The sequence below is a fragment of the Ruegeria sp. ANG10 genome, from assembly GCF_040705255.1.
In the GTDB taxonomy this organism is placed as follows: Bacteria; Pseudomonadota; Alphaproteobacteria; order Rhodobacterales; family Rhodobacteraceae; genus Ruegeria.
This window is the reverse complement of the sequence record NZ_JBFCVU010000005.1, coordinates 166815-279875: the sequence shown is the minus strand read 5'-3', so window position 1 is coordinate 279875 and position 113061 is coordinate 166815. Positions and strand designations below refer to the sequence as shown.

Here is a 113061-nt window from a genome sequence, read left to right as displayed (position 1 = left end):
TCAACGGCGCCCGTCAGGTGATCCCTTCTGATCCGCTGGATGCCGAAGACGATTCAGTCCGCACCCTTCTGAACCAGAACCTTATGCCCGCCCTGCGGTTAAGCCAGCTGGTGGCCAAACGCATGATCAAACAAGCCGGAGATGACGAGGAAAACATTGCAGGCTCGATCATCAACCTGTCTTCGATTGCAGCGCGGCGAACCCACCCTGACTTGATGGCCTATTCCGTCTCGACCGCCGCGCTGGATCAGATGACCCGATCCTTGGCTGTCGCGCTGGCCCCCAACCGTATTCGGGTAAATTCCATCGCATTGGGATCCGTGATGAGCGCCTCGTTGCGCTCCACCCTGAAAGAGAACCGCGACTTTCGGGACGATATCGAAAAACACACTCCGCTTGCCCGCATTGCTGCGCCGACCGAACTGACCGAAACAGCACAGTTTCTGGCCTCAGACGCCGCAGGTTTCATCACCGGACAGATTCTAACCATTGACGGCGGCCGCACCCTGCTGGACCCCGTTGCAGCCCCGGCGCATTGACACATATGTTCGACACCGAAAAATCTACCGCTTCTGCCTGGTTCCGCCAATTGCGCGACCAGATCGTCACCGCCTTTGAAGCACTTGAAGACAGCCACGACACCGGGCCGTTTTCAGATGCAAAACCGGGACGGTTCGAGGTCAACGAAACCACGCGCCAGTCCGAGGATGGATCGGACGCAGGCGGCGGATTGATGTCGGTGATGCGCGGTGGCCGCGTATTTGAAAAGGTCGGCGTCAATATCTCGACCGTCTACGGGACGCTGGGTGCGCGGGCGCAGCAGGCGATGGCGGCACGTAAGGGCATTCCGGGCATGACCGAAGACCCACGCTTTTGGGCCTCGGGCATTTCGCTGGTCGCGCATATGCAAAATCCGCACGTTCCGGCCGTGCATATGAACACCCGCATGTTCTGGACCCCACATGCATGGTGGTTTGGCGGTGGTTCTGACCTGAACCCCTGCATCGAATATGACGAGGACACGGCCCATTTCCACGCCACGCAAAAGGCGCATCTAGACCCGCACGGGCCAGGTCATTACCCACGCCTGAAAGAATGGGCCGACGAGTATTTCTATATCCCGCATCGCAAACGCGCCCGCGGGGTTGGCGGTATCTTCATGGATGATTACTGCACCGGCGATTGGGCTGCGGATTTCGCGCTGACACAGGATATCGGCCGCGCCTTTCTTCCAGCCTTTTTACCACTGGTCGAACAGCGCCGGGTGCAAGGATTCAACGATGCTGACAAGAATACCCAGCTTGTGCATCGGGGCCTCTATGCCGAATACAACCTGGTTTACGACCGGGGCACCAAGTTCGGGCTGGAAACCGGCCACGATCCGGATGCTGTGCTGATGAGCCTGCCGCCGATGGCCAAATGGGTTTGATCTGCCCTCAGAAGTCGAAATCCATAAAGTTGTCGTAGCAACGGCTTTGCGCCCCGGATGCCGACATACTTTCGCCCACGCGGCTGACGGTGATCGAATAACTCTTTTTGGTGCTGCCACCTTCAGGCTCAGTAAACGAAAACTGCACCGTCCGTGTCTGCTTTTCATAAGGTCTCGAGACATAAATCTGCTGCGTTGTCGGCAGGCCAAGGGTGCGGATGGCGAAATCACCGATACCGCACCAATAGGCAATTGCCTTTGACGTGCCATGCGTGGCCACTTGATAGTTGCCATTGTCCAATGGCGTCACTGTCGTGCGAAAGCCGGGATTGAAGCCATACCTAAACCCAAACCCGGTGGCTTGCGCCAGTGCTGGTACCAACACCAGAACACCTATGCTGAACATTTTGAATAATTGCATAGTAAATCTCCTCTAACCAAAATTCGGCTTTGGTTGAAATGATAGGGATTAGGCCCGTTGAGTAAAGTTTGCGATAGGCGGCGCAATGCCCAGCTTTCCGCGACGGAAACAAGCCCCCGTAATCGAAACGGTATCATTTCAGGGCGTTAGAGGGTAAACTCAGATCGTCGGTCATTTGCACGAGGCACGGGTTGAGCAAGGCATTCCCAAAGGACTGGTTCGACATTCCGCCCGAAAAATATGCGGATTTCGGCGCGCTGTTCTATCTGGCGTCGCTGACAACACCGCATAGGGATCGCAGTCTGGCGCAGGTGCTTTATGCCTTTGAAACACCATTCCGGTTGGGCCAGTATCACATCTTTCGGCAAAATGATTTTCCGCGCGGATTTGTGACTTTCGCTGGCCTCAGCCCCGAGGCCGAACACCGATACGCCATTCAGGAAACCCCGTTGACCGAGGCCGATTTCACCAGCGGGTCTTCATTCTGGATCGTCGATCTTGTCGCCCCGTTCGGGCAGACCAATCAGATTGTAGAGATGCTGAAAAAGAGCATCCCCCACCCTCGGGTTCGCACGAACCGGATGGACAGCGATATGTCCCGAAACCGGATCGTGGAATGGACGCGCGACGACACTGGCGCGGTACATATGCAGCTGTATCGCAAGCAGGAATTCGCACGGGTTCTGGCGGCAGAGGGCACGTGACATGGTTTCGATAACTGTTACTGGTGAAATTACCGGCGATGTGACCGGCAACCCTCCGAACCAGGCTATGGGCGATCTGGATTTGGACAGCAACGTCCCCATTTTGTCGGAAACATGGGTCATCTCTTCACCTCCGGCTTTTGGAACAGCCAGCGTCGACCCGAATACTGGGGAATGGACTTATACAGTTGATCCGGCGTTTTTTGACAGTCTGGACGACAACCAAATCGTCACCGACACCTTTACCATTCAAGTTACCGGTGAGTTCGGCACTTTTCTTGGGCCTTTCCCTTTCGACCTGCAGCAAGAGATCACGATCACCATCGAAGGGGTGTGTTTTACGGCTGGCACGCTGATCGAAACCCCGGGTGGTGCGCAACTAATCGAGGCCTTATCAGTTGGCGATAAGGTGCTGACCGCAGATCACGGCCCGCAACCGATCCGATGGATCGAAAGCAGCGTACTGCCACCCGAGCGATTACAGGAAAATCCCGCCATGCGGCCTGTCAGGATCAGCGCGGGCAGCCTTGGCCCAAATACGCCCAGCCGGGATTTGCTGGTGTCGCAGCAGCACCGTGTTCTGATCCGCGGCCCCAAGGTCGATTTGCTGTTCGGCACGCCCGAGGCGCTGGTCGCGGCCAAACATCTGTGTTCCTGGCCAGGGATCGATATTGAAACCTCTGACGTGGCCGTCGAGTATTTCCACATTCTGCTGGATGAACATGAAATCCTGACCGCCGAAGGCGCACCGGCTGAAAGCCTGTTTTTGGGTGAGGAATCCTTGTACACGCTGTCATCCGAGGCATTGCAGGAATTGGCGGCAATTTTCCCCGATACCGCCACACCTGATGGGGATGGCTTCGGCCGTGCCGCCCGTTTGGTTCTGCGTGAATTCGAAGCGCAGGCGCTTGTTTAAGACGGGGTCAGCCTGCCGCCCACATCCTGCGGCGCCAGGGCAACAGTCTTGATCACCGCATAACAGCGCTTACCCGGTTCCAACCCCAAAGCCGCGACCGAACGGCGGGTCACGCGCGCCAAGATCGGCCCTGCGGACGTTTGCAATGAGACGATGGCGCCTGGCCCACCACCCGCGCGGATGGTGTCAACCGTCCCTTCCAACATGTTCAACGCCGACAATCCATCAGGCCGCTTGCTGGACAGGATCACCTCTTGCGCGGGAATACGGATGCGTAGGTCTTCCCCCACCTGATGCGGGATACGCGGCAGGAACAGGCGCGCGCCGCCCGCCTCCAGCTCGGTCAACCCATCCGCATGATGTTCTTGAACACGCACTTTCAGCACCGCGCCCACAGCGCGCACACCAGCCGGGGCCACGGACGGGTCAGCCATAACTTCTGAGGCCGGGCCATGCCGCACCACCTTGCCATCCTGCAAGGCCACGACAGAGGTGGCCAGCCGTGCGACTTCGGCCGCGGAATGGGTGACGTACAGAATGGGCACTGAAACCTCATCCCGCAGCCGTTCGAAATAGGGCAGGATCTCAGCCTTGCGCGCATCGTCCAACGCGGCCAGTGGCTCGTCGGCAAGGATCAGACGCGGGCTGGCCAATAGCGCACGCCCAATGGCGACTCGCTGCTTTTCTCCGCCCGAAAGCCCTGCCGGGCGACGATCCAGCAGATGTCCTATGCCCAGCATTTCGATCACCTTGTCCGGGTTCTCGCGGCGCGCGCGCTTTGGTGCGAACCAGCGACCATAAGACAGATTTTGCCGCACGGTCAGATGCGGGAACAGACGACCTTCCTGAAAGATATAACCCAATCGCCGGCGATGCGGCGGCAGCCAGAGGTTCTGCTCGGTATCGAACAATTCCCACCCGTCGACGGCAACGCGACCGGCATTGGGTCGCAAAAGCCCCGCCACCGCATTGACCACGGTGGTCTTGCCCGACCCCGACCGCCCAAACAGAACCGTCACCCCCAAGGGCGCATCAAAGCTGAGGTCCAGTTTGATATCGGGCAGATCATGCTGCAGGCGGACAGACAGGCTCATGATCCCGACACCCGTGCAGCGGCACGGCGGCCGACATATTCCGACAACAGCAGCGCGCCCATGGCAATGATGATTGAGATCACCACCAGCCGGGTCGCCGCCCCCTCGCCCCCTGGCACCTGCAGGAAGGCATAGACCGCTGAAGGCAGGGTCTGGGTCTGGCCAGGAATGTTCGAGACAAAGGTGATCGTGGCCCCAAATTCGCCCATCGCCTTGGCGAAAGCGAGGATACTGCCCGCGATCACCCCGGGCAGGATCATCGGCAGGGTCACGGTCGCAAACACAAAGGGCCGCGACGCGCCCAAGGTCGCCCCGGCCTGTTCCAGCTTGGGATCTACCGCCTCGATCGACAGTCGAATGGCGCGCACCATCAGTGGAAAGGCCATGATCCCTGCTGCCAGCGCCGCCCCGGTCCAGCGGAAGGCGACCACGATGCCGAACTCCCCCAGTAGCCTGCCCATCGGCCCTTGAATCCCAAAGGTCAGTAGCAGCAGATACCCGGTTACAACCGGCGGCAGGATCAGCGGCAGATGCACTAACCCGTTCAGCAACTGACGACCGGGAAACCGCCAACGCGCCAGCGCGTAAGCCACGAAGATGCCAAAGGGCAATGTCACCAGCGTCGCCCAAAAGGAAACGCGCAGCGACAATCTCAGCGCTTCAATCTCTGCAGGTCCCAACCATCCCATGCGTCAGCTGCCCGGCAGGGCAAAGCCCTGTTCTGTAAAGATGGTTTGGGCCGTGTCCGATTGCAGGTGGTCTAGAAACAAACGTGCCTCAGGCGGTGCTAATGTAGTTTCAGCAGCGGGGTAAATGATCGGAGGGTGAAGCTCTGACGGGAATGAGGCCACGACCTGCACGCGATCTTCAACCTGTGCATCGGATCGGTAAACGATCCCTAGTGGCGCCGCCCCCGCCGCGACCAGCGCAAGCGCCGCGCGTACGTTGTCAGTCTGGGCGATCCGAGGCTGCACGCCCTCCCACAGCCCCAGGTTTTGCAGGGCCGCCTTGCCGTAGATACCCGCAGGCACCGCATCGACCAGCGCCATGGCCAGATGCCCGCTGCCCAGCTTTGCAATCAAATCGGTGTCCGCCTGAATATGCCCGATCTGCACCTGATCCGACCCACCGATCAAAACCAGCCCATTACCCAGCAGATCCACGCGCGAGGCCGTATCGATCAATCCCTGATCCTGCAGAACATCCATCCAATCCACATTGGCGGAAATGAACACATCCGCGGGCGCGCCCAACTGAATCTGTCGCGCCAACACTGACGAGGCCGCATAGGACACCGTCACCTGGTGCCCTGTTTGCTGTTCGAAAATCGGTGCGATCTCATCCAACGCGGTTTTCAGACTGGCAGCTGCAAACACCAAAACCTCTGCTGCGCTGACCCGGAGTGGTGCCAGCGTTACAGTGCCAAGCACCAGGGCCGCGATTGCGCATCGGCGGGCAAGGAACAGGATCATATGCTCTCGCGTCAGGAAGATTGCGTCCCTTCGGAGATATCTGAGGCAACCGGGGGCACGCAAGCGTCTTTCCCTTACGGTCAGGGTCAGCCTGCGGAAAATGAACAAGATTACCGGGGCCTGCAATCCACTTGGACGGATTATCAGGCATTGAGGCAAAGAAATTGTACGAGACCCTCTTGCACCCGCGCGCAGGCTTGGCTACATGCAGCGTCACGGGTGATTAGCTCAGTTGGTAGAGCGCTTCGTTTACACCGAAGATGTCGGGAGTTCGAGTCTCTCATCACCCACCATTCTCTCCCCACAATGTGTCAAGGTATTACGCGACCAGCACCTTTAGCCGTTCTGCGCGTGAATCTGTGTCCGCTGCACTTAAACGGAAAAGATGTCTCCAACACAGGAGATTTGGGACACAGCAACAAGCAAAACGGCCTAGCGGGAAGCGGTCACTTCCGGTGCCAAATTTTAAAGACCGCTCTGCGGACAAAGCTTCAGTAGGCTCACTGGCTCCTGATGACCAGCCTCAGCCAAAGGCAGACTTTCGTTTCGCTGCTCCGAGGTTCTGCGAATTAGTTTGCTCTGCGTTGTTCTGACTGATTAGGCCTCGACCCTCCCGTTTTTAACGTCATAGCCTTCGCATAGTCGCGTTTTGCTTGCGCAGGGTCCTCGAAGCGAGCATGCACGACGCAATAGAACAGGGTGCTGTCATCTAGACCGTTGCGAGGTTTGAACCAATCAAATGGGTCGGTCGGCTCGACCGCAGCGAACTGACTAGTAGGTGTCGTGACAGGTGCGACACTGGCTTCACTATTTGTAATGTCATCCAGCAGTGACGGACGGGCCGTGCCGGTATCCGGTGTGAGAATACCCATGATCTGTTCGCGACCAGCCGGAACGAAACGCCCGCTCTCCTCGACTGGAAACCGGATCGACTGTCCGGCATAAACATCTCGTTGCACTTCACTGTTCTTAACAACAAGTGTTCCGTTAACGAGCACGTACGGAATGCCTTCTGACGGAAGACCTTGCTGACCAAGAGTATAGTTCGCCTTTTCGGTCACAGTCTCCGGATCAAAAATCGTGATGTCCGCGACCATGCCTTCTTGCATACGCCCACGCACCTGCATTGCACGCAGGCCCGTGTCACCTAAACGCTTAGCATGGATGTAGCTTAGCTGGGTGAGTGTGAGCATAAGAGGTACATTCGCTTCGCGAGCCAGTCTCAAGACAAGCGCGTGGCTGCCTGCTGACCGAGGATGCCCTGCATAGTCTTCGTAGGGGGCATCCCAACTCATCAAATTGCCCTCGATGTCTAGCCCGGCCATACCGTCGCCCGAGATGCCATAGCCTGCGATGGTGATCCAATCAGTCAGCCATTGCTCCCTTGGCGGGCTAAAAACAATGGCTGTCCTTCCCGGCTCATTCTCAGCGAAACTCAAGAATTCGTCTTTTGTCAGGAAGCGGTCAAGTTGAGGGTCAAAAATGGTGTCTTCGTATTTGTACCCCATCGAGCCTTCCCAATTTTCAGGGGCGATGATCGAGGCTCCGTAGTTTCCCGATCCGGCGGTCCAAGGATAGTAACTGGACCAGACATTGTAGCCTTGATCGCGGGCCATTTGGAGTTTTTCCTGATTTTCCCACCAGCCATAATCATTGTCATGGTGTATGTGGAGCGGTGCGCCAAGCACCATCGCGTTGACCAAGATTTCATTTACACCCGTCTGTGTTTCTGTCGGCGTCGAAGCACTGGGATGAAATCGGTGGTGGACGGAGGTCAATCTACCGTAACGCGCTGCAGCCCGCTGTGCTTCGAACATCTCATAGGTTGTAATGCCTTCGCGGGCGTAGCCGATGGTCGATCCCACGCCGAGTGCTCCAAGACGTAGTCCCTCATCCAGCTGGGCAGTGATTTTGTTCATCTGCTCACGGTTGCTTGGTACAGAAGACCACCCCTCGACACCGTCTTCCACCGATTGTGCCCTCAGTGCGAAGAAGTTCCGGAAGTCTATATCCCCACCTTCGAGCACGAGGCCGTCGTGAACCCGCATCCGAGCGAACTCTTGTCCAACGACCGTGCCATAGTTTGCCTGCGTCACGCCTTCGCGAGCACCATACCATTCTTCGATGTTCGCTGCCCCAACCTCAAAGTCCATTTGGGTCGTAACGCCATCACGAAGATTTACCTTGATACCCCAAGGGTCCAGCCCATGCTGCTCGAGATCGATAAACCCGGGAGCTACAACGTGCCCTGTCGCGTCGATGGACTCGCCACCGCTAATTTCTTCGTCGGTAATCGCAGTGATCCAGCCGTTGCTTATCCCCACGTTAGCAATCTGATCGAACCCGGTTTCCGGGTCCATTACCCGACCTTTGAGAATGACGACGTCGTAAGTTTGCGCGAAACACAAAGTCGAACAAACAGACAACGTGCCTGCCAGAAACAAGGTACGCATGGATAGATCCTCCCTTTGATCGACAAAACTGAATGTTTCTTTATTTTCGGCGTCTGCTTTCGACCCACATTAGAAAACGATCCGGGTTCTTAGGCCGAACAGCGTAATGCTATCCTGAGTGGGGTTAAGCAGCGGGTCAGAAATGAACTGCAGTGACGGCGTGATCTGCAGTCCGGGCGAGATTGAAAAACGGTAGAATGCTTCGAGCGTGAACTGGTCACCGTCTATGCCTCTTGCCTCGGCCCAATTCAGGCCCAGACCGGCCAAATCTGTATTGCGACCATAGTAACCCAGACCGGCAGAAACCGACCGGTCATAAAGCGCTGCGGTCCCCTTTGAGGCCCCTGCGCGGAAGAATGGCATCCACTTATTGTCAACAAACCATGCGGCGGAAAACGCTGCGCCGTAGTCTTCCGCTCGGCTGCCATTGTCGGCTGCGTCCGCATGCCAGAGGGTCAGATGGATATTGTCGAAGTAAATGCGATCAAAGCCGGAGGTGTAACCAAGTTCGAGTGACTTGAAGAGATTGCCATCGCTAAACACATCAAAGTTTGGATCAGACGGGTCGGCGTTTGCGTCTGAGACGCTCGCAACAGCGTAGAAGTTTTCGCTCAGCTTTACCCCACCGGCAATGCCAAGGCCTTGATTGGGTGTGTTAATAGTCGGATTGGTATTGAAAGACAGGTTTTGGAAACCACTGTATGGGCTGACCAACCCATAAATGTCCACAAAGTCCGTTACATCAATCTGTCCGACTTGCAGCGTCCAAGCGCCGTTCTCGGCCCTTTGCGTCCAGAACAAATTGGTCAGCAGCAAACCATTATCGTTGAAGGCCGTTCCAGTGATCGAAAGTGCTCCGCCATCCAGCCCAAGAAACTGTGGGGCAACATCAGTGTAACTGTGCCGGTCTTCGATTTTGAATGTCACAGAGCCCCGTTCAGTCGCCTGCCAATTCCCGTAGAAACGCGCAATTCCGCTTGCCGCTTCGCCGGTTCCCAGATCAGCATTCGTGGATTGGCCCAATGCCAAGTAGTCAATATTGAAGCGAAAACCTTCCTCAGCCAGCCGGTCTTTCCACTGAAACCAACCCGGTGCGATGTTGCGTGGAAAATCGGAACGATACTGTGGGTCGGTTAGCCCATCGCCGGGCTCTAGATCAGCTTCAACCGAAGATGGCCCGGATAGTCCCTGAGCCGACGCTGCGCCAGCAAAGGCAATACTCGATGCTACAACCAGAAGTCTTATCATTCAGACGCCTTTGCCCCGCCGGTCTTGCGATCTCCCGCCGCCCGGATCCGATCAGCGGCCCGCTGCTTCCATTCCAACCTGTCTGCCTCGGTTTCCAGAGTTTCGACACGTTCCGTCTCCAACTGGAATGTCGCATTCATAGGCATGAGGCCGTCCACAACCATCATATTCTGAACAGAAGGGTCAATAGTCAGCGTGCCCGTCAGCCGAACGGGTTCGTGGAAATAGCTGGGCGTCCAGTCGCCATTCAGCCGTACACGGATCATTTGGTTGGGCGGAGGTGGAGGCATGTGACTGCACATCCCTCTTTCTGGCACCAAATACGCCACAGGCCGTCCATCCGGATCACTCGGAGCAGGAATGGCAAAGCCCGCGAGTGTGATTGTTTGACCATCGAATTGCAGATTTCCGTTTGTTCCAGCCTTTCTTCGCCGTTCCGTCACGACCTCTCGCTGATCGAGTAGCCAGTCGACATCAATCCCATCAGCCGCCAAGGCATCCTCAGTCTCGGTCAGAAGCTCCTGCCATTTTTGTCTATCTTCTTCGCTGCCACTATCCTGCTGTAGCCTGCCGCGCAGCCGTACGACGTAAAGGACATCGTCGAATTGTTCGGCGCTAAGTTCGCGATAGGGGTCTTCAAAGACCTGCGCAGACGGGTCAGGCAGGTCTGACCAGTCCAACGCGGTTCCTGGCGTTGCCATGACAGGATGAGCACACCAAACCATCCCTGCGAATACTAAGGAGCGTAAGCAATGTCGCATAAATATTCTCCGGCTGTTTAGACAGGTCAATCCAGTGTGTTTTTGTAGATGACGCCGTCCTTCATGATCAGGCGGATCGTATCTGGGCTTTCAGGCCTCGGGTCGGCACCGAACCACTGATCACCTGTGCCAACAACCGAGAAGTCTTCAAGTGGGTTTCCATCGATCAGCAGGATATCCGCATAGGCTCCTTCCTCGATGACGCCCAGTTTTCCGGCGGTATACGGGTTCATGAAGTCACCTGACAGAGCGACTACCTCGCCACCTGTCGATGTCAGCGTGACCATCGACGTGTAGGGGCCGAAAAATTCATTGTTCAAGTGCTTCTCGTAAGCAATCTGGATATTGCAGGCCTCGACCGAACCAACACAGTCGGTCTGGAACCCTCGCTTCACCGGGCATTCCTTCATATTGTCGATGTAGCCCGCAAATGTGGCCGAGGCGGACTTTGCTTTGGCAAGGCTCGACGGGACATTTGCCACTGCCGGAATATCAAGCAATCCGGGATCGAAGGCCGTCAGGTTGGTGGTAATGTATGCCCCTTTTTCGTTCATGACTTGGGCAATTTCACAATCAAACGAGAAGCCGTGTTCGATCGACATCACACCCGCATCTAGCGCGCTCAGGATTGCTTCCTTCCGATAGGAATGCGCCATGACATAGCTGCCATACTCATTTGCCACCTGTACCGCTGCTTTGATTTCCTCAGGCGATCCAGCCAGCAACTGCCACGGATCGAAGGCCGAAACGACGCCACCAGATTGCATGAACTTCAACTGCGTCGCGCCCATGCGGAAATTGTTGCGTGCGAACTTGTAAACGTCATCAACACCGCTAATTTCCTGCGCCAAGTTCAGCCTGCTCATGTTTGTTTCAGACCCAGGCGGTGCGGTGAAATTCGCGAAGTCAGCGTGACCACCTCGCGTTCCGATAAATGCACCAGATGGAAAGTAACGCGGGCCGTCAATTTGCCCTGAGTCAATTGCGCGGCGTAACCCGCCATTGGCCCCACCCGCATCCCTGACTGTCGTGAAGCCCTGCATCAAATACATCTCGGCCATCCGCGCACCGTGTATGGCAAAGTCCTCCCAAGTTGTGTTTGCCTCCATCGCGGGCAACGTCGGCCCCATCAGCATGAGATGCGCATGCAGTTCAATAAACCCGGGGGTCAGAGTCCGCCCCTCTCCGTCAATGACCGTCGCGTTGGGGGCATCGATCGCATCGGTTGATACGGCCTTAATCAGATTGCCCTCAACCAAGACGCTGGCATTCTCGATACGTTGTTCATTCACGCCATCGAAGACATGCACATTGGTAAACAGGGTTTGGGGTTCTTCTTCATTCTGAGCCTGCGCGGACGTCGACAAGGAAATAATTGCAGCGACAATTACCGTCGAGCAAAGGGACAATCGTAGACCGGACATAAGTACTCCCTTCATATTCGTGTTTTGCAAACTGTAACCCGGAATTCTTTGCCTCGGTTGCCACTTTTGAATTAGGATGTTCGAATATGATTGTAAAAATGGCCACTGAACAAAACACCTAATCCTCACAAGGGTGACGAGCTTGCCTTTCAACTCCACCTCCCGAGAGCATAGCGAGGGCTTTATTCGCCTCTCCTTAGCTGCTCCGTTTCTGCAATACCTCACCGAACGTAAGATCAATCCGCAACCAGCATTGGATCAGGTCGGCTTGAAAGCCGAACTGTTGACCAACCCATCCGTGTTCGTTCACTCAGAGTTGGTCTACGGCTTGGTAAATGCCTTCTCAGAAGTGTCAGGGGATCGATACCTTGGACTGAATGTAGGGGAGACGTTTGACCTGCAAGAGTGGCCTCCGTTCGCTCAAGCCCTGCGAACCACAAAGACGCTGTTCGAGTTTTTTACCCGCTTTGTTGGGCTCGTACCTCAGGAGTCCAATTCTGTGCGGCACAGTCTTATCATTGAAGCGGACAAAGCGACTTACCGTATCGAGAGGCAACAGGAACCAACTGTTCCGCCCATTCAGGTGACAGGTTTTGGGGCCGCAATCTATGTACGCCTATTGCAGACCGTCGTCGGAGACTCCTGGGACTCTTCGCGTGTGCAGTGGAAAAGTAGATACATCATTGGTTTGCCTGTAGACTACAAAGGGATCGAGGTTGGCCTTGGGGCTGATCCAGGAATGCAAATTAGTTTTCCTGTGGAATGGTTGTTCTTGCGCCATGTCTCTGAGGTCTCTGCCAACCCCACAGCCTCGCCTCGACAAGATGAAGAAGTAACTGTGGTGGCTGCTTTGCGATCTGTCTTGCGCGACAAATTGGATGAAACCGATCTAAGGCCAGAGGTGGTGGCTGGATTGCTGGGAATACAGCAGGAGAGGTTTCTGAAAGCTCTTCAGCAACAAGGCACAACGCTACCCCGCGAGATTAAACGGCTGCGTGTCGATGTCGCCAAGGAGCATCTCAGAGATGATAAGATGACAATTGCGGAGATCGGTCTGATGCTTGGCTATTCTGACAAGTCCCATTTCACTCGCTTTTTCCGAGGTCAAACCGGAATGACACCGACCAAGTTCCGCCTTGGTGCGTAATTAAATTGCAAATACTTAGACTGGTTATCCACTACTTAACAAGTGCGGGCCGACAAGAATTTGCAACACATTTTTTGGCGCCCCTATCTAAGGATCGCAGTGGGACAATTGCCCCCCTAGCCCCTGCGGCAGTGCATGCAGCGCTGCGCCTCCGCTGCAGCAATTCTCTGTTTTAGTTTGATCAGCAATAAACCCGATTAAAGAAAGCTGTCATGTGCTATTGAACCACCGGGAAGATTGCGCAACCTTCAAGCCATTGACAACACTAAACATCTTTCCAAGATAGTGCTGGTTGCGGCAGTGGAAAACAGCACCTTGTTGCACGGACGGATTAGGATAGAGCGCTTCGTTTACACCGAAGATGTCGGGAGTTCGAGTCTCTCATCACCCACCATTCTCCCTTTGCACCCACAAATACCACGGACCCGGTGTTATTGACACTCGGCCTTGCAACCGATTGCAAAATATAGCCGTTGGCGCATACTATCTGTTTCATGATATCGCAGATCAGCTTTTCCCCGAACGGTGGGTGCCAGTCATGAGTGTCACCCTGAAAGACGTCGCGGCCCTGGCGGGTGTGTCACGCTCGGCCGTGTCGCGGACCTTTACCGAAGGCGCCTCGGTTTCCGCAAAGACCCGCAGCAAGGTTGAAAAAGCCGCCAAAGAGTTGGGCTACAGCCCCAATGCGCTGGCGTCGTCGCTGACAACTGGACGGACCAAGCTGATCGGGTTGATTTCCAACAACTTTCACAACCCGATCTTCCTTGAGGTTTTCGACCAGTTCACCCGCGCCCTGCAGGAGCGCGGGCTGCGACCCCTGATCGTCAACCTGACGGACGAGACTGAACCAGCCAATTCGGTGCGGATGCTGCGGCAGTATTCCGTAGACGCCGCCATCGTCGCCTCATCGACCCTGCCGCCCAGTTTTGCCAAGGCGTTCCATGATGCAGGCGTGCCGGTAGTGCATACATTCGGTCGGTCTGCCACTTCGCCCGAAGTGCATGTCGTGGGCATCGACAACGTCGAATGCGGGCGCATGGCGGCGCGGGAATTGCTGGCGCGCGGGTATCGACGCGTGGGGTATCTGGGGGGGCCAAAAGATGCGACCTCGGCCATGGACCGATATCGCGGCTTTATGGAAGAGGTCGAAAAGCATCCCGAGCTTGATGTGTCCTACTCATTCGCAGGGGCCTATTCGTTCGAGGCCGGACGTACCGAGATGTTGCGACTGCTGGCGGGTGCCCCGGCCGATGGGTATTTTTGCGGTGACGACATTCTGTCGGTTGGGGCGCTGTCCGCCCTGCGCGACCACGGGCTGAAACCCGGCAAGGATATCGGCATCATTGGCCTGAATGACATGGAAATGTCGCGTTGGGAGAACATTGACCTGACCACCATTCACCAACCGATCAAGCAGATCATAACCTCGTCCGTCGATCTGGTTGAAGAGATGCTGAAAGACCCCAAACGCTATCCCGAAGCGCGGATTTTCCCCTGCCGGGTGATCGAGCGGGGCACGCTGCGGCCCCGCCCCTGATCAACGGAACATCGGCGGGCGTGCATCTTTCCACGCGCCGTCTTCTTTACCTGATGCGACTGCCGCGTGGACGGCAGCGATCGAGCGGACCCCGTCTGAAGCGCCGGGCAGGCCGTCACGGGTTTCTCCGCGGATGGCATCGGCCAGATCGCAATAGATATTGGCAACGGCCAAGGGGAATCCTTCGGGATGCGCTATCGCCACGCGGGACAGGCGCTGCACTTCATCATGCAATCCACCCTCACCCTTTTCGATGATCTGAGTACGCCCGCCAATGGGTGTATAAATCAGCTGGTTGGGCTGTTCCGAGTGCCATCGCACCCCCCCGGTTTCGCCAAACACTTGAATGTCGAACCCGTGCTGCCGCCCGATCGCTACGGATGAGGTCCAAAGGCGGCCGACCGTGCCACCTTCCATCCGGAAGTTGACCATGGCATCGTCCTCCAGTTCGCGGCTTGGGATGGTCGAGGCCATGTCGGCAGACAGCGTTTTGACCTCATCATCACAGATGAAACTGGCCATATGCAGCGCGTGAATACCGCAATCGGCGAATTGGCCGGACACACCCGCCATGGCCGGATCATACCGCCAACGGACGCGCGGATTGTCGGCGTCGGTAGCATCTCCATGATGGCCATGGCTAAAATTGGTCACTACCAAGCGCACTTTGCCAATGTCGCCAGCCCGCACCATCGCGCGGGCCTGCCGCACCATTGGATAGGCGGAATAACAATAATTCACCGCGCAGATTTTTCCCGAAGCTTCGGCCACGCGGACAATCTCTTCGCCCTCTTCCACGGTCATGGTCATCGGCTTTTCGCACAGCACATTGAATCCGGCTTCAAGAAACGCCTTGGCAATCTCGAAATGGGTCGAGTTCGGGGTGGCAATCGTCACCAGATCAATCCGGTCCTCGCGCCCTTGTTCACTCGCCAGCATTTCCTGCCAATCGCTATAGGCGCGGTCGGCGGAAACACCCAGACGTTGCGCATAACCCCGCCCCACTTCGGGGCGGTGATCCAGCGCGCCTGCGGCGAATTCGAACATCCCGTCCGCCAACGCCCCCAGACGGTGCGCGGGCCCGATTTGGCTGCCTTCGCCACCACCGATCATGCCCCATCTCAGCTTAGCCATGGTTCTTATCTCTCTTCAGGTTATATGCTTGCGCGATCAGAAATCGCTTATGTCTTGCCACTTCCGCCGCTCGGACGAGGCCAGCGCTGCGGCCAGCACACGGTTGACCTCATGCCCGTCACGGAAAGTGGGCCAGATCGGTTGGCCGGTATGGATGGCCTCAAGGAAATCTTTGGCCTCGATGATAATCTGATCCTGATAGCCGGTGCCATGGCCCGGGCCCTGACAGAAGGGTTCGTAATCCGGATGTGCCGGGCCGGTCAGGATCTTGGTAAATCCGCGATGCGCCTCGGGACCTTCGCGACGATAGAACCACAGGGCGTTCTGGTCTTCCTGATCGAACCGCAACGCGCCTTTGGTGCCTGAAATCTCATAGGCATAGCCCATCTTGCGCCCGGTCGAGATGCGGCTGACATAGATATTGCCCATCGCGCCATTCTCAAAGCGACACATGATCTGGGCATGGTCGTCATTTGTGACTGTGCCACCGGGGCGGGTTTCGTGGACGGTTTCCACCTCGGCCATCACCTCGGCGATTGGCCCCATTAAAGCCAGCGCCCCGTTGACCATATGCGGTGCAAGATCGCCAATGGTGCCGTTGGCCATACCCGTTGTGCGCCACGAGGCCGGAGCATTAGGGTCGGCATAGAAATCCTCGGTATGCTCACCCCGAAACCAGGTGACATCACCCAATTCGCCGTCGGCAATCAGTTTTCGCGCGAATTGAGTGGCGGGCGTGCGGACATAGTTAAATCCGACCATGTTTGTGACACCGGATGCCTCAGCTGCGGCAACCATGGCCTCGCCATCAGCCATCGACGCGCCCAGCGGTTTTTCGCACAATACCGGCTTGCCTAGGGCAAAGGCCGCCTCGGCAATCTGACGATGGGTTTCCTGTGGCGAGGCGATGACCACGGCCTCGACCGCCGGGTCATTGACCAACGCCTGCCAATCCCCGGTCGCGCGCCGAAACCCATAGGCCGCCCGATAGCGTTCAGCGCTTTCAGGGCTTGAGGCACAGATCATCTCCAGCCGGGGACGCAGCTCGGTGTTGAACACCGCACCCACAGCCGACATCGCGACGGAATGAGCCTTGCCCATATAGCCGCCACCCACAATTCCAATTCCGATTTCAGGCATCTGTCACGGCTCCGAACATACTATTTGCAACCGGTTGCAAAATGAGTATCGTGTGAATCGATTCAACGCAAGGTCCAAACTTTGCCGACCCTACTTTGCCGGAGGACATGACGTGAGCGCTTTGATAGACGGTATCAAAGGAAACCGCTTTGCCGTGCTAGGGCGTGCCGGCATGGACCTTTATGCCGATCCTATAGGTGTCAAAAGCGAGGATGCCGACACGTTCCACGCCGATCTGGGCGGGTCATCCGCAAATATTTGTGCTGGCCTGGTCAAACTGGGCAGTCAGGCGTCGCTGATCACCTCGGTCTCGGATGATGCGGTGGGGCGATTCTGCCTGAACAAGCTGCGCGATTACGGCGTGGATACATCCTATATCCGCGTTCTGGGCGGTGAATACCGCATGTCGCTGGCCGTCTACGAAAGCCGGATCGAGAATTTCCAGAACGTCATCTATCGCAATGGCGCAGTCGATTTTCAGGTCACCGAAGAAGATATGGACAGGGTCGAGTACAGCGCTTTTTCTGCACTGATCTCCGCCGGCACCGTGTTCGCCGCCGAACCCTCGCGCAGCGCCACGTTCCGCGCCTTTGAAAATGCCCGCGCGGCTGGCCTGCCAATCATCTTCGACATCGACTATCGCCCCTACAGCTGGCCCTCGCCCGAGGTTGCCGCCGATGTGCTGTCGCGCGCAGGTGACGCCAGCGACCTGATCGTCGGCAATGATGAGGAATTCGGGTTCATGGCTGGCGGCATCGAAAAAGGGTTCGCCAAAGCCAAGGAACTGGCCGAAAAACCCGGCCGGATCGTTATCTACAAGATGGGCGAAAAGGGTGCCGTCACGCTGGTGGATGGGCAAGAGATAGCCACAGGCATCTACCCCGTCACCGCCGTTAAACCCAACGGCGCGGGCGACAGTTTCATGGCTGGCCTGCTGGCCTCGATCGCGGTGGGGCATTCACTGAAAGATGCCGTGATGCGCGGCTCGGCTTGCGCATCCATCGTGGTATCGCACCCCGGTTGCGCCCCCGCCATGCCCACAACACCCGAGCTGGACGCATTCCTTGCCGCCCACCATGGCTCGACCACATAGGAGACACCCATGCATATCGCGCCCTATGACAATCAGAACAAACCCATCGTCGATGCCGACGACCCGACGGTACCGCTGAACTATTTCAACATCGTCAAACTGAAAAAGGATGAGGCGTTTGAATATCAGGTGCCGGGATATGAAACCTGCATCGCCCCCGCCACCGGCAGTGTCGACGTCTACGTTGAGGGTGTGCAGTTCCCCAAGCTTGGTAACCGAGGCGAAGACGTCTGGGATGGCGAGCCCGAGGGCGTCTATGTCCCCGTCGGCGCCAAGGCCCAGATGGTCTGCGTCTCGGACGAGGCCGAAGTGTTCATTGCCGGGGCCAAATACGACAAGGTGCTCGACCCGTTCGATGTGCGCGAACATGATCTTGTGCAATATGGCAGCGACGACACCAAAACCCACCGCAAGATCAAACACATCCTTGGACAGAAACAGCATGACAAAGTAGGCCGCCTGCTGGTTAGTGAGTTGTTCACGGTGGGACAAGGCGGCTGGTCTGGCTTCCCCAGCCACAAGCATGACACCAACCGCCTGCCGGACGAGTCGCGCCATGACGAGACCTATAACTTCCGCTTCAAACCCAACTGGGGCTCGGGCCTGCAGATGTTGCAGCGCGAGGATAACGAACCCGGCGACGCCTATCACATCGTCGACGGGTCCACGATCTGTATCGACAAGGGCTATCACCCCTGCTGCGTGCTGCCGGGGTATGAGATGTACTATTTTACCATTCTGGGCGGTCTCAGCCAGCGGTCGTTGGTGCAGTATTTCCAACCAACCCATGCCTACCAGATCGAGACGATCCCAGGCATCAAAGACATGATTGCAAAGTTCAAATGACTCTTGTCACGCTGAAAGACGTCCTAAGCCCTGCTTATGAACAAGGCTATGCTGTGGGTGGTTTGGTCACGCTGGGTTGGGAAGACATGCGCGCCTATGTGGCCGCGGCCGAGGCTGAAAACGCCCCGGTGATCCTGCAAGCGGGACCCAGCTGTCGTGAGCACACGCCGCTGCCTATCCTCGGCAAGATGTTCCGTCATCTCGCCGAGAATGCCTCGGTCCCCGTCGTCGCCCATCTGGACCACGGTTACACGTTTGAGGACTGCAAGATCGCGCTGGAAAGTGGGTTTACATCGCTGATGTTCGACGGGTCGCGCAAACCGTTGCAGCAGAATATTGACGAGACTGCCGCGATTGCCGAAATGGCCCACGCGGCGGGGATTTCATGCGAAGGCGAGATCGGGTTTGTCGGTTATTCCGGCGGTGAAGGGTCAAATGGTACCGACCCGGCCGAGGCCGCGCAGTTCGCACGTGAAAGCGGTGTGGATGCGATGGCGATTTCTGTCGGTAACGTCCATCTGCAGCAGAACAAGGAAGGCGGCCTAGACGAAGACCGCATCCACCAGATCGACGCCGTGACCGACGTGCCCTTGGTCATTCATGGTGGTTCCGGTGTGCCGGTAGAACAGCGCACCCGCCTGGCCCGCGAGACCTCAATCTGCAAATTCAATATCGGGACCGAGCTGCGCATGGCCTTTGGCGCAGCCCTGCGCGAAGCCGTGAACAGCGATCCCGAAAGGTTCGACCGGGTTACCATCCTGAAAGAAACTCACGACCCCGTAGAGGCTGCCGCCCGCGCGGTTATCCGGGCTTTTGGCGCACCGCCGCAAAGATAGGGAGTCTACGTCTAATACGTTGCAAAAAATGGGGATTTCATACTTTTGGCACATTCACGGAATAGCCGGAGGATATGGGAACAAGCGCCGCACGCGAGACTAACAGGCTATTGCGTGGAGTTTCGACCGGCCATGTCGAAACCGTCAGGGACGCATGGCGAGCGCTTTTAGCGGATAAGGGCGCGTCCATTCCCGAGGTGCAGAGCAAACTCTCGTCCTCGGCCTGGCTGGACAATCCTCCCGGCCCGTTGCCAAAGTACTTTGGTATTCTGCTCGCGCTTATGAGTGAAATGGATCAAGACGCGTTTCGGCAGGAAATCACTCGGCTGGGAAACGACAAACTGCATCCGGTGCATCGCAGAACGCTCGACCTGATGGCAAAACGGCTGGAAGACGCGCCATCCACCTATTTGGCCAACAACATCCCGGTATTCATTGCCGATGACGTCGCCGACCCACCGCGCGTCATTCGGAACCTGCAGCGATGGAGCAGCACCAAGGACCTGACACTGGACAACGTGACCCGTGTTGACGTGATCGCCGAGCGTCGCGAACTTGACTATCTGGGACAGTACAACCTGTTTTTCTCGGGAATCATCCTGACTTGGCCGACGACCCAACCCAAAGGTTTCGAACTGTGGTTAACGAACGCGGAACGCGAGTTTACATTCTATCACGAAGTCGGGCACCACGTGCACAAACACATCGAAGGTGGGCAGGTGGCCGAACAGGAAAAAGAAGCCGATGACTACGCGCGTTCGATGTTTCGCAATTCGAGACCTTTTCTAACAGGGATCGGTCGAGTGGTTTTATGGCCGTTCAAACCGTTGCTCAGAAACTTGTTGCGGCATCTGAATCATCGAATGGCCCGGGCTACAAATCTTTGAGCCTTGAGCGAATTAACCTCATGTTCTGTTTCATCCATCCCGCTCCATGATCCACTCAACCTCTGGGGCCGCAACAAAGCGCCACTTCCGCAACGGTCCTGCCATGACGTTCAGATAGTACATCTCAAACCCATAGGGTGCGCCGCACGGGTGATGGCCGCGCGGGACGGTCACAACATCGCCATCGGACACGGCCATCGTCTCATCCAATTGGCCATCATCGGTATAGACGCGCTGAATGCCAAATCCGTTGGCCGGGTTCAGCCGGTGGTAATAAGTCTCTTCAAGATAGGTGATCCGCGGGTAATCATCTTCGTCATGCCGGTGGCTGGGATAGGATGACCAGTGCCCATTCGGCGTGAACACCTCTGTCACCAGCAGACTGTCAGCATAATCCTCGGCTTCCATCGCGATGTTGTTGATATAGCGCGTATTCACCCCCTTGCCGCGTTCGGTCAGGGTGATGCCATCAGGACCAATCCGCCGCGCCGCGTGCCCACCTTTTCCCGGAGCGGTGCAGACGGCGACGACGCAATCGGTTTCGGCGATGGCCTCCCACTCGGTCCCGTTGGGCAGATACAGGCAGTGCGGCGGGGTCTTCTCAAAGACGTTCATCCGGTCGCCCAGAACGCCCCAATCCTGGCCGGCGCCAGTGATCTGCGCCTTGCCCTCGACCATGACCAAAATGACCTCGCGCTCACCAGTGGCCTCAGCCGCCCTATCCCCTGCGCGCAGATGATAAAGGCTAAACCCAACATAGCGCCAACCCGCACTGGCCGTGGTAATGTCGTGAACCTTACCGTGGGTCCCGACGGGTTTCTTAAGCAGGTCTGCCATTTTAGCCTCCTTGATGTTCTTGCTTCAGGCAGCTTGCCTTGTGTGCAGGGCGGATAGCGCCTCGGCCAGATTGGTTTCGGTCCAGCCCTCGGCCACGGCCCTTCGCAGGATATCGGCCTGACTTTCCGGCGCGTTGCCTCCGATCGGAGGGTCCGTGTCCAGATTTGTCGGAAACGGATAGCCTTCCGCGGTGGCGGCGATGGCGGCGTCCAGTTCTGCCCCAGTCAGCACGCCGCGCTGTTTCAGGGCGACGAGAGACGGAAAGACCGTCGTCGCCATGGTGCGGCGATCCACCGCCTCCATCGCACGCCCGAAAACCGATGAGATTTGCAGCAGGTTGGCCATTCTGTGAATGTCCGAACTGCTGTTCTCACCCGCCGCGTGAAACAGCGCCGGGTTGAAGAACATCGCATCACCTTTTGCCAGTGGCAGTTGAACGTAGTGATCCTCGAAATGATCCTGATGGGCGGTATCGTGAAACGCCAGATAGCCTGATGGGTAAAGCTGTGAGAACGGCAACAGCTTTGTCGGCCCACTTTCCACTGGCATATCACAATGGGCAATCGCCCCCTGTAACGTCAATGACGCGGTCACAAGATGCGCATGGGCCGGATACTGGGCGGCACTGTCCGCGCTTTGAAAGCCAAGGTGGTAGTCCCGATGCGCCTGCTGCGCCTTACCGCCGGGCCGTACCTGGTTGACCTGAGCGGTGACCTGATAATTCGGACCCAGCCAAGCCTCGCACGCCGCTGCAATCGCGGTATTGCCGAAATACAGCGCAAAGCCTTCGGGGTCGCGCAGGCATTGCTTTTGCAACGCGTTCCAGATCCGGTCATTGGCACCCGAGGCTGCAAAGTGATCGCCCTCGCCCGACCCGCTTTGGCGTTCTTCCTTAATGATCTGAAGGAAGATTTCGGTCGCACGGTCGATGGCCGAAGTATCCGCGTACGCCCCCTTGAGGGCGATCACGCCCGCGGACTTGTCCAGCACCCAAGCCCATTCCGCCAGCACTGCCCGACGTGTATCGGGCTGTTCCAATGCCGGGCGCAGCGCCTGCATGTCATAGATCGGAATATTCTTTTCAACCGACGCGGCATGGGGCACCGCATCGGCCAAAAGGCTTCGTGAGATCAATACCTTAAACTCATCCAGATCACAGGATTCCCGGTCAAAATAGCCGACATATCCGAGGTCTCGATTTACCATGAATTTCTCCTTTCTCATGGCTTTAGGTGTTGCCTCTTAGGGCAGTGTATTACGCGGTGATCTCCAATCCTGCCTGTCCGCACACATCGACAATGTGGTCGTAGCCCTTCTTGGAATACTCATAGGGTGGCGCTTTGGCTGGGTCCTGTTCAGCCTCGACCACAATCCAACCGTCGTAGTCCATCGCTTTAAGCGCATTTGCGACCGACTGGAAATCAATGCAGCCATCACTGGGTACGGTGAAAGCCCCGGCAATGACAGCGTCCAGAAAACTGCGATTGTATTCACGTGTGTCCTGCACCATCGCGGGGCGGATATCCTTAAAATGCACATGATGCACCCGGTCGCCCCAGCGGTTCAGGGTCGCCATCACATCGCCGCCGCCAAACAGCAGGTGGCCGGTGTCAAAGCACAGCTTAACCTCGGGGCCCGAACCCTCCATCAGCCAGTTCACCTCATCCTCGGTTTCGATGATCGTGCCCATGTGATGGTGATAGGCCATCGTCATGCCCTGATCGCCCATCCACTTTGCCAGCTCGGTGATCTTGGCCGCGTATGCCTTCACCTCATCTTTCAACAGTCTCGGGCGGGCGTTGACCGGCGTCCCAATCTGGCCCTGCACGGTGTTCGAGCATTCGGCGTAAACGATACAGGGGCTGTTCAGTGCTACAAACTGTTCGACCTGCTCACGCACGGCTTCGCGTTCGGTTGCGAAGTCATTGACCAGCGACGCGCCCGAGCACCAGCCACCGCACAGCACGATGTCATTGCCGTCGAGATAGGCGCGCAAACCTTCGGTATCGCTGGGCATTCGCTGGCCCCGTTCGACGCCTGTATAGCCGATCTCGCGCGCCTCTTTCAGCGCCTGCTCCATGGTGAAAGCCGCCGTTATGTCCGGCAGGTCATCATTTTGCCAGGCGATCGGAGAGATTCCGATTTTCACGCTCATTTCGTGTTTCTTTCCTTGATTGCAACCTCGTAAGCCGCGCGTTTTTCATTCACTTCAGGGCGGATGCTGACCTCGGGAACGGCCACCTCCCACCACGTGCCGCCATATTCGGTCGACGGATAGGGATCGGTGTCGATGACCACCACATATGGTCCCTTGATCTCACCGCGTTTGGCCAGCGCCTCCTCAAGCTCGGCAATCGAGCTGACTTTGACTGAGGTAGCGCCCATAGCCGCCGCGTGGGCGGCAAAGTCGATGGCCGACGGCGTTTCATGCACCGCATGATCCAGCAGGTTGTTAAACTCGGCCCCACCAGTGCCCATCTGCAGCCGGTTGATACAGCCAAACCCGCGATTGTCGGTGATGACGACGGTGAACGAGACACCCATCATCGCCGCAGTGGCCATTTCCGAATTCGCCATCATATAGGTGCCGTCACCGGTAAAGCAGATAACGTCGCGATCCGGCTGGGCCATCTTGATCCCCATGGCCCCGGCGATTTCATAGCCCATACAACTGAACCCGTATTCCATGTGATAAGAACCCGGGCGCGGCGCTTTCCACAGCTTGTGCAACTCACCCGGCATGGTGCCCGCCGCACACATCACAACGGTGTCGTTGTGCGAGGCGCGCTGAACCGCACCCACAACTTGCATATCGGTCGGCAGCGCGTTGCCGTCACCTGGCGCATCGGTCAGCTTGTCGACCTTGCCAAACCATTCAGCCTTCAGCGTGTCGGCCACCGGATCGGCGCGGTATCCTTGCAAGGCCGTGCCCAGCTCTTGCAGCCCGACTTGCGCGTCGGATTGCAGTGGCATGGCGCCGTGTTTCTCGGCGTCATAGGCTGCGGTGTTCAGGCAGATCATCTCGCGTTCGGGGTTCGAGAACAGGCCCCATGAACCTGTGGTGAAATCCTGCAACCGCGTGCCGACCGCCAGCACCAGATCGGCGGCGGCACAAACATCATTGGCGGGCTCGCCGCCAGTGACGCCAACCGGCCCCAGGTTCAGCGGATGATCCCAGGCCAGGGCCGATTTACCAGCCTGCGTCTCGGCAACTGGAACGTTGTGCGTCTCAGCAAAGCTTTGCAGTGCATCGGTCGCGCCCGAGTAATGCACCCCACCCCCGGCAACGATAACCGGACGCTTCGCCGCCTTGATCGCCGCGACGGCACGGGCCAGTTCGCCTTCATCCGGGCGGATACGGCGCTGATACCAGACCCGCGGCTCAAAAAAGCTTTCTGGATAGTCATAAGCTTCGGCCTGCACGTCCTGACAAAAGGCCAATGTCGCCGGTCCGCAATCGGCCGGGTCCGTCATGGTACGGAAGGCGCGCGGCAATGCGGTCAGCAGATGCTCGGGACGCGAGATACGGTCATAATAGCGGCTGACCGGGCGGAAGCAGTCATTGGCGCTGACGGTGCCGTCGCCAAAGCTTTCGATCTGCTGCAACACCGGATCGGGCCCACGCGTGGCGAATACATCGCCGGGGACAATCAGTACCGGCAGGCGGTTTACATGCGCCAGCGCGGCAGCTGTCACCATATTGGTCGCGCCCGGCCCGATCGACGAGGTCACCGCCATCGCCCGCGTGCGCCGCATCTGCTTGGCATAAGCAATCGCGCAATGCGCCATGGTCTGCTCGTTATGACCGCGATAGGTGGGAAGGGTGTCTTTGACAGCGTGCAGCGCTTCCCCCAGACCTGCCACGTTACCATGGCCGAAAATGGCCCAGACACCAGCGATGAACGGCTCTCCGGCCTCGTTCATCTGCGCACTCAGATAGCGCACCAAAGCTTGCGCTGCGGTCAGTCGGACTGTTTTGCCCATTGTGATCCCTTTCAACACAAGGCCATTTTGGCCAAGCCTGCAATTTTTGTTTGATGTCGGGCCGTGGGCCCAAATTGGGGGAACGGGGTTAAACCGTTCCGCCCAGAGATCCTTCGAGTTGGGCCAGTTCCTGACCGCCAGCCATCAGGTCCTGCAACTCTTCTGGCGTGATTTCCCCGCGCCGCGCGGTGCCCAAGGTCTTACCCCGGTTCAACACGGTAAAGCGATCGCCCACAGCCAGCGCGTGGCGCACGTTATGGCTGATGAAAACAACGCCCACACCCTGACTGCGCACCTTATCGATGGTCGCCAAAACGTTCGAAGTCTGCCGCACACCAAGGGCCGAGGTCGGTTCGTCCAGGATCAGAATCTTGGCGCCGAAATGAACTGCGCGGGCGATGGCCACTGTCTGACGTTCACCACCCGACAAGGTGCCCACAGCCTGATCGGGGCCACGCAGGTTGATGCCCATTTTGCGCATCTCTTCCATAGTGATTTCATCTGCCAGTTTCTTGTCGAAGAAACTGATCCCCCCGACCTTGCGGGTCGGTTCATTCCCCATGAAGAAGTTCCGGCTGACGCTCATCAGTGGGATCATCGCCAGATGCTGGTGCACGGTCGCGATCCCAGCTGAAATCGCATCGCGCGGGTCTTCGAAATGCATCGGCCTGTCTTCAAAGAATATCTCGCCGGCGGTGGGCTTGTGTACGCCCGACATGGTCTTGATGAAGGTCGACTTTCCCGCACCATTGTCGCCCAGCAGACAGTGGCATTCGCCGGAACACAGATCAAAGCTGACACCGGCCAGCGCAATCACCGAGCCGAAATGCTTTTGAATGTCGACCATACGAATAATCGGTTTCTTGGCCTTCGCGTCGCCGTGGTGGAACTTGGTGTCTTCGGTCATCTCAGCGTTCTCCTGTGATGATGCGACGGATGTAAGTGTTCAGGATCACAGCACCCAGAAGGATGACACCCAAGAACACCCGGAAAAGCGAGCTTTCGACACCCGCAAAGAACAGGCCTTGCTGCACGACGCCAAAGATCAACGCTCCCAAGGCTGCGCCAAGGACCGATCCATAGCCGCCAGTCAGCAGCGCGCCGCCAATGACCACCGCAATGATCGCCTCGAACTCTTTCAGCAACCCGCGATCCGCCCCGGCCGAGCCGAACTCCATCACCTGACAGGTGGCGAAAACCGTGGCGCAAAAGGCTGTGAACATGAACATCAGCACCTTGACCCGGTTCACCGGCACGCCTGAGTTCCGGGCCGCTTCGGCGTCACCACCGGCGGCAAAAATCCAGTTCCCGAATTTGGTTTTGGTCAAAAGAACATGGCCAAAGATGATCAGCCCGATAGCCCAGATCAGCAGCATGGGAATCCCATCGACAACGGGCTGCCCTTCACGTGTGCCACGTGAGAAAGTTTCGATCAGACCATTGTCGCCCAGCCAGGCAAAGAAGCCTTGAAACACCTTGCCGCCAAACACCCACGCCAACCAGTCACCCTCGGCCACGTCCTTGATACCGCCGATGATGGTTTTGCGTTCGATGGTCTGCGGCAGGTAGATCGTGAAACCGCGCAAGATGAACAGAAATGCCAGCGTGACGATAAAACTGGGTAGACCCGTGCGCACTACGATGTACCCATTCAGCGCGCCGATAGTGACACATAGGGCAAATGTCACCAGGATCGCCATCCAGACAGGCCAGCTAAGCGTGACCGAAAAGATTGCGATCATCATTCCTGCAAAGCCAATCATCGAACCGACGGACAGGTCAAATTCACCCGCGATCATCAGCAGGCAGGCCCCTACTGCGATGATCATGAATTGCGCCGAGACAATGGACCAGTTCATTATGCCCTGAGAGTTGAACATGCCGCTATCAAAGGCAAAAAGCAGGAAAAAGGTGAAAACGGCAACTGTCCCGACCATGCCGCCCAATTCGGGGCGGATCAGGGCGCGACGCAGTGGCGAGATCTCTTTGATCCGTTCGTCACCGCCTGCCGTGGATTGAACTGTCTCAGACATTGTGGTCCTCCCTCGCGCGGGCTTTCCAAGTATAGGAAGTGGCGACGGGCGCACTCCTCTTGCGCCCGTCGCATTGCGTAAATCAGCGGTATTCGCCCGCGAATTCTTCGATTTTTGTCAGCCCGTCCGCCGTAACGAAGCCCGGACCAGAGTTGATGTTGTTACCCGGCAGGACGCCATAGCGGTGGTAATTGGCCAGAACCACAACCGGCAGATAGGCCTGCAGGAAGGGCTGCTGGTCGATACCCCACTGGATGGTGCCGTCCTTGATGCCTTTGACGATTTCACCGCCCAGATCGAACGTGCCGAAATAGATGTCGCCTGCCATGCCGTTTTCCTGCAGCGCCAGAATGGTCGGGTCTGCCGATGTCGGACCAAGCGTCAGAACAGCGTCGGTTTCAGGATTGGCCGACAGGTAAGCCAGAACCCGGTTCTTGATTTCAGCGGGGTCCTGACCGGCGTCGATCATCTGCTCGCCCAGTTCAACACCCAGACCGTCTGCAAAACCCTGACACCGCTCTTGGCTTGAGGGTTGAACGATATAGTGGTTCACACACAGGAAGGACCCGATCCCGTCCGCCTTGGCCCGCTGACCGGCAGCCAGACCCGCATCATATTCAGGCTGGCCCACATACATCAGGGCACCAATCTCGCGCGCTTTTTCGGGCGTTCCAGTGTTCATGATGATCACGTCGATGCCGGAATCCACGGCTGCCTTGATCGGGCCTTCCAGGATATCCGGGTCGGCCAGCGTGGTAATGATGCCATTGGGACCTGATGCTGCCGCCTGATCGATGATCCGTGCCATGTCAGCCAGGTCACCCGTGGGCGGGTTGCGGTATTCAACCTCGACACCCATCTGTTCGCCCGCCAAGGCGATGCCATTTTTGATTGTGTTCCACCAGCTGTCGCTGTCAGGGGCGTGGCTGACCAGAATGTATTTCTCACCCTCTGCCGCGACGCCGGTTGCGGTGACCATCGCCAGCGCGCTGGCAGCCAGTGCGCTTTTTACGAACTTATTCATTTGGTTTCCTCCCATAAAAACAGTTTGTCTTTATTGCCGGGGCAGCAGCCCCAGTCATTCGGACCGGCCGAATCTCCTCCGCTCCGGGAATCTGGCGGAGCTTTCCCCAGTTTCCGGATATCCGCTCATTTTGCAACCGGTTTCAAAACATCGGCCATTGCAACAGACTGCCCTGACTGGGCCGAACGGGTCGCAGCTTCAGCCATGGCCAGGGCAACAACCCCGTCTTCCAGCGTCACTGGCATTGACGAACCGGACTGCACCGCCTTCACAAACGCGTCCCATTCTGCCCGGTAGGCAGGCATATAGCGCTCCAGGAAAAAGTAAGTCGGCTTCGCCCCAGTGATACCGTCGGCTGTTGACTTGACCACCGCGTTTTCCAGAATGTTATGAGCCTGCAACAGCCCGCCCGACCCCAGCATTTCGATCCGCTGGTCATAGCCGTAGACAGCGCGCCGCGAATTCTTGATCACCGCAATCTGACCGCTTGCATAAGTCATTGTTACAACGGCGGTATCCACATCGCCAGCTCGTCCGATCTCGGGGTCGACAATCGAGGTGCCGACCGCCAAAATCTGCACCGGTAGCTGCCCCATCAGATAGTTCGCCATGTCAAAATCGTGGATCATCATATCCCGGAACAGACCACCCGAGACCTTGATGTAGCTGACGGGCGGAGGGGCCGGATCGAAAGACGTAATCGACAACAACTCGGGCGCGCCAATTTCACCCTGATCGGCTGCGGATTTCAGAGCTGAAAAGCTGGGGTCGAACCGGCGGTTGAACCCAACCATCACTGGTTGGCCAGTTTCCGCCGCAACGGCCTGGCAGGCAAGTGCCCGTTCAAGGCTGAGATCGACGGGTTTTTCACACAGAACCGCCTTGCCCGCCCGTGTAGCGGCCTCAATCAAGTCAGAATGGGTGTCGGTCGGCGTCGCGATCAGGATCGCATCAATCGACGGGTCCGCGATGATCTCCATCGAGTCGCGCGCGGTCGCCCCCTGTTCAGCAGCAAGGCTTTCAGCCGCATCGGAAATCGCGTCAGAGACAGCGCATAGCTGGCTTTGCGAATGCGCAGCGATGGCCTGTGCATGTACGCGACCAATGCGTCCGGCACCAAGCAATCCGATTCTGAGCATGCAGGCCTCCCGATTCTTTATTTCGAGGATACCATGATTTTCTTTGCAACCGGTTGCAAGATATTTTTCAACTTACTTGATACGATGAGGCTCAAAGGATCGTGCCCACCGTGCGGGCGCGCCCAAAAAACCACAGGAGGTATCAAGTTGTGCAGATTCTTCCCCTAGCCACCCTCTTGCGCGGCCACGAGGGCCAGCCCCTCGGCGACAGCGGTGAAGACAGAGGCAAAGGAATGCTCGGCCGAAGGAAAAACGCCACGCATCGTTTCGGGCACGATACCCATCAGGCTAGAGCCGCCGACATATACAACGCGGTCGATCTGCTGTGGGGTCAAGTTAGCCTGGCGCAGTACTTCGCGCGCGCCCGTGTCCAACTGCGCGGCATGCGCGGCAAGGCTTTCTGCCACCAACACATCACTGAGCTGCGCCGTCAGTCCCGTCTCGAGCATGTTCAGCGCGATGGCCGGATCATTTGCCCCTGAATTCACGGCTATTTTCCCGCGCTCCACCGCAAAGGCCAGTTCGTGACCCAATTCGTGTTCAAGAACCGTGGCAAGCCGCGCCAACCGCTCGGGGGATTGGGCCAGTTTCAGCATATCGCCCACTATGCGGCGGTTCTGGGCCGAGTACAGAAAGGGGATCATTTCCCAAGTTGCAAGGTCATTGAAGATCGCGTTGGGCGTCTGCGACACGCCTTTGCCAAAAACATTTCGGACCATCGACCCTTTGCCCAACAGGGGCATGACCTGATCGATGCTTATTGTACGATCAAAATCCGTACCGCCAATTCGCACCCCGTGATTGGCCAGAATCTTGACCTCTGCGGACCTAATGCGAAAGATCGAAAAATCTGACGTTCCGCCACCGATATCCACAACCAAGCCAACCGTATCCTCTGGCCCGGCCGCACCGTTCGCAATAGCAGCCGCGGCGGGCTCGGGACAGAACCGGATGTCGGTAAATCCGGCGGCCTCGTAACACGCGCGCAAATCAGCTTCGGCCTGTGCCTCGCGCGGATCATCCAACCCATGAAACACCACGGGCCGCCCCGAGATCACACGGGTGCAAGGCACGCCACGCTCGGCCTCGGCCCGCTCCCGAAGCCTGCGCAGGAACGATCCGATAATCTCGACGAATGTCACCCTCTGGTTCAGGATCTGGCGCTTTTCATGCATCAACGTGGTGCCCAGCACGCGTTTGAGCGCGCGCATAAAGCGCCCCTCCAACCCATCAAGCAACGCCTGATTAGCAGGTTCACCGATCAGGGTTTCGCGCGTTTCGAAATCAAAGAAAAAGGTGGTGGGAAGGGTCGTGGCTGCGGCGTCGAACCGCACCAAACGGGGTGCATCCGCGTCCACATAGGCCACCGCCGAGTTCGACGTGCCAAAATCAATGCCAATCCACGGGCTGCTGGGGGCCATGGCGCATGTCTCCGAGATGTCTGAGCAAAGACTGCGGGCCTAGAGCGTACGCAGCCCAGGGTCAAGGGACAAACTTGGCCGGCTGGTTCTGCTGAAACTGGCGGATATTATTCGCGCTTTTCCGACCATCCTCGTCGGAAGGACGTTGGCGCTTCGCCATAACGCTTCTTGAAACGTACCGTAAGCTGGGTCGCACTGCCAAACCCCGTCGCCGCAGCGATTTCGGTAACGGGCAATTCGGTTTCGCTGAGCAGTGCATAAGCGCGCGCAACGCGCAATTCGATGTAAAACTGTACTGGTGAAACTTCGACATATTTCTGGAACAGGCGCTCCAACTGGCGGCGTGATATTTGAACAGCCGCGGCTATTTCCGAGATATCCAACGGATCTTCCAGGTTTTCATGCATGATCTGCATGGCGTTGATCAGGTACTGATTGCGACTGCCTAAAGCCACAGAAAAGGCGGATTTCTGAAGGGTTTTTCGGTTGTTGGACCGAAAGTGTATGCACATGTCGGAAACGATTACGGCCAGATCTTTTCCGAAATCAGACTCGATCATATCCAGCATCATGTCAGTCGCCGCATTGCCGCCGCCGCATGTCATAAGCTCATTATCGATTTCATACAGGTTTACAGAAGGTTCCAGCCCTTCAAAATGCTCGATAAAGGCGGGGTGGTTTTCCCAGTGTAATGTGAACCGCTTTCCGGTCAGCGCTCCGGCTTTGGCAAGTGCAAATGCGCCGGTACAAATACCACCAAGCTTGCAGCCGAAGGCCTTCTGGCGACTGATCCACGACAGGACCTTGGGATTGGTGCTTTCTGCCGGTTCTATGCCAGAGCAGACGAACATCCTCGATAGGCGCGGCAGGTTTTGCAGGGCCGTGTCCGGGGTGATTTCAATTCCGTTTGAGCATTGAACGGGGTTTCCATCTTCGGTGATCAGATACCATTTGTAGAGCTCTCTGTTCGTGACCTGATTGGCGATCCTCAGCGGCTCGACAGCTGCGCTAAAGGCCAACATAGTTAGTTTAGGCAAAAGCAGGAAATAGATCTCTTTGGCCGGCCCGTCGTGGTCTATGCGAAAACTGGCCGCCCCTTTTGGGATGAAGTTTTTAGGGTTCACTATGTTTCCTCCCAATACCGACCAGGACGGATGAAATGCACCAACACGCAACGGTGTTGGTGCAGGTTGGTCAGGCGTGCCATTCAGCAACAGGTTCACCGCTTGCTTCCCAAGCGTGGATTTCCTCTTCACTGGCTTTGGGCGAGAAAAGCCCGGTCATGGCGTAGAAGATACCGATGACCGGTGACAGCCAGCAAGCGAACGCAAGGGGAATATATAGCAGGTTTTCAAAATTCCCGTCGGCGATCCCAAGACCAAGGGCTGTGATCACAAAGGCACCTCCGGCGTTCCAGGGGATCAGGGGCGAGACCAAGGTGCCGCCCTCTTCGACGGCGCGTGACAGGTTCAACGGTGAATATCCCATGGCCCGATAGACTGGCGCGTACATGCGGCCCGGCAGAGCGATGGAAAGATACGGGTCGCCCGCAACGGTGTTTGTCGCCACCGAAGTCAGAATGGCCGAGGTCTGAATACCGGCAAACGTCTTCACCTTCGAAATGACCACGTTGATGATCGCTTGAAGGCAGCCCACACGTTCAAGCGCTCCGCCGAAACCCAACGCCAGCAGCACCAGCGAGATTGTCCACATCATCGACTGAATACCCCCACGGTTCAGCAGCGGATCGATTTCGGGAACACCGGTATCGATGGAATATCCGCTGTTTGCGAATGTGAACGTCTCATGGAGACCCGCGCCTTGGCAAAAGATGGCCATGATGCCGCCCGCGACGGCCCCTGCAAACAGTGACGGGATCGGGGGCTGTTTCATGACCGCCAGCACGATGACCAGAACAGCCGGGAACAACATGATCGGGGAAATCCAGAATGCCTCATCCAGTGCGCTTGTGATGGCATGGATGCGGTCAAACGAAACTTGCGACGTGTCGATCAATGTGAAACCGACAACGAAATAGATCACCAGCGCAATCAACATGGACGGAACCGTGGTGGGTAACATGTTCCGAATATGGTCAAACAGATTGGTGCCTGTCACGGCGGGTGCCAGGTTCGTCGTGTCCGACAAAGGTGAGATCTTGTCGCCGAAGAAGGCGCCTGAGACGACCGCACCAGCCGTCCAATACATGGGAATGCCAAACCCGGCACCAATGCCCATTAAGGCCAGCCCGACAGTGCCCGTCGTCCCCCAGGAGGTGCCCAGCGAGACAGAGACGATGGAACACAACACCATTCCAGCGGCCAGAAACAGCTCGGGCGACAGTATCTTGAGGCCATAATAGATCAGTGTCGGAACCGTGCCGCTTGCGATCCACACACCAATGATCATGCCAACCGTGATCAGAATCGAAACAGACGGCAGCGAAATATTGATGACGTGGAAAACGCCTTCTTCGATGCTGGGCCATTTGTGGCCAAGCATAAGGCCAACGACCCCGGTGATCGCGATCCCGAACGCCAGCGGTATATGCGGGGTAAAGTCGCCAAAATAGAAAAGCTGCAGGCCAAGTACGAACAGGGTCAGCACAATTGGCACAAGCGCCAACCCCAGACTTGGCTGTCTTATCTTGTCTTCATTCGCAGACATAAAGGTCTCCTCCGTTGGAATGATCCAGAACCGTGATGATCCGCGGAAGAAACCAAGTTTTATGGGACCGCACCGTCGGTCAAAGCGCACATCCTATAGAAATTTGCGACACGGTTGCGTCGATTTTTGGCCCACGCCCGACGCGGCGATGCAAATGCAAGCACGCATAGTGCAATCAAACATATCCACGGCCGCAAGGTTTGGGCCCTTTCGATTCAAGGAGATATGGCTGGATATCGGCGGACCTTTTGGTAACGTGCAGACACATTGATTTGCATCTGCAATAGTTTTTGCGGGACAGATACCGGAGCGTACTTTTGATAATTCCGTTTCACGTTCGTGAGATGCTTCATCGCATCAAGGCCCGATTTGATGCCGATCAGATACCGCAGCAGATGGCGTCAAACGACGCCGAGTTTGCGACCTTGCGACCATCGCGCAAGACAACTCCCGAGATGGTTGTGCGGTTTTGGGAAAAGTTGAAACCAACCGCAGGTGAAGAAGATCAGGCGCAGATTGCGGACCCTGCAACGCTCGACGCTGCAGAAATTTACGGTGCCAATATCGAAAATTTCATCGGGACCGTTAAGCTTCCTGTTGGGATTATTGGTCCGTTGCGTTTGAACGGAATGAACGCAAACGGGGATTTCCACGTTCCCCTCGCCACAACCGAGGCGGCGCTGGTCGCCTCATATGCCCGGGGTGCCTATGCCGCCACCCGGTCTGGCGGTATCAGCACAGCCGTTTTGTACGAAGGTGTGCTGCGCACTCCGGCTTTTGTGTTTGAAAGCCTGCTAAGGGCCGGGCAATTCGTGGATTGGGTGGTTTCAAATGTCGAAATGCTCAAATCCGCGGCCGAAGCAACCACCGGCCACGGCAAGCTAGTTTCGCTGGAGCCGTTCATAGACACCAACGTCGTGTTCCTGATCTGCCGATACACCACCGGCGATGCGGCCGGTCAGAATATGGTGACCATTGCCACCGACGCGATGTGTCACGAAATTGCAGATAACTGTCCGGTCGAGATCGAGAATTGGTATATCGAAGGGAACTTCTCGGGCGATAAGAAAGCTTCGGCGCTTGGGCTGGTGACAGGGCGCGGACGAAAGGTTAGCGCCTCGGTCACACTCCCTGCTGAAATTGTCGAAAAGACGCTGGGCACAACGGTCGAGGCGATGTTGGCCTATGGGCGTGTCGCCAATCTGGGTGCGCATCTGTCGGGTCAGTTTGGCGCGCAGGCGCATTATGCCAACGGGCTGGCCGCGTTTTACATTGCAACCGGCCAGGACGCGGCTTGCGTGGCCGAAAGTGCGATGGGCGTCACAAGAATGGAGCCAAGGGGCGATGATCTGTTTTGCTCGGTGACGTTGCCAAACATTTTGGTTGGATCAGTCGGGGGCGGCACTGGGTTGCCAAGCCAGACTGCGGCCCTGAATATACTCGGCCTCAAGGGCAACGGGTGTGGCACAGCGTTGGCTGAGGTGGCCGCGGCCACCTGCCTGTGTGGGGAAATATCGATCGTCGCGGCGATCGCGGCAGGGCATTTTACCCGCGCTCATGAAAGTCTGGCCCGCCAAAGATGAGTTTTCAAAATCGTTTCTGGATTTATCAGACTGAGCGATTTCCGCTGAAAAAAACCGTGCCACTGCTGCTTGTGTTTTCTGCGGCCAGTATATGTGTATCCGCCCGTTTGGCGGATCGCCCCCTGCCGGAATGGCCTGCATTTGCCGCCGGTTTTGTCCTTGCCATGGCGCTGTTTTTCCAGATGCGGGTCTGTGACGAATTCAAGGACGCCGAGGATGACCGACGTTACCGGCCCGACAGGCCAATTCCGCGCGGTCTGGTATCTAAGCTCGAAGTATTGGGCTGGGGCGTGATGACGGTTCCTTTGGCCATTGCCGCCGCCTGGCTGTGGTACCCGCCGGTCTTGTGGCTATTGGGGATAGTCTGGATCTGGCTTGGGGCAATGACCGTCGAATTTGGCGCGCCCGCATGGCTGAAGGCGCGACCAGTCCTGTACCTGCTGAGCCATATGGCAATCATGCCTCTGATCGATTTGCTGCTGACCGGTATCGAATGGTTGCCTGCGGGTCGGGCAGCGCCGTTCCTTTGGCTGTTTCTCGCACTGTCCTTTGTAAACGGGTGTGTGCTTGAGATTGGCCGCAAATTGTGGGCACCCGAAAACGAGATTACCGGCGTCGACACCTATTCCGGGCTATGGGGCCCGCGTCAGGCAGGGCGTATCTGGGTGGGCTGCGTTCTGATATCCTATGCGCTGCTTGTGGGCACCGGTGCCGCCACCGGCGTTGGTTGGTTAAGCGCCCTGATCGGCGGGTTGGCCCTGATCCCCAGTTTTCTGGCCGCAAAACGCTATGTTCATGCGCCGACAGTGAAAGCCCAAGACCGGATGGACACAATCGCCGGCCTATGGGTGTTTTTCTGCTACGCTACAGCTGGTTTCCTTCCGTATCTGATCGGAGCCCTTACATGACCTTCATCGTCGCCCAAACGGATGCAAACGATGTTTCCGCTGTTGGGGGCAAGGCAGCAGCCTTATCGCATCTTACGCAGCATGGTTTTGCTCCGCCCGCATTTTTTGTCATCACAAGCGATGCTTTCCGTATGGGGAAATCCGGTCCCATTGCTCAAAACGGTCTGCAATCGGCTTTGACCACCGCGTTAGAGGCTCTCGGACCAGGGCCTTACGCGGTTCGTAGCTCTGGTAAGGCCGAAGATGGTGTGGAACACAGCCATGCGGGACAATATGAAACGGTTCTGAACGTTTCGGGCGGCTCTGTGTTGAAAGCTGCCAAAAAGGTCTGGCAATCCGGTTTCTCTGAGACGGTAGAGACATACCGCGCGGTCAAATCCGGGGGCGAGGCCGAAGGACCCGCGATCATCGTACAGCGCATGATTAATCCAAAATCTGCAGGTGTCGCATTTTCCGCCGATCCGGTCAGCGGTCGGCGCGGCGTGGTCGTAATCTCGGCAATTGACGGCCTGGCCGAGCGTCTGGTTTCAGGCGAGGCAGATGGGGAAGACTGGATCATAGGTACGGATGGCGCACCTGAAAGCGCGCCGGATACACCTGAGTATTTGACGGTAAGTGACGCGCAAATCATTGCCACCCTCGCGTGCAAAGCCGAAGAGCTTTTCGGATCGCCCCAGGATATTGAATGGGCCATTGATGCACAGGGGCTTCATATTCTGCAGGCCCGACCAATCACAACGCCATTGCGCCCCGCGGCTTTGGCCGACACAACGCTGACGATTTTCGACAACTCGAACATTGTCGAAAGCTATCCCGGTATCGTGAGCCCGCTGACCTATTCCTTTGCTCTGCACGTGTATGCTCAGGTCTACCGTGCGTTTGTCAGGCTGTTGGGCGTTTCCGAACATACAGTGGCCCAGAACCCAACGGTGTTCGACAATTTGCTCGGGCGCGTGGACGGGCGTGTCTATTACAACCTGATCAACTGGTATCGGGCCTTGGCCCTGTTGCCGGGGTTTTCGCTGAACCGCGACTATATGGAAACGATGATGGGCGTGTCGGAACCCATGCCGCGCGAGGTCACGGATGCCCTTGCCCCGCCCCCCTCGGTTGGTTGGCGCAGGATCGTGGAATACGCAAAGCTGGGCAAGGTCGCGGCCGGGCTGATCTGGCAGGCCATCTGCCTGCCACGGACGCGGCGAAACTTTTACGAAAGGCTGAACGGGGTACTGCAGGCGGGGCTGGATGTTGATGCTTCTAATGCGACCGAGCTTGCAGCCGAATACCGCCGCATCGAAAGCACCTTGCTGGATCGGTGGAATGCCCCGCTGATCAATGACTTTCTATGCATGATCGCATTTGGCGGGTCGCGCAACCTGCTGCAAAAGTGGCTCGGTGAAGACGGCCTGACGCTGCACAATGACCTGATGATCGGCCAGGGTGACATCGTGTCAGCTGAACCTGCACAACGCATTGCCCGGATCGGCCATCTGGTGCGCACCGCCGGTATCACGGAGCAGTTGAAAGCCGACGCGCGGCTGTCCGTTTTGTCCACGCACCCACAGATCGAGGCTGAAGTTGAATCCTATCTTGAGAAATTCGGAGACCGATGCACCGAAGAGCTAAAGCTGGAAAGCATCCCTCTGCAAGACGACCCAACAAGCCTGTTGCTGGCGATTGCCGCCAGCGCCGAACACCCCCCCAGCGGGCGTCAGGAAGGCACTGAACCGGATTGGAACGCACTGTTCCCAGCGAACCCGATCAAGCGACATGTTGCGAAATGGATTTTGGGTTGGACCAAGGCGCGCGTGCGCGACCGCGAAAACCTGCGCTTTGAACGCACCCGCATCTTTGGCTATGCGCGCCGTGTGTTTTTGGGGATCGGTCGGGAATTTGCCGCGCGCGATTTGCTTGAAACACCCAGAGATGTGTTCTTTTTGACAACGCATGAAGTCCTTGGCGCGGTCGAAGGGTTCAGCCTGTCGCTTGACCTGAAAGGCATCGTTGCACAACGCAAGGCCGAAGATGCGGCCTCATCCCAACGCCCCGATCCGCCCGAAAGGATTGAAATCCAAGGCCCTGCCATCGCGCCTGTTTGGTCTGATCCGATTGAGGCCGAAGCAGATAACACACGGACAAAGCACGGGACGGGCTGTTCCGCGGGTCAGGTCAAAGCACGTGCGCGGGTGATCCGCGATCCTCGGACCGAGGCGCTGAACCCCGACGAAATACTGGTCGCCCACCACACCGATCCGGGCTGGATCGCCGTTTTCTCGAATGCCTCTGCCATCGTTGTCGAACGTGGTTCTTTGCTATCCCACTCGGCCATTGTCGCGCGCGAATTGGGTATTCCCTGCGTTGTTGGCCTAAAAGGGGCCACACAATGGATCAAAGACGGAGAGCTACTGTCTGTCGACGGGGCAAGCGGCGCGGTGGAGCGGTGCGATGCGTAGCAGTGAAATCGAAGAAAAGGCGGATTTCGACCATATCCGGTACGCCCAACTGTGGGAGGATGCGGACGTCCTGACCGCCGCATTGGGCGATTGCACGGGGCGGACACTGGTGTCGATATGCTCGGCCGGGGACAATGCGCTGGCCATGCTGACACTCGATCCCGCGCGTGTTGTGGTGCTGGATCTGTCGGCGGCTCAGATCGCCTGCCTCAAGTTCAGGATCGCGGCGTTTAAGGTGCTGGCGCATTCAGAGTTCATTGAGTTGACGGGCTCGCGCCCAAGCAAGCGGCGGCTTGCTTTGCTGAACCGGGTGTTGGAAGAAACCGATGCGGAAACACACGCCTTCTGGCAGACCCTTGCGTCCGAAGTAGACAGACACGGCATCGGGGGCGTCGGCAAGTTCGAGCGGTATTTTCGCATCTTTCGAACCTGGTTGTTACCGTTGGTCCATTCGCGCCGCACCATCGACGACGTGTTCACGCCGCGGCCCCCCGACGCACGCGAGGTTTTTTTCGACACGCGGTTCAATACATTCCGATGGCGGTTGTTGCTGAAAACTTTCTTCTCGCGCTTTGTGATGGGGCGGATGGGGCGGGACAGTGCGTTTTTCGACCACGTGGATGGAAGCCCGGCCCAACATGTTGCCCGCCGACTACGCCATGCCGGGGTCGCGACTAATCCATCGCAAAACCCCTATCTGCACTGGATTCTAAAAGGCACCCATGGCGACGCATTGCCGATGGCATGGCGTCCGGAACATTATGAAACGATTCGGTCCCGATTGGATCGCCTGGATATCCGCGTTGGCTCGCTCGAGGCCTTCATCTCGACGGGCGAAAAAGCCAGCGGGTTCAACCTGTCCGACATTTTCGAATACATGTCCCCTGATACATTCAAGCAGGTCTATGGGGCGATCCTGAGTGCGGCGGAGCCAAATGCGCGACTGGTGTATTGGAACATGATGGCGCCGCGCCGTGTACCAGAGGATTACCGGGACAGGGTTGAAACCCTGACCGAAATCGAAACACAGCAAAAGGCTCGCGATCTGGCATTCTTCTATTCGGATTTCGTGGTTGAAGAGGTCCGGCCTTGACCGTTTTCGTGCAGATATTGCTGGCGGCAGGGTCGGTGTTGGCATTGCTTGGCGTGATGATGGTCATCCGCCATCTGGCCAAAGCTGTAGGGCTGAACGCCGAAGTGCAACGGAAACTGATGCATGTAAGCACGGGGCTCTTCGCGTTGCTGCTGCCCTGGATCTTTCCAGACCGGTGGCCGGTTTACATGCTGATCGCCGCCACAATGCTTGTGATGCTCGTCTTGCGCCTTCCTCGGTTTTCGAATGGTCTCGGCGCGACCCTGCATGGGGTGGAGCGGACATCCTATGGTGACTTCCTGCTCGCGTTGTCGGTGGGGCTATGCTTCCTGCTGGCCGGGGACAACCTGTTGTTTTACATCCTACCGATTGCGGTTTTGACCTTGGCAGACGCCGCCGCTGCGTTGGCCGGAACCGCGTATGGAACGCGGCGATTCATTGTCGAGGATGGCGAGAAAAGCGTCGAAGGTTCGGTCGTGTTTTTCGTGGTAACGATGCTGATCGCGATCGTCTGTTTTCTGTTTATGGCCGCGTTACCACCGGCCAACGCCCTTATGCTCTGCGTTATGGTTGCCGCTTTCGGAACACTGGTCGAGGCCCAAAGCTGGCGGGGTTTTGACAACCTGTTCCTGCCGCTCGGCCTGCTGATTTTTCTGAGCGTACACTTCGACAGTTCCTTGATTGAGCTGGCGACCATAGCCCTTGTTTTTCTGGCCTCACTCGGCAGTTTCAGCATTCTGGGTGCAAGACTGGGTCTTACCAAACATGCCACGCGGGTTTACGTCATCACCGTTTTTCTCTTGCTTGCGGTCACCGCACTGCAAAATGCGATCCTGCCTATTTTGATACTGGCCACGCATCTTTGGGCACGGGTCACGGCCCCCTGTGACAGCAAATACCCAGATCTGGATGTCGTGGCGTCTTTGGGGTTATTCAGTTTCGGATGGTTGGCGCTTGGCAATGCGACCGGGTGGAATGCCGTATCGTTTTATGGCCTCAGCGCGATGGGACTGGCCATGGGGTTCAGCGTTTTGGCGCTGCGGGGCAAAACCTTTGCGATCCTTTTGGTAGCTACGGCCTTATTCCTAGTCAGACACTTTACCGTCGCGCTGAACCCGGAACCGGCGCGCTGGGCTGAACCGCTGACAATTCTGGCCCTGCTTTCCTTGATCTGCATGACGGCCGTACCGTGGATCAAGCCGCAGTGGTTTGAAAAAGATCGGGTGCTGAGACTTACAGTGTTGGCCCTTGCCCCTCCGTTGATCTATTTCGCGTATTCCGTTGCGGGATCGATCGGCGCAGGTTTTTTTGCCGGAGTCGCGTCATGACCAAAGAGACAATCAAAACCGCCGATGCGAAACTAACCGTTTACCTGAACGGCCCCAATTGGGAGGGCGTACAGGCGGCAACATTCGGCGACTTTTCATGCAAGTCACCCGAAGCCGGTGCCCAAGTTGTGGATGCGGGTATAGAACTGGTCAGAAACGCAGGCATCGACAGGGTCATTGGGCCGATGTCGGGGGACACTTGGCACAATTATCGGTTTGTCTCCTACAGCGACGGGTCAACTCCGTTCCTGATGGAACCGACCAACAAAACGCATGAACCTGAGGTATTCTGGTCCGCGGGCTTTTCCGAAATCAGCCGGTATTTCTCGGCCCGTGTAGAGTTGGAGGATACCGACAAAGTGGCTCCACCTGAAAGCGATGGTTTTGAGGTGGAAGCGTGGGATGGAAATGATCCGGAAGGCTTGTTTCGCCAGGTGTTCGCGCTGTCTGCCCAGGCGTTTTCGAAAAACGCGTTTTACAAACCGATTTCCGAGTCCGAATTCCTAGCCATGTACCTGCCTGTCGTGCCGATGATGAAGCGTGAACTGATCCTATTTGCGCGTCGCCACGATGGCAATTTGGCGGGTTTTCTGTTCGGCATTCCCAACTATGCCGAAGGACCCACCCCCAGTTCCGCGATCCTCAAAACCTATGCAAGCCTGGAACCGGGCGCGGGGCGGCATTTGGCCCACAAGTTTCACAAAGCGGCTGCAGAGATGGGGTGCAAAACCGCCATCCATGCCCTGATCCACGACGACAATAAATCCGCTGATCGCAGTGCGGCAGAAGGGGCAACTATATTCCGGCGATACTCTCTGCTTGGGCGTAAGCTGAATGGCTGATTTGATTGCACATTTTGCTACTGCGGTTGAACGGTTTCCGGACAGAACCGCCATAGTGGACGGCAATGGTCGCCAGATCAGTTTTCAGCAACTGCACTCTCGCATGCAGAAACTGGCAGGCCGATGGCACGCAAAAGGTATCAGGCCAGGCGACCGCGTATTGCTGGCAATGCCCGTCGACGCGGGCCTCTATGCAAGCCTGGCAGCCTTGTGGTCGTTGGGCGCAACCGTTGTGCTGCCGGAACCGGCAATGGGACTGGCCGGTTTGCGCCACGCCGCGCGGTCCACCTCGCCCAAGGCGTTCTGCGCGGCGGGCGTGTATTCTTTGCTCAAGTTTCTAATTCCGAAGCTTTGGAGGCTGAAACTTCTAACGCCCAAAGAAGGCCCTGGCTCGCCGCCCAATCATCAGATTCAGGCGGAAGACACAGCCTTGATCTCATTCACCTCCGGAACGACGGGCAACCCCAAGGCCATCCCGCGCTCGCATGCGTTTTTGATGGCGCAGCACGACGCCATTGCGCCCCTTCTAGAAAGCGACAAGGCTGAAAGGGATCTGGTGGCCTTTCCGGTGTTCACCCTGATCAACCTGGCCGCAGGGCGCACCACCGTTCTTCCAAACTGGCGGCTGAGCAAGCTTGAGCGCCTTTCACCCACCCACTTGGCGGGCTGGATTCAAAAGCAGCAGGTCACCCGCGCCCTCATTCCACCCTCAATTTGCGAAAAACTGACCCAAACCCAAAATACCGGACAGTTGAACACGGTCTTCACGGGTGGCGGTCCGGTTTTTCCGGACCTTGTCGACACGCTGCAAACCAGAAACGAGCTTTCAGTGGTTTGTGTCTATGGATCGACCGAGGCTGAGCCGATTGCCCACCTTGATGCCACAGATATCTCGGAACACGATCACCGACAGATGGCCGAAGGGAAAGGGCTTCTTGTGGGATATCCGGTTCCCGAAATCACACTCCGCATCTGCGACAGCGAGATACAGGTCGCTGGGGCGCACGTGAATGACGGCTATCTTAATCCAACTCATTCGGACGAAAACAAAATCAAAGAAGGTCCCGTCACGTGGCATCGAACCGGAGACGTCGGCACGTTGGATGACGACGGGCGTTTGTGGTTGTGGGGTCGGGTGGGGTCTGAAATAGAAGTAAAATCGGGCCTGCTCTTTCCCTTTGCGATCGAAATCGCAGCAAGACAATGGCCGGGTGTTGCGCGCTGTGCGTTGATCAACACAGGAACCGGACCGACGCTTTGTGTCGAAGGGCCGCGTGATCACCTTCAGGATTGGCGTAAATTTGCGTTGGATTTTGGTGTGGCTAATGTGATTTCAGTTCCCAAAATCCCCATGGACAAACGGCACGCATCTAAAGTTGATCGCTCGGAGCTGGAACGTATCGTTGCCCGCTAGTGCGTCACGGGTCGAAATCATGGCAAAGCACCTTCCCACTGAAAACCAATTAATCCCCAACAATTGCGACCGACCTTGGTACAGCGACAATGGACGTGTTCGAGATTTCTTTCTTTGGTATTTCGATAATTTGGTGAAATGGCGATCCCTGAAGGACTCGAACCCTCAACCTGCTGATTAGAAGTCAGAAGGGGTGTAAAGCTGAGTACTTATCTGCAATTGTCCACGAACGTCCGCACCAATCCGAAATACGTGAAAACTCCCTATATTTACTGCACAATCCTCATTGTCCCCCAATCATAAAGCGTGTACAGTCATCCACAGACGTCCGTAAGCATCCAGTTATTTTTGTCCCCAAAGAGTCCCCCAAGGATCGAAAGCGTGAAAAAAGAACTTTCTAACGGGTTTCTGTCTAAACTGGTGCCGCCGGAAAGTGGGCGCATTGAGATATCCGACACTAAGCGTGCAGGGCTGCGGTTGAGGGTGTATCCCACTCGAGCGGCTTGGATGTATGAAAAGCGCGTCAAAGGCGGGGTAAAGCGCAAGCACACTTTGGGCACATACTGCACTTGGTCACAGCCAGGAAAGCGCGAAGAAGGCACGGTAGGACTCTCAGAAGCGCGCGCCATTGCCTTGGAGATTGAGGCCGAGGCGGCACGAGGTTTTGACCGGGTGCTGGAGGCCCAAGAACAACGATTGATAAAAGAGCGCGCCGCAGCGCGCACCCAGACGGTTCAGGAAGTCATCAATCTGTATTCTGACTTGAAGCTCAACAACCTGAAAACAGGCGGTGAGCGAAAGCGACAATTGGAACTGGCGCTTGATGCGCATCTGTCCGAACCCTTCCCAAGCCTGACACGAACCATCTTGCAGAAGGCCATTGATGACAAAGCTAAAGAGGGACGCCTGATAATGGCTAACCGCATTCGCGCGGCACTCAAGGCAATGACGCGCTGGGCGTGGCGCAGGGAATACATAGACCAAGACCCAGGCAGCAGATTGGAGCGGGCGACAAAGGAAAGAATCCGCGACCGGGTGTTATCACTGGATGAGGTGCGGGAAATCTGGGCCAAATCGTTTGATACGGGAGACCTGTGGGGGCCGGTAATCCGGTTGCTGATACTAACTGTTCAGCGTCGGGGATCTATAGGTGGGCTTGAGCTGGCAGAATTGGATCTTGAAAACAGCCGCTTCAAGAAGTCCGTTTCTCAAGAAAAGAATGACCGAGGGCATACCACCCACCTTTCACCGCCTGCGCTTGCGGAAGTAAAGGCGGCGATTGAGCGGCTTGAACGGAGACGGGCCGAGAATGGAGAGGTTCAGAAAAAGCGGAAACGCGGCAGGCCCCCTGCTACATCTGCTACAATTGCTACACCGGGGTATCTGTTCACAACCACAGGTCGAACCCCCGTTTCAGGGTGGAGCGACATGAAAGAAAGCCTTGATGAATTGCTTGGCGATGACTTCGAGCCGTGGCGGCTACACGATTTCAGGACAGCGTTTGCAACGCATATGGCTGAACGTGGAATTTCTGAATCTGTCGTGGATCGCGTCTTGAACCACGCCGCTACAGCTTCAAAAGCAAGCGCCGTTTCCCGCGTCTACAACCAGGCCGAACTACTGGCTGAGCGCGCAGTCGCGCTGGACAAGTGGGCAGAGTTGGTAACGCAGGAAAGTGCGGACGTGATTGCGATAGGGGGTAACTCAAATGCTTAGTCCTGATGGCTTTGAAAGCATGTCTGGGCTTGCCCGCAAGGCGGTAGAGTTCGGTCTAGAACCGGATCAGTTTGTGCAGTGGGTTGTAGGATTGACCGACTTTCATTTGGCCGACCCCAGCAACATCAACTTGCCGCCGGTTAAATGTGATCCCGTCGCTATCCAGTTTATTGATAACGTGCCGGTGTTCTTTGATGTTAACTCATGGGTGCTTTCTCTTGAAAAGCTGAGAGCCGCCGCTGCGGCAATTGATGAGCGTCAGGTTGAAGACTATCGCACCGGCCAATTCCTTTTGATCCCTGAAGGCAATGACAAATTTCACCATTTGTCGGACGGCGAATTGCAATTCCTGGCTCAACTTGAAGGGCGAATATTGGTTGTGGGTCAGGTAGCTGCTGATACGCTCAACACCTTTGCTAATGCGTCGAAACGAAAGCGTTTCACCGACACAGCAAAGCGCAACGCGGCATATAACGCTTGGCTTGATACGTTCCCCGGCAGAAGTCCGACTATTGTCGACCGCGAGAATTGGCGCAACGCGCACGGTATCACGCGGGACAAAGAGCGTTACGAATTGTGGGAGAAGTACAAGCCCGCCGATGGTTCTAAGCCAGGTGTGAAGCCCAAAACCGGCTAATTCGCGCGAAAATCTGTCCATAATCCTAAACGGCGCGAATGGCGCGAATTCGGCGGAATTTTCGGCGCGAATAACGCCTGACACCCTGTGTGTATCGAAGCAACACAGAGGTGAGCAAAATGGATAACACTACTCAAGTTCCCGTTAGGCCACGCGCCACAGATATCACCGGCGCAGTGAATTATGTCGGCATGTCTCGTGCGACTTTGTATGCGGAGATGAAAGCTGGCCGCCTGAACCACGTTAAAATCGGTGGGGCAACTCGTTTTGAATATGACGAGCTGGACCGCTGGTTCAACGAGGTCGCACAGCCTGCCGCCTAAAGAAAACCCCCACCCAAGGCACGGGCGGAGGCAAATTCTTTTAGGTGACGCTGACAGAATAGCCGAAAACCCGATGTCTTTCAAGAAATGAAAGGCAATACATGACAATTTTCCAGCAAAACAAAACAATCGACGCGGAACTTCCCCCAACCAACGCACTTCGCGTCTATCGTTGGGCGGACCTTCCCAACCTCACAACCCCTGCCCTCTACCGGGTCACCGATCCGGGCCAGGAACCTCGCGAAATCTACGCGTCCAAACACAAGCGCCAAGTCTTGGAAGGGTTGATGCGGTCTCCCCTCTACGCAGCCAGCTACTGCCGTCTGTCAGACAAAGTGCTGCCCCTGCGTCGCGATGACGGCGTGAACATTGAGTGCAAACTTTATCGCAACGACCCAGAGACCGGGCGCGAACGGTTTGGGATATACTCGCTGATTTCCAAGGTTGAACTGATCGAAGAACGCGGGGTGGCAGCATGAGAACCCGCCACCTCCAAATCCACGCCCTTCGTCGCAAGCACGGTCTCAGTGAAGCCGCAGCTCGCATCGTCGCAACGCTGTATTATGGGGAGGGCCGCTAATGGCCCTCATTACCCAGATCCCCAAGAACAGCCGCGAGGAATACCGTGTTGGCCGGGATGACTTCCGTGGGCACGACCTCATCAACATCCGCGTTTATTTCGTCTCAGAAGACGGTGAGATGCGCCCTGGCAAACAGGGCGTGTCAATCCGGACGGAACTGCTGCCTGACGTCGTTGACGCTCTCAGCAAGGCGGAGGCTGCCTAGATGGGACGCGATAGAAAGAACGAGCAACGCGGCGAACACTGGACCAAACTCGTCCGAAACATGATGGAGGAGCCCGCTTGGCGGGCCCTCTCATCAACAGCGCAAGCTTTGTACCCTTGGCTGCGACTGGAATGGCATGGCGCAAACAACAATAACAACGGCAAGATTTGTCTGAGCGTCAGGCAGGCTGCTGAACGGTTGGGGGTTTCATACAACACAGCCGCCAAGGGGTTCCGTGAACTTCAAGCCAAGGGCTTCATCGCAGTAACACGTCCACCAAAGCTTGGTGTCAGTGGAGTAGCATCTTCTCCATTGTTTGAACTGACCGAGATTTCATTGCCGACTGCCCACGGGGATGGTGGCCGCAGGCTCTACAAGCAATGGTCTGAAGGTTCAGATTTCCCGGTTGTTAAGGCCCCTATTCACAACCCGACAGGCAAAGGCGGAAAAACAAAAACCTGCCTCAAAAACTGCGACGAGACCGTCGTAGAATTTGCGACGAGAAAAACGGAGGCGTCGTAAATATTGCGACGGGCCGTATCAATATTTGCGACGAAAACCCCCGATTTCAGCAGGGCCGCCGTCGCAATATATAAGACATCCTTATCCTACCAGGGGGTCTGGGGGGAACCGACACCTTTCAAACAAACAATCCGACAAGCGAGGCATGAGCGATGACGGACGACACAGGCCGCAAAAGCGAAACGAATTTTGAGGAAGAAAACCCTGAGGGACAACTAACCAAAGCGGGAAGCAAGGAAGTGAAGGTTAAAGACCTGCCGAAAGTTGGCGTAGCGTTTGGAGGGTCCCAGAGCGAGGGTCAAGTTGTCTCTCACAGCGAGAGAGCATTGAACGAGATATTCGGCACGGATGACGACAACCTAGCCGCTGCACTTACACAACAAAGCTTGAAGGTACTAAACAAATGGGAAGCAGGTGACGGGATGCAAGGCAATGACGAACGCGACTTCATGATGTCGATTGTCGCCGACCTCGGTCCCCAAGATGCAATTGAACGTATGCTGGCGGTTCAACTGGCGGCAACGCATGTCGCGACTATCCGCCAGGCCGGTTGGCTAGCAAAGTCTGAAAACCAAGCGCAACTCGATGGTCGCGGCAACGGTTACAATAAGCTAGCACGTACTTTCGCAGCGCAGGTTGAAGCACTTCGCAAACATCGCAATGGTGGCAAACAGACTGTGACTGTCCAACACGTGAATGTTGAGGGCGGCGGTCAGGCCATAGTCGGCAACGTGCAGGCCGGGGGGAGCAAGAAATGAAAAAGGTCTCCAACCCCATGGAAAGGGCACACGCTGCACCCAGATGCACGGCGACGTCAAAACGCAGCGGCCTTCCCTGCAAAAATCCTGCAGTAAAAGGCTGGTCCGTATGCCGGATGCATGGCGCACGTGGCGGTCACAGTTCTGGTAAGGCGAACCCGGCCTATAAGCACGGCATGCGGACCCGTGAGACCCAGCAAATGAGGAAAGCCATCAATGAACATATTCGCTTGGCCCGAGCGTTGGAGAAGCTGATTACCGAGTAAGACAGTTTTTCCCTAGTGGCTCCCCTCACGCTCTGCTACGCCAAAGCACGAAAGACTTGTCGGAACCGATATCAACGGAATTTTTATGCTGAGACTCTTCTTCATTGTTGCTGCATTCACAATGGTCGCCGAACAAGGCGTGGCAAATCCAAAGAAGGTAGCAAGTGCAGGTGACTGGAGTATTTATTGCGACCCATCCGCTTCAGTTTGTGCGGCACGTCAGAATGTGGCTTATCGAGGCAAAAACATCGCAAGTGTATTTAGCCATCCCATAGACGGCAGAGAAGCTGTAGCAGCGGTAGTCTTGCGACTGCCAACTACCGTAAATTTGAAAAAGGGCGTGGATATACGAATTGATGGTAAGTCGGGGCTACACTACGAATTCCACTTCTGCGCACCAGAATTTTGCCAAGTCAGTATTGGATTGACGCAAAAGACACTGAATTCTTACAAAAAAGGTACAACTGGCGAAGTCATATATTTTTTTGCCGGTTCGCCAACGGTGCAGCGCAGCTTTGAGTTTTCGCTTTACGGATTTTCTGCCGCATTCGAAGAAGTCAGAAAGCGTGGATATCCTAAACTGTAGACTCCCACGAGGCACGACGCGCCGAACTCATACCCCCTCGTCGAAATCGTTAACCCCCTCAAGACGCGCCGCACCTTATTGCTACACGCCTGCCCTGTTTGAATTGTGTCTGAAAGATTAATTCGACCAGCTACGGGGAACCCCCAATATCGAGGCCATAGCTGTTTCGATAGGTTTGAGTTAACGGAGATACCACACACACAACTCCGAGACCCCGAGATTGAGGGGCTGGCTTTACCCCCTCGTCCAGCCCCTCGCTCCACCCATCACCTCAATGTTGAAATGACGGGCAGATCCGGCTTTCGGTGGCAGAGTGGTTCAAGTGCAGCCTACTAACCAACTTGGGTACACTCGCTATTTCTAGGGAAGTTAGCAGCACACTGGGTCAAATACCCTAAGCGATATTCGATACCGCTTAGGGATGAATTTGATTAGATGAACGAGAACTGATCTTCGGTCAGCGATGCGAGAGTGATGCCTTCGAGCTCAACCGAGCCATTGTTCCACTCGACTCTTGTACCAGACCCGGTGTCGACGAATATCAGGTCAGCATAAGTGGTTCCTGCAAGTTCAAGCGTGTCGGTACCCAGCTCGAAGTCGTTGATGGAGTCAGCGCCTTCGGAAGCCAACGTATTGAAAACAAAAACGTCAGTTCCAGCACCTCCAGTCAGAATGTCATCTCCAGCGCCGCCATCAATTACGTCGTCTGATGAAAAGCCAATGATAGTATCGTCACCCGAGCCACCCAACAGAGATTTGTCGCGGATTTCCTGCAGGCCAAGTGTCGTCCCGTCCGCAAACTCGATCAATTCCAAGTCGTGGTTCGGGTTCAGAAAGTGATCAGCTACCGTGATTGTTTCACCGTTACTCAAAGCAATCACCAAGTCCTGACCGGCGTTTTGCGAGAATGTCACGTCGTCAGCATTTACGTCGGTGAACGTTAGTTTGTCCTTCACGAAACTGGCACCTGTTCCATCCGAAATCGTATAGGAACCATCGCCTAGAGTATGGACGTAGTTGTCAACCTTGGATGATCCTACGACAAAGCCACTGGCCTTCATATCTGAAACAGTTTTGTCTCGGATCGCCTGCGCATTAAGCTCCGTTCCGTCCGCAAACTGGATCAATTCCATATCGTAGTTGGAACTCAGAAAGTGGTCGGCAATCGTGACTGTTTCGCCATTGTTCAGAGAAATCGCCAAATCCTGACCCGCATTCTGCGAGAACGTTACGTCGTCAGCATTCACGTCGGTGAACGTTAGTTTGTCGTTGACAAAGCTCGCGCCAGTGCCGTCTGAAATCGTGTATGACCCATCTCCCAGAGTATGGACGTAATTGTCTGCAAGTGAGGTACCTGTAACAAATCCGCCGGCCTTCATGTCTGAGAGTATTTTATCTCGGAGTTCCTGCGGATCAAACGAAGTCCCATCTGCGAACTCAATCAATTCCATATCGTAGTTAGAGCCCCGGAAGTAGTCGGAAATAGTCACCGTCTCTCCGTTGCTTAGGGTGAACACCAAATCGTCGCCGGGCGCTATAGTAAGGGTTACGTCCGCTACGTTCACGTCGGCAAAGACCAGCTTGTCTATGACGTTGGAAAAACCGCTCACATCCGAAATTGTGTAAGACCCATCCCCTAAGTTGTGGACAAAAGTTTCGGCAAGAGTGGAACCCTTAACGAAGCCACTAGCCTTGGCATCCGAAACCGTTTTGTCTCGAATCTCCTGCAAATCCAAAACGGTCCCATCTGCAAACTCGATTTGCTCTATGTGGAACCGAGTACCGGAAAAATGATCCGTTACTGTGATCGTTTCACCATCGCTGAGGGTGATCACGAGGTCCCCGCCTGAGTTGTGCGAGAACGTCACATCATCAACGTTGACGTCTGTGAACTTCAGCAGATCAATCGCGCTGGCAAATCCGCTGTCATCCAAAATGACATCCGAACCATCACCAGACGAGTAATAATACGTATCACCCTCTTGCCCGCCGGTGATAGTATCGTCCCCTTTGCCCCCTACGATAGAATTTCCATCGGAGCTTGCAGTAATCACGTCATCCCCCAAGCCGCCGATGATGTAGCTCGCTTCGGTTGCGGTGAGTGTGTCATTACCTGCGGTACCTTCTACGATTTGCAGATCACCTGCAAAAATCAAGGCAAGCGCGAAATCCGAAGTTTGGTCAATGCCCGCGTCGGAAATGGCAGACTGAACCAACTGCCCGAACTCCTCATCACTGGAGCTCAGATCACCTTTCAAGAGAAATACCGCAGCCGCTGCGTTTCCGGAGGTCAAGGTGCCGTTGTCGATTTTTTCCTGAAACCCTGAAAATACTTCCGTCATATCACCGTAAAGATAAGGTACATCAGTGCTATAGTTCAGAGCTAACGGTGTTAAAGAAGCAAGTGGATGAGCTTCAAAGTTCTCGGTCAGTTCGCTGAGATTGGACGAGGAAATAATTGCTGAGGAAGCGGCAGATTGCGCAGCAAATCTACCAGCCAGTTTGGTGACTAAGGCATCATAGAAATCTCCCAACTCTTCACCGGCAGCTAGCCCTGGGTCGGTAGACAGTGTCGCTCCGACAAACCCTGTGCCATATACTTTTTCGAGAAAAACCAAATGACGCGCATCTATATGATCACCGCGACTGGTTGGATCAACGTCAGAAACCCCCGCCCAATCCAGCAAAAACGTTTCAAACGCCTCTTTGAAAAGCCCGACTTCCCCATTCGCAAGATGTTCTAGCAAATCGGTCGCCTGTGAGAGCAGATTTTCGTCTAGCGAAAAGGAAATCCACGTCGATGAAATCTGCCCGTACCCAAAGAGTAGCGGCATAACCAAAGCGTCATCAGAATACTCAAAGCCGTCCGGCCACAAGGTGACCGAAATGCTCGGATCATTCTGAAAATGTATATCCTCTATTATTCCACTGGTGCCGTCAGAAAACTCAACGGTGCTTCGGTCTGACACCAGATGATCTTGGTTAGTTTCGTTTACCTCTTCGGAGTTCAAATCAATTGAGACAATTCCGGTCTCAGCAAGGCTTTGCAGTTCACCGTCGTCTGATACCCCATCCTGATCCAAGTCTCGCCAAACATTCAACTCAGAGAATTGATCGTCATTTGCATCAATGACGCCGTCACCGTTTGAATCCAGCTCGGCGAGTTGCAGAAAGCCGTTGTCAAAACCCGTGGCGTTTCCGAACAATTCGGAATTGTCATCAATCGCGCCATTTCCATTGACATCAAGGGCGAGCAACCCGTCGTCAGGTTGGACCCAACCGGTGAGCTCGGCAAATCCATCAATATTCAAGTCGAAGAATGTTTGAGTGTCGTATAGTGCGGTGAGTTCAATGCCGTCGCCATCAAGGTCGATGACCAATGGGGACGTTGGTGGGCAATGAAATGACCCGTTGATGGGGACATCATGGGTGGGATTTTGTGGTGGTTCAGGAGCAGGGCCGACATGAGGAGGAGTTGTACTCACGTCATCGTGGTGATTTCCATTTTTATTTATGTTGTTGCTGTTAGGATCCCTGCTTCTAATTTCTTGGCTTACATCGTTTTTGTCTATTGTTAGGCCTATATCGATCAAACCAAACACCGCTGCTAGACCTGTAGCAGGTATCGCCCAACCTGGTATCGCCCCCGTAGCTTGGACCCCAATTGCAAGTGCCTTAAAATCCACTTCTTCGTTTTCATGTGCAGTGACTAGGTCATTCAATTGTGAATCTGTCCAAGTTGAATAATCGGGTTTTTCTGGGAGGTTGAGCTCGTCCGGGAGGGGATTGTTCCCAAAATTCTTACGACCCTCAGGTTCCTCAGTATGACATGTCATTCAGGTCATTCTCCTGTTTCGCTTTTAGATTTGTTGATGTCGTTTAGTATTTTGTTGCGCATCAGTATGAAGACCGCCATCAGAACCAGTGCTGCATAAAAGATTAAATTCTCATGGGAAGCGTAGGGTTTTGGCAGAAAATCAACGTCCGGAACTTCGAAGTTGAAAAACTTTAGTGGTAAGGCATACCTAAGCGCTATTAGGAAGGCCGCTACACCAAGAAGGTTGCACACCTTCAGCGACATCTTTTGTTTTTTCATATCCACCTCACTTCTGTAGGGGCAACGTGTGACAAAAAGCTTTCAATCTTCCATGATCGAATGCGCGGATTTTCCAGTTTCCACCTGCGGGCGCTTTCCGTATCCAAACAATTATTTGGATACGTTTCTTTCTTCGGCCTAACCATCATGAAACTCCGACGATCAAAGGATCATCTCAAGGCAATGCTTGGTTCTTGAAGCAGCTGTAGTGATGCAAGAACAACTCCCAATTTCATTAGGATGAACGTTGTTTCCAAAGTTTTCTCTGGGTTCGTGGTTTTCGCATGTCATTTTGTATTACTTTCCTTGCTCGATTTTTTTCTTTTGCGTTGGCAATTCGACGCGCAACCCTGGTCTTCCACTTAACGAGAAGCAGTCCGACCACTAAAGTCATGAAGGAAATTTTGGTTTTATAGGACTCGAATGGGCTCGGTATAAAGTCCAATCTTGGAAGGTTAAAACTAGTATTTTCGAATAAAAGGAGGTACCTAGCCCCAACCAAAATATTTCAAAAAAGGAACGCATTACACACCCGCAGTTCAGTAATTTATTTTTCACTCTCACCTCACGTCCATTGCAACAACTCACTTACATTTACATCTATGAATTTTCTAATCTGCAATCCAACCTTGCCATCCTGCGAAAACCTTAGATTGCATCACATTCAACTGATGTATCTTTAGGTTGCAACAGGGAATATGCATCTAACGAAAACGTTACAAGACGCGGAACTGCTCCACCTCACGATGCGCCATTGCAGTTCGACAATAGTTCACCAATGCCTCCCAGGATGACACAACGTCCCGCTTCATGACCTGAGCCTGAGCCATTCTGTGCCCGAAGGCTTCCACCACCCTCAAGTGGTAGTAGACCCACTCGTTTGCTCCATCGACTTGCAGAATGCGGTGCTTTGATGCCGCAATAACTCCATTCAGGTCACCAAAATCCGCCAGCAAGCGTTTGGCCAACGGTTTGACGTCGATCCTCTGAATTGCGTTGAACAGCAGCAGTTCCAGAAGCTCATATTCAGGCATTGGCTCGTGGCCACCCTTGAGGAACCGCTGCCGTAGGCGCTCTCTGTGCCCCCAATAGTGAGGCCGCTTCGCTCCGTCGTCGCCTTTGACCAAGCCGCCCCCTGCTGTATTTCTTGGCGACAGGCGGTCACGGTTTACGTAGCCAGGAGTATATGCCGGTTCGATGATAGCGTCTGGCGGCGGTGTTCGGGCTTCCAAATCCTTAAGCCCTTGCATCGCGTCCTCTGAAAAGCCGTTCTGCCCGTCGTATTTGACCAACTTGCCGAATCTTTTTTTGTCCCGGCCAATTAGTTCCTTTAGCTGGTCCAATATCTGACTTTTCATCACTGCTGTAGCCTCTACTCCTTCGGTTGAGATTGGCCGAGAGATGGTTAACGAATGGTGAAGAGCGTGGGAAAGTCCGCTCCGAGCCCATTTTGCCCGATACTGCACGATGCCCCAATGACAGCAAAACGCAGGAAGCGGACATTGCAAAGTCTCGTGCGGGACGTTTCTTTGAAATCAACTGATCAATCGAACTGCGCGACTAATCCCCGTTTCCAGGGTAGACGTCCCGAAAGTCTACGGTTTTATCAGTGTCAAACAACTTTGCGCCCTTAATCACGAGTTCTGGGTCAAACTGGTGCCATGTCCTCATAGTTTTGTTGCTCAGATGCGAGAGTTGATTTTTGAAGGATTCGTTAACGTACAATTCCAGCCAATTGATCAAATTTCTCCAATTCTGCGGGACTCCAACATAGCTGTTACTCATATAGTGAATTCCAGTTTCGACTCGATCCTCAAAAACAGTCAACTCCAGTTCTACGCCGTACGACTCATGATCTCCGTGGTGTGCATAGCGTTCATTTCGAAGTGAAATAATTTCATCATGTGCATGCTTATGTTCCTCTGGGACGTTTTTTCTAACGTACTTTGTCACTCCGGTAGTGGATGAAAACAGCCGTCCATACGAAATCACAAAGGCGGTGGTCATTGCCTCAATTTCCATTAACGATGGAAGAGAAACTGTAGTTACGTCGACTTCAACTTTATTCTGATCAAGCCAGTCGAGATAGAACTTAAGGTGATGCACGGTCATGATATTGGTGGTTGTCAATCTGAGTCGGTTGATGTCCCGTTTATTCACATTAATGACGTCGGCTGCGTCTTCTTGGGTGAAGCTCATTGTTACGTCTCCGTTAGTATGGTCAAAATATACCCTACGTTCACACCACTGAAACGAAAGTCTGCACTGGGCTGTGACCGCGGTCCTTTGGAGCAAGAATGCGGATGGCTGCAGAGTCCGCAAAGGCATTGGTGCCCCGTTTCGTCATCTACAGTACCGGGCGCGCTTTAGCCGCGACCGCGCCGCGCGCGGCGTTTTCTTAAAACTGGAGAATTTCAGACGCAATCAAACAAGAACACTTTCGTTCGTTGCACCAAGCCACCCTCAATATCTTGTTCTAAGGTTGGGTCATTTGGAAATTGAAAGTCCCCGCCACAGGCTTCTGCTGCAAATTTTAGGGCAAAAACACGCTGGCGTTTTTTCATCGAGGCTTCACTTTCCCCAAGTCCTGGGTGAACTTTCACCGTCAATAGGTGTTTTTTGGGTGCTAGTTGCTCATGGTCGTACGTGATTTTTCCGGTTCCACCCACTTCAGAACCAACCGCGACCTGAGCAGTCTCCCCACCATAATCACAGGAAGTTAACAATACGGTCGAGGCGGCGGAAACCACCAATTTAAGCTTTTGCATAATTGTAAATTCTTCCTCGTCCTCAAAAACTCTCTTTACCTATAATCTGGTGACACTTTGCTCGTCCACACAGGATTTCCTTAGCCCTGTCTCACGTGAACCGTTGCTTTCCGCAATTACGGTCAGGTCCCCTGTTAATACAGGTGAATTACAGGAGGCGGACCTTTCCTCTATGCAGGAAAGCACCTCCTGTTAATACAGGGAAATAAAGGGGTACACGTTCGAAATTGGAGACCGCTCGGCGGTGGTGACGCCAAGAAAGATTGTGTGCGCGCGCACACGGTTCATATGTTCCTGCTATCCGAGAGGATGCAGACAAACTGCTTGGGCACGTAAATATCTGAATCGATCCCAGGCAGAGACACCCAAGAGGCCGCCCCTTGAACCGGGCGGTTTCTGCGTTGGAGGAATGGCTGCTATGAGCCCATTGCTGTCGTCTGGAGCTTGGCTGGTGAAGCAAACCTCGAACGGTGAAAACCGGGCACTACCTGCTTGGCCCACAGGTGAAGGTTATTCGCCATTTAAGAGAGACGGCACTCTTTCCCTTGGAACTGGTTGTGTGATCAGAAACACATAACTGTATTTGTCCCCTAAGTCCTTTGTGTCTTGGGTCAGCAAGCTACCGTTCGAGAGATGAATCGCGTACTCAAACCTATTGGACGAGAATTTTGCTTCCGAAGCCGTCCCGACTTTGGAACGGGCAGCATTCAATACTTCAGTCCCGACGTTGGAGAGCTGCTGTGAGCTCTTTACGTTCAAACCGCAAACCTCAACGTCTGTTGCGCCAGGAAGGTCCATCAAGCCCACGAAGGCTGAACTGCCTGGAACCAGATAGACTGAATGGATACGCCCAATGTCCTCGGATGATCGCAGAGAGCTACCACGTGCCTTCCCTTGAAAGTTCTCGAAGTTGGGGAGGCTCTCTAAGCATGTGTTCGAGAAAGCTAAGGTCGCCTGTTGGGTAACGCTTGTTTTTGTCGGCGTTTGGCAGGCGGAAAGCGCACCGACAACTGCGAGGGCAGTGCTCAAACGGTAAATGTAGCGGCTGCGTGATGGCAGGTAAGAGCTTATCGGTGGATGCATTAGTTTCTCCTTCAAGCTGTTTTAAATAAAATTATTTATCATCGAAGATGAAAGCAGATTTGTCATATTCGGTGTTTACTTAAACTGATCCATAGACCGATGGTTTGAGCCCTAAGCCGCCATGCTAGCGCCGCCGACCAAGTCACGTTATCAATTGTTTGAGTTGTATCTCACACAAACATCTCCGATTTTACGATGGTCGGCATTGAGGCTACCTCGGCGGTAATAGTCCTCAACCAAGCCAGCCGCAAAGCAGGAAATAAATGTTCCCTTTCGGATCTGCACTTTCGAAAACCCCTCCGCCTCCAACTTGTCGTGCAATCTGGTAACAGACACAATGTAAACGTCAGAGTCCAACGTTTCGCCGAAAACCCTACTCGATAACTGATAGAAATGCGTATCAACAATTGACAAAACGGTTTGGAATGAACTGTACAGTTTTGCCGGTACAAATTCGATATCTTCTCTGTTTTCTATGAAAACCACAATTACATCAGATTTTTCTGGGTCTACCCATTCATCGGTAAAATCAAATTTTTCCTGATTGCCGTCGTGCTTTTGCAAAAAATCAATGAAACCTGCCGGAGCAGCAAAGGTAGTAACCTTCATTGGTGCCTCAGCCAAAGCGCTACCTGCGCTGTGAGAGAACAAGATAAAAATCTGAACACAGAGCGTTGCTAACTTATTCGTCAACACAGCATCTCCATTTTTGTTTTTGGTGATAAGAAGACCGTCAATCCGTGTCACTGACAGCGCTCGGAGCAATTACACATCCATGGCTCTCATACCACCCGTGTGCTTTCACTAACTTCACTAAGCAAACCAACTTTAGGGTGACAAGCTCGAAAGTCAGCTTTGTCCGCACAGCCGACGTTCGCTCCTTTTTGGGTGTCCAGAAATGGGCCGGTTGTTTCATGTCTGACCGTTCGTGCTTTGCTATCTGCCCTATGGTGGATCAGGATTTTTTGCCATGCTAGCGAATGTAGGGGGGATGTTGGGATTCAAAGCACCCTTAGAGTTCGGCGGCTCAGCCGCATTTACTGTTGGTCGGTTGTTCCCTTCAGCCGTTTTTTAACGGGAAATAACGGGCAACGGAAAACCTGCCTGACGGTTTCGGTTATGGTCACAACTACGTTTTGGCGGCTCGATACCGTATTTGTTTAGCCGCTAAATCCTAGTTTTGACCTAATGCATTATAATATATGAAAAACAATTTGTTTCTTAAATGGAAACAATGTATTTTGCTTCTTGTTCCCTTGATTTCACGCCATGTGAACCTCGTGCGTTAAGATAATTCCACTCACCCCCTAGAGAGGGGCTGGCCAAGACCCCCCTAGTCCAGCCCCTCGCCCGCCCTCACTCTCTGTCATTTGTGAAACGGCGGGATACGCCCGTGAGGCCTCTGCGGGCGTGGTTTCATTGTACCACACTTCTTAAATTGGTTCTCATCGCCCCAAAGGTGTGCATCTCTGCGCGGCAGGACGGCGTTATCGGCGATAAGTTCAACAAGCTGACCCGAGGGGAGCCAAAAGACTACTGGAAACGTGAACGTCTGAACATCGGCCTTAGACGTCCAGCTTTCAGTAGGTTCGGATATGGACCGGCCTTCTAATGTCTGGATCGTATTCTAACGGGATTTAACGGACGTATCAAAAACCACCGGGGAATTTTGTGTATCCTTTCGTCGCCTCAGGCGTCGCATCGCAATATAGGTGGACTAAAGGGTGGACAGAAATCAATAACCAATCATCAAGTTATTGAAAGTAATTATTTTTTGAAAGAATGTGGCGCCTCAAGAGAGCATTTCTATTAAATTTGTGGTGATGTAACTTTAGGAAAGTAAACACTATTGCAACTCAGCATGGTACCCTGTGTCGCTTTTTGTGTCACCTTTTCCTACGCTTGTGGACTTGTAGTGAGTTCTTCTGACATCTTCGGTGTAAACGGAGTGATTTTGTGCTGTTTCCCATTTAAAAAGACCAAATGCATTCGCTAAGATGAATGCGTTAGCGCTGGCTGCACACAAGTCTTTGGAGAGTGCCTTACCCTTAGCGAGATTGCAGAACGCCAATTGAAAAAATTTGTAGACTGAGCGAAATACGCCATTGACGTACATGCGCCATTGACGTACAGATAAGGTAACTTCGGCATTAGACTGAAGGAACGGTTGCAGAGGCGAGTCATACGGGGCCTAACTTGAAGCCTATGGGGGCATACAGAAATGAACGATGAAGTGAACGAAGTTTCTTTTTCCGCAACAGACTATCCAATTACGGTGGCGGAAGTATTGCAGGCTAGCGAGATGTTGGACCGCCTCCTTTCTTGGGAAGAGCGTGACCAACTTGTTGATTGCTTGGCTTACCAGCCTGACGTTGGTGAGCATTTGGTAGGCGGGTCTGGTGTCCGCTTCAATGTGTTTGAGTTTGGGGACGGGGAAGCATGCCGTGATGTGACCGTAGTATATCTCTTCCACGACCTGAATATGCCGCTCTATGTGTTGGCGGTTTATGAGGGCGAAAAAGTGTTTCGTCCAGAAAGTGACGAGGAGGAAACAGTGAACAACTTAGCTGCCGGAATTGTTCATAACTGGATTAAGGGGGCCAAAAAAAGAGCCGCCAGTAAGACCTAGCGTGTCTAGGGTGAACATGAGGCAAAGGAGAGTAAAAAAATGAAAGAGGTAATAAGAGGATTAGAACAAGCTCTCGAACACTCTCAAGGTGCAAACAACGGTACACGTTGCACTAAAGTGCGCGTTCCTGAGCAAGTTGATGTACGTGCCATTCGCGAAATGCTTGGACATTCTCAAGCAGAATTTGCTATGCGCTTCGGCTTTAGCTTGGCGAGCATTCGAAATTGGGAACAAGGGAGGCGTTTCCCTGATGGCCCAGCTAGAACATTGTTGAAAGTTATCGAAGCTGAACCTGCGGCTGTGGAACGATCCTTGGCTGTTTAAACTGGTATAGCGTTTCAACGGTTCTGATAAAATCGTTAGAGCTTTTTAGAAGCTGCGTCTTCATTGGCGCAGCCTTTTTTTTCTGTGAGGTATATGTGAACTTTCAGGGCCAAGAACTGATCTCAAGAGCGACATACGTTTCGAACAGAAGCCTTGTGGCGCTGGCATTAGCTAAAATCCTCACAGTCTACACCGGCGTTAGTTTGGAGGGCTTCACACTCCTTGGCGTTTCGCCTAACGCCACCCAAATCGAAACTGTCACAAACTTCATGCTCGGCTTTCTTCTGCTCAACCACTTGCTTTCCTGGTTTGGTGACTTTCGCAGCTTTCAGAATTGGAATCATCCAGCCAAAGTTGTTCCAAATCCGGACATTTTTTAGAGGCAAATGAGCCTGTGCCCAGGTTGGAGTACCTTGCAATCAATATGGAACTGAGAAACGAAAAGATGAGAAAATGGCTGGAAGGAAAAGATCAACTCAACGATGCCTCACTTCTAGCCACCAATGAAGAAACTGCGCAGAAAGCTCTCGGGTGGGTCAGGTCCGGCGCAAAGTTTAACACACATGCAAAGGCGTATCTATTCGGTTGGTTCCTGGCTCTACCGGTATGCGTTACGGGTTTGGCGTTCTTCTTGTAGTTCAGCTGCTCTTGCCAGCCAGCGCAGTCAGTGGGACACTTACGAAATTTAAACTCGTTTAGACCGTCCTGTGATATGAAAATAACCTATTCATCTGTGCGCCACCCCGTTTGGGCTGATGCGAAGAAGTCAACTATTAACTGCCTCGTAAAATTTGACCACATGAAGGGCGAAGTACCCTTCACAGCAAACCCGGTTGACCCAGAGCCATATGGCCGCGAAATCTTCCAAAAATGTGCTTCTGGTAAGTGTGGCCCGGTTGCTGAATATGAACCTAATATCCAAAATGCTGACAACAGCATTTGGAGCACTTCAGAAGATCCAACATTCGAAAATTGGCCAGAAATTCTTCAGTTTGTTCAGGAAGCGAACCGAGAAAACTCCTGCGGAACTGAAAGGGGGCAAGTTTTAGTCTGGTCATCCATGATTGAGACTCTTGTATTCAGACTGCTACAGAGTTTTTTTGTTGAGCACTCCCTGTCTAAAGAAGTTATTGACTCTAAAGATATGACTTTCTCCACCGCAATTGATCTGTCGTTTTGCCTCGGACTAATAAACAAGAAAGAACATAGAGCCTGCAGCAATGTTCGGACAATCCGTAACTACGTAGCGCACAGTTGGGAGCTCAGTTTGAAGAGTCGAAAAGTTCAGTCTGCAATTAAGTCCTTGTATGATGCGAACCATTCGACCCAGTTTGAGTGGATAGATGAAGCCGAATACCTCATTAAAATTGTCTATGCTGGTTCTTGTGGCATTCTGGCAATGAGTTTGGCGAACAGAATTGAAAGCGCGGCAAGCCAACGACGCCTTACACTAGAATAACTACCACTGCAGAGGTACGAGATTTGCTCGGGGTCACCTAGTAAAAATCACTTAAAAAAGCAACTTTGTCCCCTATATGTCCCCCAAAAGTAAACTTTTAGAGCCAAAAAAAGACGCAAAATTCTCATAAGAACCTGATTTTTAATGGCGATCCCTGAAGGACTCGAACCCTCAACCTGCTGATTAGAAGTCAGCTGCTCTATCCAGTTGAGCTAAGGGACCGCTGCGCCCTTCTTGCTGTTTTTACGGGCGGGGTTCAAGACCCAAGCGCATGAAGGCGCTGTTCGGGTCGGCTTCATACCCAAATATCGGTCCGCAATAGGTATATCCCAGCGATTCATAGAGTTTGCGCGCGGCGTCATATTCCGTCAGATGGGCCGCCCCGGTTTCCAGCACCAGCGCCGTCACACCTTCGGAACGGGCAAGATCGGCCAGGTAAGTCATGATCACTCGCGCCAGGCCACGGCCACGGGCGGCGGTCACGACATGCACTGATTTCACCTCAGAGGTACCATCAGGCAAGGCTTTAAGCGCACCACATCCCAGCGGCTTACCCTCTTCATACAATGCCCAGAATCGAATGCCGGGCTCTCGCAATGCATCGACGTCCAAGGTGTGGTTCGAGGTCTGGGGCGTGGCATCCCAGCTATGGGCCAGATGCGCTTGAATGATCGGGCGCATGTCCTGCGCACCGGGGTCCACTTCGCGGATGTCGATCATTCCAAGGGTCTTGGTCAATGGGTCCAGGGTGCCCGACGACCCGGGGCGAAGTTTTCGCCATACCCACCTGCACGCACGTTGGGCTTGCGCTTATGCGGTTCGCTGACCTGCGCATCAATCCCGTTGTCCTTGGCGTAATCCAACGCCTCTTCTTTGGTGTCGAATTTCAGGCGCACCTGGGTCTGCGTGTCTTTGGACGAGGTCCAGCCCATCAGCGGATCAACCTCGCGCGATGACGCGGGGGCGTATTCCAGAACCCACTTGCGGGTCTTGGCCATTCCCGAGGTCATTGCATTTCTTGCGGGCTGGTAAATCCGTGCGCGCATGTCGCCTCTCCGTACTCACTTGGCTAGAGATGTTTATGCGCCAGGAGGGCGGTGCGGACAAGTCCGCAATTGTCGCAATTTCGGCATTTGGAAATGCCCCCTTGAACAAGAACAAAAACAGATCAAAATCAGGCGCGAAAGGAATCTCCCCTTATGGCCTATGCTCATTCCGACAAGACCCAGATGAATGCCGAGGATGTCCGCGCCCGCCTGAAGCTGGAAGGCGGCAAGGAATTCGTCATGCATACCGAGTTCGCACCAGCGGGTGACCAACCAACGGCAATCAAGGAACTGGCCGGGGGTGTGATGGACGGTGAACGCGATCAGGTCCTGCTGGGTGCGACCGGAACGGGCAAGACCTTCACCATGGCCAAGGTGATCGAGGAAACCCAGCGCCCTGCCATCATCCTTGCGCCCAACAAGACACTGGCGGCGCAGCTATATGGTGAGTTCAAAGGTTTCTTCCCCGAGAACTCGGTCGAGTATTTCGTGTCCTACTATGACTACTACCAACCCGAAGCCTATGTGGCGCGGTCGGACACCTATATTGAAAAAGAATCCCAGATCAATGAACAGATCGACCGGATGCGCCACTCGGCCACGCGGGCACTGTTAGAGCGGGACGATGTGATCATCGTGGCCTCGGTGTCCTGCATCTACGGTATCGGTTCGGTCGAAACCTATGGGGCGATGACGCAGGACCTGAAGGTCGGCAACGAATACGACCAGCGGCAAGTGATGGCCGATCTGGTCGCCCAGCAATACCGGCGTAACGATCAGGCGTTTCAGCGCGGGTCTTTCCGGGTACGCGGCGATTCCTTGGAAATCTGGCCCGCCCACCTTGAGGATCGCGCCTGGAAGTTCTCGTTTTTCGGGGAGGAATTGGAAACCATCACCGAATTCGACCCGCTGACCGGCGAACGCGCAGCCACGATGGAGCAGGTGCGCGTTTATGCGAACTCGCACTACGTGACGCCGAAACCGACCATGCAACAGGCCATCATCGGGATCAAAAAGGAGTTACGCATCCGTCTGGACCAGCTGGTCGGCGAGGGCAAATTGCTGGAAGCCCAACGGCTGGAACAACGCACCAATTTCGATCTGGAAATGCTTGAGGCCACCGGCGTCTGCAACGGGATCGAGAACTACTCGCGCTATCTGACCGGCCGCGCGCCGGGCGAACCGCCCCCAACCCTGTTCGAATTCATCCCCGACAACGCCATCGTCTTTGCCGACGAAAGCCATGTCAGCGTCCCGCAAATCGGCGGCATGTACCGGGGCGACTATCGGCGCAAGTTTACGCTGGCCGAACACGGGTTCCGCCTGCCGTCCTGCATGGACAACCGACCGCTGAAGTTCGAGGAATGGGACGCCATGCGCCCGCAATCCGTCTTCGTCTCGGCCACACCTGCGAAATGGGAGATCGAACAAACCGGCGGCGTCTTCACAGAACAGGTCATCCGCCCCACTGGCCTGCTGGACCCCGAGGTCGAAATCCGCCCCGTGTCGATGCAGGTCGACGACCTGTTGGACGAGGTGCGCAAGGTCGCCGCCGATGGCTATCGCACGCTGGTCACCACGCTGACCAAACGCATGGCCGAGGATCTGACCGAATACCTGCACGAACAGGGCATCAAAGTGCGCTACATGCACTCGGACATTGACACGCTGGAACGGATCGAAATCCTGCGCGACCTGCGGCTTGGGGCGTTTGACGTGTTGATCGGCATCAACCTGTTGCGCGAAGGCCTCGACATACCCGAATGCGGGCTGGTCGCCATTCTGGACGCGGATAAAGAGGGGTTCTTGCGGTCCGAGACTTCTCTGGTTCAAACCATCGGCCGCGCCGCGCGCAACGCCGACGGTCGGGTGATCATGTATGCCGACAAGGTCACCGGTTCTATGGAACGCGCCCTCAATGAGACCAACCGCCGCCGCGCCAAACAGCTTGCCTATAACGAGGAACACGGCATCACGCCGGAGACGGTGAAAAAGAATGTCGAGGACGTTCTGGCCGGTCTCTACGAGGGCGACGTCGACATGAACCGCGTCACCGCCACCATCGACAAACCGATGCACGGCGCCAACCTCGAGGCCCATCTGGACGGGTTGCGCGAACAGATGCGCAAAGCCGCCGAGAACCTGGAATTCGAAGAAGCCGCCAACATCCGGGATGAGATCAAACGTCTGGAAGCGGTCGATCTGGCTGTCGCTGACGACCCCATGGCGCGGCAATGGGCGGTCGAGAAAGCCTCGGAAGACGCCGTAAAATCGCGCGGACGGTCAACGGCTGGCAGGCCGGGGCAGCGAGGTGGGAATGTGAAGAGAAGGAAAAGACAATAGGTGAAGGCTGATATTTCATTTGAAACCAAATGTATTGCGTACCTCTGCGCTCGATCTGAACACGAAAAACAACCACGTCTGGCACCCGCAACTGGTTTCTTTTGGCGGCACGGCGGAAAGACATACTTGGTGACCAACCGCCATGTCGTGACAGGTCGATATGCAAACAATCAGCCGCTGAAAGATGGTTTTGATCCCCTTTTTCTCGACGCGCATTTCTATCAGAAATCAGGGCAAGCTCGGCAAGGGTATACTCCTGTCGAGCTAAAGCGCATTCGCAAGACGCTCTACAAAAATTGCGAGCCTGATTGGATCGAACATCCTGATGACCGGAACTTTGACGTTGTCGCAATTGAGTTATGCGAAAGTTTGGATGTTTATGCCGTCAATGATAAAGAACAACACGATGAAATTTGGCTTGAAGCAGGAGCAGATTGCTTCGTTGTGGGTTATCCGGAAAGACTGACAGGTCCGGCCCTGACACCTATCTGGAAACGCGCTTAAATTGCGTCTGAACCAGCATTGGACTACGATGACTTGCCGGTTTTTCTTTGTGATACTGCAAGTCGTCCCGGAATGTCTGGCTCACCCGTTTTTGTTAAGGCGTTTGGTGATTTCGGAAGAGAGGGAGCCAAAAAACCAAACGGAGGTTTCTTTGGCTTTTGGACAAAATTTGCTGGAATCTATTCCGGCAGAGATGGCACCGAAACCGACGGCTTCCAATTGGGTCGTGTCTGGAAGGCAGACACTTTGCAAAAGTTGTTTGAAAATCCCAAGACGCCAGAACGGCCCTTTTCAGTACGGTGAACGTCCTCTCATACTCCACACTCCACCCTTGCAGCCCAGCGCCCTCTCCTCCACGTTTGAAATCACAAATTGTGATTCCAATCGGTTGCCATGACGAACCCCAATACCCTGCCCAGCACCCATGAGGTCCAAAGCGCCATTCACCGGGTGCGCGGCACTCGCGTGGTGCTGGCCGAGGATCTGGCGCAGTTCTACGGAAAATCCGTCAGCGCCTTCAATCAGGCCGTCTCGCGCAACAAGGACCTGTTCGAGGGCTACCGCTTTCAGCTGACCGACGCTGAGGTCGCCGATTTGCAATCACAGAATGTGATCTCAAAACCCAAGGGTCGCGGCGGGCGGCGGGTCAATCCGTGGGTCTATACGGATTACGGCGTGGCCATCGCCTCGGCCCTGTTCAAGGATCCGCGCGCGATCAAGATTACTCGGATGATCACCGAGGCCTTCGTCGACGGCGCAAATGCATTGGCCGAGACCCCGCGTAGCGTGCCGGAAATTCTGCCTCCCGAGGATGCCCCTGCCCCATTGCTGCCCAATGGGGACCAACTGCGCGATCTGGCCGAAAACATCCTCGATTCCGGGCAGCAAAGCCTGGTCGATTACATCGCCAACCCCACCACCAAGCGGCAACAGGCCGTGGCGGTGATCATGAAAACGCTGGCCGAAACCGCCGGAGAAGAAGTGCGTACCCAGCACGAACGCTTGCGCTTGAACATCGCGCAACGTCTGGCCACTGGCGATTACGCCGATGATGACGACCGGAAACGTCTGCTGGAATTGCTGCACGCGATGAAGGGTTAAACACCCAATTCGGCCCGCGCCTTCTTGGTCAGCTTGGCCACAACCAGATCATAGGACGTCACGATATGCTCGCGCAGGGAAGTATCGCTCATCCCGCGTTCTTCGTAGACCTGCAACCACTTCATCCCCCGCGAGGCCAGATAAGGCGCTGGGCGGATGCCGGGTTCGTCACCAAGAACCTCAAAGGCCAGATCGGTGGCTTTGAAGGTAAACGCGTCCATCCCATCGTTCCAGCCGCAGATCGCAAAGACCTTGCCGCCCACCTTCCACACATCCGCATTGCCCCATTGCACCACGTGGCTGGTGGCTTTGAGGTTGGCGCAAAAGCTGTTGAATTCATCTCGGGTCATGGCCCGATCTTGGCTTGCAAGATCAACTGAAAGCAAGCGAGATGATCAATCCTCTCGCTTACTTTCTTGCAATGTGTTTAGTAGCTGACCCACCAATCATGCAAATTGCGTTTGCCGTCAGTGAATCTCAGGTCGCGGCCCATAAAATAGACCTTCGAACAGAGTTCACCCTTACCAGAGGTATCAGATTCCCGGCAGAGTTCATTGCCTTTGACCGACCACGTGCCTTGGTCTGTCCATGACCCGTCATTTGCGGTTGAAGATTGTTTTCCATCTTTTTCAAACGTCCAGGTCCAATTGGAACTTTTGAGAGTTTTCCCCGAGACGATCTTTTCTATCGACGCCCCGTCCATTTGCTGTGCGCCCATATCCTTAATCTGGGACACCTTGGTCGCCGTCAGGAAATCTTTGGATGTGTCGGCAATGGCCGCACCGGAACACAGGGTTGCGATCAAAGCAATAGCTGCGCATTTCGAAAAGTTCATTGAACATTCCTCCTGAAAAAAATCTGGTGCTAGAGTTGAAAAATTTGGCCCTGAATACGCGGACCTATCCTTTATCCCAATGGACAACCACATCGAACCCGGCCGGTGATGGCGGGCCTTCTAGGAATTCGGCAAAATGTCCCCAAAGCGCCGCCACTTTGGGGGCGTTGGCGTTCGAGGTTTCTTCGCTTTGAACCACGGCCACAACAAAACCGGTACCGTCCTCGTTCATGACATTGGTAAAGCTGTGCATGCCTTCCATGCCCATAATCTGATCTTTAAGCTCGTTCATTTTTGCCTCGGCCGCATCCCGCATTCCGGGCTTCATCTTGAACTGAGTAATACGTGCAAACATGATTTTCCTCGCTATCTGGGCGAATTCCCCCAATGACGGCCAAAACGGCGCGTCCGGCGGAGTGTACCACAGTCACGGGGATTCTGTTAGAATTGGGGTCAGGGCCGCAGGAATTTGGCGTTGCCGACTGTCCGCGAACTGGGCGTTTCAGCCGGTTGCGGCACTGCGCTCTGCCCGGATATCGCCCTTTGCGTATCGCAGGCCACACCGTCGCCATCGGGGTCATTGCGCTGATGGTACCCAGGGCCACCCTCAACGAATGGCCCCGGCACAATGGTTTCGATCGCACCGCATCCAGCCAGGGCGATAAGATGCAACAAGGCTTCTTCGTGCCTATACTCAGACGTCCGCATATAGACCCCCACGACGATGCCCATAACCGTCACCGGCAGCATCAGGACCATGAGGAAAATTCGGACCGGAGATAATGCGCGTTTTCGCAGCGCCTCTGCCCGTTTTTGACGCCGCGAAACCTTGGGGGCAGAAGATTCCGTTTCAGGGGAGGGTTTTCTAAAGTGCATGCCCCCCTGTTACCCTCGATTTGTGGCGAAACCGAGACCCCAATTGACCCAGAAACAAGCCCTCGCGCGCGGAAGGCAAAGAAGGTATCTTCTGCGTGTTTCAAACAGCCGGAACCCCGCACACCATGAGCCAATCCAGCCCCTTTCACTCGGTCGATGAGGCCGCCCGATGTTTGACTCGTGATCTGATCGAGGGTGCAACCTATGGTGCGCTTGCTACCTTGCAACCGAACCTAGGGGTCCCTTCGGTGTCGCGCATCGCTCTGGCCACGGATGAGGCAGGCAATCCTGTGACCCTGATTTCGGCATTAGCGGATCATACAGCCGCCTTGCGTGCCAATCCGGTCTGCGCGTTATTAATCGGAGAACCCGGCAACACAGGCGACCCACTAACCCATCCCCGATTGACATTGCATGCCAAAGCCACGTTCGTTGCCCGTGAAAGTACCGAACATGTCGGCTTGCGGTCACGGTATCTGAACCTGCGACCTAAATCGAAACTCTATGTCGATTTCACCGATTTCAACTTTGTGCGTTTCGCCATTTCAGACGCCGTTCTGAACGGAGGATTCGGAAAGGCCTGGCGCCTTGCCCCCAGCGATTTGCGGCCTGATCAGCGCACCACGTGAACCGCGCAGGCGGCGTGACGGACCACGTGGTTTGTGGTTGAGCCCAACAAAAGATCCTGCATGCCAGGTCGGTGCGAGGCCATGATGATCAGGTCAGGCTTGTGGGTTTCCGCCCAGTCCAGAATGGTGCGCCCGGAATGCCCTTCGATCACTACACCTGTCGCATTGGGCAGCTTGGCCGCCAACTCATCCAGCTCGCTCTGGACCGCCTTGCGAGCCGCGGTCAGATATTCCGGCGGCATGTAGGAAATCGCGTAGTTCGGAATATGCTCGACCACATGCAGCAGTGTCACCTGAGCATCTGGCGTTGCCAAAATCTCGGCCAGTTTCAGCGGGCCGGAGATATCCCGATCGGCATCAAATGAAATTGGAACAAGAATGTTGTGATACATGGTGAGCCTCTACTTTCTCCAGCCACCATACCCGATTTTACCGATTAAGGCTTTGATACAGGTCAGGAACTGCCAAAAGTCTCGGCCACGTCATACATCACCGGCTCAAAGCTTTTACACATCTCGTTGATTTTGCGATTGCGATCGCGCATTTCCGGCGTTCGCAGCATTGCCAGAAAATCCTCACGACGGTTCCACTGGGAATAGTTGGCAATCCGCGTCTGCGCATCGTTCACATGCAGCCCCGCAGAAACAAACCCCGGCTGTTTCGAGATGAACTGGGCGTAGGCGTCGGTCAACGCATCCAACAGATCGTGGCAGGTGCCCGGTGTCATTTCAAAAGTGGTGATGACAGTCTGGACGCTCGCGGTCTTGGAAATCTTCGGCATCTGGAATCTCCCTTTTCTTTTGAAAGCTTAACACAGGATTTGGAAAGGTCTCGTGTTTCCTTGAACGACACACCGCCTTGGATTGGTTTCCAGGAAATAAACAAAATTCTAACCAACCGTTAACCATGCTGGCGGAAACTGCGCGCATGTTCCGGGTTCTCGCTTTTTTGGTATTACTGCTTGCCGCAGCCCCGGCTTGGCCCGGCGCATGGCTGCGTGAGAAGGACGCAGCGTTCACCGCGGCCTCGGTCACTGCATTCAAAGACCGTGACGGCAGCTATGATTACAAAACAGCGCTTTATGCCGAATTCGGATACAGGCCGAACCTCACAATTGGGGTAGATTTCGAACAAAGCCGGGATTTCTACGGCCACGCCCTGTTGTTCGCCCGGGTTCCCGTGGCCGATTTCAAAAAATGGGGGCGTTTCGCGGCCGAGTTCGGGGCCGGTGTCCACCACAAGCAACTGGACGCCTGGGCGATGTACAAACTGACCCTGTCCTATGGCCAAGGGTTTCAAACCGGTTGGGGCAACGGTTGGGTTGCGGTCGACACGGCCCTGGAAATTCGCACACATGACGCGGTTTACCGCAAACTGGATATAACGGCGGGCCTTTCGTCAGAACGATTGCTCAATCCACTGATACAGGTGGAAACAGCTTATACCTCTGGCCACTCGCTATTTTGGAGGGTCAGGCCCTCGGTCATGATCCGTGCGCGCGACAAAGGGCCCACATGGGTGCTGGGCCTTGAACGCAACGATGCCCGCAACGATACGGGGTTGAAAATCGCGCTTTGGGAAGAGTTTTGAGATCGGTGAAATGGCCACCCTGGAAAAGGGTGGCCATCCCAGTTGTCAGCTTTCCATACGAATGAGGGTCGAGACTTCTCCGCGGACCGCCTCGGGCCAGCGCAGGTTGATCGCGTTTCTCGACGCACCTTGTTCTAACTGCACATAGGGGGTGGCATAGGTCACCGCGCCGAAAGTATTTCTCAAAGCGCCCAACGCCGTAACCGCATCGCAACTGCGCGCATACCCTCCAAAAGGCAGCTCTCCGGCTGTCTGAACGGACCAAGCTTGCGCCGCAGTTCCTTGAGTATGCGTGACCCGCAATGGGTTCGCAACTTTTTGATCCACGCCGTGAAAGGTATTGTTTTCAAACATCACATTGCGATGCGCATAGTTGTTCATACTGGCAAATGAGGTATCCACCCTTTCCACCCGCGTGATACCACCGCTTGTTGCGCGGAACTTATTTCCGGTCACGATCACACCGTTCAGGAAGTGTCCTGCACCATGGGGACGAACGATGAGGTAAGTGAACCAGGGCGGGGCCTCGCTGGAATAGAAGATGTTGTCGGTAATGGCCATCGAGCTGAAGGAAAACCCGGTCGTGTAAACCGGATCTGCGTCCCGTTCGTTGGTCCACAGGATCGAGCAATTGTCGATATAGTTCCCCGAGATTGTCGAGCTGTTGTAAGTGCCGATCATGACCAATCCAGGGCTGCGTACACCTTGTGGAATGCTGTCGCCCTGGAAAAAGTGATTGCCGAGGATCATGTTGTTGGTGCCACCAAGTACCGCAAAATGGCGGAACCGTACGGCCCGGTTGTGGCGCAGTTTGACGTCGTTGGCCGTCGCGTTCAGCGCGATCGACGAACGATCTGGGACGTTAAAGGATTCTTCGGTGGACAAGAACTGGCACGTGTCGATCAACATGCCCTGACATCCGGTGCCAATAGACGTGATCCCGCGATCCTTGGGGCGGCTGATAAAACAGTTCGCCAATGCGAAGGTACTACCAGACGGAGCCAGACGGATCGCGCTGCTGCGACCGTTACATTGGAATTCGATCTGTTCCATTCCAAATTTGCGCAGCGTGCTGAAACCGCTGAAATCCAGCAGATACTTGAAAGACAGGAACGTGAATGTCTGCGTTCCAGACGCATCGTAGAGCGGCGCGCTGAGCGTGATTTCACCCGCGCCGTCGTTTTTCGAACGCACGTAAATCTCGCGACCGACGCCGCTCCCCTGCACCAGCGAACCAACCGGAATATTGGCCACATTCGCCACGTTCACCAACCGGGTGGGATCGTTCGGGTTGTAGGTCGCGACCGATGTAAAGGTTTCGGTGTCCCAGGCCGTACTGCTCTTGACGTCGAACTGTCCGTTGCGGATCACACGGCGCGTCGAGAATCCGGTTTGCCGGTTGGGAACAGCGGCGGCCATATCGATAGGCTCGGTTACCGATACCTTGCGCCCACCCATATCCAGCGATTCATGGTCAGAATTGTTCAGCAACGCCTGAAACGCCTTTTTAAAGGCCCGCATTTCATCACCAAACGCATTGATATAGGTCGGCAGATCAAAATTCTTGGTCAGTAACAGCATCTTGTCGTCCGGCATCGTTACGGTGCCTTCGAATTCGATCTCGGATGACACCGACGTGTTTTGCGCCAGCAGATAGGTCCCCTCGGGCACGAAAATACGACGACCATTCGCAGCCTGATCCGCGGCCTCGAACGCGGCTGAGTCATCTGTCACGCCATCCCCGACCGCGCCGAAATCGCGGACATCGACCAGACTGATGAGATTACGAAGGAATACGCCGGTGACATCCGAGATCTCGATATCATCTACCCGGATCACCGCCCCGTTTGCGCCATCGATATCCAGACCGAAATGCCCGTAAAGGGCCTGTACACCCCATGGCATATCCACGCCAGGGCGCTGACCGGTGCCGACAATGGCCGTGATCTCATGCACGGTGCCATAGCCCGAAAGCTGCGTAGCCGGGCCTTGCTCGGCCACACCGGTAACATGAACATCCCCAGCACCGCCGGCCCATCCGGCGATACGTACCTCGGGCAGCGGGCCGCTGATGGCTTTGACCCGCGCCTTGATTTGCAGGTAACAGCCCGGCAGCAACGGCGTCTGCCCCATGTAACGCAGGCGCTGGGTGGTGCTGACCTTCAGGATTTCAAGACAGCCCGCAAAATCCGCATCCGCTGGAACAAACGCGCCGGTGCCCGATCCGTCATAGGTAGGCGAGCCGGGCGTCCCGTCGCCGCTGGACCACACATTCAAACCATTTGCGAAAGCAGGCGGCGTGAACACGATACCGTCGGTGATTGCCTTGTTCATAGAAATCCCTTTCCCAATCGCGCCGCATCAGCGCGCATAAACCCAGTGCCCGGAGACACACGCCCCGAACGCAAAAGCCTGAGTAACGAAAAGGAATTAACCGCCGCTCATGTCACCGTGACGGTGGTGTTGCATCAAGCCGCCGGATCAGAATTGCCCAGCAGTTGCACGCCGTTGATCTTCCAACCGTTGTCCATCTGCACCATCTGATAGTCCAGGATATGCACCCTGCCAGCGTCATCAGTGATCATGACCTTTTGCCACAGCGCCCCGGCCACCTCGCGCAATTCCAGAAACTGAACTTCCGCCGGGCGCCACACCATCGGATAGCCGCGCCTTACCATGACACCGAAATTCTCGGGCGTTTGAAACAGCTGCTGGATATTGGGGCTGGCAAAGGTAAAGGCGGTGGCAAAATCATCCGCCTCAAACGCCTTTATCTGCGCCGCGATGTTTGCCTCGATCTCGGCGCTTTGGGCAAACGCGCCCGAGGCCAAACCGGCGCTGAGGGATAGTGCAAGCAGTATTCGACGCATGGGGCCACCTCCTGTTGAAAGAGTAGCCCCAAGCGGTATCAGGTCAAATCAGACCAGCTCTCCGGCCAGCGCCTTGTCGATCAACGCAATCGTTTCCGGTACGCCATACAGCGCGATAAAGCCGCCAAAACGCGGGCCCTGCGAGGCACCCAACAACACTTCATATAGCGCAGTAAACCAACCGCGCATCGGATCGAACCGCTCACGCCCGATCGAGTAGACCACCGATTGCAGCGCCTCATCCTCGATTGGGCCGTCATAAGCTTCTAACGCGGTTTTCAGTGCCTCCAGCGCTTCTCGTTCCTGATCCGTCGGGGCGCGATGCTGGCGTGTCGGTTTGACGAAATCGTTGAAATAGCGCACGGCAAAGCCAGCCGCCTGATCCAAATCCGGATGCGTTTCCGCCGTCGCCTCTGGCGCATAGCGGCGGATAAAGCCCCACAGAGCCTCTTTGTCTTCGGCTCCCGATACGGACGCCAGGTTCAACAACATCGCAAACGGCACCATCAGCGTGGATGCAGGAACATTGCCGCCATGGATATGCCAGACGGGGTTGTTCAACTGCGCCTTCAGTTCTTGGCCCGGGTAGGCCCGCAGCTGTTGGTGATACTCATCCACCGCCTTCGGGATCACGTCAAAATACAGCCGCTTGGCCGTTTTCGGTTTCTGATACATGAAGTACGACAGGCTTTCAGGCGCGGCATAGGTCAGCCATTCCTCCATCGACAAGCCATTGCCCTTCGATTTGGAAATCTTTTGACCCTGCTCGTCGTTGAACAGCTCATAACTCAGCGCCTCGGGTGGCTTCTGGCCCAGTGCCCGGCAAATCTTGGACGACTGCGTGACCGAGTCGATCAGGTCCTTGCCCGACATCTCATAATCCACACCCAGCGCAGCCCAGCGCATCGCCCAGTCTGGCTTCCACTGCATCTTGACGTTGCCGCCAGTGACCGGGATCTCGACCTTCTCGCCGTCGGGTTCCTGATAAACGATCGTGCCTTTAGCGACATTGCGCTCCAGCGTCGGCACCTGCAGCACGTGGCCGGTCTTCGGGCTGATCGGCAGGAAGCACGAATAGGTCTCACGCCGTTCCGGTCCAAGGGTCGGCAGCATGATCTCTTGAATCTTGTCGAAGCGCTCTAACGCGATCAGCAGCATCTCATCAAACCGACCGCTGGTGTAGTAATCCGTGGCCGAGGCGAATTCGTATTCGAACCCGAAACTGTCCAGGAAATCGCACAGCATCGCGTTGTTGTGCTGTGCAAAGCCTGCGTGCGTGCCAAATGGATCGCGCACCTTGGTCAGCGGCAGATGCAGGTCTTCCTTCAGCTCTTCCTGCATTGGCACGTTGGTTGGCACCTTGCGGAATCCGTCCATATCGTCCGAGAAACAAATCAGTTTGGTCGGGATGTCACTGATCTGTTCAAAGGCGTGCCGGACCATCGAGGTCCTCGCGACCTCGCCAAATGTACCGATATGCGGCAGGCCCGACGGGCCATAGCCTGTCTGAAACAGCACGTATCCCTTTTCTGGAGCCGCTTTCTGATAGCGTTTGAGCACCCGGCGCGCCTCTTCGAAAGGCCAGGCCTTGGACGCAATCGCGGTTTCACGCAGTTCAGACATTTTTTGACAAGCTCCATCGGGAAAAAATCAGCGCCGGTCACCCCAAGCAACCGACCGGACCCTCCTATTGTGCCGGTGCAGCATGAGTCAATAAAGCGCTGGGTTTTTCCTGAATGGAAGGCTGATCTACACGGTCAACTGGTCCAGTTTGGCCGCCCAGATGAAATCATTCTCGCTTAAACCACCAATTTCATGAGTGGTCAGCCTGACATCTACATAACCCCAGCCAAAACTGACATCCGGGTGGTGCCCCTGCTGATCGGCGAGCCACGCGCAGAGATTGGCCAGATAGGTCGCCTTGGCGAACCCTTTGAACTTGTAGTGACGGCTCAGTTCTTTTGCATCCGCATCCAGTTTCCAATCGGACGAAAGCTCCGCCATGTGCGTGTTCGCCTCATCCCGCGTCAAAACTGGAACGCCACCTGAACAGGGCACACAGGTTCGGTCCGATAGGCTGCAGGTTTCTCCTGTTAGTGTCATGATCCGTTCACTCCGCTGCGGTTGCTTTTTCCGGGAACTTGTTTGGCAACAATCCAAGGGATTGTGCCTGCCGCACGTCAGCCAGCAGATCGCGGTCGGCGGCGGCGAAAAGTTCCTCGGGTGAGTTTAGCACGAAATAGCCCATCTGGTGCATGTCGATCCGATAAGGCGTGCGCAGGATCGTTAGCACATCGAACGGATCCCGATCAGGAATGTCGCTTTCGACGGCATAGACAAGCTCTGTCGGCGAGGACGCCAACCCCGACCCCAACGCCTTGATCACACCATCCTGGCGGCGCAACCCAAATTCGATCGAAAACCAATACAGCCGGATCAGCCAGGCATAGTCCTTGTCATCGGCCTGCGCGCCTGCCTTGCCGATGGCATGGCTGAACGCCGCAAAGCGTGGATCGCTCAGCAACGGGGTATGACCGAAAATTTCATGAAAAATATCCGGTTCCTCGATGTAATCGAAATCCTCGCGTGACCGAATAAAGGACGCGGCGGGAAACACCCTTTCTGCCAACATGCCAAAGAATGTCTTGAACCCGATCAGCGCTGGCACAGGCTGAACCCGCCAGCCGGTCATGTCCAAAAGCCGTTCCGAAATATCCACGCAAGAGGGCACGCGGGTCTTTGGCAAGTCCAGCCTTTCCAACCCTTCAAGATAGTCTCGCGCCATATAGCGCTGCACGTTCTCTACTTGCGCAGCATAGAGGTCAGCCCAAACGGCGTCTTCTTCTTCTGTATAGGCGATATGGCCGCGTTCATCGGCCACCTTGGCGATGTATTTGGTCGACTTTGGCATCTGCATTCCCTCCGAAGGAAAAGTATAGCCACGCGACTTGAAGGTTTTGATTTGGACAATCGATGTTTTCCGGTTATTTTGGCAAATATATATCGAAAGGTCATAATTTGTGAAACAAACCCTCCAACCCTCTGATATCGCCATCCTGCAAGAGCTGCAGACCAACGGCCGCCTGTCGATGCAAGACCTTGCCGACCGAACCGGCCTTTCCGCCTCGCAATGTTGGCGGCGTGTACGCGATCTTGAGGCATCCGGGGTGGTATCAGGCTACATTGCGCAGGTGCGGGCCAAATCGGTCGGGCTGGACGCTATCGCCTATGTCCACGTTGCATTGCGCGATCATCAAGAGGACAGCATCACCTCATTCCTGCGATTGGTCGAAATCGAGCCGCAAATCGTCGAATGCGCCTCAATCACCGGGGACCACGACTTTATCCTGAAGGTCTATGCCAAGACTCCCGAGGATCTGGAACATTTCATCATGCAACGGCTGCTGAAATCCGGCCTTGTCCGCGACACGCGCAGCAATTTCGTGCTGCGCCAGACCAAAACGCGCGGCCCGTTGCCCATTCTCTGATCGGTCAGGGGCAAAATCCGTTGAACCTGCCCGCGAGCCCTCCTATCGTGCGAGCGCAAAAGCCCAATCAGGACGAAACCATGACCGAACAAGTACCCCACCCGATGTCCCCACAGGATTGCCTGGTTGCGATCATGGTCGCGGTCTCTGCATCGGATGAAACCATTCGCACGGCCGAGCTGGTCAAGATCGAAGGCGCCGTCAACATGCTGCCTGTCTTTGCCGAATACGATATCGACCGCACGCGCCGTGTATCTCAGACTGTGTTCGACCTGTTCGAGCAAGAGGACGGGCTGGATGCACTTTTCGGCCTGATCCGCGATAACCTTCCCGAGCGGCTGAACGAAACGGCCTATGCGCTGGCTTGCGATGTGGCCGCTGCGGACGGGTCCCTTGCGGAAACCGAACTGCGTCTGCTGGAAGAAATCCGCTACGAGCTGAGCATCGACCGTCTGCACGCCGCAGCGATCGAGCGTGGCGCACGGGCGCGCCACACGACCTGATCCTAGCTGCCCTGTAACGTTCCCCAACGTTCGATCAACGCACGTTGCAGCTTGCGCGACCTGTTGTTCCAGCTGCGCGCGCCATCCGGGCGTTCGCGCAGCGCACGGGGAATGGTCGCGCGGTGGTCGACATCGGCGGTAAAGATGGCAAAGGCCAGCTCTGATCCATCCGGTGCGGTTATGAAACCACCCAAACCCGACACGAAATTCAACGTCCCGGTCTTGGCGTCCACTCGGATCGGATGATCCTTGACTGGACGCCCCTGGCGGTCCAACAGGGTGAATTTTTTGAGAAGGGGCCGCAGCGCGCCATCTTTGCGCGCCGCCACAAGCGCGGTAACCAAATCTGTGGGTGCCACACGCGACGCATCGCCAAGCCCCGAATGATCCACCATCGCGATCCCGCTCACGCCATAGGTCTCAGCCGCCCAACGGTTCATTTCCGCGGCGGAATCGGCAAGGCTCTGAATATCCGCTCTGCGCGATTTCGAAGCCATCATACCGACCATTTCCGCCGTAATATTTGTCGAGTATTTCAGCATACCGCGCAGTATACTCTCCAGCGGATCACTCTGATGCACCACCAAAACGGTGCCCTGAGGGGCCTGCCGCGTAATTTGTACACGCCCCAGCACAATGCCATTGGCCCGCGCCAGCGTTCGGAAAACATCCCCCGCATAAAGCGCAGGTTTGCGAACGGGCAGCCACCGCGCGCCACCATTGCCCAACGCACCTCGGGCAACGGTCCAGCGATCCTGCCGCGCACTCGGCTGATAGGTGTAGATCGGCAAACTGCGCCTTTCGACCTGCATCGATGCCATTTCCACAGACGGGGTATATCGCGCTGTCCGCGCATCCATGGTCACGCCATAGTCGGCACCAGTGCGCTTCCATTCGAAATGGACGCGATTGAAATTGAGTGAGATGCCGCTGATGGCCGGGCTGTAACCCAGATGATCCGGCTGCCCGGGGTCAATGCTGAACACATAGGGCAACGCCCCGTCATAGATCTTGAAAGCCCCGCGCACCTCGGTGACTCCAGCCTCGCGCAGATTGGCGGCCATCGTGGCCAGATCATCTGTGTCCAGCAGCGGATCTCCACCCCCGACAAGGATCAAGTCGCCGTTCAATACACCATTCTCAATCGGCCCATCCGCCATCAACGCGGTTTCGAACCGGTAATCCGCCCCCAAAACATCCAGCGCATAAAGCGCGGTCAGTGCTTTGGCGACGCTGGCGGGCGGTAGGCCCTGATCGCCGCCAAACGCCTCAACCTGCATACCGGTCTCTGCATCAGCAACCGCGAACACAACCTCTCCGCGCAATCCGGCGGACTGGATAAGGCGCTCGGCCCCGCTGGGCAGGTCCCCCCGCAGCTGCGGTCGCAAGGATTGAACTGGCGCATCGGCCAGCGCTGAGCCCGACGCAATAGAGGCCCCAAGGCCCGCAAGAAACAAACGACGCGAAATACGATCAACCATGGGTCAATTAAAATCCCAGAGATCACAGGCAAACAACCACTGAATGCGATTATGCCCGCATGGGGGGCTATTCAGGCAACACCCCGCCATCCCAGCCACTGCGTGTGCGTATCTCGGTCGAGCTGACATCGACCATCGGTACATTCACGAAACACCACGCCGGTGCCCGCGCACGCCCCAGCAAATGCCGCGCTTGTCCGTCTATGCGATATCGAGCGTAGAGCCGTGCCGCAGGCGACATCCGTGCCGAAATTCGATCCCCCGGTCGTGCGACAACCCCCACCGGCACGCTGTCCATGATCAGCCGCCAATCCTTCCAGCGATGAAACTGCGCCAGATTGTCCGCGCCCATCAGCCAGACGAACTGCACCTGCGGATAAAGCTTTTGCAGCGCCGCCAACGTGTCCGCCGTTGCCCGCGTGCCGGTCAGCGCTTCGATATCCGTCACCTCAACCTTGGGGTGCTGCATGACATCCCGCGCAGCCTTGATGCGCCGCTTTAGCGGGGCAGGTCCACGCGATTTTAGCGGATTGCCCGGCGACACCAGCCACCAAACCCGATCCAGCCCAAACGCCTTCATCGCCTCAAGCGTGACATGCACATGTCCCTGATGCGGCGGATCAAAAGACCCGCCGAACAGACCAACGACCTGGCCAGGCCGTGCATATGGAATATCGCTGCGCAACATCCCTTGCTGATGTTCAGAACTGGAGCGGCTTGTCAATCAACCGGTTGCACCAGATCGCCCAGCCGAACCCTTCCGGGCTTGATGACCTCGGCGCACCATCCCCCATGCCCACGCACGGCGGAATAGCCGCCCTTGCCCAGCGACTCCTCCATCCGACTGCATGGTGCACAGATCACGGTAAAGCGTAGAATGGCCTCGCCCACCTGCACCTCCCGCCCTTTGAGCGCTGCCAGATTTATCCCCGAAACCACCAGATTTCGCCTTAGGATGTCGGGGGCAATCGGCCGCTGCCCCAGATAAGAGCCAATTGCCGCAAGATGCTCCAGTTGGATCAAAGTCACCGCGCGCTTGCCCGCGCGGCTCCGGTCGCCCTCTAGGCCGTCAACAGTGATCATGACTGATTCCGTCGCTTCAACCACAAGCCGCCGGGCTGGTCGCAAGCCAATCCACTCAACACGGCCAGGTTTAGCCCAACCTGCTATCAGCTCATGCAGAGACACAACTCCTCCGGGTCACTCAATCATACACGCCACGAATTCGGCGGATTCGGTTATGTTTTGGAAGGGCAAGAAAGGAACATCACTTTCGACCATACACTTAATGTGAAGCTTCGCACTCTCTGACGGCTCTGACCAATCTATTGGGGGATAGTTGGCGCTTTTGGGCAAATCCAGTTTAGGCTCAATGATGGTATCCAAATAGGCCAGATACAGGTTGGGTCTTATCGCATCACCTGAAAGCGCAGAGTATTGCAGAAGTTGCTGAACAAATGCCCGCTTAAGCCGTTGGTAGTCCTCTGTTTGCTCGAAGCTTTCTTCAATCTCGACAAGCGCCCGAATAAGATTGAAAGTAGTGAAGTACCTTATGTCATTCTGCGCCTTTTCGGCCACGCTGATTAGCCCCAAGATGCTGCCCGAAGCATCCTCGCCGTTTACGATGTTATCTGCGAGCATCCGCGCCACATTGAAGGTCGAGCAAAATGTTTCGCCTCTATGTGCATCACAGTTCGACCGGTTTTCTGCACGCACCAGCGAAGCACCGACTACACCAATCCCCAAGAAAACAGCGGCAATAGACTTAGCAACAATTTGAGCTTTCATCGAAATTAACTCCCAGTTGAGTCGTGCCTACAGGGCAATGCGTTTGGTTGAAACTACCGTTTCTGACAGACACAAAGAATGCCCCATAGAATTCAAGCCACCATCATCAGACCCATTGGTTCGTGATTGCCCCCACCCAACGCATCCGCTATCACACCGGCCAACTCAAATTCCCCGACCCAAAGGACGCGACATGGCCGCCTATCAATATGTCTACCACATGCAGGGTGTCTCCAAGACCTATCCCGGTGGCAAGAAGTGCTTTGAAAACATCCACCTGAGCTTTCTGCCTGGCGTGAAAATCGGTGTTGTCGGCGTCAACGGCGCGGGTAAATCGACGCTGATGAAGATCATGGCCGGCCTCGACACCGATTTCTCGGGTGAGGCATGGGCGGCTGAGGGCGCCAAGGTCGGTTATCTGCCGCAGGAACCCCAGCTGGATGAATCGCTTTCAGTCCGCGAAAATGTCATGCTGGGCGTGGCCGCGAAAAAGGCCAAGGTCGACCGCTTCAACGAGATCGCCATGGAGATCGCCGAGAACTATTCGGACGAGTTGATGGAGGAAATGACCACCCTGCAGGACGCGATCGATGCGGAAAACCTCTGGGACCTCGACAGCCAGATCGACGTCTCGATGGAGGCGCTGCGCTGCCCGCCGGACGACGCCAACATCGCCAACCTTTCGGGTGGTGAGAAACGCCGCGTGGCGCTCTGCAAACTGCTGCTAGAAGCGCCCGACATGCTGCTTTTGGACGAACCGACCAACCATCTGGATGCCGAGACCATCGCATGGCTGCAACAGCACCTGATCGACTACAAGGGCACCATCTTGATCGTCACCCACGACCGCTATTTCCTGGATGACATCACCGGCTGGATCCTCGAACTCGACCGCGGCCGCGGCATTCCGTACGAGGGCAACTATTCCGCATGGCTGGAACAAAAAGCCAAGCGGTTGGAGCAGGAAGCGCGCGAAGACAAGTCCAAGCAGAAGACCCTGCAGCGCGAGCTGGAATGGATGCGTCAGGGCCAGAAGGCCCGCCAGGCCAAATCCAAGGCCCGGATCAACGCCTATAACGAGCTGGCCGAACAGTCCGAACGCGAAAAGCTGACCCGTGCCCAGATCGTCATCCCCAACGGCCAGCGCCTTGGTGGCAAGGTGATCGAGGTCGAGGGCCTGTCGAAGCACATGGGCGACAAGCAACTGATCGAAGGGCTTGACTTCGCCTTGCCCCCCGGCGGCATTGTCGGCGTCATCGGCCCCAACGGTGCCGGTAAATCGACTCTATTCAAGATGCTCACCGGTCAGGAACAGCCCGACAGCGGCACCATCACGCTGGGCGACACCGTCGAGCTGTCCTATGTCGACCAGTCCCGCGACGACCTGAAAGACAACGACACCGTGTGGGAGGCGATCACCGGCGGCGCCGAGATCATCCAGTTGGGCGACGCACAGGTCAATTCCCGCGCTTATTGCTCGTCCTTCAACTTCAAGGGCGGAGATCAGCAGAAAAAGGTCTCGCTGCTATCCGGCGGTGAGCGCAACCGCGTCCACATGGCCCGTCTACTGAAAGAGGGTGGCAACGTGCTGCTGCTCGACGAACCCACCAACGACCTCGACGTCGAGACCCTGCGCGCGCTGGAAGACGCCCTCGTCGATTTCGCCGGCTGCGCCGTCGTAATCTCGCACGACCGCTTCTTCCTAGACCGGATTTGCACGCATATCCTGGCGTTTGAGGGAGATGCGCACGTGGAATGGTTCGAGGGCAACTTCGAGGACTACGAAGAAGACAAGAAGCGTCGTCTGGGACCGGATGCGCTGGAACCCAAGCGGTTAAAGCACAAAAAGTTTGCGCGATGAACGGTTTCATCGAAGCACGCATAGACAAATGGATGCGGAGCGTACGCAAAAGGCTGGCCCCCCGGCGTTTGAAACGCATCCCGCAAAACGCGCCGGAAAACTGCGTCATCGTCGCCAGCAATGGCCGGTCAGGTAGCACAATGACCTTTCTGGCCCTTGCGGATTCGCTAAGGGACGTTGACAGGGAAGCTGCGAAAAAATCGAACTTCATCGCCCGGCTGGATGACGCAACATTTCACGCGCCGTGCGTGTACAAGACACACGATTACCCTCAGCCCCTGTCTTCATGGCCCGAGAACACTCGGGTCGTGTTTTGTTTCGGGTCTGCAAAAGATTCCGCGTTTTCTGTTTATTCGGCGTTGGATAGATACGGTGCGGACTGGATCGACCTACACTTTCATCACCTGCATGCCACCGGTACCTATGACGAACTGTTTCAGCGCGATGTGCTGCAGCAGGCGCGGCAGATCAAGGAATGGGTGACATACGAAGACGTCCCTGTTCTGTGCGTTCACTATGACGCGCTTTGGGAATATCAGGAAACCATCTCGCGCTTTACTGGATTGGACTTCACGCCCCCTGAACGGCGCGAGCGTGCGCCAAAGGACATTCCGGCAGAACTCAAAGCTGCAGCCGACCTTGTTTACGATCCAATCGACGAAGTGATCGAACACCTGCCGCGATGTTTTGTTGCGTCCAAACAATACCGAATGACTGTCGAAGAACTGCCGATTTCCAACTGAAGACCGCAGATCAAAGCACCCTGACTGGATGTTCGACGATGCATCACCCAGGTCAGACTTGCTTGGCAATTGGAAAAAAGTGGGTCAGGTTGCAACTGTTGATCATATCGCAGCCGCAGCAGACGAGTAACAAAGGACAATATTTGTGAGAGTGCTTTTCTCAAAGGGGCTTGTTTTCATATCCAAGCCACGCTGTGGTTCCACATCAATCCGCAGACATCTTGGTCCTTATCTTTCAAAGGATGACGGTGATTTTGCTGTCGACGTGGCCAAAACGGTCGAGCATTTTCACCCGCATGATACGGCGCCCTATGTCAAAGCAAAGTTGGCAGAGTTGTACCCGGATCACCCAAAGCTGACCTATTTCATGACCATCCGTAATCCGGTTGATATGCTCTGGTCATATTATCGATTTTTTCGACCTGATGCTGATTGCCTCTACAACTATCAATCCGATTGGAATGAAAACTCGACAATCGACTTTGAAGAATGGATTCAATTCGGCAAAGTTGGCATGAACCCTGCCTGGCAGGAACTTGCGCCCAAATGGATCTCGACCCAAAACCTTTCTCCGCTCAGCCTGGAAGCTCATGCCATCGACCGCGCAGGCGTCAACCACGTCAAAAATGTGTTTCAGCTTGAAAACACCGAGAAACTGAACAGGTGGCTAACCGGCAAGCTGGAAAATCGCAGATTCCCAGCGTTGTCCCAGGCTTGGCGGTCTCGCAGTCTTAAGCCACTTTCCAGCGCCAAGAACAAACAAAAGGCGCTTCCACACGTCAATCAATCAGACGGGGTTGGAAAGGCCGCAAGTGATCAACGACCCGTTGTTCTGTCAGACCAAAGTCTGAAGGCGATCCGAACGATGTTTCCTGAGGAAAGCAAGATTTACAAGATTTGACTCGCCCTTAACCGAACGGCCTTTTGCCTACTGAAGGATATCGCCTTCAGCACTCTCTTGCCCTGCGCTTGTGCAAATGCCATATCTGACGGGCACACGTTTTTCTATTTCGACCTACTGTCTCCTTCTACGGCGCTCAGTCTATCGATACAGACAACGACGCCGGGCTGCCGCAACACCGTGGGCAGCACTAAACAGGAGACAACGGATATGCCCGCAGGCACCGTAAAATGGTTCAACACCACCAAAGGCTACGGCTTTATTGCACCCGAAGATGGCGGCAAAGACATCTTCGTACACATCTCAGCTGTCGAACGTTCGGGTCTGACCGGCCTGGCCGACAATCAGAAAGTCACGTACGAGCTGCGCTCGGGTCGTGACGGCCGCGAAAGCGCCGACGACATTCAGTTGGCGTAAGTCTATGAAAGGGCAGAGTATTTCTCTGCCCTTTTTCTTGCCAGACGACCACTTTTGCGTTTGACTGCCGTCCGCAAGTGTGTCCCGGCGAATACATCACAAACAGGTTACTTCTCTCCGGCGATTGACCAGATCGGCTATCATTCCGACATTAGGGTCAAGATTATTGTGTTTTGTTGAAGAGAGCTGCCATGTTCACGCGCCGTACTTTCCTGACAGCAACTGCTGCCACCAGCCTTTTGCCCGGTGTTGCAATCGCTAAGCAAAAAGCTGTCGAATACGATCCCACGCCGCAATACGTGCGGATCAAGAAAGAGTTTCTGCCGGGTCAGTTGCTTGTCGTTCCCCGGTCCTTCTACCTCTACTACGTTACCGAACCGCGCAAAGCGGTCCGCTATGGGTGCGGGGTGGGTAAAGCGGGGTTGGAATTCACCGGCACCGCCACGATCGACGTCAAGAAGGAGTGGCCTACCTGGCGCCCGACTGATGAGATGATCGAACGCGAGCCCGTCACCTATGCCAAGTTCAAGGACAATGACTATGTCCAGCCCGGCGGGGGCGATAATCCATTGGGGGCGCGGGCGCTGTATTTGTTCCAGAACGGTGTCGATACCTACTTCCGCATACACGGCACCACGCAGCCGCAAACCATTGGGCGGGCAGCATCGAACGGCTGTATTCGCATGCTGAATTCGCATGTGGTCGACCTGTATGAACGTGTGCCTATCGGCACCGTCGTCACCGTCGTCTGATCACTGCCGGGTGGCGCTCACAAGTTCCAACACGTAAGGGCCAAGGGTCTCAACGATCAGGGCCACCCCCACGGCGTTCGGGTGAATGCCGTCTGATTGCATGTAAATGCGGGCGGCGTCCGGATCGCCCCCGGCTGTCAGCCCGGCAAAGAAACTGGGCGCATAACCCGTTTCATACGCTGTAGCCAAGTCGGGATAGATCGCATCAAACGCTTTTTTGTAGTCCGCCCCATAATTCCCCGGCGCTTGCATACCAACCAGCAGGACATCGACCTCTGAACCTTCTGCCGCTTTTACAATTGCCTCGAGATTACGGCGTGACACCGCCGGATCGATCCCCCGCAGCAGATCGTTACCGCCCAGCGCCACGATCATGCCATCCACTTCCGGCGTCAAAGTCCAGTCCACGCGCGCAGCGCCTCCGGCTGTGGTATCGCCGGATACACCGGCGTTGATCAGCCGCACATCCGCGCCCTGTGCCCTCAACCACCGGTCCAACTGCGGTACAAACCCGTCCTCTTCAGGCAACCCATAGCCTTGTGTCAGGGAATCGCCTAAAGCTGCGATTACGACCTGTTCGGCTGTGGCTGCAAAACCGCAGCAGACAAATATCACCGACATCAAAGCCTTGCGTACCATCAGAACCGCTCCATATCCCATTTGACCGCCTTCATTTGGAAAGACCTATGACGACACCTGTTCTTTCGCTCCAAAATGCCGCTTTGTCGCTGGATGGCAATGCCGGGCGGGTCAATATCCTGCACGACATTTCCCTGAGCGTAACCAAAGGTGAGACACTTGGGCTGGTGGGGCCGTCCGGGTCGGGTAAATCCTCGCTGTTGATGCTGATGGGTGGGTTGGAACTGGCGACGGCAGGCAAGATCACCGCTCTTGGCCATGATCTGACAGACATGGACGAAGACGCCTTGGCCCGTTTCCGGCGTGACACGATGGGTGTGGTGTTTCAGAACTTCCACCTTATCCCGACCATGACCGCGCTGGAAAACGTGGCCACGCCGCTAGAACTGGCCGGGCACAGGGATGCGTTCGACCGCGCCGAGGCCGAACTGGAAGCGGTCGGCCTGTCCCATCGGCGCGATCATTACCCGGCGCAATTGTCGGGGGGTGAGCAACAACGGGTGGCGCTAGCCCGGGCGTCGGCCCCGCGACCCCAGATATTACTGGCGGATGAACCCACGGGAAATCTGGACGATGCAACTGGTGCAGCCATTGTCGATCTCCTGTTTGGTCTGCGCGACAAACACGGCGCAACGCTGGTTCTGGTCACCCACAGCCACAGTCTGGCACGCAAGTGCGACCGGGTTGTGCGGTTGCGGGACGGAACGATTGCCGAAGACGTTCAGCAAGAGGCCGCGGAATGAGCCTCCGACTGGCTGGCCGTCTGGCCCGGCGCGAGTTGCGCGGCGGACTGCGCGGTTTTCGGGTGTTTCTGGCCTGTCTTGCGCTAGGTGTTGCCGCCATCGCCGCCGTTGGATCGGTGCGTCAGGCCATCCAGACGGGACTTGCCCAGGAAGGCGCCGCGCTTCTGGGTGGAGACGCCCAATTGGAATTCACCTACCGCTTCGCCAATGAGGATGAGCGTGACTGGATGGAACAGACCGCAACGGCTGTGTCTGAGGTGGTCGACTTCCGCTCGATGGCCGTGGTCCGGCGGGGCGAGGATGCCCAGCGAGCGCTGACTCAGGTGAAATCGGTAGATGCAGCTTATCCGTTGCTGGGCACACCCGTTTTGGACCCTGACCAACCGCTATCCACCGCTTTGGATGGTGACCAGAACCTGCCCGGAGCGGTCATGGATCCGGTGCTGATGGATCGGCTGGGCTTGTCCGTCGGAGACCGCTTTGCCCTTGGCACGCAGGAATTTATCCTGACCGCCGCCCTAGCCCACGAACCGGACGGTGCCGCTGACGGGTTCGGATTGGGGCCGCGCACTTTGGTGCGAACCGAGGATTTACAGGCGTCGGGCCTTTTGGCGCCGGGGACGTTGTTTTCCACCAAATACCGGCTGGCTTTGCCTCCCGATACTGACCTTGCGGCCTTGTCCTCCACAGCACAGCAAAATTTCGACAGTACCGGCATGCGCTGGACCGATGCCCGCAATGGCGCACCGGGGATTGCGGAGTTTGTCGCCCGCCTCAGCGCCTTTCTGGTTCTTGTGGGACTATCGGGGCTAGCGGTTGGCGGCATTGGCGTCTCTGCCGCCGTCCGGGCCTATTTGAGGCAAAAGACCGAAACCATCGCCACGCTGCGCACATTGGGGGCGGATCGCGCAACGATTTTACAAACCTACATGATCCAGATCGGTGTGTTGTCCGGTATTGGCATCCTTGTAGGCATAACATTGGGTGGACAGCTTCCCCTGCTACTGGCCCCGCTGATCGAGGCGCGCTTACCCGTCCCGGCAGTCTTCTCGCTGTATACGCGTCCGCTAGCCGAGGCCGCGATATACGGGGTTCTGACTGCCTTCCTATTCACACTCTGGCCCCTTGCCCGCACCGAAGAAGTGCGTGCCGCGACCCTGTTCCGCGATGCGTTGTCTTCGGCCCGCGCCCTGCCACGCGCGGTATTCATCTTGGCGACCGGAACCGGGCTGGCCCTGCTGGTCGCATCAGCATCCTGGTTCAGCGGTTCGGCCCGTCTGACACTGTGGACCAGCGGAGGGCTGGTCGGCGCGCTGCTTGTGCTGTCTCTGTCGGCTTTGGCGATCCGCAAACTTGCCCGTTTCGGTGCCATACCGGCACGTGGCCGCCCGGCCCTGCGATGGGCCTTGTCGGCCATCTCGGACCCGCGCGAAGGGGCAGCGTCAGTCGTGCTGTCCTTGGGGCTGGGGCTTTCGGTACTGGCCGCCGTTGGCCAGATTGACGGAACCCTGCGCAATGCAATCGCAGGCAATTTGCCGGACGTGGCACCATCCTATTTCTTCGTCGACATTCAAAAAGACCAGATGCCTGGTTTTACCGAACGGCTGGACTCTGACCCGGCTGTCACCCGTGTTGAAAGCGCACCGATGCTGCGGGGGATCATCACGCAGATCAACGGCCGCCCTGCCCGAGAGGTGGCGGGCGACCACTGGGTTCTGGACGGTGATCGGGGCGTGACCTATTCGGCCGCTCGGCCACAAAACACCCGCGTCACGGCAGGCGAATGGTGGCCGGATGACTATTCCGGTTCGCCGCAGGTCAGTTTCGCGGCAGAAGAGGCCGAGGAAATGGGCCTATCCCTAGGCGACGAGTTGACCGTAAATATCCTTGGCCGGGACATCGCCGTCGAAATCACCTCACTACGCGAGGTAGATTTTTCAACCGCCGGTATCGGCTTCATCATGTCGATGAACCCTTCGGCGCTGGCCGGAGCCCCACACAGCTTTATCGCCACCGTCTATGCCGAAGAACAGGCCGAGGCTGCCATTCTGCGCGATCTGGCCGGGCAATATCCGAACATCACCGCGATCCGGGTGCGTGATGCGATTGATCGTGTCTCGGGCCTGCTGGCCGGGCTGGCGGCGGCGACCTCCTATGGAGCGGGTGTGTCTTTGCTGACCGGTTTCTTGGTCTTGATCGGAGCCGCGGCAGCAGGCGAAACCGCGCGCCGCTACGAATCTGCGGTCCTCAAGACATTGGGCGCAGACCGGCGGCGTATTTTGCTCAGCTTTGCGTTGCGTTCGATCCTGCTGGGCGCAGCAGCCGGAGGCGTCGCCCTGCTGACCGGGATATTAGGGGGGTGGGCGGTAGCCACTTACATCTTTGACACCGGGTTCACGGTCATCTGGAGTTCAGCCCTGGGTATCGTGCTGGCCGGAATCCTTGTGACACTGGGCGCAGGTCTGGTCTTTGCCCTGCGCCCACTGGCCGTTCGTCCGGCCAGCATTCTGCGCGCTGCTGACTAGGATCAGCGCACGCAGGCCACCGGTTGCAGGATTTGCAACAGCTGTTCGTTGTCACAGACCAACGCATCCAGCGTGATCTCGTCCAACGAGGCATAGAAAACCTCGGCGGCGTCGCTTAGGGCCACCCGCAAGCGACACGCATCGGTCAATGGACAAGTATTGTCGGCATCGGCAAAACACTCGGCGATCGGTAAAGCGCCCTCAACATGGCGAAAAACCGACCCGACGCGAATTTCGTCAGCTGGGCGCGCCAGAGACATACCGCCATTGCGACCGCGCTGGGTGCTCAGGTAATCTAGCTGGCTCAATTGATTGATCACCTGTGCCAGATGGTTTTCCGAGATGTTGCACACATCCGCAATCTCGGCCTTTGTCACCAATCGATCCTGATGCGCCGCGCAATACATCAAAAGGCGCACTGCTATGTTTGTCCGTTTGGTAATCCGCATGTTGGCCTCCCTAATTTCAAGGTGGGACCTTATTGCATGTCTGGCAAAAAACCGGTTTGACATACATCAATCACTTCAAAGGACATGACGGCACGTGGCAGACCCCTATTTCTTTGGCTATGGCAGCCTTGTGAACCTTTCGACCCATGATTTCCCCGATCCGCACCCGGCCCGGTTAAAGGGATGGCGGCGCGCCTGGCGGCATACCGATCTGCGCCCGGTGGCCTTTCTGACCGCAATACCGGACCCGGATTGCGAGATTGAGGGGATGATAGCTCATGTGCCGAAAAACGATTGGGCAGCACTGGATGAACGGGAATGGGCCTATGATCGAGTGCCTGCCACGCAGGCGGTCACACATTCCCTGACCCATGACGTTGAAATTGCCGTCTACGCGGTGCCCCACGACCGTCATACCGCACCCAGCAACCACCATCCGCTGCTGCTCAGTTATATTGACGTAGTTGTGCAGGGTTATCTGCGTGCTTTCGGACCCGATGGAGTGGATCGGTTTTTTGCAACCACCGATGGTTGGGACGCGCCCATCCTGAATGATCGCGCAGAACCTCGGTATCCGCGCCATCAGCAACTAAAACCGGCAGAGACCGAATTGGTGGATGATCGCTTGCAACTGGTTTCGGCACAAGTGCTGCAGCCCGGCCAACAAAATAAGGCAGGCGGTCTGCCTGCCTCATTTGTGTTCTAGGCTGATTATTACCGGGTCAGGTACATTCACCCGCGTGCGCGGATCACCTGCAGCAGCGGCAGCAAGGTCGCCATTTCCGGACCCCGCTCCATGCCGGTTAGCGCCTTGCGCAGCGGCATGAAAAGGCCCTTGCCCTTGCGGCCGGTGGCCTCTTTCACCGCTTTGGTCCAGGCGCCCCATGTTTCACCATCGAAAGGCTCTTCGGGTAGCAGGGTCATCGCCTCGGCGATAAACTCACGGTCCTCATCCGCGATCAAGGGTTCAGCCCCGTCGCGGCACAGCTCCCACCAGCCTTTCAGATCGGCCAGCGTGGTGATGTTTTCGCGGGCCATTTTCCAGAACGGCTCGGCCAGATCTTCCGGAACGCCTGCATCGGCAACGGCGTCGGCCACATCGGCCAACGGCAGCGATTGCAGGTGCTTCGCCGTCAGCGGGAACAGGTCCTGCACGTCAAACTTGGTTGGTGCAGCCCCGAAACGGTTCACATCGAAACCTTCGATCAGCTCAGCCATGTCCGAACGCAATTCCACCGGATCCGAAGACCCCAGACGCGCCATCAGACTTAGCAAAGCCATCGGTTGCACACCCTGTTCACGCAGATCGCGCAGGGCCAGCGTGCCCAGACGCTTGGACAAAGCCTCACCTTGCGGACCGGTCAGCAGTGAGTGGTGCGCAAAGCGCGGGCAATTGCCACCCAGCGCCTCGATGATCTGAATCTGCGTCGCGGTGTTGGTCACGTGGTCCGAGCCACGCACCACATCTGTGACGCCCATCTCGGTGTCATCCACCACCGACGCGATCGTATACAGAACCTGCCCATCACCTCGGATAAGCACAGGATCGGACACCGATGCCGCATCGATTGAGATGTCGCCCAGAATGCCGTCGGTCCATTCGATCCGCTCATGATCCAGCTTGAACCGCCATACACCGTTGCCGCGTTCAGCCCGCAGCGCCTCTTTCTCGGCATCCGACAGGTTCAGCGCGGCGCGGTCATAGACCGGCGGCTTGCCCATGTTCAGTTGTTTCTTGCGCTTCAGGTCCAGCTCTGTCGGCGTTTCAAACGCCTCATAAAACCGGCCCATTTCGCGCAGTTTGTCAGCTGCTTCGGCATAGCGGTCCAGCCGTTCGGACTGACGTTCGACCCGGTCCCAATGCAGGCCCAACCATTCCAGATCCTGCTTGATCGCATCGACGTATTCTTCTTTCGACCGCTCGGGATCTGTGTCGTCGATACGCAGAATAAATGAACCGCCTGCCTTGCGGGCGATCAGATAGTTCATCAGGGCGGTGCGCAGGTTGCCCACATGGATATAACCGGTGGGCGACGGGGCAAAACGGGTGGTGGTCATGGAGTTCTCCTGTTGGCGCGGCTCATGTCACAAAGGCGCGTTTTTGTCCAGCAGGGGTTTCAGGTCGGCTGCACCGGCCAGTGCTGATTCAGGTCCGTCAGCCCGGCGCGGATCAACTCGGAGAGCACATCGAGATCGATATCCGCCAGCTTGTTCACATAAAGGCAGGATTTGCCCAATTTGTGCTTGCCCAGGCGCGTCAGAATATCCCCGAAATCCGCATAACCGGGCATGATATAGATCGACAGCGCGGATTTACGTGGGGAAAACCCGGTGGCTAGAAAATCACCCTCGCGCCCGGATTTATATCGATAATGGTAACGCCCATACCCGATCATCGACGGTCCCCACATAACTGGTGCAAATCCAGTTGCTTTGCGGAATAATGCATCCAGTACCCGTGCCTCCTCGGCTTTTCGCGTTGGCTGTACGGCCGAAAGGAAACTCTCAACGCTTTGCCTTGTGGGAACGGTTTTGTTTACAAATCGCGCCATGAACAAAATTTAACACGTAATGTTCAACCACACAGCCCATGTCTTGGGTGTATAGAGTGGCAAGTGACCCTCTCCGCCCTACCTAACATCCTGATATTCTGACAGGGAGATCCAAAATGACCATCAAATTGACCCGCCGCGCGGCCCTAGGAGCCGCAGCAGCATTGCCATTCGCATCCGTCGCCGCCCCAGTTCTGGCCGCCGGGACCGAAACCCAGGCCAATTCAACCATCGCCAAATCCTTTAAGTTGGGCGATTTCACCGTCACCACATTGTTGGACGGTAGCCTGCCCCGTGACGGTGCCAAGGATATCTTTGGCGGCGGCGCTTCGGACGAGGATTTCGCCAAGGTCTCAGCCGACAACTTCATCTCGCCCGAGGTGGCGCAGTTCTTCTTCACCCCGACGCTGGTTAATACCGGGTCTGAACTGGTTCTGTTCGACACTGGCCTGGGTCAGGGTGGCATTCAGGCCGCGCTGGCGGATGCGGGCGTGACGCCAGATCAGATCAACGTCGTTGTTATCACCCATATGCATCCCGACCATATCGGCGGCATGACGACCAATGACGCGCCGACCTTCCCGAATGCGCGCTATGTCACCGCATCGCCTGAATATGATTTCTGGGCCGCGCAAGACGCAGGCAACCGTGTCGGCGATCTGGTCGCGGCCAAAGTGACACCGCTGGCCGAAAAGATGACCTTTGTGGAAGATGGGGGCGAGGTCGCGTCGGGCATCACCGCAGTCGCAGCCTATGGGCACACTCCGGGTCACACGGTTTACCACTTGGAAAGCAACGGGCAGCGTCTGGTGCTGACCGCTGATTTGGCCAATCACTATGTCTGGTCTTTTGCCCACCCGGATTGGGAGGTGCGCTTTGACATGGACAAGGCTGCCGCCACCGCATCCCGGCGCAATGTGCTGGGCATGCTGGCCGCCGACAAGGTGCCTATGATCGGCTATCACATGCCGTTCCCGGCGGCTGGCTTTGTCGAAACGCGCGGTGACGGGTTCCGCTTTGTCCCGGTCAGCTATCAGATGATGGGCTAAGCCCTAGTATCCAGGGTCCGGCCGCACAATTGAGCCATCCATGAAACGGGACAGGCGAAAAGCGGCCGGATCGACGCAAGGCGTGGTTTCGGCAACCAGGTCAGCCATCAGGCGGCCTGCCGCGGGGCCGATACCAAACCCGTGACCGGAAAACCCGGTTGCAATATACATTCCCGCCATCTCATCCACCCCCGAGATTACCGGCACCGCATCCGGTGTTACATCGATCATCCCCGCCCAGCTTTGTACAATCTCGGCCTGTTCAAGCGCCGGAAACGCTTTGCGTGCTTTGGCCCATGCCTTGCGCAACACTTTTGACGACGGCTCGGGGTCCAGCACACGGCATTTTTCGAACGGCGTCACATCGGTTGGCAGCCAGGTCTGATCCTGCTGCGCCTCGGTGCGCCAGCGGCCCGACAATCGAAAGCGCAAAGACCGCCATTCCTGTTTAAAGGCAGGCAGGAACTGTCGGCCCAGACGAAAGCTGTCGGGCACGATATCAACCGTATTCTCGCGACCGGACGCGATGCTATAGCCCCCATCAGCGCGCTTTCGCATGGCAAATTCATCCGCCCAAAGCGCTGTTTCAGGACCCTCGACAGGTGACGTGCGCAGAACAGTGTTGATTACCTTCAGTTGCGGCAGATCAATCCCAGCATTCCCGGCAAACAGACGTGACCAGGCACCTCCGGCCAAAACCACATAGTTACATGCTACCCGGCCACGCTCGGTAAACACACCAGCAACGCGGCCGTCCCTAAGATCGACACTGCGCACGGCGCAATTGGTCATCAGCACCGCCCCTCGGTCCCGCGCCGCCTCGGCGATGGCGGGCGCGGCCCATTGCGGTTCGGCCCGACCGTCCTGCGGCATATAAAGGGCGCAATCAAAATCCGTTTCATTGCCGGGCAGCATCGCGTCCAACTCTCCCCCGGCCACCAATCTGGCACCGGTTTGCAACCCGGCGACATGGCGCAGCCAATGTTCCAAATTTCCGCTGCTGCGTTTGCCCGAGGCGCCAAACAGGATGCCCGAACGGGTGTAACCGGTCTTGCGACCGGTCCGCTGATCCAGCCCCTGCCACAGATGCAGCGCCTCGACCATCAATGGGATTTCCCGCGGATCGCGCATACCCAGACGCACCCATCCCCAGTTGCGCGAGCTTTGCTCGCCCGCGATCTGCCCTTTTTCACACAGCAACACTGAAGCACCGCGTTCAGACAATTCCAGCGCGGTTGACGCGCCGATTATGCCGCCGCCAATGACAACGACATCCACGGTTTTGGGCAAGTGCAAATCAGGTTCGACGGGGGTTGGCTTAGGGCCGGGCATCAACCGCTCTTATTTCATGGCTCGGACCGCCATGAAGGCCCAGAGCGGACGCGCAGGCAACGTACCTTGTGCCGCAGGGCCAATGATTTTCCAAAGCTGTGGCGAACACGCCAATAGGCGCAAGAAAACACGCGCCATTCCGTCCGGATTTACCAAAAAATTAGGCTGCGCCGCGCAGCTCTGCCAATTTCTGGCGCAGGGTCGACCCCAACCCGCTGTCTTTCGTGTCGACCTCTTCGTCCATCTCGGCCTGTTGAGGCAGTTCAGGAAAGACGGTCGGCGCTTTTGTGGATTTTGCCTCAGGCTCGGGGTCTTCGGACTCATCCTCGCGAAGAAGATCCGCGATGGCAGAATCCAGCTTAGCTTCGTCCAGAACCAGCGCCTCGGACTCCATTGATTTGTACCTCAACGGCGGGTGAAGCGGTTTGTCATATCCCTCATACATAATAACACCAAATCGTTAACTCAGACATCCAACACCAAGTGCGCCACAATTCGATACTTTCGAAATAAGGTCACACCGCCCCAGATGGGGCGTGAATTAAGCTAAAATGTGGCAAAAAAATGTCTCAATTTCAAGCCATCTATTCCAAGAGAGGCTGGAAAATTAGAGTGTTATCGAAAAAATTGAAACAATGCTCACCCTTCTGGACAAACTGGCCCAGCCAAGGAAACACTCATTCATCCCTCAATTGGTTCCAGAGCAGTTCAGCCTTTGTCCCGCCAGCGATTCACAATCGGATAGCGGCGATCCAGCCAGAAAGCCCGATGTGTCAACCGGGTTCCGGGGGCGGACTGAAAGCGTTTGTATTCGCTGATATAGATCAGATGTTCGACTCGCCGCGCGTCTGCCTCGTCAAACCCGGCCGCGACACAATCGGCGATCGAGCCCTCGCGGTCGACCAGAATATCCAGAATGGCATCCAAAACCGGATAGTCGGGCAGGCTGTCGCTGTCCTTTTGGTCCTCACGCAGCTCGGCACTGGGCGGCTTGTCGATGACCGAAGGGCGGATCACCTCACCTGCGGGTCCCATCATCCAGTCGCGGTGGTTTGCATTGCGCCAGCGGCAGGTCTCAAACACACGGGTTTTGTACAAATCCTTGATCGGGTTATAGCCCCCGTTCATATCGCCGTAGATGGTGGCATATCCCACCGCGACCTCGGATTTGTTGCCTGTGGTCAGAAGCATCTCACCAAACTTGTTCGAGATCGCCATCAACAGCAAACCACGCAGGCGGGATTGGATGTTCTCTTCGGTCAAATCCGCATCACGCCCAGTAAACAGCGGGGCCAAGGTATCGGTCACGGCTGCCCTGCTGTCCGAGATCGGTACATAGTCATAGTGAACGCCTAACGCCTTGGCGACGGCCTCGGCATCGTCCAACGACGCCTGACTGGTGTATTCCGATGGCAGCATCACACAGCGAACATTCTCAGCGCCGATGGCATCCACTGCGATAGCCGCGACCAAGGCAGAATCGACACCGCCCGACAAGCCCAGCAGCGCTTTTTTGAACCCGGTCTTACCCATATAGTCGCGCAAAGATTGCACCATGGTGCGATAGTCCTGCTCCCATTCGTCGGGCTGCGGCACGATTTCAGCGGGCACGATGCGCCAGCCATCATCGCCACGCTCCAAATCGATATGCGTCACGGCCTCGTCAAAGACAGGCATCCGAAACGCCAGCTCTCCGCCCGGGTTCAGGCCAAACGTGGCCCCGTCGAAAACCTGATCGTCCTGACCGCCAACCATGTTCAGATAGATCAGCGGCAGGCCAGTCTCGACCACGCGGGCCACCATATGGTTGAGGCGCACGTCGTATTTGTTGCGGAAATACGGCGAACCATTGGGGATCAGCAGGAACTCGGCACCGGTTTCCTCAAGCGTTTCGGCCACATCCGGATGCCAGCTGTCCTCGCAGATGGGGCTGCCGATGCGGGTGTTGCCAACCGCATAAGGCCCGCCCAAAGGCCCGGCATCGTACAGGCGAACTTCGTCGAACACGGTTTCATTGGGCAAATGATGTTTCAACGACTTGCTGCTGATCCGCCCGTTCTTGAGGATCAGGTACGCATTGAAAAGATTGCCGTCTTCGGCCCAGGGGCCGCCAATCGCCATCGCAGGGCCATCGACGCATTGTTTAGCCAGATCCTCGACCGCCGCCATCGCCGCCCGGTGGAATGCAGGCTTCATCACCAGGTCCTGCGTGTTGTAGCCGGTGATGAACATCTCGGGGAACGCCACCAGATCGGCCCCGGCCTCGCGCCCCTGCTTCCACGCGGCCAACGCCTTAGCTGCGTTGCCGTCGATATCCCCAACAGTGGGATTGAGTTGCGCCAGAGTGATACGGAAACGGTCGGCCATTGTGCCCTCTTGCCCTCGTCAGTCTTACAGCCATTTAGCAGATCATTGCGCAAGTAAAAGGCAAATGCGGCAAAACCCGTTGCTCTGCCCCCACCTGTACCTTAGTTTTGCGCAAAAGGATGAACACTGGGCAGGCAGGACAGATTATGAACGCTTTTCGCATTTCCATTGCCGCATCAGCAATTGCTCTGATCGCTACGGGCGCCGCCGCACAGAACGGTCAGGTAATCACCACGGACGATGAGGTCGGCGGAGTTTACGAAGGCACGTTCGAAAACGGCCTGCGCCACGGAACCGGTACGTATCGCCTGCCTAACGGGTTCGAATATAGCGGCGAATGGGCTGAGGGTGAGATTCAGGGCAAGGGGATTGCCCGCTATGTCAACGGCTCGATCTACGAAGGCATGTTTGTCAAAGGACAACCGGAAGGGCGCGGCAAGATCATCTATGCCGATGGCGGCAGCTATGAAGGTGAATGGGCCGACGGGTCACTCAATGGCGTTGGCATCGCGATCTATGCTAATGGCGCGCGCTACGAGGGCAATTTCAAAAACGCGCGTTATCACGGCAAGGGCATGATGACGGACCCCAGCGGCTTTAGCTATGACGGGGACTGGGTTGATGGCGTCAAACAGGGCAGTGGCAAGATTACCTATGCCGAAGGCGGTATCTATGAGGGCGAGATCAAGGACGGTCAGCGCCACGGTCAAGGCAGCCTGACCCTGCCCGACGGGATGACTTACGTCGGCGATTGGGTCGAAGACCGCATAACAGGCTCCGGACGTATGACCCTTGTCAACGGTGACGTCTACGAAGGCGAACTGATCGAGGGTCGGCGTCAAGGCAAGGGCAAGATGATTTATGCCAATGGCGACGTCTACGAAGGTGATTATGCCAACGATCTGCGCCATGGTCAGGGGGCCTATACCGGCACTGACGGATTTGCATACACCGGCGAATGGACCGACGGGCTGCTTGAAGGTCTAGGTGAGATGACCTATCCGGATGGCTCGGTCCATGTCGGCGATTTCAAGGCAGATCTGGCCGAGGGCAAGGGCCTGATCACCTACCCCGACGGCTCGACCTATGATGGCGATTGGATCGCTGGCGTGATTGAAGGTCAGGGTATTTCCACCTATCCCAATGGCACGGTCTACAAAGGACAGTTCAAAAACGCCAAGCCGAGTGGTAAGGGCATTCTGACATCTGCTGACGGGTCGAGCTATGACGGAGACTGGGCCGATGGTCTGCGTCAGGGCAAGGGCTTGTCCACGTATCCCGATGGCACCACCTATTCCGGCGAATTCAACGCAGGCAAGCGCCACGGGCAAGGTGAAATCGTCATGGCCAACGGGTTCAGCTATTCTGGCCAATGGACCGAAGGCAAGATCACCGGTGACGGGATCGCCACGTATCCTAGCGGCGATGTTTACGAGGGCAGCTTTGTCGACGCCAAACGGCACGGCAACGGCACAGTGCGCTATGCCAACGGCGAAGAGGAAACCGGTGTCTGGGAAAACGGTGCATTGGCGACATCGAGCAGTGCGACCCCTGAGGCGGATGCCACGGACACAACTGATTCGGACGGCTGAACCTTCACCACGGCACGGGTTTGCCGGCCCAATCGAAAAACCCTCCTGTTTCGGCTGGGGTTAAATGCGCCATCACGGTCAACAGGTTCTCGGCGGCTTCATCCGGTGCAACAGCGGGATGACGCCCCAGGTATTTTCGGGTGAATTCAGTTTTCACAGTGCCGGGATGCAGGGCAACGCAGATCGCCTGCTTGTGGGTACGATGCAGTTCGATCGCCCCCGTATGTACGATCTGGTTCACCGCGGCTTTTGCTGCGCGATAGCTGACCCAACCGCCCAGCCTATTGTCCCCGATGGACCCGACGCGTGCCGATAGCACTGCAATTATCGCCCGGCGATCCCGCGGCAGCAGGCGTGATGCATGGCCTAGAATGAGCGCAGGTCCGACAGCGTTCAACGCAAACTGGTCCATCATTGTCTGCGCTGTGACCGCACGCAGTGTCTTTTCCGGGGCCGCCCCGTTGATCTCTAACGCGCCCGAGGCGACGAGGATCAAGTCGAAGGGGCCGGACAACTTGCCCAATACGCTCTCAACACCGGCGGGATCGGTTAAATCAAATCCGTCCGTAGACCGCGACAAGGTGGTCACCGCCATGCCCTGCCCCCTCAGGCGGTGACATACCGCCTGACCGATTCCCCCTGACGCGCCTATGATCAGTGCTGTTTTCATGGCCAACCACCTAGACGTCCTGCCACGCGGATCAATACGCCCCTCTAGAAAGAAACCCCTGCAACAGCAGTTAAGGCGCAAATGGGTCTTTTCATTCTGGGCGGGCTCTGTATAAATTCCGCCCCATGATCAACCGCGCAGATATCCCTTTTGCCGACACCGCCCTGTGCGGTGCGTCTCTGCGTGGCCTACTGATCCTAATCCGCCTCTGAGCGTGCCATCCGGCGCGCCCGCTCAGAGGAGGACGCCCGCGCGCCATAGGCTTTAGGACAGAAGAAGAAAGAGAATCCCATGACCAACGTGACCGACCAAGACCGCGTCTTGATCTTTGACACCACTTTGCGTGACGGCGAGCAAAGCCCTGGCGCAACCATGACCCATGACGAAAAACTGGAAATCGCAGAACTGCTGGACGAAATGGGCGTCGACATCATCGAGGCCGGGTTTCCCATCGCCTCCGAGGGTGATTTCAAAGCGGTATCCGAGATCGCCGAGCGATCTAAAAACAGCCGCATCTGCGGCCTGGCGCGTGCCAATTTCGCCGATATCGACCGCTGTTGGGAAGCAATCAAGCACGCCGGAAAGAACCGAATTCACACGTTCATCGGCACCTCGCCACTGCACCGCGCCATTCCGAACCTGACACAGGACGAAATGGCCGAGAAAATCCACGAGACAGTCAGCCACGCGCGCAACCTGTGTGAAAACGTGCAATGGTCGCCGATGGATGCAACGCGGACCGAGTGGGATTATCTTTGCCGCGTGATCGAGATTGCGATCAAGGCCGGTGCCACAACCATCAATATCCCCGACACTGTGGGCTATACGGCCCCGATGGAATCGGCTGACCTGATCAAGCGCCTGATCGAGACGGTGCCGGGTGCAGATGAGGTGGTCTTCGCAACTCACTGCCACAACGATCTTGGCATGGCGACGGCGAACTCGCTGGCCGCTGTCGCGGGCGGGGCACGTCAGATTGAATGCACTATCAACGGCCTTGGCGAACGCGCAGGCAATACGGCGTTGGAAGAGGTCGTCATGGCGCTGCGCACCCGCAATGACATTATGCCGTGGAGCACCGGCATTGACACGACCAAGATCATGCATATCTCGCGCCGCGTTGCGACGGTGTCGGGCTTCAATGTGCAGTTCAACAAGGCCATCGTCGGCAAGAACGCCTTTGCCCATGAAAGCGGTATCCACCAGGATGGCATGCTGAAGAACCGCGAAAACTTTGAGATCATGCGCCCCGAAGATATCGGCCTCTCGGGCACGTCCTTGCCTTTGGGAAAACACTCGGGCCGCGCGGCGTTGCGCGATAAGCTGGAAACGCTGGGCTATGAGGTTGGTGACAACCAGCTCAAGGATATCTTCGTGCGGTTCAAGGATTTGGCTGACCGCAAGAAAGAGGTGTTTGACGACGATCTCATCGCACTGATGACGCTGGACGATGAAGACGATCATCTGCAATTGGTGTCGATGAAAGTGACCTGCGGAACCGGCGGACAGGCGGAGTCGACGGTCGAGTTGGAAGTGGACGGCAAGGACATCATCGCAACCGAACACGGCGACGGTCCGGTGGATGCGACCTTCAAGGCTATCCGCGCGATCTTTCCGAACAAAGCCCATCTTCAGCTGTATCAAGTGCATGCTGTAACCGCGGGCACTGATGCCCAGGCCACAGTGTCGGTGCGTCTGGAAGAGGACGGCATGATCGCAACGGGCCAATCGGCCAACACGGATACGGTGGTGGCTTCGGCCAAAGCCTATCTTCACGCCTTGAACCGCCTGATCGTACGCCGTGAAAAAACCGGCCCCGGGACCGATGCGCGCGAAATCAGCTACAAAGACCTGACCTAGGGGCAAAGGCTCTCGCACCCGCGGCGGCCCGGCTTCGCCGAACCTTCTTGGGTTTTGGGCCCGGCAGCGCGCCATAGGCGCGCTGCCGGGCCCAACTCGGTTGGCTGCATCTTTGATGCGGGCAAGCGAGGCGGGAGCATTCTGGAATTGACTGAAGACTGTGTTCAGAGCGCCTTGAACAACTTGGTCAACCGGGCAGCTTCGTTTTCCAGACCGAATGGTGCATTGACGATAAACATACCTGAACCGACCATGTGGTGCCCTTCTCGCACCGGATCAAACCGAACCTCGTGGCAAAACGCCTTGGGCAGATTCTGCGCCTGCAACCCCGAAACCATCGCCCGGTGACGGTCATCCGTTAGCAGCGGATACCACAGGGCAATCACGCCAACATTCCACTTGCGATGCAGCTTGGCGATGATGCCGGGCAGACGATCATATTCCGATTTCACTTCGTAGCTTGGGTCGATCAGCAACATCCCGCGCCGCGGCGCCGGCGGCAGCAGGGATTGCGCCAATTCGTACCCATCCTGCTGATACACTTTGGCTCCATAGGGTGACATCGCCATAGCCAAAGCCGCGTGTTCTTGCGGGTGTAGCTCTGCAAAGTGCAGACTGTCTTGATCGCGTAGCAAACTGGCCGCGATCATCGGAGAACCGGGATAGGCCGCACTTCCCTGTCGCTGCTGAACCGCCGCAATTGCCCGGCTCAGTGGATGATCCGCATCGAACCAGTCGGCCTTTTGAGCTCGTCCGATACCCGCCGCCGCCTCGCCCGTGCGCAGTGCCTCAACCGCATCCAGCTTATACAGACCCCGACCAGAGTGGGTTTCAAGGTATGTCAGCGGCTTGTCTTTGCGGGTCAAATAATTCAGCACCCATGCCAATAATGCGTGCTTTTGCACATCAGCCAGATTCCCGGCGTGGTAAATGTGTTGATAAGAGAGCATATTGCCTTCTAAAGTCCCTCTCAATAAGGCGGAAAGGTGCTGATTGTCGCGGAATCAGCCCTTTAACCGGGCGTATTGGCACCCTATAAGTCATCCGTCCCGGAACCGTCGAGTCGCGGGCAGTAGAAAACCGACATACAGGATCAGGGGAATCATGGGGATCTTTGGCAATCTGGGCGGCCTGTTCACAGCGGACATGGCCATCGACCTTGGGACAGCGAACACGCTGGTTTATGTCAAAGGGCGCGGTGTGATCCTGTCTGAACCGTCCGTTGTCGCCTACCACGTGAAAGACGGTGTGAAAAAAGTGCTGGCCGTGGGTGAGGACGCCAAGCTGATGCTGGGCCGGACGCCGGGTTCGATTGAAGCCATCCGTCCGATGCGCGAAGGTGTCATTGCCGATTTCGACACCGCCGAAGAGATGATCAAGCATTTCATCCGCAAGGTGCATAAACGCTCGACCTTTTCGAAACCCAAGATCATCGTCTGCGTTCCGCATGGCGCTACCCCGGTTGAGAAACGCGCGATCCGTCAGTCGGTTCTGTCCGCAGGTGCACGTCGCGCCGGATTGATTGCCGAGCCTATTGCAGCCGCGATTGGCGCGGGCATGCCGATCACCGATCCGACCGGCAACATGGTCGTCGATATCGGCGGCGGCACCACCGAAGTGGCGGTTCTGTCGCTTGGCGACATCGTCTATGCCCGCTCAGTCCGTGTGGGCGGAGACCGGATGGATGAGGCCATTATTTCCTACCTGCGCCGCCAGCAGAACCTGCTGGTGGGTGAATCGACCGCCGAGCGGATCAAGACCACCATCGGGACTGCCCGCATGCCCGATGACGGCCGTGGCCAGTCGATGCACATCCGCGGCCGCGACCTGCTAAATGGCGTGCCCAAGGAAATCGAAATCAGCCAGGCGCAAGTGGCCGAGGCATTGTCGGAACCGGTTCAAGCAATCTGCGAAGCCGTCATGACCGCGCTGGAAACCACTCCGCCCGATCTGGCTGCGGACATCGTGGACCGGGGCGTCATGCTGACCGGTGGTGGCGCGCTGCTGGGCGATCTGGATCTAGCCCTGCGCGAACAGACCGGACTGGCCGTGTCGATTGCCGATGAAAGCCTGAATTGTGTGGCTTTGGGCACCGGCAAGGCGCTGGAATATGAAAAACAGCTGCGCCACGCGATTGACTACGAAAGCTAAGGCGCGCACCCTTTAAGGGTCAACACTCGGGCAAGAGCAGCACGGGAAGGTAACCTGTGGCAAAGGACCGATCACAGCGCGACGAATACACTACCCCCCTGCGCCGTCTGCTGTTGGGGGTCGTAGTGCTGTGCCTGCTTGCCATCTTCCTGGTCTGGCGGATCGACAGCCCGCGTGTGGAACGGTTCCGCGCGCAGGTGGTGGACCGGGTGGTGCCCTCGATGGAATGGGCCATGGTTCCGGTCACCGCCGTAGTCAACCTGGCCCGCGATTTCCAAAGCTATCAACGCCTGAGCGAACAGAACCAGGAACTGCGCAGCGAACTGCGCTTGATGCGCGCCTGGAAAGAAGCCGCGTTGCAACTGGAACAGGAAAACGCCCGGCTGCTGGATTTGAACAACGTGCGCCTTGACCCGCGTCTGACCTATATCACCGGGGTTGTGATGGCCGATAGCGGCTCGCCGTTCCGACAGTCAGTTCTGCTGAATGTGGGCGAACGCGACGGTATCACCGATGGCTGGGCAACGATGGACGGGATCGGTGTGGTCGGGCGCATTTCCGGCGTGGGGCCGGACACGGCCCGGGTGATCCTGATGACCGATGCCTCCAGCGCGATCCCGGCCACAATCCAGCCCTCGGGCCAGACTGCTCTGATCACCGGCGACAACACATCCGCGCCAGCGGTCGAGTTTCTGGAGAACCGAGAGCTGGTCCGCCCCGGCGACCGGGTCGTAACCTCAGGCGATGGCGGCGTGTTTCCCGGCGGTTTGCTGATCGGTCAGATCACCGCTGATCCCGGCGGTCGCCTGCGGGTGCGCCTGTCAGCAGATTTTGAACGGCTCGAGTTTCTGCGGGTGCTGCGCTATCAATCCGCGCCCCAGATCCGCGATCCGGGCGATATCGTCGGCCCGCGAAACCCCGAGGCTGCCCTGACCCCGTCCGAGGTCGGCGATGGATAGCGCAACCTCACAGCTTTGGTCCAAGCGTGTGCTGTATCTGATACTGGCCGCCCTTGTCCTGTTTCTGCACTTGCTGCCGCTGGACACGAAACCGGACCGCTGGCCGTTTCCGGACCTTTTGATCGCTCTGACCTTTGCCTGGGTGCTGCGGCGGCCCGAATATGTGCCGACCCTGCTGATCGCCATTGTCATGCTGATGGCTGATCTGTTGCTGCAACGCCCGCCCGGCTTGTTGGCGGCGCTGGTAGTCTTGGGCGCTGCCTATCTGCGCTCGGCTGCATTTGGAATGCGGGATTCAGGGTTTATTAGCGAATGGTCCACCGTCGCAGTGGTGATCACGGGAGTTTTCATGCTGAACCGTGTCATTCTTGCTATTGTGTCTGTGCAACAAGCAGCATTGGGGCCCGTGGTGATACAAGTAGTTCTGACAATTGCGGTTTATCCTTTGATCGTTCTGCTTAGCCAGAACGCCCTTGGCGTGCGGCGTGCAACCGTGGCCAATACCAATGCTGTAGGGGCCCGAGGATGAAACAGCGCAAACCCAAAGCCCCGGGCCTTGCCTATAAACGCTTGCCTCGTCGGGCATTGCTTTTGGGCGGGCTGCAGGCCGCCTTCATCGGCGGGCTCGCCGCCAGAATGCGTTATATGCAGGTGGATCAGGCCGATGAATACCGCCTGCTGGCTGAGGAAAACCGGATCAATATCCGCCTGATCCCGCCCACCCGTGGCCGGATTTACGACCGCAACGGCGAGATCATCGGCCAGAACTCGCCCTCATACCGTATCGTCATGGTGCGTGAGGATGCCGGTGACGTCGATCAGGTTATCGCCAAGCTATCTGAACTGATCCCCCTTACAGCGGATGAGATTGAACGCGCCAAGACCGAAATGCGCCGCTCGGCCCCGTTCCTGCCGGTCACGCTGGCCGATCAGGTCACGTGGGAGGACATCTCGAAAGTTGCCGTCAACGCCCCCGCCCTGCCCGGTGTGATCCCCGAAGTGGGGCAGACAAGGCAGTACCCCCGCTATGAGGATTTTGCCCATGTGGTCGGCTATGTCGGCCCGGTAAGCGATTATGACCTGAGCCAGATCGAAGACCCTGAGCCGGTCCTACGAATTCCGCGGTTTCAGATCGGCAAGGTCGGGCTGGAGGCCAAGCAGGAAATAAGCCTGCGCGGCAAAGCTGGGGCCAAACGGGTCGAGGTCAACGCCACCGGCCGCGTGATGCGCGAACTGGACCGGCAAGAAGGTGAGACCGGGGCCGACCTCCAGCTATCGGTCGACGCTGATCTTCAGCAATATGCGCAAGCGCGGCTGGCCGGGGAAAGCGCCGCCGCAGTGGTGATCGATTGCGAGACCGGCGATATCCGTGCCATCAGCTCGGCCCCCAGCTTTGATCCGAACCTGTTCGTGCGCGGTATCTCCGTCGGCGACTACCGAACACTGACACAGGACAATTACCGCCCGCTGGCCAACAAAACGGTGCAGGGCACCTATCCGCCGGGCTCGACCTTCAAGATGATCACCGCCATGGCCGCGCTTGAGGCCGGGGTGATCGGGCCATCAAACACGGTCTACTGCCCCGGCCACCTGAAGGTGGGCAGCCGCCGCTTTCACTGCTGGAAACGCGGCGGACATGGGACTGTTGATCTCAATCTTTCGCTGAAACGCAGTTGCGATGTCTACTACTACGACGTGGCTCTGCGCACCGGCATCGACAATATATCCGAGATGGCCCGCACCTTCGGACTGGGCGTCAAGCACGATATACCGATGTCGGCCGTAGCTGCCGGACTGGCCCCGAACCAGGAATGGAAAGAACGTGTTCACGGTGAAAGCTGGTTGGTCGGTGACACCGCGAACGCGTCTATTGGTCAGGGCTTCATGCTGGCCTCCCCCCTGCAACTTGCCGTGATGACAGCGCGGATTGCGACAGGGCGTGCGGTCAAGCCGCGTTTGGTGCGGTCCGTGAACGGGATTGAGCAGCCTTCCGGCGCTGGTGAGCCGCTGGCCGTCAATCCGAACAATCTGGAACGAATCCGCAAGGCCATGTTCTCGGTTTCGAATGAACGGGGCGGCACCGCCTATCGCAGCCGTATCATCGCGGATGACCTGCGCATGGCCGGTAAAACCGGCACTAGCCAGGTGCGCAACATCACCAAGGCAGAGCGCGCCGCCGGTGTGATCCGCAACGAAGACCTGCCATGGGAACGCCGCGACCACGCACTGTTTGTCAGCTTTGCGCCTTATGACAATCCGAAATACGCCATAGCCGTGGTCGTAGAACATGGCGGCGGCGGGTCAAAGGCAGCGGCCCCGGTCGCGCGGGACATCATGTTGCAAGCGCTGTACAACGGCACACCGCCGCTTGAGGCTTATCCGGCTGGCGATCGCGACCGCATCAAGGAACAGCAAAAACGGCTTGAGGGCGACCGTCGCCCCAAAGCGCGTCCGACCGAGAAGGACCGCGCATGAGCTATCTTGAATATGCCGTCAAATCCACACCGTCAGGGTTCCGCAAATTCCTGTATATGAACTGGCCCCTGACCCTGTTGCTGATCAGCACGGCAAGTGCCGGGTTCCTGATGTTGTATTCGGTTGCGGGGGGATCATGGATGCCCTGGGCGGAACCGCAGATGGAACGCTTTGGACTGGGTCTGACGGCGATGTTCATCATCGCTTTGGTGCCGATCTGGTTCTGGCGAAACATGTCCGTCGTGGCCTATCTCGGGTCAATTGTTCTTCTTGTTTTTGTTGAACTATTTGGCACCATTGGCATGGGCGCACAGCGCTGGATCGACCTGGGCTTCATGCGGCTGCAACCGTCCGAGGTTATGAAAGTTGCGCTAGTCATGGTTTTGGCCGCCTATTACGACTGGCTGCCATCTCATAAAACGTCACGCCCGCTGTGGGTGCTGATCCCGGTGGCGTTGATCCTGATCCCCACTTTCATGGTTCTGAAACAACCCGATCTGGGCACTTCGATCTTGCTGTTGGCGGCAGGTGGCGGGCTGATGTTTTTGGCTGGAGTCCACTGGGCTTACTTCGCCGCCGTCATCGCCGCTGTGGTCGGTCTGATTGCCACCGTGTTCAACAGCCGCGGGACTGAGTGGCAATTGCTCAAGGATTATCAGTTCCGACGGATCGACACGTTTCTGGACCCGTCCACCGATCCGCTGGGCGCGGGATATCACATAACCCAATCCAAGATCGCTTTGGGATCGGGTGGATGGAACGGGCGCGGGTTCATGCAGGGTACGCAGTCGCGCCTGAACTTTTTGCCCGAGAAACACACCGACTTCATCTTTACCACGCTGGCCGAAGAGTTCGGCTTTGTCGGCGGCATCACCCTACTGACTCTGTATGGTTTGATCCTGGTGTTCTGCCTGATCACCGCGCTTTCGACGAAAGATAGATTCTCGTCGCTGGTGACGCTGGGCATCGCGCTGAACTTCTTTTTGTTCTTTGCCGTCAACATGTCGATGGTGATGGGCCTCGCCCCGGTGGTGGGTGTGCCGTTGCCGATGGTTAGCTATGGCGGTTCCGCCATGCTGGTTCTGATGGCCGCCTTCGGTATCGTCCAAAGCGCCCATATCCACCGCCCCCGCTGATCCGAAAGGCCTCCTATGCCCGTGAACGTCCTGTTTTCCGCGCGCCCAGCCCAATGGCCGATCTATAAACCACTATTGACCAAAGGCCTGACCGAGGCCGGGGTAGACTTTCGCCTGGCAACCGAGTTTGAGCCGGATCAAGTCGACTATATTGTCTATGCCCCAAGCGGTGGGTTACTGGATTTCACCCCATACACCCGGTTGAAGGCTGTGCTTAGCCTGTGGGCCGGGGTCGAAAAAATCGCAGGGAATGAGACCCTGACCGTGCCGCTGGCGCGGATGGTGGATCATGGCCTGACACAAGGCATGACTGAATGGGTGGTGGGCCACGTGCTGCGCCATCACCTCGGCATGGATCGGCACATCACCGTACAGGATGGTGTCTGGACCCCTGCACCGCCCCCGCTGGCAACCGGACGTCAGGTCTGCGTTCTGGGCCTTGGCGCGTTGGGCGAAGCGGCAGCGCGTGCGCTGGCGGCGCTGAATTTCGATGTCACTGGCTGGAGCCGTACAGCCAAGAATATTCCCGGTATCACTTGCCTGCATGGTCCTGTCGGGCTGCGTACAGCCTTGTCGCGGGCCGAGATCGTGGTTCTGCTGCTGCCCGACACACCCGCCACCGTGAATATATTGAACGCCGACACTCTGGCCCTGCTGCCAAAGGGCGCTTGCATTATCAACCCCGGTCGGGGCCCGTTGATCGACGACGATGCCCTGCTGGCGGCACTGAATACGGGTCAGGTCGGTCACGCAACGCTGGACGTGTTTCGGGTTGAGCCACTGCCTGCAGATCACCCCTATTGGGCGCATCCGAACGTGACGGTGACCCCGCATATCGCATCGGAAACCCGGCCCGAAACAGCGGCGCAGGTGATCTGCGAGAACATCCGCCGAGGTGAGGAAGGCAAACCCTTCCTGCACCTCGTTGATCGGTCTCTGGGGTACTAGGCCGCGATCAGGCCGCGCCCTTTCAGCAAGGCCTCAACCCCCGGCAACCGACCGCGGAAGGCTAGGTACAGCTCTTCGGCCTCGCGTGAGCCGCCGGTGGACAGGATGTTTTCTTCCAACGCTTTCGCGCGTTCGGGGTCAAAGGCCCCTCCGGCCTCTTCAAACGCGGCAAAGGCATCGGCGTCCATGACCTCGGACCACATATAGCTGTAGTAGCCCGCGCTATAGCCATCGCCCGCAAAGACGTGCGCGAAATGCGGAGTGGCGTGGCGCATGCCGATAGCCTGCGGCATTCCGATACTGTCCAGAACCTCAACCTGTTTCGCCATCGGATCAGTTGGGGCTGCGCCATCATGGAACGCCAGATCAACCAGCGCCGAGGCGACATATTCCACTGTCTGGAACCCCTGATCGAAATTTGCGGCTTTCAGTACTTTGTCCAACATCTCCTGCGGCATCGCCTCGCCGGTTTCGGCGTGGGTGGCGAATTCGGCCAGAACCTCGGGCACTTCTAACCAGTGTTCGTAAAGCTGACTGGGCAATTCCACAAAATCCCGCGCCACGCTAGTGCCCGAGATGCTTTCATAGGTCACGTCAGACAACATCTGATGCAGGGCGTGGCCGAATTCGTGGAACAGGGTCCGCGCGTCATCATAAGACAGCAGCGCCGGGTCACCTTTGGCAAAATTGCAGACGTTGATCACGACGGGGGCCTGCACCTTGGGGAACTTGGCTTGCGAGCGCATCGCGCTGCACCACGCACCAGACCGTTTGGAGCCTCGCGCAAAATAATCGCCGATGAACACAGCAATGTGTTGCCCGTTGCGCGTGACTTCCCATGCCCGGCAATCATCGTGATAAAGCGGCACGTCCAGTGTTGAGAACTCCAACCCGAACAGCCGGTTTGCGCAGGCAAAGGACGCCTCGATCATCCGATCCAGCTGCAGGTACGGTTTCAACGCGGCCTCATCCAGATCATGCTCGGCCTTGCGGCGTTTCTCGGCATAATAACGCCAGTCCCACGCTTCCAGCGGGCCGTTGACGCCGTCCTCCTGCATCATCTGTGTCAGGATGTCAGCATCCGCATCAGCGCGCGATTTGGCGGGCGCCCACACTTGCATCAGCAGGTCGCGTACCTTGTCCGGCGTGCGGGCCATTTCGGTCTCCAGCTTGAAATCAGCGAAACTGTCATAGCCCAGCAGCCTCGCGCGTTCCTCACGCAACTGCAGGATTTCCGCGGCGATCTTGCGATTATCGGTTTCACCGCCGTTGGCGCCGCGCGCTGTCCAAGCCCGATAGGCTTTTTCCCGCAGGTCGCGACGGGGTGAAAATTGCAGGAACGGCACAATAAGCGAGCGCGACAGGGTGACCACAGGACCCCTTGCTCCCTTTTCCTGCCCCGCAGCGCGGGCGGTATCCACCACGAATGCAGGCAACCCCTCAAGATCGTTTTCGGATAGCTCCATGTACCAATCACGTTCGTCGGCCAGAAGGTTTTGCGTGAAAGACGTTCCCAACGAGGCCAGCCGTGCCTTGATGTCCTGCATCCGGGCGTCCTGTTCTCCCTCAAGCGCCCCACCCGCACGCACAAAACCGCGATGGGTCAGCATAAGAACGCGGGCCTGTTCATCCGTCAGGTTCAGATCCGCCTTGCGAGACCACAGATCGGCTAACCGTTGAAAAAGAGCCTTGTTCGAAGAAATACCCGAGAAATGCGCCGCAAGTTTGGGCGAGAAGTCTCGTTGCAGTTTCTCTCGTGCCGGGTTGCTGTCTGCCCCTGCGACGGTGAAAAAGACGGACAACACCTTGTCCATCTGTTCTCCGGCAGCTTCCAGCGCTTCGACCGTATTGGCAAAGGTGGGCGCATCGGGGTTGCCGGCAATCGCATCGATCTCGGCGTTATGCGCCTGCATGGCCTGCTCGAGCGCGGGGGCGAAATCGTCGTCTGAGATTGCGTTGAACGGAGCGATTTCAAACGGCGTGGTCCAGTTGGACAGGATCGGGTTGGTCATGCAAATCTCCTTTGCTGGTCAAGCTAGGGAGGCGGGCTGGAATGGTCCAGAGGTGGCGTATCAAATTCCGCGACAATCCAGTTGCGCGCGTCATATGCAGGGTGCGGTTTCAGGGGCTACCGCCCCCGCAGCGCGCATCAAAGATGCGCCTTGGCGGCGTTGGGCAGGGCCGCGCGCTGACGCGCGCGGCGGTTGCGTCTATTGTTTGGAACCTGCGCAAATGGGGCAATCTTCCCGGCGTGACAGGGTGATTTTGCGGCTTTCACCAAATAGCGCGTCGTAGATCAGCATCTCACCGCGCAGGGCTTGCCCCGCCCCAGTGATTACCTTGATCGCCTCAACCGCCATCATCGAGCCTACCACGCCGGGCAAGGGGCCGATCACACCAGCCTCGGCGCAAGAGGGGGCCAGACCGGGGGCCGGAGCCTGGGGGAAGATACATTGATAGCAGGGCGCGCCGCTGGCCGGGTCGAAGACGCTGAGCTGGCCTTCCCATTGTGACAGCGCGCCTGAAATCAGCGGCTTGTCCAGCGCGACAGCAGTGCGGTTGGCCAAATAACGGGTGTCAAAATTATCGGTGCCGTCGAGGATCAGGTCAAAGTCAGCAAACAGGTCGGCGGCGATCTCATCCGTCAGGCGGCGGTGATAGGGCAGGACGACCACATTGGGGTTCTGCGCCAGCATCGCCTGTTGCGCCGAAAAGACCTTGGGCATACCGATATCTACGTCGCGATGGATGACCTGCCGTTGCAGGTTGGCGTTCTCGACCTCATCATCATCGATCACGCCGATAGTCCCCACCCCGGCGGCGGCCAGATATTGCAACGCAGGTGCCCCAAGCCCGCCCGCGCCGATGACCAGAACCCGCGCCTGTTTCATCTTTTTCTGTCCCGGCCCGCCCAGCTCACGCAGGACTATGTGGCGGGCATAGCGGTCAAGCTCGGTCTCGGAAAACTGGTCGGATGGCATTGCGGGCTCCTTGGCTGAGGCTGGCGCGGCGCGGTTTCGCAACGCTTTCAGCGCACGTCCGTAAACCAGTACCAGCAGCACGGTACCCGCCAGTATCAGCCACATCGCCGCAGAACCACCGGTCGCTTGACGCAACGGATGCCCATCGGGCAGCAGCAATTGAGCCGCAATCACACCCAGAAGCAGCACGGCCACCGAAGTCATGCGCGCCGTTCGCGATACTCCGGCCAGATAACCGACGCCCCACAGACCAGCCGCTAAAATCCCGACCAGAAGCATCAGCCGCGCCCGGTCGAGCCGAAACCACCCGCCCCGCGCGCCGTATCGCTGAGCGCGTCGACCGCATCAAATGCGGCCTGCACAACGGGGGCCACGACCAGCTGCGCGACGCGTTCGCCATGGGTGATCTCGAACGCCTCTTGACCTGCGTTCAGGACGATCACACCCAATGGACCGCGATAGTCGCTGTCGATTGTACCGGGCGCATTGGGCAAGGTGATCCCGTGTTTCAGCGCCAGACCCGAGCGAGGGCGCACCTGAACTTCGAACCCCTGCGGAATTTCGATCCTTAGACCAGTGGGCACCAGGGCGCGTTGACCCGGCTCAAGCGTGATTGACTCACCGCCGGGCAGGTTTGCCCGCACATCCGCACCAGCCGCCCCCGCGGTTTCATAAGACGGCAAGGGTACTGAGGGGTCAGCACCCTCTTCGCGGATCACACGAATTGCAACCATCACTGTTCCTCTTGTCTAGCTCGTCAAAGCGTCAGCGATCTTGGCCGCCAGACGCTCTGCCACCGCATCTTTACCCATGCGCGGCCATTCCTCTGCCCCGCCATCCGAAATCAGGATCACCGCATTCTCGGACCCGCCCATGATCCCGGTTGCCGGGCTGACATCATTGGCCACGATCCAGTCACAGCCCTTGCGGCCCCGTTTGGCCGTGGCATGTTCGATCACATTGTCCGTCTCGGCGGCAAATCCGACAACCAGTTCAGGGCGGCCGGTTTCCATATGCGATACACGTTTAAGGATGTCGGGGTTTTCGGCGAATTCCAGTGCCGGCATCCCGTCGCGGCTTTTCTTCAGCTTTTTGTCCGAGGCACTGGCGACCCGCCAATCCGCAACCGCAGCCGCGAACACGCCTGCATCCACCGGCAGCGCGGCATCCACGGCGTCCGACATTTGCTGCGCGGTTTCAATCTGCACAACCTGCACCCCTTGGGGCGGCGGAACATCCGCAGGGCCGGTGACAAAGACCACGTCGGCGCCCAGCGCAGCAAGAGCTCGGGCCACCGCCGTACCCTGCGCCCCGGAGGAGCGATTGGCGATATAACGCACCGGGTCAATCGGTTCATGCGTCGGCCCCGAGGTCACAAGCACACGCTTGCCACTGAGCGGCCCCTGACCCAGTTCCGCCTCAATCGCTGCGACGATCTCAAGCGGTTCGGACATACGGCCGGGGCCATATTCACCGCAAGCCATGTCGCCTTCGTTCGGGCCGACAAAGCGGACGCCGTCGGCCTGCAATTGCTTCAAATTGCGCTGGGTCGCCGGATGGTCCCACATCCGCACATTCATCGCGGGGGCACACAAAACCGGCGTGTCAGTGGCCATCAACAGGGTCGAGGCCAGATCGTTCGCCAGCCCAGTCGCCATCTTTCCCATCAAATCCGCCGTAGCAG

At 56.5% G+C, this 113061-nt stretch carries 111 protein-coding genes and 2 tRNA genes (2 of these 113 running past the window's edge); 55 read left to right on the top strand and 58 right to left on the bottom strand.

Annotated elements, in window-relative coordinates:
• Positions 1–539, top strand: the 3' portion of a protein-coding gene (locus AB1A64_RS13495; protein WP_170350457.1) for an SDR family oxidoreductase. The gene continues 262 nt to the left of window position 1, outside the view; the window shows 539 of its 801 coding nt (coding positions 263–801); its start codon lies off the left edge, out of view; it ends in the stop codon at positions 537–539.
• A gap of 5 nt (positions 540–544) precedes the next feature.
• Positions 545–1429, top strand: coding sequence for an oxygen-dependent coproporphyrinogen oxidase (gene hemF / locus AB1A64_RS13490; RefSeq protein WP_366551886.1), 885 nt, complete (start codon positions 545–547; stop codon positions 1427–1429).
• Positions 1430–1436: 7 nt separating this feature from the next.
• Here hemF and AB1A64_RS13485 read toward each other — a convergent pair whose 3' ends face one another.
• Positions 1437–1850, bottom strand: a complete 414-nt coding sequence (locus AB1A64_RS13485; protein WP_366551885.1) for a hypothetical protein — start codon at positions 1848–1850, stop codon at positions 1437–1439.
• Between the two features lie 191 nt (positions 1851–2041).
• Between AB1A64_RS13485 and AB1A64_RS13480 the strand changes: the two genes are divergently transcribed.
• Positions 2042–2554 (top strand): toxin-activating lysine-acyltransferase, encoded by a 513-nt coding sequence (locus AB1A64_RS13480; RefSeq protein WP_366551884.1) that lies wholly within the window; start codon positions 2042–2044, stop codon positions 2552–2554.
• 1 nt (position 2555) lies between these two features.
• Positions 2556–3470 (top strand): Hint domain-containing protein, encoded by a 915-nt coding sequence (locus AB1A64_RS13475; protein ID WP_366551883.1) that lies wholly within the window; start codon positions 2556–2558, stop codon positions 3468–3470.
• On the opposite strand, the gene modC is transcribed toward AB1A64_RS13475, so the two are convergent.
• Genes modC through modA form a run of 3 tightly spaced genes read right to left on the bottom strand, consistent with a single transcriptional unit; the run spans position 3467 to position 6036 of the window.
• Positions 3467–4564 carry a molybdenum ABC transporter ATP-binding protein gene (modC, locus tag AB1A64_RS13470; RefSeq protein WP_366551882.1) on the bottom strand — a complete coding sequence of 366 codons (1098 nt, stop codon included), beginning with the start codon at positions 4562–4564 and terminating at the stop codon, positions 3467–3469. The two genes, AB1A64_RS13475 and modC, sit on opposite strands and share 4 nt — an antisense overlap.
• A complete protein-coding gene (modB, locus tag AB1A64_RS13465; RefSeq protein ID WP_366551881.1) occupies positions 4561–5253 on the bottom strand; it encodes a molybdate ABC transporter permease subunit in 693 nt (230 codons plus the stop codon). The genes modC and modB overlap by 4 nt, the downstream gene beginning before the upstream one ends.
• 3 nt (positions 5254–5256) lie before the next feature.
• On the bottom strand, positions 5257–6036 hold the full coding sequence (gene modA / locus AB1A64_RS13460) for a molybdate ABC transporter substrate-binding protein (protein WP_366551880.1): 780 nt from the start codon (positions 6034–6036) through the stop codon (positions 5257–5259).
• Between the two features lie 217 nt (positions 6037–6253).
• Here modA and AB1A64_RS13455 point away from each other — a divergent pair.
• Positions 6254–6329 (top strand) — tRNA-Val (locus AB1A64_RS13455).
• Between the two features lie 276 nt (positions 6330–6605).
• On the opposite strand, the gene AB1A64_RS13450 is transcribed toward AB1A64_RS13455, so the two are convergent.
• The 4 genes from AB1A64_RS13450 to AB1A64_RS13435 all read right to left on the bottom strand — a co-directional run bounded on the left by AB1A64_RS13450 (position 6606) and on the right by AB1A64_RS13435 (position 11922).
• Positions 6606–8489: an amidohydrolase family protein gene (locus AB1A64_RS13450; protein ID WP_366551879.1), complete on the bottom strand. Its 1884-nt coding sequence runs from the start codon at positions 8487–8489 to the stop codon at positions 6606–6608.
• Positions 8490–8558: 69 nt separating this feature from the next.
• Positions 8559–9737, bottom strand: coding sequence for a carbohydrate porin (locus AB1A64_RS13445; protein ID WP_366551878.1), 1179 nt, complete (start codon positions 9735–9737; stop codon positions 8559–8561).
• The gene (locus AB1A64_RS13440; RefSeq protein ID WP_366551877.1) at positions 9734–10438 is read right to left on the bottom strand and encodes a DUF3299 domain-containing protein; all 705 of its coding nucleotides are present in this window, start codon (positions 10436–10438) and stop codon (positions 9734–9736) included. Before AB1A64_RS13440 ends, AB1A64_RS13445 begins: the two co-directional genes overlap by 4 nt.
• A gap of 86 nt (positions 10439–10524) precedes the next feature.
• A complete protein-coding gene (locus AB1A64_RS13435; RefSeq protein WP_366551876.1) occupies positions 10525–11922 on the bottom strand; it encodes an amidohydrolase family protein in 1398 nt (465 codons plus the stop codon).
• A gap of 142 nt (positions 11923–12064) precedes the next feature.
• On the opposite strand from AB1A64_RS13435, the gene AB1A64_RS13430 reads away from it, so the two are divergent.
• Together AB1A64_RS13430 and AB1A64_RS13425 are read left to right on the top strand one after the other, a co-directional pair.
• Complete coding sequence (locus AB1A64_RS13430) at positions 12065–13069, top strand: helix-turn-helix domain-containing protein (RefSeq protein WP_366551875.1); 1005 nt, start codon at positions 12065–12067, stop codon at positions 13067–13069.
• 538 nt (positions 13070–13607) lie between these two features.
• Positions 13608–14606 (top strand): LacI family DNA-binding transcriptional regulator, encoded by a 999-nt coding sequence (locus AB1A64_RS13425; protein WP_366551874.1) that lies wholly within the window; start codon positions 13608–13610, stop codon positions 14604–14606.
• Here AB1A64_RS13425 and AB1A64_RS13420 read toward each other — a convergent pair whose 3' ends face one another.
• Positions 14607–15740 carry a Gfo/Idh/MocA family oxidoreductase gene (locus AB1A64_RS13420; protein ID WP_366551873.1) on the bottom strand — a complete coding sequence of 378 codons (1134 nt, stop codon included), beginning with the start codon at positions 15738–15740 and terminating at the stop codon, positions 14607–14609.
• Between the two features lie 36 nt (positions 15741–15776).
• On the bottom strand, positions 15777–16880 hold the full coding sequence (locus AB1A64_RS13415) for a Gfo/Idh/MocA family oxidoreductase (protein ID WP_366551872.1): 1104 nt from the start codon (positions 16878–16880) through the stop codon (positions 15777–15779).
• A 112-nt stretch (positions 16881–16992) separates the two neighbouring features.
• On the opposite strand from AB1A64_RS13415, the gene iolC reads away from it, so the two are divergent.
• The 4 genes from iolC (at position 16993) to AB1A64_RS13395 (ending at position 20542) form a co-directional block, all read left to right on the top strand.
• Entirely contained in the window at positions 16993–17973 is a 981-nt protein-coding gene (iolC, locus tag AB1A64_RS13410; protein WP_366551871.1) for a 5-dehydro-2-deoxygluconokinase, read from the top strand.
• 9 nt (positions 17974–17982) lie between these two features.
• On the top strand, positions 17983–18819 hold the full coding sequence (locus AB1A64_RS13405; RefSeq protein ID WP_366551870.1) for a 5-deoxy-glucuronate isomerase: 837 nt from the start codon (positions 17983–17985) through the stop codon (positions 18817–18819).
• Positions 18816–19655 carry a class II fructose-bisphosphate aldolase gene (locus AB1A64_RS13400; protein ID WP_366551869.1) on the top strand — a complete coding sequence of 280 codons (840 nt, stop codon included), beginning with the start codon at positions 18816–18818 and terminating at the stop codon, positions 19653–19655. The genes AB1A64_RS13405 and AB1A64_RS13400 overlap by 4 nt, the downstream gene beginning before the upstream one ends.
• Positions 19656–19729: 74 nt before the next feature.
• Positions 19730–20542 carry a hypothetical protein gene (locus AB1A64_RS13395; RefSeq protein ID WP_366551868.1) on the top strand — a complete coding sequence of 271 codons (813 nt, stop codon included), beginning with the start codon at positions 19730–19732 and terminating at the stop codon, positions 20540–20542.
• A 30-nt stretch (positions 20543–20572) separates the two neighbouring features.
• On the opposite strand, the gene iolB is transcribed toward AB1A64_RS13395, so the two are convergent.
• The 11 genes from iolB to nhaC all read right to left on the bottom strand — a co-directional run bounded on the left by iolB (position 20573) and on the right by nhaC (position 33647).
• Positions 20573–21379 carry a 5-deoxy-glucuronate isomerase gene (gene iolB, locus AB1A64_RS13390; protein ID WP_366551867.1) on the bottom strand — a complete coding sequence of 269 codons (807 nt, stop codon included), beginning with the start codon at positions 21377–21379 and terminating at the stop codon, positions 20573–20575.
• A gap of 24 nt (positions 21380–21403) precedes the next feature.
• Complete coding sequence (locus AB1A64_RS13385) at positions 21404–22585, bottom strand: phytanoyl-CoA dioxygenase family protein (RefSeq protein WP_366551866.1); 1182 nt, start codon at positions 22583–22585, stop codon at positions 21404–21406.
• Between the two features lie 49 nt (positions 22586–22634).
• Complete coding sequence (gene iolE / locus AB1A64_RS13380; protein ID WP_366551865.1) at positions 22635–23534, bottom strand: myo-inosose-2 dehydratase; 900 nt, start codon at positions 23532–23534, stop codon at positions 22635–22637.
• Entirely contained in the window at positions 23531–25363 is a 1833-nt protein-coding gene (gene iolD / locus AB1A64_RS13375; protein WP_366551864.1) for a 3D-(3,5/4)-trihydroxycyclohexane-1,2-dione acylhydrolase (decyclizing), read from the bottom strand. Before iolD ends, iolE begins: the two co-directional genes overlap by 4 nt.
• A gap of 88 nt (positions 25364–25451) precedes the next feature.
• Positions 25452–26270, bottom strand: a complete 819-nt coding sequence (locus AB1A64_RS13370) for an ATP-binding cassette domain-containing protein (protein ID WP_366551863.1) — start codon at positions 26268–26270, stop codon at positions 25452–25454.
• Position 26271: 1 nt separating this feature from the next.
• The gene (locus tag AB1A64_RS13365) at positions 26272–27396 is read right to left on the bottom strand and encodes an ABC transporter permease (RefSeq protein WP_366551862.1); all 1125 of its coding nucleotides are present in this window, start codon (positions 27394–27396) and stop codon (positions 26272–26274) included.
• Positions 27397–27478: 82 nt separating this feature from the next.
• A complete protein-coding gene (locus tag AB1A64_RS13360; RefSeq protein WP_366551861.1) occupies positions 27479–28420 on the bottom strand; it encodes a sugar ABC transporter substrate-binding protein in 942 nt (313 codons plus the stop codon).
• Between the two features lie 125 nt (positions 28421–28545).
• On the bottom strand, positions 28546–29559 hold the full coding sequence (gene iolG, locus AB1A64_RS13355) for an inositol 2-dehydrogenase (RefSeq protein WP_366551860.1): 1014 nt from the start codon (positions 29557–29559) through the stop codon (positions 28546–28548).
• A 164-nt stretch (positions 29560–29723) separates the two neighbouring features.
• A complete protein-coding gene (locus AB1A64_RS13350) occupies positions 29724–30980 on the bottom strand; it encodes an Hsp70 family protein (protein ID WP_366551859.1) in 1257 nt (418 codons plus the stop codon).
• Positions 30981–31087: 107 nt separating this feature from the next.
• Positions 31088–32104, bottom strand: a complete 1017-nt coding sequence (locus tag AB1A64_RS13345; protein ID WP_366551858.1) for a GlxA family transcriptional regulator — start codon at positions 32102–32104, stop codon at positions 31088–31090.
• A gap of 70 nt (positions 32105–32174) precedes the next feature.
• Positions 32175–33647, bottom strand: coding sequence for a Na+/H+ antiporter NhaC (gene nhaC, locus AB1A64_RS13340; protein WP_366551857.1), 1473 nt, complete (start codon positions 33645–33647; stop codon positions 32175–32177).
• A 317-nt stretch (positions 33648–33964) separates the two neighbouring features.
• On the opposite strand from nhaC, the gene AB1A64_RS13335 reads away from it, so the two are divergent.
• The 16 genes from AB1A64_RS13335 (at position 33965) to AB1A64_RS13260 (ending at position 48862) form a co-directional block, all read left to right on the top strand.
• The gene (locus tag AB1A64_RS13335) at positions 33965–35230 is read left to right on the top strand and encodes a hydroxymethylglutaryl-CoA reductase (RefSeq protein WP_366551856.1); all 1266 of its coding nucleotides are present in this window, start codon (positions 33965–33967) and stop codon (positions 35228–35230) included.
• Positions 35231–35286: 56 nt separating this feature from the next.
• A complete protein-coding gene (locus AB1A64_RS13330) occupies positions 35287–36138 on the top strand; it encodes a UbiA family prenyltransferase (protein WP_366551855.1) in 852 nt (283 codons plus the stop codon).
• Positions 36135–38591 carry a PEP/pyruvate-binding domain-containing protein gene (locus tag AB1A64_RS13325; protein ID WP_366551854.1) on the top strand — a complete coding sequence of 819 codons (2457 nt, stop codon included), beginning with the start codon at positions 36135–36137 and terminating at the stop codon, positions 38589–38591. Before AB1A64_RS13330 ends, AB1A64_RS13325 begins: the two co-directional genes overlap by 4 nt.
• The gene (locus AB1A64_RS13320) at positions 38584–39684 is read left to right on the top strand and encodes a DUF3419 family protein (protein ID WP_366551853.1); all 1101 of its coding nucleotides are present in this window, start codon (positions 38584–38586) and stop codon (positions 39682–39684) included. The genes AB1A64_RS13325 and AB1A64_RS13320 overlap by 8 nt, the downstream gene beginning before the upstream one ends.
• Positions 39681–41012, top strand: coding sequence for a hypothetical protein (locus tag AB1A64_RS13315; protein WP_366551852.1), 1332 nt, complete (start codon positions 39681–39683; stop codon positions 41010–41012). Before AB1A64_RS13320 ends, AB1A64_RS13315 begins: the two co-directional genes overlap by 4 nt.
• Positions 41009–41854: a hypothetical protein gene (locus AB1A64_RS13310; protein ID WP_366551851.1), complete on the top strand. Its 846-nt coding sequence runs from the start codon at positions 41009–41011 to the stop codon at positions 41852–41854. The genes AB1A64_RS13315 and AB1A64_RS13310 overlap by 4 nt, the downstream gene beginning before the upstream one ends.
• On the top strand, positions 41847–43268 hold the full coding sequence (locus AB1A64_RS13305) for an AMP-binding protein (protein ID WP_366551850.1): 1422 nt from the start codon (positions 41847–41849) through the stop codon (positions 43266–43268). Before AB1A64_RS13310 ends, AB1A64_RS13305 begins: the two co-directional genes overlap by 8 nt.
• 381 nt (positions 43269–43649) lie before the next feature.
• Positions 43650–44984, top strand: coding sequence for a tyrosine-type recombinase/integrase (locus AB1A64_RS13300; protein WP_366551849.1), 1335 nt, complete (start codon positions 43650–43652; stop codon positions 44982–44984).
• The gene (locus AB1A64_RS13295) at positions 44977–45621 is read left to right on the top strand and encodes a hypothetical protein (RefSeq protein WP_366551848.1); all 645 of its coding nucleotides are present in this window, start codon (positions 44977–44979) and stop codon (positions 45619–45621) included. Before AB1A64_RS13300 ends, AB1A64_RS13295 begins: the two co-directional genes overlap by 8 nt.
• 119 nt (positions 45622–45740) lie before the next feature.
• The gene (locus AB1A64_RS13290; protein ID WP_366551847.1) at positions 45741–45944 is read left to right on the top strand and encodes a helix-turn-helix domain-containing protein; all 204 of its coding nucleotides are present in this window, start codon (positions 45741–45743) and stop codon (positions 45942–45944) included.
• 101 nt (positions 45945–46045) lie between these two features.
• Complete coding sequence (locus tag AB1A64_RS13285) at positions 46046–46423, top strand: hypothetical protein (RefSeq protein WP_366551846.1); 378 nt, start codon at positions 46046–46048, stop codon at positions 46421–46423.
• A 100-nt stretch (positions 46424–46523) separates the two neighbouring features.
• The gene (locus AB1A64_RS13280) at positions 46524–46730 is read left to right on the top strand and encodes a transcriptional coactivator p15/PC4 family protein (RefSeq protein ID WP_366551845.1); all 207 of its coding nucleotides are present in this window, start codon (positions 46524–46526) and stop codon (positions 46728–46730) included.
• A complete protein-coding gene (locus AB1A64_RS13275; RefSeq protein WP_366551844.1) occupies positions 46731–47252 on the top strand; it encodes a hypothetical protein in 522 nt (173 codons plus the stop codon).
• 152 nt (positions 47253–47404) lie between these two features.
• A complete protein-coding gene (locus AB1A64_RS13270) occupies positions 47405–48010 on the top strand; it encodes a hypothetical protein (RefSeq protein WP_366551843.1) in 606 nt (201 codons plus the stop codon).
• Positions 48007–48276 (top strand): HGGxSTG domain-containing protein, encoded by a 270-nt coding sequence (locus AB1A64_RS13265; RefSeq protein ID WP_366551842.1) that lies wholly within the window; start codon positions 48007–48009, stop codon positions 48274–48276. The genes AB1A64_RS13270 and AB1A64_RS13265 overlap by 4 nt, the downstream gene beginning before the upstream one ends.
• 85 nt (positions 48277–48361) lie before the next feature.
• Positions 48362–48862 (top strand): invasion associated locus B family protein, encoded by a 501-nt coding sequence (locus AB1A64_RS13260; RefSeq protein ID WP_366551841.1) that lies wholly within the window; start codon positions 48362–48364, stop codon positions 48860–48862.
• A 431-nt stretch (positions 48863–49293) separates the two neighbouring features.
• Here AB1A64_RS13260 and AB1A64_RS13255 read toward each other — a convergent pair whose 3' ends face one another.
• From AB1A64_RS13255 to AB1A64_RS13230, 6 genes are all read right to left on the bottom strand, one after another.
• A complete protein-coding gene (locus tag AB1A64_RS13255; protein ID WP_366551840.1) occupies positions 49294–52698 on the bottom strand; it encodes a calcium-binding protein in 3405 nt (1134 codons plus the stop codon).
• A gap of 5 nt (positions 52699–52703) precedes the next feature.
• Positions 52704–52958 (bottom strand): hypothetical protein, encoded by a 255-nt coding sequence (locus AB1A64_RS13250; protein ID WP_366551839.1) that lies wholly within the window; start codon positions 52956–52958, stop codon positions 52704–52706.
• A gap of 716 nt (positions 52959–53674) precedes the next feature.
• On the bottom strand, positions 53675–54316 hold the full coding sequence (locus AB1A64_RS13245; protein ID WP_366551838.1) for a hypothetical protein: 642 nt from the start codon (positions 54314–54316) through the stop codon (positions 53675–53677).
• A gap of 202 nt (positions 54317–54518) precedes the next feature.
• Positions 54519–55157, bottom strand: coding sequence for a hypothetical protein (locus tag AB1A64_RS13240; protein ID WP_366551837.1), 639 nt, complete (start codon positions 55155–55157; stop codon positions 54519–54521).
• A 215-nt stretch (positions 55158–55372) separates the two neighbouring features.
• A complete protein-coding gene (locus AB1A64_RS13235) occupies positions 55373–55726 on the bottom strand; it encodes a hypothetical protein (protein WP_366551836.1) in 354 nt (117 codons plus the stop codon).
• Between the two features lie 1233 nt (positions 55727–56959).
• Positions 56960–57556, bottom strand: a complete 597-nt coding sequence (locus tag AB1A64_RS13230; RefSeq protein WP_366551835.1) for a hypothetical protein — start codon at positions 57554–57556, stop codon at positions 56960–56962.
• 1474 nt (positions 57557–59030) lie between these two features.
• Here AB1A64_RS13230 and AB1A64_RS13225 point away from each other — a divergent pair.
• The 3 genes from AB1A64_RS13225 (at position 59031) to AB1A64_RS13215 (ending at position 61221) form a co-directional block, all read left to right on the top strand.
• Entirely contained in the window at positions 59031–59438 is a 408-nt protein-coding gene (locus tag AB1A64_RS13225) for a hypothetical protein (protein WP_366551834.1), read from the top strand.
• A 39-nt stretch (positions 59439–59477) separates the two neighbouring features.
• A complete protein-coding gene (locus AB1A64_RS13220) occupies positions 59478–59762 on the top strand; it encodes a helix-turn-helix domain-containing protein (RefSeq protein WP_366551833.1) in 285 nt (94 codons plus the stop codon).
• A gap of 712 nt (positions 59763–60474) precedes the next feature.
• Positions 60475–61221 carry a hypothetical protein gene (locus tag AB1A64_RS13215; RefSeq protein WP_366551832.1) on the top strand — a complete coding sequence of 249 codons (747 nt, stop codon included), beginning with the start codon at positions 60475–60477 and terminating at the stop codon, positions 61219–61221.
• Between the two features lie 145 nt (positions 61222–61366).
• Here AB1A64_RS13215 and AB1A64_RS13210 read toward each other — a convergent pair.
• From AB1A64_RS13210 to AB1A64_RS13200, 3 genes are all read right to left on the bottom strand, one after another.
• Positions 61367–61443, bottom strand: a tRNA-Arg gene (locus AB1A64_RS13210).
• Positions 61444–61464: 21 nt separating this feature from the next.
• Positions 61465–61941 (bottom strand): GNAT family N-acetyltransferase, encoded by a 477-nt coding sequence (locus tag AB1A64_RS13205; RefSeq protein ID WP_366551831.1) that lies wholly within the window; start codon positions 61939–61941, stop codon positions 61465–61467.
• Positions 61942–61955: 14 nt separating this feature from the next.
• Entirely contained in the window at positions 61956–62267 is a 312-nt protein-coding gene (locus AB1A64_RS13200) for an ETC complex I subunit (RefSeq protein ID WP_366551830.1), read from the bottom strand.
• Positions 62268–62420: 153 nt separating this feature from the next.
• Between AB1A64_RS13200 and uvrB the strand changes: the two genes are divergently transcribed.
• The 4 genes from uvrB (at position 62421) to AB1A64_RS13180 (ending at position 66215) form a co-directional block, all read left to right on the top strand.
• Positions 62421–64610, top strand: a complete 2190-nt coding sequence (gene uvrB, locus AB1A64_RS13195) for an excinuclease ABC subunit UvrB (protein WP_366551829.1) — start codon at positions 62421–62423, stop codon at positions 64608–64610.
• Positions 64611–65114, top strand: coding sequence for a hypothetical protein (locus AB1A64_RS13190; RefSeq protein WP_366551828.1), 504 nt, complete (start codon positions 64611–64613; stop codon positions 65112–65114).
• Positions 65115–65132: 18 nt separating this feature from the next.
• A complete protein-coding gene (locus AB1A64_RS13185) occupies positions 65133–65417 on the top strand; it encodes a hypothetical protein (RefSeq protein WP_366551827.1) in 285 nt (94 codons plus the stop codon).
• A 90-nt stretch (positions 65418–65507) separates the two neighbouring features.
• A complete protein-coding gene (locus tag AB1A64_RS13180; RefSeq protein WP_366551826.1) occupies positions 65508–66215 on the top strand; it encodes an ORF6N domain-containing protein in 708 nt (235 codons plus the stop codon).
• On the opposite strand, the gene AB1A64_RS13175 is transcribed toward AB1A64_RS13180, so the two are convergent.
• The 4 genes from AB1A64_RS13175 to AB1A64_RS13160 form a co-directional block, all read right to left on the bottom strand.
• A complete protein-coding gene (locus AB1A64_RS13175; protein WP_366551825.1) occupies positions 66212–66565 on the bottom strand; it encodes an MmcQ/YjbR family DNA-binding protein in 354 nt (117 codons plus the stop codon). The genes AB1A64_RS13180 and AB1A64_RS13175 overlap by 4 nt on opposite strands.
• 77 nt (positions 66566–66642) lie before the next feature.
• Positions 66643–67050, bottom strand: coding sequence for a hypothetical protein (locus AB1A64_RS13170; RefSeq protein ID WP_366551824.1), 408 nt, complete (start codon positions 67048–67050; stop codon positions 66643–66645).
• Positions 67051–67114: 64 nt separating this feature from the next.
• Positions 67115–67405, bottom strand: a complete 291-nt coding sequence (locus tag AB1A64_RS13165; RefSeq protein ID WP_170350529.1) for a hypothetical protein — start codon at positions 67403–67405, stop codon at positions 67115–67117.
• Between the two features lie 98 nt (positions 67406–67503).
• Positions 67504–67809: an excalibur calcium-binding domain-containing protein gene (locus tag AB1A64_RS13160; protein ID WP_366551823.1), complete on the bottom strand. Its 306-nt coding sequence runs from the start codon at positions 67807–67809 to the stop codon at positions 67504–67506.
• Positions 67810–68051: 242 nt separating this feature from the next.
• On the opposite strand from AB1A64_RS13160, the gene AB1A64_RS13155 reads away from it, so the two are divergent.
• Positions 68052–68555 (top strand): pyridoxamine 5'-phosphate oxidase family protein, encoded by a 504-nt coding sequence (locus AB1A64_RS13155; RefSeq protein WP_366551822.1) that lies wholly within the window; start codon positions 68052–68054, stop codon positions 68553–68555.
• Here the strand turns inward: AB1A64_RS13155 and AB1A64_RS13150 are convergent.
• Both AB1A64_RS13150 and AB1A64_RS13145 read right to left on the bottom strand, forming a co-directional pair.
• A complete protein-coding gene (locus AB1A64_RS13150) occupies positions 68540–68947 on the bottom strand; it encodes a universal stress protein (protein ID WP_366551821.1) in 408 nt (135 codons plus the stop codon). The two genes, AB1A64_RS13155 and AB1A64_RS13150, sit on opposite strands and share 16 nt — an antisense overlap.
• A gap of 62 nt (positions 68948–69009) precedes the next feature.
• A complete protein-coding gene (locus AB1A64_RS13145) occupies positions 69010–69336 on the bottom strand; it encodes an antibiotic biosynthesis monooxygenase family protein (RefSeq protein ID WP_170397282.1) in 327 nt (108 codons plus the stop codon).
• Positions 69337–69482: 146 nt separating this feature from the next.
• Between AB1A64_RS13145 and AB1A64_RS13140 the strand changes: the two genes are divergently transcribed.
• The gene (locus tag AB1A64_RS13140; RefSeq protein WP_366551820.1) at positions 69483–70145 is read left to right on the top strand and encodes a hypothetical protein; all 663 of its coding nucleotides are present in this window, start codon (positions 69483–69485) and stop codon (positions 70143–70145) included.
• 45 nt (positions 70146–70190) lie between these two features.
• Here the strand turns inward: AB1A64_RS13140 and AB1A64_RS13135 are convergent, their stop codons facing one another.
• The 5 genes from AB1A64_RS13135 to phhA all read right to left on the bottom strand — a co-directional run bounded on the left by AB1A64_RS13135 (position 70191) and on the right by phhA (position 75926).
• The gene (locus AB1A64_RS13135) at positions 70191–72479 is read right to left on the bottom strand and encodes a glycosyl hydrolase family 28-related protein (RefSeq protein WP_366551819.1); all 2289 of its coding nucleotides are present in this window, start codon (positions 72477–72479) and stop codon (positions 70191–70193) included.
• Positions 72480–72613: 134 nt separating this feature from the next.
• A complete protein-coding gene (locus tag AB1A64_RS13130; protein ID WP_366551818.1) occupies positions 72614–73015 on the bottom strand; it encodes a DUF4864 domain-containing protein in 402 nt (133 codons plus the stop codon).
• A gap of 48 nt (positions 73016–73063) precedes the next feature.
• Positions 73064–74638: a lysine--tRNA ligase gene (locus tag AB1A64_RS13125; protein ID WP_170361504.1), complete on the bottom strand. Its 1575-nt coding sequence runs from the start codon at positions 74636–74638 to the stop codon at positions 73064–73066.
• A 126-nt stretch (positions 74639–74764) separates the two neighbouring features.
• Positions 74765–75118, bottom strand: coding sequence for a 4a-hydroxytetrahydrobiopterin dehydratase (locus tag AB1A64_RS13120; protein WP_366551817.1), 354 nt, complete (start codon positions 75116–75118; stop codon positions 74765–74767).
• A 7-nt stretch (positions 75119–75125) separates the two neighbouring features.
• The gene (phhA, locus tag AB1A64_RS13115) at positions 75126–75926 is read right to left on the bottom strand and encodes a phenylalanine 4-monooxygenase (RefSeq protein ID WP_366551816.1); all 801 of its coding nucleotides are present in this window, start codon (positions 75924–75926) and stop codon (positions 75126–75128) included.
• 109 nt (positions 75927–76035) lie between these two features.
• Between phhA and AB1A64_RS13110 the strand changes: the two genes are divergently transcribed.
• Positions 76036–76503, top strand: coding sequence for an Lrp/AsnC family transcriptional regulator (locus tag AB1A64_RS13110; RefSeq protein ID WP_366551815.1), 468 nt, complete (start codon positions 76036–76038; stop codon positions 76501–76503).
• 80 nt (positions 76504–76583) lie between these two features.
• Positions 76584–77006: a tellurite resistance TerB family protein gene (locus AB1A64_RS13105; RefSeq protein ID WP_170350540.1), complete on the top strand. Its 423-nt coding sequence runs from the start codon at positions 76584–76586 to the stop codon at positions 77004–77006.
• 2 nt (positions 77007–77008) lie between these two features.
• On the opposite strand, the gene dacB is transcribed toward AB1A64_RS13105, so the two are convergent.
• The 4 genes from dacB to AB1A64_RS13085 form a co-directional block, all read right to left on the bottom strand.
• A complete protein-coding gene (gene dacB, locus AB1A64_RS13100) occupies positions 77009–78487 on the bottom strand; it encodes a D-alanyl-D-alanine carboxypeptidase/D-alanyl-D-alanine-endopeptidase (protein ID WP_366551814.1) in 1479 nt (492 codons plus the stop codon).
• 67 nt (positions 78488–78554) lie between these two features.
• Positions 78555–79175, bottom strand: a complete 621-nt coding sequence (locus tag AB1A64_RS13095; RefSeq protein ID WP_366551813.1) for a nicotinate-nucleotide adenylyltransferase — start codon at positions 79173–79175, stop codon at positions 78555–78557.
• A 32-nt stretch (positions 79176–79207) separates the two neighbouring features.
• Positions 79208–79570: an MOSC domain-containing protein gene (locus tag AB1A64_RS13090; RefSeq protein WP_366551812.1), complete on the bottom strand. Its 363-nt coding sequence runs from the start codon at positions 79568–79570 to the stop codon at positions 79208–79210.
• A gap of 117 nt (positions 79571–79687) precedes the next feature.
• Positions 79688–80275: a hypothetical protein gene (locus AB1A64_RS13085; RefSeq protein WP_366551811.1), complete on the bottom strand. Its 588-nt coding sequence runs from the start codon at positions 80273–80275 to the stop codon at positions 79688–79690.
• A gap of 193 nt (positions 80276–80468) precedes the next feature.
• Between AB1A64_RS13085 and ettA the strand changes: the two genes are divergently transcribed.
• The 5 genes from ettA (at position 80469) to AB1A64_RS13060 (ending at position 84949) form a co-directional block, all read left to right on the top strand.
• Positions 80469–82136 (top strand): energy-dependent translational throttle protein EttA, encoded by a 1668-nt coding sequence (gene ettA / locus AB1A64_RS13080; RefSeq protein WP_170516801.1) that lies wholly within the window; start codon positions 80469–80471, stop codon positions 82134–82136.
• Positions 82133–82879 carry a hypothetical protein gene (locus AB1A64_RS13075; RefSeq protein WP_366551810.1) on the top strand — a complete coding sequence of 249 codons (747 nt, stop codon included), beginning with the start codon at positions 82133–82135 and terminating at the stop codon, positions 82877–82879. The genes ettA and AB1A64_RS13075 overlap by 4 nt, the downstream gene beginning before the upstream one ends.
• Positions 82880–83246: 367 nt before the next feature.
• A complete protein-coding gene (locus tag AB1A64_RS13070) occupies positions 83247–83780 on the top strand; it encodes a hypothetical protein (protein WP_366551809.1) in 534 nt (177 codons plus the stop codon).
• A 210-nt stretch (positions 83781–83990) separates the two neighbouring features.
• A complete protein-coding gene (locus AB1A64_RS13065; RefSeq protein ID WP_170350547.1) occupies positions 83991–84197 on the top strand; it encodes a cold-shock protein in 207 nt (68 codons plus the stop codon).
• Positions 84198–84388: 191 nt separating this feature from the next.
• Positions 84389–84949, top strand: coding sequence for a L,D-transpeptidase (locus AB1A64_RS13060; RefSeq protein ID WP_170350548.1), 561 nt, complete (start codon positions 84389–84391; stop codon positions 84947–84949).
• On the opposite strand, the gene AB1A64_RS13055 is transcribed toward AB1A64_RS13060, so the two are convergent.
• Positions 84950–85609: an arylesterase gene (locus AB1A64_RS13055; RefSeq protein ID WP_366551808.1), complete on the bottom strand. Its 660-nt coding sequence runs from the start codon at positions 85607–85609 to the stop codon at positions 84950–84952.
• Positions 85610–85635: 26 nt separating this feature from the next.
• On the opposite strand from AB1A64_RS13055, the gene AB1A64_RS13050 reads away from it, so the two are divergent.
• Positions 85636–86331 carry an ATP-binding cassette domain-containing protein gene (locus tag AB1A64_RS13050; RefSeq protein WP_366551807.1) on the top strand — a complete coding sequence of 232 codons (696 nt, stop codon included), beginning with the start codon at positions 85636–85638 and terminating at the stop codon, positions 86329–86331.
• Positions 86328–88856 carry an FtsX-like permease family protein gene (locus tag AB1A64_RS13045; RefSeq protein ID WP_366551806.1) on the top strand — a complete coding sequence of 843 codons (2529 nt, stop codon included), beginning with the start codon at positions 86328–86330 and terminating at the stop codon, positions 88854–88856. The genes AB1A64_RS13050 and AB1A64_RS13045 overlap by 4 nt, the downstream gene beginning before the upstream one ends.
• Before the next feature lie 2 nt (positions 88857–88858).
• On the opposite strand, the gene AB1A64_RS13040 is transcribed toward AB1A64_RS13045, so the two are convergent.
• Complete coding sequence (locus AB1A64_RS13040) at positions 88859–89305, bottom strand: Rrf2 family transcriptional regulator (RefSeq protein ID WP_366551805.1); 447 nt, start codon at positions 89303–89305, stop codon at positions 88859–88861.
• Between the two features lie 94 nt (positions 89306–89399).
• Between AB1A64_RS13040 and AB1A64_RS13035 the strand changes: the two genes are divergently transcribed.
• A complete protein-coding gene (locus AB1A64_RS13035; protein WP_366551804.1) occupies positions 89400–90011 on the top strand; it encodes a gamma-glutamylcyclotransferase family protein in 612 nt (203 codons plus the stop codon).
• A gap of 26 nt (positions 90012–90037) precedes the next feature.
• Here the strand turns inward: AB1A64_RS13035 and gltX are convergent, their stop codons facing one another.
• Positions 90038–91363 carry a glutamate--tRNA ligase gene (gltX, locus tag AB1A64_RS13030; protein ID WP_366551803.1) on the bottom strand — a complete coding sequence of 442 codons (1326 nt, stop codon included), beginning with the start codon at positions 91361–91363 and terminating at the stop codon, positions 90038–90040.
• A gap of 59 nt (positions 91364–91422) precedes the next feature.
• Entirely contained in the window at positions 91423–91857 is a 435-nt protein-coding gene (locus AB1A64_RS13025) for a DUF1801 domain-containing protein (protein ID WP_366551802.1), read from the bottom strand.
• Positions 91858–91973: 116 nt separating this feature from the next.
• On the opposite strand from AB1A64_RS13025, the gene AB1A64_RS13020 reads away from it, so the two are divergent.
• Entirely contained in the window at positions 91974–92906 is a 933-nt protein-coding gene (locus AB1A64_RS13020; RefSeq protein ID WP_366551801.1) for an MBL fold metallo-hydrolase, read from the top strand.
• 3 nt (positions 92907–92909) lie between these two features.
• Here AB1A64_RS13020 and AB1A64_RS13015 read toward each other — a convergent pair whose 3' ends face one another.
• From AB1A64_RS13015 to AB1A64_RS13005, 3 genes are all read right to left on the bottom strand, one after another.
• A complete protein-coding gene (locus AB1A64_RS13015) occupies positions 92910–94238 on the bottom strand; it encodes an FAD-binding oxidoreductase (protein ID WP_366551800.1) in 1329 nt (442 codons plus the stop codon).
• Positions 94239–94398: 160 nt separating this feature from the next.
• Positions 94399–94632: a hypothetical protein gene (locus tag AB1A64_RS13010; protein WP_366551798.1), complete on the bottom strand. Its 234-nt coding sequence runs from the start codon at positions 94630–94632 to the stop codon at positions 94399–94401.
• 314 nt (positions 94633–94946) lie between these two features.
• Positions 94947–96605 carry an NAD+ synthase gene (locus tag AB1A64_RS13005; protein ID WP_366551797.1) on the bottom strand — a complete coding sequence of 553 codons (1659 nt, stop codon included), beginning with the start codon at positions 96603–96605 and terminating at the stop codon, positions 94947–94949.
• 146 nt (positions 96606–96751) lie between these two features.
• On the opposite strand from AB1A64_RS13005, the gene AB1A64_RS13000 reads away from it, so the two are divergent.
• Positions 96752–98197, top strand: coding sequence for a 2-isopropylmalate synthase (locus AB1A64_RS13000; protein WP_366551796.1), 1446 nt, complete (start codon positions 96752–96754; stop codon positions 98195–98197).
• A 4-nt stretch (positions 98198–98201) separates the two neighbouring features.
• Here AB1A64_RS13000 and AB1A64_RS12995 read toward each other — a convergent pair whose 3' ends face one another.
• On the bottom strand, positions 98202–98867 hold the full coding sequence (locus AB1A64_RS12995; RefSeq protein WP_366551795.1) for an SDR family NAD(P)-dependent oxidoreductase: 666 nt from the start codon (positions 98865–98867) through the stop codon (positions 98202–98204).
• Positions 98868–99158: 291 nt separating this feature from the next.
• Between AB1A64_RS12995 and AB1A64_RS12990 the strand changes: the two genes are divergently transcribed.
• Positions 99159–100727, top strand: a complete 1569-nt coding sequence (locus tag AB1A64_RS12990; protein ID WP_366551794.1) for a 2-isopropylmalate synthase — start codon at positions 99159–99161, stop codon at positions 100725–100727.
• 164 nt (positions 100728–100891) lie between these two features.
• Here the strand turns inward: AB1A64_RS12990 and rlmJ are convergent, their stop codons facing one another.
• Positions 100892–101677: a 23S rRNA (adenine(2030)-N(6))-methyltransferase RlmJ gene (gene rlmJ / locus AB1A64_RS12985; RefSeq protein WP_366551793.1), complete on the bottom strand. Its 786-nt coding sequence runs from the start codon at positions 101675–101677 to the stop codon at positions 100892–100894.
• Between the two features lie 154 nt (positions 101678–101831).
• On the opposite strand from rlmJ, the gene AB1A64_RS12980 reads away from it, so the two are divergent.
• From AB1A64_RS12980 to AB1A64_RS12955, 6 genes are read left to right on the top strand one after another with little or no spacing between them, the layout of a single operon-like run.
• Positions 101832–102878: a rod shape-determining protein gene (locus AB1A64_RS12980; RefSeq protein ID WP_008756832.1), complete on the top strand. Its 1047-nt coding sequence runs from the start codon at positions 101832–101834 to the stop codon at positions 102876–102878.
• 56 nt (positions 102879–102934) lie between these two features.
• Complete coding sequence (mreC, locus tag AB1A64_RS12975) at positions 102935–103837, top strand: rod shape-determining protein MreC (RefSeq protein WP_366551792.1); 903 nt, start codon at positions 102935–102937, stop codon at positions 103835–103837.
• Positions 103830–104366 carry a rod shape-determining protein MreD gene (locus AB1A64_RS12970; RefSeq protein ID WP_366551791.1) on the top strand — a complete coding sequence of 179 codons (537 nt, stop codon included), beginning with the start codon at positions 103830–103832 and terminating at the stop codon, positions 104364–104366. Before mreC ends, AB1A64_RS12970 begins: the two co-directional genes overlap by 8 nt.
• Positions 104363–106312: a penicillin-binding protein 2 gene (gene mrdA / locus AB1A64_RS12965; RefSeq protein ID WP_366551790.1), complete on the top strand. Its 1950-nt coding sequence runs from the start codon at positions 104363–104365 to the stop codon at positions 106310–106312. The genes AB1A64_RS12970 and mrdA overlap by 4 nt, the downstream gene beginning before the upstream one ends.
• Positions 106309–107448, top strand: a complete 1140-nt coding sequence (rodA, locus tag AB1A64_RS12960; RefSeq protein WP_170350566.1) for a rod shape-determining protein RodA — start codon at positions 106309–106311, stop codon at positions 107446–107448. Before mrdA ends, rodA begins: the two co-directional genes overlap by 4 nt.
• A 15-nt stretch (positions 107449–107463) precedes the next feature.
• Positions 107464–108396: a glyoxylate/hydroxypyruvate reductase A gene (locus AB1A64_RS12955; protein ID WP_366551789.1), complete on the top strand. Its 933-nt coding sequence runs from the start codon at positions 107464–107466 to the stop codon at positions 108394–108396.
• Here AB1A64_RS12955 and AB1A64_RS12950 read toward each other — a convergent pair.
• The 4 genes from AB1A64_RS12950 to coaBC form a co-directional block, all read right to left on the bottom strand.
• Positions 108393–110408, bottom strand: a complete 2016-nt coding sequence (locus AB1A64_RS12950; protein WP_366551787.1) for a M3 family metallopeptidase — start codon at positions 110406–110408, stop codon at positions 108393–108395. The two genes, AB1A64_RS12955 and AB1A64_RS12950, sit on opposite strands and share 4 nt — an antisense overlap.
• A gap of 198 nt (positions 110409–110606) precedes the next feature.
• Positions 110607–111656 carry a molybdopterin-synthase adenylyltransferase MoeB gene (gene moeB / locus AB1A64_RS12945; protein ID WP_366551786.1) on the bottom strand — a complete coding sequence of 350 codons (1050 nt, stop codon included), beginning with the start codon at positions 111654–111656 and terminating at the stop codon, positions 110607–110609.
• On the bottom strand, positions 111656–112111 hold the full coding sequence (gene dut, locus AB1A64_RS12940) for a dUTP diphosphatase (RefSeq protein ID WP_366551785.1): 456 nt from the start codon (positions 112109–112111) through the stop codon (positions 111656–111658). The genes moeB and dut overlap by 1 nt, the downstream gene beginning before the upstream one ends.
• A 15-nt stretch (positions 112112–112126) precedes the next feature.
• Positions 112127–113061 carry the 3' portion of a bifunctional phosphopantothenoylcysteine decarboxylase/phosphopantothenate--cysteine ligase CoaBC gene (gene coaBC / locus AB1A64_RS12935; protein ID WP_366551784.1) on the bottom strand. The gene runs 262 nt beyond the window's last position, so 935 of the gene's 1197 nt are visible here — the last part of the coding sequence; the start codon falls outside the window, past its right edge; it ends in the stop codon at positions 112127–112129.

Excerpts from the sequence above, each read along its gene's own strand:
- AB1A64_RS13205 (WP_366551831.1), bottom strand. The coding sequence starts at position 61,941 with ATGATCGACATCCGCGAAGTGGACCCCGGTGCGCAGGACATGCGCCCG.
- AB1A64_RS13000 (WP_366551796.1), top strand. The coding sequence starts at position 96,752 with ATGAACGCTTTTCGCATTTCCATTGCCGCATCAGCAATTGCTCTGATC.
- AB1A64_RS13400 (WP_366551869.1), top strand. The coding sequence starts at position 18,816 with ATGACTCTTGTCACGCTGAAAGACGTCCTAAGCCCTGCTTATGAACAA.
- AB1A64_RS13025 (WP_366551802.1), bottom strand. The coding sequence starts at position 91,857 with ATGGCGCGATTTGTAAACAAAACCGTTCCCACAAGGCAAAGCGTTGAG.
- AB1A64_RS13200 (WP_366551830.1), bottom strand. The coding sequence starts at position 62,267 with ATGCGCGCACGGATTTACCAGCCCGCAAGAAATGCAATGACCTCGGGA.
- AB1A64_RS13015 (WP_366551800.1), bottom strand. The coding sequence starts at position 94,238 with ATGCCCGGCCCTAAGCCAACCCCCGTCGAACCTGATTTGCACTTGCCC.
- AB1A64_RS13220 (WP_366551833.1), top strand. The coding sequence starts at position 59,478 with ATGAAAGAGGTAATAAGAGGATTAGAACAAGCTCTCGAACACTCTCAA.
- AB1A64_RS13285 (WP_366551846.1), top strand. The coding sequence starts at position 46,046 with ATGACAATTTTCCAGCAAAACAAAACAATCGACGCGGAACTTCCCCCA.
- AB1A64_RS13150 (WP_366551821.1), bottom strand. The coding sequence starts at position 68,947 with ATGTATCACAACATTCTTGTTCCAATTTCATTTGATGCCGATCGGGAT.
- AB1A64_RS13125 (WP_170361504.1), bottom strand. The coding sequence starts at position 74,638 with ATGTCTGAACTGCGTGAAACCGCGATTGCGTCCAAGGCCTGGCCTTTC.
- AB1A64_RS13270 (WP_366551843.1), top strand. The coding sequence starts at position 47,405 with ATGACGGACGACACAGGCCGCAAAAGCGAAACGAATTTTGAGGAAGAA.
- mrdA (WP_366551790.1), top strand. The coding sequence starts at position 104,363 with ATGAAACAGCGCAAACCCAAAGCCCCGGGCCTTGCCTATAAACGCTTG.
- AB1A64_RS12955 (WP_366551789.1), top strand. The coding sequence starts at position 107,464 with ATGCCCGTGAACGTCCTGTTTTCCGCGCGCCCAGCCCAATGGCCGATC.
- AB1A64_RS13225 (WP_366551834.1), top strand. The coding sequence starts at position 59,031 with ATGAACGATGAAGTGAACGAAGTTTCTTTTTCCGCAACAGACTATCCA.
- AB1A64_RS13360 (WP_366551861.1), bottom strand. The coding sequence starts at position 28,420 with ATGAATAAGTTCGTAAAAAGCGCACTGGCTGCCAGCGCGCTGGCGATG.
- modA (WP_366551880.1), bottom strand. The coding sequence starts at position 6,036 with ATGATCCTGTTCCTTGCCCGCCGATGCGCAATCGCGGCCCTGGTGCTT.
- AB1A64_RS13250 (WP_366551839.1), bottom strand. The coding sequence starts at position 52,958 with ATGAAAAAACAAAAGATGTCGCTGAAGGTGTGCAACCTTCTTGGTGTA.
- rlmJ (WP_366551793.1), bottom strand. The coding sequence starts at position 101,677 with ATGCTCTCTTATCAACACATTTACCACGCCGGGAATCTGGCTGATGTG.
- AB1A64_RS13040 (WP_366551805.1), bottom strand. The coding sequence starts at position 89,305 with ATGCGGATTACCAAACGGACAAACATAGCAGTGCGCCTTTTGATGTAT.
- AB1A64_RS13120 (WP_366551817.1), bottom strand. The coding sequence starts at position 75,118 with ATGACACTAACAGGAGAAACCTGCAGCCTATCGGACCGAACCTGTGTG.
- AB1A64_RS13075 (WP_366551810.1), top strand. The coding sequence starts at position 82,133 with ATGAACGGTTTCATCGAAGCACGCATAGACAAATGGATGCGGAGCGTA.
- AB1A64_RS13435 (WP_366551876.1), bottom strand. The coding sequence starts at position 11,922 with ATGTCCGGTCTACGATTGTCCCTTTGCTCGACGGTAATTGTCGCTGCA.
- AB1A64_RS13280 (WP_366551845.1), top strand. The coding sequence starts at position 46,524 with ATGGCCCTCATTACCCAGATCCCCAAGAACAGCCGCGAGGAATACCGT.
- AB1A64_RS13005 (WP_366551797.1), bottom strand. The coding sequence starts at position 96,605 with ATGGCCGACCGTTTCCGTATCACTCTGGCGCAACTCAATCCCACTGTT.
- AB1A64_RS13160 (WP_366551823.1), bottom strand. The coding sequence starts at position 67,809 with ATGGTCCTGATGCTGCCGGTGACGGTTATGGGCATCGTCGTGGGGGTC.
- AB1A64_RS13135 (WP_366551819.1), bottom strand. The coding sequence starts at position 72,479 with ATGAACAAGGCAATCACCGACGGTATCGTGTTCACGCCGCCTGCTTTC.
- AB1A64_RS13295 (WP_366551848.1), top strand. The coding sequence starts at position 44,977 with ATGCTTAGTCCTGATGGCTTTGAAAGCATGTCTGGGCTTGCCCGCAAG.
- dut (WP_366551785.1), bottom strand. The coding sequence starts at position 112,111 with ATGGTTGCAATTCGTGTGATCCGCGAAGAGGGTGCTGACCCCTCAGTA.
- iolB (WP_366551867.1), bottom strand. The coding sequence starts at position 21,379 with ATGGCAGACCTGCTTAAGAAACCCGTCGGGACCCACGGTAAGGTTCAC.
- AB1A64_RS13255 (WP_366551840.1), bottom strand. The coding sequence starts at position 52,698 with ATGACATGTCATACTGAGGAACCTGAGGGTCGTAAGAATTTTGGGAAC.
- AB1A64_RS13105 (WP_170350540.1), top strand. The coding sequence starts at position 76,584 with ATGACCGAACAAGTACCCCACCCGATGTCCCCACAGGATTGCCTGGTT.
- AB1A64_RS13290 (WP_366551847.1), top strand. The coding sequence starts at position 45,741 with ATGGATAACACTACTCAAGTTCCCGTTAGGCCACGCGCCACAGATATC.
- AB1A64_RS13445 (WP_366551878.1), bottom strand. The coding sequence starts at position 9,737 with ATGATAAGACTTCTGGTTGTAGCATCGAGTATTGCCTTTGCTGGCGCA.
- AB1A64_RS13310 (WP_366551851.1), top strand. The coding sequence starts at position 41,009 with ATGACCAAAGAGACAATCAAAACCGCCGATGCGAAACTAACCGTTTAC.
- AB1A64_RS13365 (WP_366551862.1), bottom strand. The coding sequence starts at position 27,396 with ATGTCTGAGACAGTTCAATCCACGGCAGGCGGTGACGAACGGATCAAA.
- AB1A64_RS13140 (WP_366551820.1), top strand. The coding sequence starts at position 69,483 with ATGTTCCGGGTTCTCGCTTTTTTGGTATTACTGCTTGCCGCAGCCCCG.
- AB1A64_RS12950 (WP_366551787.1), bottom strand. The coding sequence starts at position 110,408 with ATGACCAACCCGATCCTGTCCAACTGGACCACGCCGTTTGAAATCGCT.
- AB1A64_RS13020 (WP_366551801.1), top strand. The coding sequence starts at position 91,974 with ATGACCATCAAATTGACCCGCCGCGCGGCCCTAGGAGCCGCAGCAGCA.
- AB1A64_RS13440 (WP_366551877.1), bottom strand. The coding sequence starts at position 10,438 with ATGGCAACGCCAGGAACCGCGTTGGACTGGTCAGACCTGCCTGACCCG.
- AB1A64_RS13320 (WP_366551853.1), top strand. The coding sequence starts at position 38,584 with ATGCGTAGCAGTGAAATCGAAGAAAAGGCGGATTTCGACCATATCCGG.
- AB1A64_RS13235 (WP_366551836.1), bottom strand. The coding sequence starts at position 55,726 with ATGCAAAAGCTTAAATTGGTGGTTTCCGCCGCCTCGACCGTATTGTTA.
- AB1A64_RS13090 (WP_366551812.1), bottom strand. The coding sequence starts at position 79,570 with ATGATCACTGTTGACGGCCTAGAGGGCGACCGGAGCCGCGCGGGCAAG.
- AB1A64_RS13165 (WP_170350529.1), bottom strand. The coding sequence starts at position 67,405 with ATGTTTGCACGTATTACTCAGTTCAAGATGAAGCCCGGAATGCGGGAT.
- AB1A64_RS13175 (WP_366551825.1), bottom strand. The coding sequence starts at position 66,565 with ATGACCCGAGATGAATTCAACAGCTTTTGCGCCAACCTCAAAGCCACC.
- AB1A64_RS13055 (WP_366551808.1), bottom strand. The coding sequence starts at position 85,609 with ATGGGATATGGAGCGGTTCTGATGGTACGCAAGGCTTTGATGTCGGTG.
- modC (WP_366551882.1), bottom strand. The coding sequence starts at position 4,564 with ATGAGCCTGTCTGTCCGCCTGCAGCATGATCTGCCCGATATCAAACTG.
- AB1A64_RS13370 (WP_366551863.1), bottom strand. The coding sequence starts at position 26,270 with ATGACCGAAGACACCAAGTTCCACCACGGCGACGCGAAGGCCAAGAAA.
- AB1A64_RS13050 (WP_366551807.1), top strand. The coding sequence starts at position 85,636 with ATGACGACACCTGTTCTTTCGCTCCAAAATGCCGCTTTGTCGCTGGAT.
- AB1A64_RS13010 (WP_366551798.1), bottom strand. The coding sequence starts at position 94,632 with ATGGAGTCCGAGGCGCTGGTTCTGGACGAAGCTAAGCTGGATTCTGCC.
- AB1A64_RS13085 (WP_366551811.1), bottom strand. The coding sequence starts at position 80,275 with ATGAAAGCTCAAATTGTTGCTAAGTCTATTGCCGCTGTTTTCTTGGGG.
- AB1A64_RS13415 (WP_366551872.1), bottom strand. The coding sequence starts at position 16,880 with ATGCCTGAAATCGGAATTGGAATTGTGGGTGGCGGCTATATGGGCAAG.
- AB1A64_RS13450 (WP_366551879.1), bottom strand. The coding sequence starts at position 8,489 with ATGCGTACCTTGTTTCTGGCAGGCACGTTGTCTGTTTGTTCGACTTTG.
- uvrB (WP_366551829.1), top strand. The coding sequence starts at position 62,421 with ATGGCCTATGCTCATTCCGACAAGACCCAGATGAATGCCGAGGATGTC.
- nhaC (WP_366551857.1), bottom strand. The coding sequence starts at position 33,647 with ATGTCTGCGAATGAAGACAAGATAAGACAGCCAAGTCTGGGGTTGGCG.
- AB1A64_RS13475 (WP_366551883.1), top strand. The coding sequence starts at position 2,556 with ATGGTTTCGATAACTGTTACTGGTGAAATTACCGGCGATGTGACCGGC.
- AB1A64_RS13180 (WP_366551826.1), top strand. The coding sequence starts at position 65,508 with ATGACGAACCCCAATACCCTGCCCAGCACCCATGAGGTCCAAAGCGCC.
- AB1A64_RS13155 (WP_366551822.1), top strand. The coding sequence starts at position 68,052 with ATGAGCCAATCCAGCCCCTTTCACTCGGTCGATGAGGCCGCCCGATGT.
- AB1A64_RS13070 (WP_366551809.1), top strand. The coding sequence starts at position 83,247 with ATGACCATCCGTAATCCGGTTGATATGCTCTGGTCATATTATCGATTT.
- AB1A64_RS13305 (WP_366551850.1), top strand. The coding sequence starts at position 41,847 with ATGGCTGATTTGATTGCACATTTTGCTACTGCGGTTGAACGGTTTCCG.
- AB1A64_RS13350 (WP_366551859.1), bottom strand. The coding sequence starts at position 30,980 with ATGGCCCCCAGCAGCCCGTGGATTGGCATTGATTTTGGCACGTCGAAC.
- iolD (WP_366551864.1), bottom strand. The coding sequence starts at position 25,363 with ATGGGCAAAACAGTCCGACTGACCGCAGCGCAAGCTTTGGTGCGCTAT.
- gltX (WP_366551803.1), bottom strand. The coding sequence starts at position 91,363 with ATGACCACCACCCGTTTTGCCCCGTCGCCCACCGGTTATATCCATGTG.
- hemF (WP_366551886.1), top strand. The coding sequence starts at position 545 with ATGTTCGACACCGAAAAATCTACCGCTTCTGCCTGGTTCCGCCAATTG.
- AB1A64_RS13060 (WP_170350548.1), top strand. The coding sequence starts at position 84,389 with ATGTTCACGCGCCGTACTTTCCTGACAGCAACTGCTGCCACCAGCCTT.
- AB1A64_RS13275 (WP_366551844.1), top strand. The coding sequence starts at position 46,731 with ATGGGACGCGATAGAAAGAACGAGCAACGCGGCGAACACTGGACCAAA.
- AB1A64_RS13240 (WP_366551837.1), bottom strand. The coding sequence starts at position 55,157 with ATGAGCTTCACCCAAGAAGACGCAGCCGACGTCATTAATGTGAATAAA.
- dacB (WP_366551814.1), bottom strand. The coding sequence starts at position 78,487 with ATGGTTGATCGTATTTCGCGTCGTTTGTTTCTTGCGGGCCTTGGGGCC.
- AB1A64_RS13260 (WP_366551841.1), top strand. The coding sequence starts at position 48,362 with ATGCTGAGACTCTTCTTCATTGTTGCTGCATTCACAATGGTCGCCGAA.
- AB1A64_RS13145 (WP_170397282.1), bottom strand. The coding sequence starts at position 69,336 with ATGCCGAAGATTTCCAAGACCGCGAGCGTCCAGACTGTCATCACCACT.
- ettA (WP_170516801.1), top strand. The coding sequence starts at position 80,469 with ATGGCCGCCTATCAATATGTCTACCACATGCAGGGTGTCTCCAAGACC.
- AB1A64_RS13485 (WP_366551885.1), bottom strand. The coding sequence starts at position 1,850 with ATGCAATTATTCAAAATGTTCAGCATAGGTGTTCTGGTGTTGGTACCA.
- iolE (WP_366551865.1), bottom strand. The coding sequence starts at position 23,534 with ATGAGCGTGAAAATCGGAATCTCTCCGATCGCCTGGCAAAATGATGAC.
- AB1A64_RS13395 (WP_366551868.1), top strand. The coding sequence starts at position 19,730 with ATGGGAACAAGCGCCGCACGCGAGACTAACAGGCTATTGCGTGGAGTT.
- AB1A64_RS13420 (WP_366551873.1), bottom strand. The coding sequence starts at position 15,740 with ATGGCTAAGCTGAGATGGGGCATGATCGGTGGTGGCGAAGGCAGCCAA.
- AB1A64_RS13425 (WP_366551874.1), top strand. The coding sequence starts at position 13,608 with ATGAGTGTCACCCTGAAAGACGTCGCGGCCCTGGCGGGTGTGTCACGC.
- iolG (WP_366551860.1), bottom strand. The coding sequence starts at position 29,559 with ATGCTCAGAATCGGATTGCTTGGTGCCGGACGCATTGGTCGCGTACAT.
- AB1A64_RS13130 (WP_366551818.1), bottom strand. The coding sequence starts at position 73,015 with ATGCGTCGAATACTGCTTGCACTATCCCTCAGCGCCGGTTTGGCCTCG.
- AB1A64_RS13170 (WP_366551824.1), bottom strand. The coding sequence starts at position 67,050 with ATGAACTTTTCGAAATGCGCAGCTATTGCTTTGATCGCAACCCTGTGT.
- AB1A64_RS13325 (WP_366551854.1), top strand. The coding sequence starts at position 36,135 with ATGACCTTCATCGTCGCCCAAACGGATGCAAACGATGTTTCCGCTGTT.
- AB1A64_RS12995 (WP_366551795.1), bottom strand. The coding sequence starts at position 98,867 with ATGAAAACAGCACTGATCATAGGCGCGTCAGGGGGAATCGGTCAGGCG.
- AB1A64_RS13385 (WP_366551866.1), bottom strand. The coding sequence starts at position 22,585 with ATGGTAAATCGAGACCTCGGATATGTCGGCTATTTTGACCGGGAATCC.
- moeB (WP_366551786.1), bottom strand. The coding sequence starts at position 111,656 with ATGCTTCTGGTCGGGATTTTAGCGGCTGGTCTGTGGGGCGTCGGTTAT.
- AB1A64_RS13245 (WP_366551838.1), bottom strand. The coding sequence starts at position 54,316 with ATGAAAAGTCAGATATTGGACCAGCTAAAGGAACTAATTGGCCGGGAC.
- AB1A64_RS13065 (WP_170350547.1), top strand. The coding sequence starts at position 83,991 with ATGCCCGCAGGCACCGTAAAATGGTTCAACACCACCAAAGGCTACGGC.
- AB1A64_RS13405 (WP_366551870.1), top strand. The coding sequence starts at position 17,983 with ATGCATATCGCGCCCTATGACAATCAGAACAAACCCATCGTCGATGCC.
- AB1A64_RS12980 (WP_008756832.1), top strand. The coding sequence starts at position 101,832 with ATGGGGATCTTTGGCAATCTGGGCGGCCTGTTCACAGCGGACATGGCC.
- AB1A64_RS13265 (WP_366551842.1), top strand. The coding sequence starts at position 48,007 with ATGAAAAAGGTCTCCAACCCCATGGAAAGGGCACACGCTGCACCCAGA.
- modB (WP_366551881.1), bottom strand. The coding sequence starts at position 5,253 with ATGGGATGGTTGGGACCTGCAGAGATTGAAGCGCTGAGATTGTCGCTG.
- AB1A64_RS13045 (WP_366551806.1), top strand. The coding sequence starts at position 86,328 with ATGAGCCTCCGACTGGCTGGCCGTCTGGCCCGGCGCGAGTTGCGCGGC.
- AB1A64_RS12990 (WP_366551794.1), top strand. The coding sequence starts at position 99,159 with ATGACCAACGTGACCGACCAAGACCGCGTCTTGATCTTTGACACCACT.
- rodA (WP_170350566.1), top strand. The coding sequence starts at position 106,309 with ATGAGCTATCTTGAATATGCCGTCAAATCCACACCGTCAGGGTTCCGC.
- AB1A64_RS12970 (WP_366551791.1), top strand. The coding sequence starts at position 103,830 with ATGGATAGCGCAACCTCACAGCTTTGGTCCAAGCGTGTGCTGTATCTG.
- AB1A64_RS13215 (WP_366551832.1), top strand. The coding sequence starts at position 60,475 with ATGAAAATAACCTATTCATCTGTGCGCCACCCCGTTTGGGCTGATGCG.
- AB1A64_RS13095 (WP_366551813.1), bottom strand. The coding sequence starts at position 79,175 with ATGTTGCGCAGCGATATTCCATATGCACGGCCTGGCCAGGTCGTTGGT.
- phhA (WP_366551816.1), bottom strand. The coding sequence starts at position 75,926 with ATGCCAAAGTCGACCAAATACATCGCCAAGGTGGCCGATGAACGCGGC.